We start from the raw sequence: 115,343 nt of genomic DNA, 5'->3' as shown, positions 1-115,343 counted from the left end.
TGCCAGCCGAGGCCGCCCTGGATGCGGGAGGCGTCGGAGAGACGTTGCGCGAGGCCGCCATAGCTCACGTATGCCTCGATCACCCACTCACCGGCGACTGCCAGCAGTCCGGCGACCAGCACGGCAAGGAGGCGGGGTCGGCGCAGGGCGAGGACGAGCAAGGGCAGTACGACGTATACGGCGTCCATCGGGCGCATCCACGCCATCAGCGCCGCGCCCGCGAACACGCCCCACCAGGCCGCCCGGTCCCCGGCGTCCGCCCGGACACGCAGGAAGCAGCCGACGCAGGCCAGACCTCCGACGGCCACCCAGTAGTTGGGCATGGCCTGGGGGCCGTAGAACAGCGTCACCCACAGCGAGGCAAACAGGGCACCCGCCAGGGCCAGGACGTGCGGCATGACGTGGGCTCGCCACACGCGCAGGGCGAAGTAGAGGGCCAGGCCCGACAGGATCGCCAGGTAGACCCGCAGGAGGGCGGTGGAGTCGGACCACGAGGCGATCGGGGCGGTCAGCAGGGAGATGCCGCGGGCACGGGGCGCGCTGAAGAAGGCGGCGGGGACATCGCCGCTGACCTGGCTGACGTAGACCGTCTCGTCCCAGCCGAGACCGAGATCCGGTCGTACGAGGCACAGCTGAGCGAGTGTGAAAGCGCCCGCGACGGTGGCGAGCCAGGGTTCACCCCAGCGCCGGCGGGCCCGAGTGGTTACCGGTGGGGATCCCGTGCGTGAGGCGCTCGTCATGGTGGCGTTCGAGCCGTCGCCCATCGATCACCTCTCCGTCGCCTAGTGCCCCGGAACCACCCTCTCCTACATCTCGTAGGAGATCGGTTTCACGGTACGGCGCCTCGGTTAGAGGCAGGTGAGAAGACACCTCCCTCACTCCTGACGGTGAAGGCAGGACAGGCAGCAGCCCACGTGAGAGGCCCGAACGGCGTAATGGGGACGCACTGGAGTGAGCACACTCACCCCGTACCGGGACGAGCGAGTCCGTGGTCGTAGGCGAAGATCACGGCCTGGATGCGGTCGCGGGCGCCGATCTTCGCCAGGACTCGGCCCACGTGCGTCTTCACGGTGGACTCGGCCACGACGAAGCGCGCGGCGATCTCGCCGTTGGTCCAGCCCTTGCCGATGGCCACGAGGATCTCGCGCTCGCGATCGGTGAGGGACGCCAGCCGGGGGTCGTCACTGGGGTTTCCCCGGCCGACGGGTACGTGCTGGGCGTACTCGTCCAGGATGCGGCGGGTGAGCGCCGGGGCGATCACCGCGTCGCCCGAGGCGACGGCCCGGATGCCGGCGAGGAGTTCGTCGGGGCGCGCGTCCTTGAGGAGGAAGCCGCTGGCTCCGGCCCGCAGGGCGGCGTGCACGTACTCGTCGATGTCGAAGGTGGTCAGCACCAGGACGCGGGACCGGCCCCCGGCGGCGGTGATCCGCCGGGTTGCCTCGATGCCGTCCATGCCCGGCATGCGGACGTCCATCAGGACCACGTCAGGGCGCAGTTCGGCGGTCCTGCGGACAGCCTCGGCGCCGTTCGCGGCCTCGCCGAGCACCTCGGTCTCGGGGATGGAGTCGAGCAGGACCCGGAAGCCGTAGCGTTGCAGCGGCTGGTCGTCGACGACGAGGACCGTGGTCATCGGGTGCCTGCCCGATGTGCGAGGTCGAGGACGGCCTCCACCGTCCAGCCGCCGCCCGCCGTGGGACCGGCACTGACGTCGCCTCCGTACAGTGCGGCTCGTTCGCGCATACCCACCAGTCCGTGTCCTTCCTCGTTCCATGGTCCTGAGCGACCGGTCGTGCCGTTGTCCCGGACCCGGACGACCAGCCGCTCGTCCTCCACGAGCACCGACAGCTGCACCCGAGTGCCGGCGCCGGCGTGCTTGAGTGCGTTGGTGAGGGCCTCTTGGACGATGCGGTAGACCGTCAGCTGCACACCGCGGTCCAGGTCGTCCACATCGCCGACGGTCCGGTAGACGATCTCAAGGCCGGCGGCCCGCACGCCCTCGCACAGTGCCTGGATGTCCGCGAGGCCGGGCTGCGGGCTGAGTTCCGGGACCGCGGCGGGGCCATCGGCCGCCTCCCTCAGGACGCCGAGCACGCGGCGCAGCTCGCCGAGGGCCGTGCGGCCGGTGTCGCCGATGAGCTGCAGGGCCTCCTTGCCGCGCTCGGGAGCGAGGTCGGTGGCGTACGCGCCGGCGTCGGCGAGGGTGATGATGACCGACAGGTTGTGGCCGACGATGTCGTGCATCTCGCGGGCCACTCGAGCGCGTTCGGTGGCGGCCGCGAGCCGGCTGCGCTGGTCGCGTTCGACCTCCAGGCGGGCCGCCCGGTCCCGCAGCCCCGCGAGCTGGGCCCGGCGGACGCGGATCATCAGGCCCAGCGCCAGGGCCGCGGTCGCCGTACTCAGCAGGAAGAACAGAGCGTCCCAGACGGACATCGCCGCCGACACCCGCACCGCCACCAGCACCATCGCGCCCGCCATGACACCGCAGGCCCACGGCAGCTGCCGCGGCCGGCCGTGCAGGGCCAGGCTGTAGAGGGCGATGAACAGGGCCACGTCCGCGCGCAGCACGGCATCCAGGGACCACTGCAGAACGAAGACGGCCGCGACGGCGACGAAGGCCGCCATGGGCCTGCGCCGTCGCCACAGCAGCGGCAGCACCAGACCGGCCTGCAAGGCCAGCATCGCGGGTGGGGAGAGCTGGGTGAAGGCGAGCCGGAAGCGGCGAGGGCCGTCGCCGTCCCCCGTGATCCCGTGGACGAGGTCCGGCAGGCAGAACATCGCGAAGACCAGCACCACCACCGCGGTGTCCAGCACCCACGGCCGGGCCCGGTCGGCCTGCCGTAACCGCTGGCCGCACCGGGAGATCCGGGCGACCAGCGGTCCCATCCCGCTGACGTCTTCGACGGTGGTCGTCAAGGTGGTCACCTGCCCATGGTGCAGGCGGTCAGACGTCGCTGCGCACCAGCCGGTACGCCGCGCCCGCCAGCGCGAGCGCCGTCCAGCCGAGGAAGACCAGCAGTCCGGCGGTGGGAGAGAGCGTGGTGCTGTCGTGGGTCAGGGCGAACATCGACTCGCCCGCGTTGCTGGGCAGGTAGGGGCTGATGTTGTCCTGCCAGGAGCTGGGCAGCAGCGAGATCAGGCCGGGGACCAGCATCAGGGCCGCGACGAGCACCGAGATACCGCCGGCCACCGACCGCAGCAGCGCGCCGAGCGCCGTGCCGATCACCCCGACCAGGCCGAGGTAGAGTCCGGCGCCCAGCAGGCTGCGTACGACTCCCGCGTGCGTCAGGCTCATCGCGGCGGGTGTGCCGGAGACGATGCCGCTGCCGAAGCCGAAGGCGACGAACGCGCCCAGCGTGGCGACGACCAGGGCGACCAGGCCGAACACGGCTGCTTTGGACCACAGCACGGGCAGGCGGCGTGGTACGGCCGCCAGCGTCGAGCGGATCATGCCGGTCGAGTACTCCCCCGCCGTGACCAGGACGCCGAGCACCCCGAGGGCGAGCTGGGCGAAGTTGGTGCCGAAGAGGGACAGGCTCACGGCCGTCGCGGTGGCGAAGTCCCGGTCCTGGTGCCCGGAGCCGATCCCGGACTTGTAGTGGTTCGCGGCGATCAGGCCGAAGGCGACGAGGAAGACCAGGCCGAGGCCCAGGGTGATCCAGGTCGAGCGCAGCGACCACAACTTGGCCCACTCCGATGCCAGCACGCGCCGTCCGGTCACCCGGTAGGCGGGGCGGGCCGGGTCGGCAGGGGGCGCCTCGACGGTTGCGGTGAGGGTGCTCATGCCGCCCTCCCCTCGGCCGTGGCGGTGCCGATGCCCGTGGTGCCGTGGTACTCCACGGCATCCCTGGTCAGGTTCATGAACGCCTCCTCCAACGACACCGCGTGTGCGGTCAGTTCGAACAGCGCGATCCCGTGCTCGGCCGCCTTCAGGCCGATCTCGCGGGCGCTCAGCCCGGTCACCTGAAGCTCCTCGGAACCGGCGCGGCCGGTGATGTCGACGCCGGGACCGGCCAGGACCTCTCGCAGCCGGGCCGGGTCCTGCGCGGCCACCTTGACCGTGTCACCGCCCGCCTCGCGGACGAGATCGCGCACGGTGGTGTCGGCCAGCAGCCGCCCGCGGCCGACGATGATGAGGTGGTCCGCCACCAGGGCCATCTCGCTCATCAGGTGGGACGACACGAACACGGTCCGGCCTTCGTCGGCGAGGGCCTTCAGCAGGTTGCGGATCCACAGGACGCCCTCGGGGTCGAGCCCGTTGACCGGCTCGTCCAGCATCACCGTCTGCGGGTCACCCAGCAGGGCCGCCGCGATGCCGAGGCGTTGCCCCATGCCGAGGGAGAAGGCGCCGGCCCGCTTCCTGGCCACGCTGCCCAGGCCCGCGAGGTCGATGACCTCGTCGACCCGACGCCGGGGGATGCCGTGCGTGAGCGCGAGCGCGTTGAGGTGGTTGTAGGCCGAGCGGCCCGGGTGGATCGACTTCGCCTCCAGCAGGGCGCCGACCTCCTGGAGCGGTGCCTGGTGCTGGGCGTAGTGGCGGCCGTTGACCGTGACCGAGCCGCTCGTCGGGGCGTCGAGCCCGACGATCATCCGCATGGTTGTGGACTTGCCCGCCCCGTTCGGCCCGAGGAATCCGGTCACCGTGCCCGGCTGGACGGCGAAGTCCAGCCCGTCTACGGCGGTTTTCTCGCCGTATCTCTTGGTCAGCTGCTGTGCGTCGATCATGCGCGTCACTTCCTGTTCGGAGACCGGCGTCCGTCGGGCGCCCCTGACGCCGCACCACCCACGCTAAGGACCGAAACACCCCGATTCGGTGGTACCGGGGACTGATCCACACCGGCCGGGTCGTACCGCGGTACTACGTGCCACCGTGCCCGGCGCAGCATTCAGGTTGCGTTCATGTTCGAAGTGCGATCGTGCGGATCATGACCGCAGAGCACGTCCTCGACAACCACCCCGCCACCCCCGTACGCCAGTTGGCGAACAAGGTGCCGGAGGTGACTGTCTACTTCTGGATCATCAAGCTCCTGACCACCGGCATGGGCGAGACGGCGTCGGACCTCCTGGCCCGGACCCTCGGCCCGATTCCGGCGGTCGCGCTCGGCGGCCTCGCCCTGACGGCATCCCTCGCCGTCCAGTTCACGCTCCGCCGCTACGTCGCCTGGGCGTACTGGACGGCCGTCGTCATGGTCAGCGTGTTCGGCACCATGGCCGCCGACGTCCTACACGTCGGCATCGGCGTGCCCTACGCCGTCTCGGCCCCGGCCTTCCTCGTCGCCCTGGCCGCGGTCTTCGCCCTCTGGTACGCGAGCGAGCGCACCCTTTCCATCCACACCGTCCGGACCCGCCGCCGCGAGGCGTTCTACTGGGCGGCCGTCCTCGCGACCTTCGCCCTCGGCACCGCCGCGGGCGACCTGACCGCTACCGTCGGCTTCGGCTACCTGGGCTCGGTCGCCCTCTTCGCGGCCGCCATCTGCGTACCGGCCGTGGCCCACCGCTTCGGCGCCCTGGGCGCGGTGACCGCGTTCTGGACCGCGTACGTCATCACCCGCCCCCTCGGCGCCTCCCTCGCCGACTGGATGGCCCTCCCCCACACCCGCGGTGGCCTCGACCTCGGCCTGTCGCCGGTCACCCTCGCCTGGACGGCGGCGATCATCGGATTCGTCGCCTACCTGGCCGTGTCACAACGCGACAGGGTTCGACAGGTCCAGTGACGCGGTCGGACGCCCGTCATTCACTGTCATGCCCGTCCTCGGATCGCCCTCCGGCCCTCTACCACCGGTGCCGCCCCGGACGACGTGTAACTCCTCCGGCTCCCCGGAACTCCGCACTCCCGAAGCCGCGGACCGCTGGACCTGGTCATTGATCGTCGCTCACGCCCGGATCCGGCACACCGGGCCCTCACCGCGGGCCCCCGCCGACCTGGGGAAGGAACAGTGCGCACCGCCAGCTCCCTGCTCCTCAAGAAGATCCAGGCGGAATCGCGATCTCCTCCGAAGCGCGGCTGACCATGAGAGGTCGTTCGGCCGCACCCCAGCACAGCGAAGGATTCCCGACCATGGTGATGGCTCGCTGTGAGACACGGGGCGGTCGAGCCGTCAGCACCGGCTTCGACCGCCCCAACGGAATTCGCGGAGGTGGGGTTGCCGCCTTTCAGCCCATGTCCGTCAGGAGGGCCTTCAGTTCCTTCTCCTGCTGCGCGGCCGGCATGGGAGGGTTCGAGTGATCGATGCCGAAGGTTCCCAGCACCTTGTCCATCTGGGCGTCGATGGAGTCCCACCCGGTCTGGTCCAGCGGCTGCAACGATGCCTGGTCGGCGTCCCACAGGTCACGCAGCGACTGTGCGGCCGCGTGTGCACCCTTCTCGTTCCCGGAGCGGGCGTCCTTGAGCGAGGTGGACGCGAGGGTCTTCAGAGCGGTGACCTTGGCGGGCGGGAACTTCTTCACCGCCTCGCCGGGGGCCATCTGGACGGCTGAAGTGTTGTCCTCCTCCGGCGCCGGGCCGGTGTGCGGCTGATTGTGGGCCCAGATCAGCAGGCCCGTGGTGGCGACGGCGAGGAGTGCGAAGCCGGCCAGACCGACGCGCTCCTTTCGCAGGTCGCCGGTGGTGTGGGCGGCGTGGGCGGCCTCGTAGGTCTCGGTCACGTCCGAGCGTGTCACCGTCAGGTAGACCACCGTCGCCAGGATCAGGCCGAGGAAGATCAGGCTGGTGGTGAAGGTGCCCAACGCGAGGCCGGTCGGCTCGCCCGGCTGAGCCACCTTCGGGGAGGCGAGCCAGTCGCCGATGTTCGCGCCCAGCGGGCGGGTCAGGATGTAGGCGAGCCAGAAGGACAGCACCGGGTTCGCGCCGAACTTCCACAACAGCGTGATCGCGGCGATGAGACCGAGCGGCAGCAGCACCGAGGCACCAGGGCTCCAGCCGGTCAGCTCCAGGGTCCAGTCGCCGGTCGCGGTGCCGAGCGCGAAGGTGACGAGAACGGCGAGCCAGTAGAACGACTCGCGCGGCAGCGTGGTGACCGAGTGGATCGACAGCGTGCGCTCACGCGCCCACCACACGCCGAAGACCACCGCGAGCAGCACCGAGAACACCGCGGAGCTGATCCACAGCGGCACGTTGAGCTGATCGGTGAGGATGTCGGTGTACAGGGTCCCCGTGACGCTGACAACGACCACGGTCAGCCAGTAGGGGAACGGGACGTACCGCTTCAGCCGCAGCTGCACGGCCAGGACCACCACGAACACCCCGGTGAAGATCCAGGCCGTGTTCACCAGGCCGACGCCCAGCTTCATGTTGATCCAGTCGGCGAAGCTCTCCCCCACCGTGGTGCACAGGATCTTGATCACCCAGAACCAGACGGTGACCTCGGGGACCTTGTTGAGCATGAGGCGCCCGCTGCGCGTGCGCGCTTCCGTTGTCGTTGTCATGCGGGCCAGGTTCGCGCGGGGAACCTGCAAGCAACCTGACTACGTGACCGCGCCGGCGGCCGGGAGCGTCACCTCGACGTGACCGCGGCCGTCCGCGATCGCGCGGACCTCCACGCCGGCCGAGGCGGCGATGCGCCGGACCACCGGCAGCCCCAGCCCGAATCCGTCGCCGCCGGTCACACCCGCCTCGAAGACCCGCTCGACGTCCGCGGGATCGATCCCCGGGCCGTCGTCGAGGACGTCGACCACGACGGCCGCACCCTGGTGGCGCGCGGTGATCCACACCCGCGTCCTTGCATGCCGCAGGCCGTTCTCCAGCAGGGGCGACAGCAGCGACACGGCGACATCGGGCGCCACGGCCACCTCGGTCTTCGCCGGAACGGCGACCTCGACCGCGCGACCACCGATCGCCTGCCGCGCGGCGGCGCGCAAATCGCACCGGGTGCCCTCGTCCGTGCGGGCGCGCGCGGCGCGCAGAATCGTCGTGATCGCCGCGTCGAGACGCTCGACCTCATTCAGTACCGCCTCCGGCGGCACCGGCTCGCCGGACAGTTGCGCCAGCTGTGCCTCGCCCCGCAGGACCGTGAGGGGAGTTCGCAGCTCGTGGGCGATCTCGTCGGTGAGCCGGCGTTCGTCCGCCAACGCGTTGTCGACGCGCTCCAGGAGGCGGTCCAGCGTCTGTCCCAGTTCCCCGAACTCGTCCCGGGGGACGCCGAGGTTGAAGCGGCGCCCGGGTTCATGGTGGCCCCAGTCGTCGGCGAGGGCGGCCATCTCGTGCACGACCCGCAGCGCGCGGCGCACCACGACATGCGCGACACCGCCGGCGAGGACGATCGTGAGGCCACCCAGGATCAAGGACAAGGTCAGACTGCGCTGCTCGGACGTCTCGTAAGGCGTGAGTTCCACCCGGACGACCACCATGACGTGGTGGCCGTCGACCGGAACCGTCCGCGCGTACAGGAGGGAGTCACCGACGGTCGAGGTCTGCGAACGCCCCGAGTCCACCAGCTCCTCGACGCGCCCGACCACGCTCGCCGGTACGTTCCCGTCGATGAGGCGGCCGTCGGCATACACCCAGGCGACCTCGTCCAACGCCTCACTGCCGTTCTCCGTGAGCACGACACGGCCGCCCTTGGCGGTGACGTTCGACGCCACCGCCTCGGCGCGCGTACGGGCCAGGTCATGTGCGTCGGCGTCCGTGACCCTGCTCAGCAGCACGTGCGAGACGACGACCAGGATGGCGACCACGGCGGTGGCGATCAGGACGGTGAGCGCAACGACACTTCTGCGGAATCCGGTCACTGCCATCGGTAGCCCACGCCGCGGACCGTCGCCAGGCGTCCCGCCACGCCCAGCGGGCCGAGCTTGGTCCGCAGCCGGCGCACATAGGAGTCGAGGGTGTTGTCGCTGACGTGCGCCCCGTGCGGCCAGCCGGCGGCGACGAGGGCGTGCCGGCGCACCGCGTCGCCCTGCGAGGCGATCAGGCGGCCCAGCAGCCGGAACTCGGTCGGGGTCAGGCTCATGCTCAGCGCATCGTAGGTCACCATGTGTTTCGCCGGATCGAGGACGACCTCGCGCGAAGCGGGCGCCACGGTGGCCCGGCGCAACAGCGCCCGGACCCGCACCAGCAGTTCCGGGATGTCGAAGGGCTTGGTCATGTAGTCGTCGGCGCCGGCCTCGAAGCCGCCGACCTTGTGATGCAGACCGTCCAGGGCGGTGAGCATCAACACCGGCACGTCGACGCCGCGAGCCCTCAGGGCCAGGCAGACATCGCGGCCGTCGGCGTCCGGCAGCCCGAGATCCAGGACGACCAGCTGGGGCACCGGTGCGAGCTGCCGTAGCAGGCTGTCCGCCGTGGCGGCGACGGAAACCGTGTGACCGTCGTGCTCCAGGGCACGCCTGAGGATGCCGCGAACCGCCACGTCGTCTTCGCACACCAGGATCAAAGCCACGTGCTGACCCTAGGTTCTCGCGTCTCGATACTCCATCTGCCCCGACCAGGTACCTGACGCCCGCCCGCCCTGCCGGGAGAGCGCGGTGGCACGTCCGTGCGCATGGCCTGTAGTCCTTCGCTGCGGCATCAGCAACGGCACCTGCGACCGTGGTGGTTGCCTGCAGCGCCCTCAGCCTCCTGGGTCGATCTTGTACGGACACCGCACGAAAACCCATACAGGCCGAGTCGCATCCCTGTAGCACGGATGATCTGGCTCGACCTCGCTACCCCGCGGTCTCGCGCCACGAGCAGGTCCGATGACGTCCCGGACCAGCGTCATGGCGGCATACGAAAGGTCGACCACCCTCCAGGGCAGTTTTCTGTTGGGGCCGTTTCCTTGGCTCCTTAGGACCCTAGCGGGGCGCATACCTCGCAACGCTAAGAACCCCAGACGATCGCCACGTGAATCGCCCTGCGCCACATTTGCACGATTCGTCGAACAACGCCCCCGAGGCGTTCCCCCGCGCCTCCGGCCTCAGGATGGCCTCAACACATGATCCTGCCACAACAGCGCCGAGCAGAACACGTGCGAGTGGGAGCACATCGACACACATCCATGCAGGTCAGAAGGCCATCAGCCGAATCGGAAACACCCAGGCGCCAAACTCGCGAGCAGCGGATTTAGTCCGTTCAGGCAAAGTTGATGATCCGGCAGGACAAATTGAACGTTTCCGCAGGTCAGAGCCCTGCATAGGTGGGGCGGGTGGGACTCGAACCCACGGCCGACGGATTATGAGTCCGCTGCTGGCGGTGTTCCGCGGAGCGGATCCGGATCAGGGGCACGCAAGTCTGGCCGCTAGATACGGTGCCGTAGCGCTGCGGCGAGCCCTCGCCACCTTGGTCGGCCCCGCCGTGACCACCCGCCCGCCTACGTCGCCGCCCGGACCGAGGGCGATGACCCAGTCGGCGGTGGCGGCGGTATCCAGGTCGTGCTCGACGAGGATGACCGTGTTGTCGGCGTCGACGAGCCGGTGCAGCTGGCGCAGCAGCGGCGCGGTGTCCGCCGGGCACCGCGCGACAGACGCCGTCACGGGACCCCGCTCACACGAGCGCCGGCCAGAGACCCGGCACGGGACGCCCCAGGGCTTTCCTTACAAGCGCGCCTCATCCCACAGGCAGGCTGTCGAGCCACGCATCACTTGCAGCTCGGACGCCGCGGTCTTGTCCCTGTCCGACACGACGTGATCTTGTCCGAACATTGTCCGGCGCGGGGCGGGTGCGGGGCAGCGGGCCCGGCGGTGGGCCGGGCGGCCGGGCGACGAGGGCCCGCAGTGCACGCCAAGCGGGCGGCTTCCTGGAGGGTGACCGTGGAAGGCATGTGGCGCAGGACGTCCGCCGGAGGCGTGACAGCCTCTGAGTCGACCTTCCCGCCTCTCGCCTGTGTCGGCGGGGCGGACGCAACCGCAGCGCTGCGGGATCACCCGCCCTCTCAGTGGGTGTTCTGCGAGTCGTCGTGTCTGGTTGTCCGGTTTGAGGGGTTGCGGTTGACGGCTTCTGCGGTGTGCTGGAGACGTGGCTGAGCGGCAGCCGTACCCGAGTGATCTGTCGGATGAGGCATGGGAGTTGATCCGGCCGGTCATCACGGCCTGGAAGGGACAGCACCGCTCGGTCAGCGGTCATCAGGGCCGATACGAGATGCGGGAGATCGTGAACGCGATCCTGTATCAGGCCCGGGTCGGCTGCCAGTGGCGTTACCTGCCGCACGACTTCCCGCCGTACACCGCGGTGTACTACTACTTCGGGCTGTGGCGCGATGACGGCACCGACCAGACCATCCACGATCTGCTGCGCTGGCAGGTCCGCGAGTCGAAGGGCCGGCGCGAGGACCCGTCCGCGGTCGTCATGGACTCCCAGACCGTGCACGCCTCGGTCAACGCCCCCAAGGAGACGACCGGGCTGGACCCGGGCAAGAAGAGCCGGGGCCGCAAGCGGGGCATCGCCACCGATGTACTCGGTCTGCTCATCGCCGTGATCGTGGTCGCCGCGAGCGTGCACGACAACGCCGTCGGAATCACGCTGCTGGACAAGGTGGCCGCCGACAACCCCGGCGTGGTGAAGAGCTGGGTCGATGCCGGGTTCAAGAACGCCGTCATCGAGCACGGCAGGTCGCTGGGCATCGACGTCGAGGTGGTATCGCGTGACCCGCAGGCGAAGGGGTTCGCCCCGTCACCGAAGCGGTGGATCGTCGAGCAGACCTTCGGCACACTCATGCTGCACCGCCGCCTGGCCCGCGACTACGAGACCCTGCCCGCCAGTTCCGCGTCCTGGATCCGCTGGTCGATGACCGACGTCATGACCCACCGGCTCACCGCCACGACCACTCCCACCTGGCGGGACCGCCGCCGACCCGCTTCCCCCGGACCGGCATGAACGAGTGAGCGTGAGCATGCAGGAGTTCCTGGAACAGCTCGAGATCCGCGAGGCGGCCGGCCGTGACCTCGCGGACAGACTCCGCACTCAGATCGCCGAGCTCACCACCCAACTCGCGGCCGCCGAAAAGGCGTTGGAGAGACTGAGGATCACCCGGGAGACGATTCTGGAGATCGCACCAGACCTTCCCGGCGGCCTCGCTCCGCTGCCCTCGGCCTACCGTCAGATCCTCGCCCTCTTCGAAGACACCGCAGACGGACTGCGCCCCAAGGACGTCTGCATCGCCCTGGACACCGGCACCGAACCCCGGCATGTCGAAGGCGTCCGCGCGAAACTGAAACGCCTGGTCAGCCGCGGCATTCTCACCGAGCCGGAGCCCGGCCTCTTCCGGCTACCGCAACCAACGCCATCCCCGGACTGAGACCCCACGAAAGCTCACAGAACACCCACTCAGACCGCTACCGCGGCGGTGCGGCATCACCGAGCAGGCCTTCGCCAGGCCACAGGTCGCGTTCGGCCACGAGAGCGGCAAGGAACTTGTCCACGTCCGCCAACACGGTGGCCCGCTCCGCGGCCCCGTAGACCATGGTCTGGCCCGATGCGGCGTCGATGGCGCGCACCTGGCTGTACGGGCCGGCGCAGAGCAGGGCGCGGGCGAGGTCGGGCAGGCCGAGGCTGAGGGCATCGCAGTCCCCCTGGCGGACGAGGTGAACCAGGTCGGTAGTGACGCGCTCCCAGTCGCCAACGCGCGGCCAGCCGGCGCCGCCGTCCAGTTCGTGCGTGAGGGTGGACAACGGGATGATCTCCCCGGGCCGACGTCCGTGGATGAGTAGGTCGTGGATGCGGGCGCCATCGGGCTGCCGCACACAGTGGTGCAGCAGTGTGCCGGCCGCTACGACGGTGGTGTTGATCTCCGTGGTGCCGGGGCCGGGGTAGTAGGGCTCGTGCGCAAAGAGCAGATACACCGTGGGGGCGCGTCCCTGGTCGTCGGAGTGAGTCTGCGTCATCGGTGGTGTCCCTTCAGGCGGTGTGGTGCCGGGTCGGGCGAGCTGTTGGCCGTTCACCGGGGTGTCCGACCGTGCGGAGAAGCGGTTGCTGCGGGCCGGCCCGGGTGGCGGGCAGAGGGCTGCGCGGCCCTGGCCGTGAGCCAGGTGCGTGGTGCCGTCACCAGCTGGCTCCTTCGAGTTGGGTGGTGGCGGAGGCGCAGGTGGTGCAGCGGCCGTCGCTGTCCGGGTGGGCGCGGCGGGGGGGTGGGGCCGGGGCAGGTGGCGCAGGGCGGCCAGCCCAGGCAGGTGGGGCAGAGGTCCTCGCCGTCAGCGGTGCCCGGCCGTCCGCAGCCGGTGCACTCGACCAGGGCCCGGTAGGTCAAGGCCTCGGTGACGGTGCGGGCGGCGGATGGTGTGCAGGCCCGCGCGGCCCCCTGCGGCACCGGCAGCTCCTCCCCCGCGTCCTTGGGGATGTGGTGACGGGTCACGGTGTGGGGCGGTGGGTAGGCCTGGGCGGCGTGCAGGCGTGCCGCGACGATGGCGGCGACGGAGGTGCGTACCGGGTGCGGGAGCGGCCTGCTGGTGATGACGTGGCGCAGCAGTTCGGGACTCCAGCCGCTCTCCAGCATCACGGTCACCACCCGGCCCTGGTCGGTCAGCGCCTTGCCGGTCAGCAAGAACTCGGGGCGGCTGGTTGCGATGTCGAGCAGCAAGCGGATGCCGGGATGCAGCTCGTCGGGAGGCGGTGCGGGCGGGTTGCCGTCCGAGGGTCGTATCCCGCGGGGTGTGTGTGCGCCGGGGTGCGGGCTTGGAGGGAGGGGGTTGGTGTTCTGCTGGTTGGTCTTCTGAACGATGGTGTTCTTAGTAGGCCGGTCAGCCGACGTCGGCTCATCCACCGGTGGAAAACCCGGCTCCGGCTGCGACCTGCACGGCTGCGCATCCGGCTGGTCGGTGATGACATACATGGCCCCGCCCAGAGTGCCGTCGTCGTTCCGTGTACGCTCCCGCGCCAGGAAGCCGTGCTGTTCCAGCTCCGTGAGGCCGCTCTTGACGGCCACCTCGCCGTCGCGGCTGTGGCGTGCCAGGTCGGCGACGGTGATGCGCCAGCCGTCGCGATGCGTACTGATCAACCCGAATAACCCCTTCGCCTTGAACGACAGGCGGGAGTCGCGGAAGAGACGGTTGGCGATCTGCGCAAACTGATCCGCCGCTATCAGACCCCGCCGGATCCCCACCCGGGCGCCTGGTCCCGCTGCCGGAACGGGGGCAGATACCGGCGCAGCACCGTGTCTGGTGTCGCGGGCCGCGACCGTGTCGGTGAGGCAGTGGACGGTCTCGCCGAGGGTGCCGTCGTTGCGCCGCAGCTGCGTGCGTACGAGGTAGCCGCGGGCCTGTAGTTCACTCAAGCCCGCTCGGATGGCATCCCGCCCGTCCGGTCCGACCCGCATGAGGTCGGCGAGGGTCACCTGCCAGCCCGAGCGGTGGGTACTGAGGTAGCCGAAGATTCCCTTCGCCTTGAACGACAGCTGAGGATCACGCAGCAGGCCGTTGGCGATCTGCGTGAACTGATCCGCCGCCATCACGCCTCGGCGGACCCCCGCCCCGTGGCTCACTGCGCTCCCCCACACGTCGTGGAGCCGCCCGCAGCCAGGTCGGGCTGCATGCGATGGAGGGGGATGCGGTCAGGGCTTTTCCGTGCGTACGCGCCGGCGAGGTCCATGTCCACCAGCTCAATCAGCGGCCCTGACCAGACCATCGACCAGGTCAGGCCGACCACGGTCACAATCCACGCACTATCCGCGGTGGTCAGGGCATGGTCAGGCCGACCATGCCCTGACCACGCCACGCCCCGTCCCGGTCGCGCAAGTTGACTGCGCAGCATCGCGCAGACCCAATGCGCAGCACGAGTCGCGCAACCAAGAAGGGTGCGCAGTGGTCATCGCTTCGTTGCGCAGCGCCGGACGGGCCTCGCTAGCGCTGAATGCGCATGATGACTGCGCAGCCTGTTGCGCACCTCTCCCCTGCGCAGATCCGAACCCTGCACTGCGCACACCAACGCCGGCCCTCCCGCGCCTGCGCATGCTGAGTTGCGCAGACACGCGGCGGTGTCCGCTCACCCGCCTCTCAACTGCCCGTGGTCAGGGCGTGGTCAGGCTGACCGCGCCCTGACCACGCCGTTTGTGTCCTCATCGTGACCGTGGTTGGCCTGACCTGGTCGATGGTCTGGTCAGGGTCTGCCGGTGTGCTCACCAGCAACATCCGTTCAGACCCAGGAGGTTGACCATGCCTCACCGAAGGCATGCCTCGCCCACAGAGGGTGCTGCCGTCATGGCGGCAGGTGCCCGCTTGGAGGCGATGCGGCGCAGGGTGCGCTTGTCGCGGGCAGCAGTGTGGACACTCATCGCAGCCGGCCCCATCGCCCTGGTCTTCGTGACCGCCTCCACCCCGACCGCACCGGTGGCCGCGCCGCAAGACCGCGCAAGCACTGCGCAGGCCGTCACGGCGCTGGCCGCCGACCCGTCCGGCTATGCGCAGGTATTCATGACCGCATGGCTGCGCAGCCGCGCCGACGACACGGCGAGTTCGCAGGCACGGCTTGCGCAATCGATGGCACCGGACGTCGAACTGCCCGACCCCGCACCGGATGCGCACTCGGCGCCGGCTTCCGTCATCCCGGTGCACAGTGCACGCACTGGCGCGGGCGCCTGGTCGGTGACGGTGGCTGCGCAGTACGCGGAGGGCACCGTGCGCTACTTCGCCGTGCCGGTGACCACCAACACCGCGGGCACCTCGTTCGCGGTGACCGCCGCCCCGGCTGTGGTCGCCGGCCCCGGCCGGGCCGAGCCGTCCGAATCTCCGTACACCCTCCCCGTCCCCGACGGTGAACTGAGCAGCACCGTGGGCGAGTTCTTCGCCGCGTATCTAACGGGTGCCGGTGAGGTCGACCGCTATCTGGCTCCCGGTGTGCATCTCACCGCGGTCTCGCCCGCCCCGTTCTCGGCGGTCACGGTGCGGCAGATCTCCGCGATCGAAGAGGCCGCGGCCGGAAATACGGTTCCGGGTGACGGCACCCGGGTGCGCATCCAGGCGACAGCCACGGCCCAGGACACCAGCGGGCGGTGGCCGCTGGTCTACGAGCTCACCCTCACGGCTCGCTCCGGGCGGTGGGAAGTCGCCGCGCTCACCTCCGCGACGGGTCAGGGCGGAGGTGACCGCATATGAACACGGACACGAGTGTGCTGGCGGGAAAGCTGGACGATGTCGGTGAAGCGTGGATCAACATGTTCCACCGCTGGGGCGACCTCGGCCTGCAGGCGGGCCTGACCTGCCTGGTCTTCATCACCATGGTCCAGAAGGTCAGCGTGCGCGCCGGGATCGGCGCCCTGCTGCTGATGATCGTGGCGCTGGGGTTGTACAACTCGCGCGAGGACCTGGCGAACATGTTCGAGGACGAGGTGAAAAACCCCGCCCAGGGCGCACCCGCCATCCCCGGCATCCTCTCCCCGCCACCCACCGCACGGGAGCACACGCCCTCGGAAGGGAGCATGCTGTGAGCGCGGCGGGCGCGGTGAGCGCGGCGGGCGCGGTGAGCGCGCCTCGGGTGGGCCGCTACTACACCGCGGCTCGGCGTCACCCCTGGGTGCTGGGCAAGGTCGCCGACTGGAAGATTCCCCTCGGCCCCTACACACCGGCGCAGCTGGCGGTCGCTGTCGGCGGCGGCTTCGTGCTGTTCAAGACCGTCCACTGGTGGTCGTGGCTGGGCCCGCTACCGGTGGTGACCTGGCTCCTGGCCGTCTGGGCGGTACGCCGTCAGAAAATCCGCGGCCGAGCCCCGCTGCCTGCCGCGCTCGGTCTCGTGCTGCTGGGCTGCCAGCCCCGCGGCGGGCGCATCAGCGGGCGCGCCGCCCGCGACCGCCAACCCCGCACCCTCACCGCGGGCTTCACCATCGAGGGCGCGCGCGGACCGCGGCCTACCTCGCACCGGGCCCCGTCCCGCACCGCCCGGCGACGCACCACTACGGCCTCGAGGCCCGCGCCGGGCCCGGCCCGTGCTGCCCGATCCTCCACGCGCCACCCCCGGCACACCGCTGGAGGCAGGCCGGTGGTGGGCCCGGCGTCGAGTGTGCAACAGCTCCTGCTCGCGACCGACGCGACGGTCGGGGGTGCGTGATGAGGGTGCCGATCCGGCACATCGCCGGGCACCTGCTGTGGTCGGTGCAGGGAAGCGTGTGGGCGATCTACCGCCTGCATCCCGGCCCTGACGGCCCCGACACCGGCGGGCAGGTCGAGGAGAGAGTGCAGGGCACGTATGTGCCCGCCGCGGTCCGCGACGAACAGCTCGCCAAAATCACCCACTTGGTGCGCTCGCTGTCCGGGGCACCGCGCCTGTTCGGGCTGTGCGCGCAGGTCGATCCCGGTGAGATCGCCCTGAAGATGATCGAGGGCATCGAGCCCGCCGCACAGGAACCCGGTACCGCATCGCATCCGTGGGTGGAGAACGTCGAGGCCGCACTGGAGTTGCTGGACGAGCAGGAGATGCACCGGCGCACGCTGTGGCTGGCCGTACCGCTCACGACCGAGTCCCGCGGCCATCAACTGTCCGCCCAGGTGGGTGCGGTGTGGTCGGAGTTCGCGCCGCTGCTCGGCCTGCGGGCGGCACCCGTTTCCCTGCGGGAGGTGAACGCCTACCGCGAGCAGGCCGCCAAGGTCCAGGCGGCGCTCACCGGCGGCATCACGTTCCGCCCGGCCCGGCCGGTGGAGATCGTGTGGATGATCCAGCACGCCCTACACCGCGGCCTGCCCGAACCCCTGCTGGCGGAGGCCGAGAGCAGCAACCTGTTCGACAGCACACTCCACCACGGGGTGCTGCGTTCCCCCAGCTACGCCAACCTCGGCCAAGTCCGCCTGCAGGAAGGCGGCATCGATGCCGGCATCGACCCCGCCGACGGCCGTCAAGGCAGCGAGCGGGTCGCGCCGTCGGGGCGCGCGGCGTGGTGGCGGCAGGCGGGCTCGCCGCTGGCGCGGCGTTGGCTGCAGGTGGAATCCGACACCGGTACCGCCTACCAGGCGCAGCTGGTGCTGGCCGAGTGTCCGCCTGCCGTCAGCCAGAGCGCGGCGGATTTGTTCGCACAGCTGGAGAGTCTGGATTTTCCCGTCGACTACACCATCGACCTCACCCTGGTGGGCGCGGAGAAGGCGCGCGCGCAGGTGCAGCGCAAGAAGAACGAACTCATCGACCAGGCCGACCAGTACGACGCCCGCCCCACCGGCATGCCCGCCTCGTTGGCCGAAGCCGCCCGTGATCTGGGCGAGCTGGATGCGCGGCTGTCGCGCACCGGGGTGGAGGTGGAGGTCCAGTCGGTGACCGTGCTGACGGTGTGGGGGCCGACCGCAGCCGTCTGCGATGCCCGCGCCCGCGCTCTTGGCGCGCTGCTGGCCGGCGCCGACTACCGCGCCGTGCGCCCGACGGGCCTGCAGGAAACCCTGTTCACGTTGGGCCTGCCCGGCACCGTGCGCCCAGGCACGGTACGGGAGTTCACCCAGCACCAGGTTTCCGAGGACTGGGCGCTGTCCGGCGCCTTCACCTCGGCGGAGGTGGGTGATCCCAACGGCATGTTCCTCGGCATCGACCTGGACTGCGGCACCACCCGCCCCGTCATGATCAACGTGGCGGACGCGCCGAAGGTCGACGCCTCCGCCTCGATGGGCATCGTCGGCGATCTCGGCGCCGGCAAGAGCGTGCTGCAGAAACTAATCGCGGAGGCGGTGTGGGCGCGCGGCGGCTGCGCCATCTGCATCGACCGCACCCCAGTGCGCGAATGGGCCACCTTCGCCCGCGCCGCCGCCGGCAACCGGGTGCAGATCATCGATGCCGCCCGCGCCGCTGTGTCCATCGACCCGCTGCGCATGTTCGACGGCCCCGAGGGCCGCCACTACGCCCTGTCCTACCTCACCCTGCAGCTGGGCATCGGACCCATGAGCACCCACGGCGAAGTCCTCCACCACGCCGTCGAACAAGCCGCCACCAGTGACACACCGTCCATGCGGCGGGTGGTGGAAGCCCTGGAGCAGATGGCCCAGGGGCAGCCGGGACGGCGCCAGGACGCGGCCGCCACCCTCGCCGGGCTCCTGCACGTGGTCGCCGACAACCCGCTCGCGGCGATGGTCTTCGATGCCGCCCTGCCCCCGGTGCGGCTAGATGCCTCCAGCGCCTGCGACATGATCGTGATCACGACGGCCGGGCTGAAGCTGCCACCCAAGGCAGCCTTCGCCCACCCCGAGATCCTCCACCAGCAGCCCCTGGAAGCTCTGATCGGCCGCGCGGTGCTGTATCTGATCGCCGCGCTCGCCCGGCAGAACGCCTTCGAAGATCCTGGCCGGTTCACCGCCGTCGTCCTGGACGAGCTGTACTGGCTGACCTCCTCGGCCGAGGGCACCGCCCTCGTGCACGAGATCCTCCACGACGGCCGCAAACACGGCGCCGGACTCATCGCCGGCTCCCACGACGCCGACGAACTCGGCCCCGACCGCGGCCTGATGGCCTACCGGGCCCTCGCGCGGACCACCGACCGTGAACGCGCCCGCCGCGGCCTGGAATTCGTCGGCCTCGACCCCAACGACACCGAACTGCTGCGGCTGGTGACCACCGGCCTGTCCCCGGTCGGCCACAAGGGCCGGGCAGGCGAGTTCCTCCTCACCTGCCCGCGGCAGAACACCGGCCGCATCAAGGCGATCATCCCGCGCATCGCGCGGATCGCCTCCTCCATCACCACCACACCAGGCCCCCGCACGCCCCCACCCGCACCGGCCACCGCCGACACCGGTGGCGCGATAGGCGTGGCCTTGTCCAAGGAGCACACGGCATGAGCATGCGTCCTTTCCCGTCTGCGCCGCGCTCGCCGTTTGTCTCCCGCGCCCGGCGCCTGGCCGCCGCGGCCGCCGTCATCGGCGTGCTGTCCGTCCTGGCTGTCCTCCTGACCCTGCTCATCACCGCGGGCCGGCCCGAGCCCTGGTGGCCGCGGGACAACTTCACCTCCCCCACCCATGCTTCCCCCGTTCCCGCGCCGCGGCGCGAGGAATGTGATCTGAGCGCGGGCCCGGCCCGCACCTACTGCGAGCACGACACCCACACCACCCCCCTCTCGCCCCGTCCGCTCACACCCAGCGGACACGACGCGGCGCGGGCCATATGGCGGCTGGTGCCGATCGGCTCAACCCTGACCGCGCTGATCATCTGGCGCCGGTGCCGGGCGCATGCGCGAGGTGACTGCTGAATGGCCCGCCTTGCCCATCCCCTGCTCCGCCCGGCCGTCACGGTCGTGGGCCTCGCCTGCGTCTTCGTCGTCGTCAACACCCAGGTCGTGTACGCGGCCGGCAGCGACGGCGGCACCGGTGATCTGCTGTCCCCGCTCAACATCACCTCCAGCGAGGGCATCCCGATCGACGGCTACGAACTCGGCGCCCAGGGCGGCTCGATCTTCAGTTTCCAGTCGCAGTCCCTGGCGTTCGCCCTGTCCGGGCTGTTCACCGTGATCCGGCTGCTGGTCGGCCTGGCCGGGTGGGCGATCGAACTCGCCTTCCGCTTCCCCCTGCTGGCCCTGCTCATCAAGCCTGCGCAGCGGGTCGCCGACGCCTACAACACCGTCGTCGTCGAGCGCCTCGGGCTGAAGGGGCTGCTGCTGGCGTGGGCGTTCATCTTCGCCGCCTTCATGATCGTGCGGGGGCGCATCGGCCGCGGACTGGGCGAAATCTTCCTCACCCTGGCCATCGCCGCCCTCGCCGCATCCGCCTTCGTCCGCCCCGACTACCTGCTCACCCCAAACGGTCCGCTCGGACAGACGCAGCAGGTGGCCGCCGAGGTCGCCAAGGAGAGCGTCAACTCCTACGACTGGGGCGGAAAGCTCGCCAGCCTCAGCCCGTGCGATCGGATGGCCGGCCAGCAGGAAGCCAAGTGCCTGCAGGAGGAGGCCGCGGCGCCTGTCGCGGCCACCGAGGTGGCCCGACCGCTGCAGGACTCGATCACCAACGCGCTGATCGTCAAGCCGTACATGCTGCTGGAGTACGGGCGCATCCTCGACCCCGCCAAACCTGCTGACCGCAAGGCCTATGCCGTCCACCTGAAATGGATCACCGGCGGCTACAAAGCGGGCAGCGGCCCGGTCAGTGAGGAACGCAAGGACTACTGCAGCAAGATCAAAGGGCCCGCCAAGCAGTACTGCGAACGCGATGCCACCGGCGCCGAGCAGGACATCCCCGAGGGTGCCGATGATGTCGGGCTCGCGCCGGGCCAGTCGCTGACCGACATCGACTCTGCCGCCTTCAGCAACGAGGCACGGCAGTTTGCCGCCTTCCTTAACGATCTGAAGAACTCCGGCGAGGTGGGCAAGGCGTGCGCCGCCTACGCCGAAAAGCCCACCTGGTGGCGGGTGGGAGGGGCGTTCCTGCTGCTTGTTGCGGCGTTCTTCATCTGCGGCATGCTGCTGTCCAGCGCGATCGTGCTGCTGGGTACCCAGGGCATTGGCGCCGCGGCCGCGGCCGGCGGCGCGATGACGTTCATCGCGGCCATGCTGCCCGGCCCGCCCCGCCAGTCGGTGTGGAAGTGGCTGTCAATCTGGGGCATCGCCATCCTCGCTATGGTCGGCATCTGTGCCTTCGTGCCGTTCTTCGGTATCGCCGTGGACGCCACCATCACCAACGGCCCTGACCTGATGGTCGAACGCATTCTCCTCATCGATGTCCTGGCCATCGCCGGGGCGGCCGGGCACCGCCGCCTGCTCACCTCGATCAGCTCGTTCGGGCGGCGCATGGCCATGCGGATGCGCTACGCCAAGATCGGCGGCACCCATATGCCGGGCGACACCTCCGAATTGGGTGCGGCCCTGGCTATGAACTCCCCTGCTGCGCTGGGCGGTTACGGCGGCGGGCTGCGCGCGTTCACAGGCGGCGGGGGCAGGTTCGGGATGCTGGGCACCCGCCAGCGGCTGATGGGCGCGCTGTCCTCTGTGTTCGATGGGACGGGCATGCCCGTGGACACCGGCCGCATCCTCGCCGACGCCACCGCTGAAGCCGGGCGCGGGTTGGCCCCGCTCACCGCGGCGGCCGCCGCAGGCGGACTGGGCACCCGGATCGGCTGGGGCGGGGCGCGGCTGGGGACACGGGGCGCGTACTGGCTGCTGATCGGCCGCCGCCCGGACCGGGACAAGCTCGCCAAGTGGCAAAAACCCACCGCCGACGGCGACCCGCACGGCGGCGGCCCGTACGGCGGCGGTACAGGTGCCGGTGGTGGGGGGCCGCGGCGGCCGGGAGGGCCACCAGACCGCTACCGCAACGACGACGGACAGGTCGTCGACCGGCGCACCGGGCAGGTGCTGCACGACCAGCACCGTGACCGCACGCTGCTGTCCACCCGCGCCCACAACCGGCTCGTGCGCTACCGCGGTTACCGCATCCTGCACCGCGGCGGCCGGATGCTGTACGGGGCCACCCTCGGGCTGCCCGCCAACGCCCGCCGCGCCGGGCAGAGCGGCTCGCGCTACTCCCAGGACGCCCGTCAGCAACTCCAGGTGTGGGGCAACACCGGCCGCGAGGACGGGCGCGCCTGGGGCGATGGGGACCGGCACACCGCGCAGCTCATGCGCGAGCACCTCGACGACCGCGGCGGCACGGGCCCCTTCCCCAACAACCGCCGCCTGCCCTCCCCCACGACAGCCGACACAGCTGGCACTCGAACGGCCCGCTCGTCGCCCCCGCAGCCTTCCGGCAGCACGGTGACGGCAGAAGCCGTCCCGCTCACTCGGGAAGAGGCCCGACGCTGGGCCGAAGGCCTCGGGCCGTCCGGGGCAGCCGGCCAGCCTCCTGCGGAACGGCCCGTGCCGGGGCCGCCCCAGCCCTCGGTCCGGCCAGCGGCCGGGCGTGGGCACCGAGACGGCTGGCCGCCTGCTGGTGGCGCGTCGAGCCCTCCGGCACCGTCACCCGACCCGGCAGCCCCGCCGCCTGCGCCGCCTCGGGCGCGTCCCGGCCACGCTTCCGGTCCCTCGATGCAGCCCGATACCACGGGGCCCGCGTCGCGAGAGCAGGCGCGGGAGATGATCCAGCGGATCATGCGGCGCAACGAAGAACGAGCCCGCCGCGAGGGGGAAGGCGGTGAGCCGCAGTGAGGCCCCGCCGACGCCGCTTAGGACGCTGGGCATGCCTGGTGGCGCTGTTGCTGTCCGCGGCCGTCTGCTGCGCCGCACCCATCTCCAGCGCGATCAGCGCCTCCACCGCCCTGCAAGCCGGCGCCGATAGCCAGGAGACCGTTGCCGACGGCGGCAGCACGGCGGACATCCCGCCCCGGATGCTCACCGCGTACAAGAAGGCCATGCAGCAGCTCGGCCGGCACGTGCCGAAATGCCGGGGCATGCGGTGGCCGATCCTCGCCGCAATCGCCAAGGTCGAGTCCAACCACGCCACCGGCCACACCATCACCGCGAGCGGCGACATCCGCCCCCGCATTTACGGGGTCCTCCTCAACGGGGCCGGAGCCGGCGGCAACACCACCTCCTTCCCGGACACCGACGGGGGCCGCTGGGACGGCACCGCCCTCGGGGAGCGTGCGGTGGGCCCCTTCCAGTTCTTGCCCTCCACCTGGAACACCGTCGGCGCGGACGCGAACGGCGACCAGGTGGCTGATCCGCACAACGCCGACGACGCCGCACTCGGTGCTGCGATCTACGTCTGCGGCAACGGCCGAAACCTAACCCACCCCGCCCAACTGAAGGCGGCGATCTACCAGTACAACCAGTCCACCGCATACGTCGCCGACGTGCTCAGGTGGATCGACCAATACACGGCGGCCGCCAACAACCCCGGCATGGACGGCGTTTCGGGGACCGTCCACACCGTCATCGAGGCTGCACTCTCCCAGCGGGGCGTGCCCTACTCCTGGGGCGGCGGCAGCATCCAGGGCCCCTCCTACGGGATCTGCTGCTCACCCAGCGGCAAGAGCGGTGCCAGCATCAAGGGCTTCGACTGCTCAGGCCTGACCCTGTACGCATACGCTCGGGCGGGCATCCGCCTGCCGCGCACCGCCGCCGCACAGGCCGCAATCGGCCGGCGCATCCCCGCCGGTCTCGGCACCGGCGCCCTCCAGCCTGGTGATCTCGTCTTCTACGCCCATTCCCCGGGCCGCGATTCGACGATCTATCACGTCGGTCTCTACTTGGGCCACGGGCAGATGATCAACGCTGCCCGGCCCGGCACCGTCGTCCGCGTCGACTCAGTCACAGCCATGTCTGGCTACGCGGGAGGTGCCCGCCTGCTGTGACCGCCACCCCGCATGAAGTTCCGCAACAAAGAGACAGAGGTGTCCAGGTGATGGGTCGTGATGGTGTCAATCCCCGGCCGGACGCGCTGCCGTGGCCTGCCCGGCGGGCAAAGCCGCCTCGCGCGGCACAGGTTTTCGTCACGGCGCTCCGCACTTCACCGCGCTGCCGGCCACCCGGACCGGGCCTGGTAGCGGCCGAATCCTTCTCGCGCATCCGAAACGTGTTCCCCGCCTGCATCGCTGGTGTCGAGCACACTCCTGGCCACCGGTGGCATTGCCCCGCTGGCGGCGGACGCACAGCAGCCGCTCCCGTCGTTGCCGGAGTCTCCACCCGCATCGATGGAAGTGCCGCCCGCACCCGCAGCCACGGATGCATCCGGGACCGGGACAGCTCTATCCGCTGCCGGCCTGCCAGCTGTGGCCGCGCGTCCGTCGGCGGTGACGGTTTCGCCTGCCGCCAGCCCGTCTGCCACCGCGAACCCCGCCACCACGCGCACAGCGGTGCCTGCGACGCGCACCGCGTCGGGTCTGGTACCGCACGGCGAGGGACTGGTCGGCGACCGGCCCATCAGGCGCGCGGGAGGACACCTGGCCCGCCGATTACCCGGCCGCCCAGGAAGGAGAGCTGCTCGCCTCCGTCCGCACTTGCTGCGGGCGGACGCCACCCGGATCGTCCGCACCCGGCGGCACACGGTCTTCCCCGGCACCTCCCCAGAGCGCGCGATAGGGCGACTGAGGTGGGCGGGCATCGTCCTGCGCATCAGTGGCTGGCACGTCACCCGCACCCACACGAAGGGAGCACCCGAATGGGCCCAGCAATAACCGCGCACCCGGCCGACCCCGCCCGTTGGTCAACGGCTGCGGCCAGCCGGGCACATGGCCTGCTCACTGGCGTGATCGACGCCGCCGGCTGGCTGTTCCAGCACTGGTGGGTGCCGGTGCTGGCCATCGCCGGTCTTTGGGCCGCAGCCGAATGGCTCATCCGCCGGCTCGCCGCACGCGCGTCCGCAGAACGCATGGCTCTGGAACTCGTCCCCACCCTCCACTTCGACCCCTCTCTGGAGGAGATCTTCCGCCGCGGCGTCCAGCTCGCCCGTGCCTCCACGTCCATGCCGTGGTGGGTACCGCGGCGGGCCAAGGCTGTGCAGATCCGGCTGCGCGCCGACGGCAGCACCCCCCTGCGTTACCGCGTCGAGGGGCCGGCCGGCGGACAACGGCTGCTGTCCATCACCCCGTTCGGACCGGCCGTCACCGTCCAGCGAGCCCGCCCCATCCACGACACCCCGCGCACGCACACGGTGCGGGCGGAGTTCGTCTTGCGCGGCACCCCCACCGCAACCTTGCGGGAGGTGCCGCTGGACCCGGACCCGCTCCAGCCGCTCATCGACGCGGTCTCGGACCTGCGCGGCGAGCTCGGCGACCTCGCGGAGCTGCGCCTCGACCTCCAGCGCGCTCCCAAATGGGCCTTGCGCGCCCGCCGCGCCCAGCTGATGGGTGCTGCCCGCCGTACCGAGCACCGTGAAGCGCAACGGGCCGCACGCTGGCTGCGCCACGACACCGCAGGCCTCGAAGACTCCCTCACCGCCCAACTCCGCCAGCTCATCACCGGCCGCGACACCGGACCGGGCCGGCGGCTGGTGATGCCGCCCTTGCCGCGGCGGGTGGATCGGGAGGAGGCGTTGGGCAAACTCGCCGCCGACGATCACCTCGTACGCGTGCAGCTGCTGGTGATGTGCGCCTCCAATACCCAAGGGCGCGCCCAGGCGCGCCTCGCCCAACTCCAGGCCGCACTCGATGTCTTCGGAGGCCGTTCACGGTGGTCGATGCGCGGGCTGCGACTGGGCCCCTGGCGTCTGGGCGCCGATCACTGGCCCACCCGCCGCGGCTTCGAACGGCGCTGGAATCTGGGCCTGTGCCGGCCGCCCCGGGCGAACTGGGTACGCCTGGAAGAACTCGTCGGACTGCTCAAACCTCCGACCGTCCACTGCCGCCTGCCGCTGCTCTCTACAGAGCTGCCCACCTTCCGCTTCGGCGACCCCGCACTGCTCCTGCAAGGCATCTACCAACACCCCGACGGACGCCGCCGCCTGGTCGCCACCCACACCGCAGAAACCTTGTTCGAGTGCGCGGTCGGCAAAGCCGGCGGCGGCAAGACCGAACGCGCCCTCGCCCAGGCCATCGCCTACGCCCACGCCGGCGGCGCGCTGATGTTCCTCGACCCGCACCGCGACTCCTGGCCCCGCGCCGCGCCCTTCCTCGCCCATCCCCACCTGATGGGGCGGATCGCGCTGATCGACCTCAACACCACCGGCCCGCAGCCGCAGCTCAGTTCGTGGAACCCGCTGGCCCTGCAGCACGGCCAGGCCCCCCACGAAGTGGTGGAGGCAGTCGCGGACGCCTTCGCCACCGTCCTGGGCTGGGACGATGCCACCGCGCCCCGCGCGCTGACCATCCTGACCGCCGCCCTCACCGTCCTGACGGCCATCAACCAGAGCGCCTGCCAGGCCGGCCGGCTGGAGGACCAGGCCACCCTCTTCCAGATCCGGCCCCTGCTCACCGACCCCGACTTCCGCGCCGCGGCCCTGGCCGCCACCACCGGCCGTCTCGACGCGGACACCCGCTCGTGGTGGCAGACCGTGTTCCCCCACCTGCCGCAGGACGCCTTCGCCGTCGTCCTCAACCCCCTCGCCCGGCTCGCCGCCCACCCCATAACCCGCGCCTTCCTCGGCCAGCCCGCCGGCGTCTACAACAGCCGTGCCGCCATGGACAACGGCCTCATCGTATGGATCTGCCCGGCCGGGACCGGGCCCACCGACCGACTGCTGACCGCGCTGATCGCCCGCGACCTGCTGCGCGCCGTCCGCTCCCGCCGGGACATCCCCGAACACCAACGCCGGCCGTTCCGGCTGTACTTCGACGAGCTGATCACCCTGACTGGGGCCGCCCCGGAGACCATCGCCGCCATGTTCGAGGACTTCCGCAAATACCACGTCAGCGTCCACGGCATGACCCAACTCCTGGCCCGCCTGCCCGCCCCGGTGCGGCAGTCACTGACCCAAAACGCCTCCACCCTGTCCACTACCACCGGTTCCACCACAGCCATCGCCCCCATCACCGCTGAATGGGGCGATACCCCCAGCCCGACCGAAGTCGCCGCCCTCGACCGCTACCAGCACTACACCTCCCTGACCGTCAACGGACGCCGCATCGGACCCGTCCGTCTCACCGGCTGCCACCTCGACGACGTCTTCGCCGAGCAAGCCCGCCCCCACCAGGTTCCCGCCCTCAACGCCGCCGCCCACACCACCGCCCGCACCCAGCCCCTGAACCGCCTCACCGCTACCGCCGCCGCCCAACAAGCCCGCGTCCAGGCCTTCCTCACCCACCTCACCACCGCCACAACCCCCACACGCCTGACCAAAGACAACCGGGGATACCAATGACCCACCCCCAACCACTCCCGAGGCGACGACCGGCGCCGCCCCTGCTCCCCGGGGCAGCACGCCGCGCATGGCCTCCTCTTCACCAGTCGCCGCCTCGCGGCTGTCTGCACCGTGAACTCCCCCTCGGCACAGCGGTGCTGGATAAACGTCGAGGCTCTCGGCCCGCTCACCGACAGGCCGACTCAGCAGACCTGAGCCACCGCACGGCAGTGCCGTGGAGCACCAGCGACCCTTGCTGCCGCGGCTGCGGTGCTTGTCACCAGGGCGAGCGGCACCGGCATAGGGGGCCATGACGGTAGCCGCCGTGATGGCCGTGGCGGGGCTGTCGAATGTCGCAGGTTTGTAACGCACCCCAAATCACTTGAACTTTGCGTAAGCGAATTATAGATTCGCTCCTGTCACTCGCCGCGCAACTCGCACCCCGCTTGCCATAGACCGCACTTGAGGGAGCATCACATGCACCGAGTCACACACATCGTTCGCAGTCAGGAACGTCTCGTCGAGAGCACCGGCGACGCCGCGGGCCCGGATCAGTGGCCGCCGGCCACCCAGGCCGTCACCCGCATCGGCCGCGCCTACGTCATCGAAGGCCTCACCGACTTCGACCCCGACGACCTCCAACTGGTCCGCGCCCGCTTCCCCCACCGCCACGTCACCCTCGACGGCGACACCATCACCGTCTGGCCCGCACCCCTGCCCACCCAGCCGTGACCGCACCGCCGCACAGCCGGCCCGCCCCCGGCCGCCGCCCCCTCGACCGAACGCCCTCTCCAACCGAAAGGACAGCGTTCCCATGACCAGCCTGGGCAGCACCAGGTTCACCCGGCGCCTGTTAGCCATGACGATCACAGCGGGCCTCATTCTCACCACGACCAACTGCGCCGGCTCACCACCCTCACCTCAACCCGACCCCACCGACTCCGCCCCCACGCCCGCCGCCCGAACCAGCAGCACACCGCGCACCCAGACAGGCCGTGCGGCGACGGTACTGGCCGAACTCGACGGGCCGGCCGGCCTCACGCTGATACTCACCGCGGCCGACCGCGACCAGACCGGCTATCTCACCCTGCGCGGCATCCTGCGCAATACCTCCAACGTCCTGATCACCGTGCCCGCCCAGCTACGCGGCACCGAAGACGACATCGTCAGAACCAGCCCCTCCCTGGCCGGCGCCACCCTCATCGACTTCACCCACCACAAGCGCTACTACGTGCTGCGCGACACCGACGGCAACCCCCTGACCACCATCGGCCTCACCCGCCTCAAACCCCACCAGAAGGCCGAGGTGTTCATGCAGTTCCCCGCCCCACCCGCCACCACCGACCACGTCGGCTTCCAGATGCCCCTGTTCGACACCACCACCATCACCATCACCGGATAAGGCACACCGGCATGCCCTCCATCCGCGCACACCGCACCGCCCTCCGCCTGCCCCAGGCGCTCGCCCTCGCGCTGATCCTCGTCCTGGTGTCAGCCAACGCCGTCGGTGGAAGTAAAGGCCTCACGCGTACAGCAGCCACCGCCCACGAGAACAGTTCATCTGACGCCCCCTCGCCGACCCCCTCCTTGGCCCTGCGCCCGGGCGCCCGCCTCGCACCCGAGCGCGTCCTGGACTTCTCCTCCACCCCGCTCGCCTTGAACTACGTCATCACCGGCCAGGACGCCCCACCTCCCGGCCACGGCACAGCCGGGCCGCCGGCCTCCCGCACACCGGACCACCACAGCGCCGAACAGCCCGGCACCGCCTCCGCCCACCCATCTGCGGGCACTTCTCCCGCCAGCACGGCAACGGCAACGGCAACGGCCGCGCCATCCAGCGCCTCCTCCAGCACGCAATCGTCGGCCCCGTCCGACGAGGGCAACACGCTGCCCCTCTACACCCTGCTCGGCGCCGCCGCACTGGCCACAACCGCACTCACCGCCGTTCTCGTCCTGCGCAGAACACGACGGCACCCGAAGGCGGGCCGCGACAGGAGCCTGGAGACCGACACGGACACGGCGGCGTCCGGCGACGCGGCGGGGGAAACGAACAGGCCCGACGGCGTCTTGCTCCTGGATGCCGCCCTGCGCACCATGGCCCACCACAACGCCCAACTCCCGAAGCCGGCAGAGTTGCCCGCGGTATCCGGAGCCCTCATCGGCACCGCCACCGTGCAGGTCCTGCACGAAGATCCCACCAGCGCCGCACCCGCGCCCTTCACGGCCGGCGCCGATGGCGTGTGGGTGCTGCCGGACGACGCCGACCTCCTGGACGCGGACACCGCGGCCCAAGTCCCCACCCCCTACCCCGCCCTGGTCACCCTCGGCACCACCAGCGACGGCGAACTGCTCCTGCTCAACCTCGCCGCGCTGCCCGCCCTGCTCCTGGACGGCGAACCCGCACACATCAGCGAGGTCTGCACCGCACTGGCCCTCGAACTCACCACCAGCCCGTGGTCCGATGGCCTCGAACTCATCACCGTGGGCTGCGCCGACGGCCTCGACCACCTGCTGCCCACCCCGGCCCTCACCCCCCTGCCCGACGGCCAACACGCCGTACGGGAAGCGACAGAACGGCTCCTGGAAGCACACCAGTCAACCGACGCGGGCCAGCAGCCGCTGGTGGTGCTGAGCGCCGACCCTCTCACCGCGAGCACCGCCTGGCACTTCGCCGACCTCACCACCACCCCCGCCACTCGCCCCCTCACCCTCATCGCACCCGCCCACACCACCGCACCCCACTTCCCTGACGCGCCCGTCCTCGACACGGCCGACAACCGGGCGCAGTACCTTGAACACCTGGACACGTGGGTCACCCTGCAACGCCTCACCCCAACCGCCTACCTGCAGATCACCCACGCGCTCAGCGACGCGGCAGCATGCCCGCCCCGCACGCACCGCTCGGGGCCAGACACCCTGCCCGGCGCCGTGAACGATGCCGAACGCGAGCCTGGCCAGCACCAGCACAACCCCGGCATTCCACCAGCCAGCGCGTCTTCGGAGACCCGTTCGCCAGCCGCGCCGGCGACTCTCGAGGATGGCAGCGGCAACGGTGCTGTCTTTCCCGCGCTCCTGAGCGCCGTGCGCCCGACAACGACCGATCCCGTATCTCCGGCAGGGGCGACATCGGGAGATGCGCCCCCGGCCCACGGCGTCACACATCACATGGCTGGCGGCAGCGTCGCGCCACCGGAGGCAAACGCACGCTCGCATCGTGAGGCAAGCGCGCCGCAGATCCGGGTTCTGGGGCCGGTCGAGGTCGACGGCGTTGACGCCGGCGGGCACGGCCCCCGCATCGCCCAGCTCGCCGCCCTGATCTATTTCAAACCCGGACGCACCGCCGACGCCCTCTGCACCGACATGGACCCCGCCCATCCCTGGTCCGCCACCACTCTCAACGCCCGCATGCACGGCCTGCGGGCCGCCCTCGGCGACGACCCCACCGGTCGGCCCTATGTCCCCCGCCGCAGAAGCGGCGACGACCCCTACCACCTCGCACCCACCGTCACCTGCGACTGGACCCGCTTCCAACACCTCACCCAGCATCTGCTTGCGCACACAAGCGCCGGACTCATCGACGTCGAGCGACTCGAGCAGGCACTCGCGCTGGTCCGCGGTACGCCCTTCGACGGCAAACCCCTGCCCTGGGCCGAACCCCTGCAGCAGGAAATGACCACCGCCATCACACAAGTGGCACACACCATCGCCACCCACCGCATGAGCCCCGGCCCGCACCACGACCTCGACCAGGCCCGGCACGCCATCGCCCGCGGCATCGACATCGACGAGACCGCCGAAGTCCTCTACCGAGACTGGATCCTGGTCGAGCACGCCGCAGGCAACCGCCACGGCGTCCACACCGCCATCAGCCGCGCCCAGCACATCAACCACACCCTCGGTAGCCCGCTGGAGGAAGAAACCCAACGGCTCATCACTCAACTCCTGGGCCACGCCCGCCACACCTAGGCCACCATCATGCCCCCTACCCCACCCACCAGTCGTATCACCGCCACCGGTGCCGACCGCACACACACAGCAGCCAGCACCGGCACACACCACCACTCCCGCACACCAGACACACCCATACCGCAACCAGCCGGCGCCGACCAGGAGCGGCGCGAGCACACAACGACACCCTCATCCACCCACCAACGCCACGACAACACGCCCACCCCAACCCCCGATACCCGGCACAGGCCGGACGGCCACCTCCGGGTATCGACCGCACCCGTCGACACGCCTCACAACGCCCCGCCGCCTCCCCCGCCCACCAGCACGCACCGCCTGCTCACCGGCGTCATCGCTACCGGGGCCGTACTCATCGCCGGCATCGGGTTCACCGGCTCCTACACCGCCGTCCGCGACCTCGCCGAACGCAAAGGCTTCGGCAACTTCGCCGCGCTCTATCCCGTCGGCATCGACGCCGGCATCTGCGTCCTACTCGCCCTCGACCTCCACCTCACCCACCTGCGCATCCCCCTGCCCCTGCTCCGCCACACCGCCTGGCTGCTCACCACAGCCACCATCACCTTCAACGCCGCCACCGCCTGGCCCGACCCGCTCGGGGTGAGCATGCATGCCGTCATCCCACTGCTGTTCATCGTCACCCTTGAGGCCGCCCGCCACGCCACCGGCCGCCTCGCCCACCTCACCACTGGCACCCACATGGACCCCATCCGCCCTGCCCGCTGGCTCCTCGCCCCCGCCCGCACCCTCCTGCTATGGCGGCGCATGAAACTCTGGGAAATCCGCTCCTACCAACGGGCCATCACCCTCGAACAACAACAACTCATCTACCGGACCCAGTTGAAGAGCCGCTACGGACGCACCTGGCGACACACAGCACCCGTCCAAGCCCTCCTCCCCCTCCGCCTGGCCCGCTACGGCACCCCCATCCCCCTCACCACCCCCGACTCCTACCCGCGACCCACTACACCCCCAACACCCGTCCCAGCAGCCCCACCCCACGGCCACCCGCACCCCATCAACAGCAAATCCACCAGGACACCGCTCCCCCGCACAGAGCCCGCCTCTGAGCCCCCACCCGGCCGCCCAGCGCAGCCCGCGGACACCAGTACCTCGAACACACCCACCCACCACCCCGGCCCCACTCCGCAGCAACTCGACGCCTTCTACCAGGCGTTGCACCACCCCACCGGCACCACGCCCGCCCCCGCACCCTGGGCCTCCTGGCGGCCGGACAACAACAGTCACACCCCCGCACCTCACCATCAGCAACCCACCGACAGCCGTCCGCAGCAAACAGCCGAGGCCACCCACAACAACCCCACACCCCACGCCGGACCACTCGACACGTCACCGACCGCACATGCTGCGCAACCACACCCCTGCCAGCAAACCCACCACCCCAACGGGGGCCCCACGCAACATCACTTGGCGTCCGTACCCCTCGACGCCGACCCACCCGCCACCGCAGCCCCCGGCAACGACTCCAGGCCCGAGGCCACTGGCCATCCCCTGACCGGCCGTACTCCTACGTCGCTCACCGCCACAGACTCCAGCCGCCCACCGCTCCCACCGCGCTCCCAGTCAACCTCCCCAGCACCACAACCCGCACGCCGAACAGACGAGAGCCACCACGGCACCCGGCCGCCAACACCCCCACCACCCACCCCGGCTGACGAACCGCCACCCGCCCCACAGCAACAACCAGACCCTCACCCCGACGACCGCGGACGCAACCCGCCGAGCATCCACTCCCTCACCCTCACCGACCGCTACTACCTCGAATGGATGAACTACCAGGCCCTCCACGGCACCGAACCCACCCCCGAACAACTCTCCACCCACCTCGCCCACCAAGGACTCCTCGGACGAGGCGGCAAACCCCTCAGCCCCTCCAACATCCGCCGACACCTCCTCAACTGGCGCCTCTACAACCTCTGGACGACCCACCACACGGACAACACCCCGCCCACCCCCGACCACCTCGCCCAGCAATGCGCAATCCACGGAATCACCGGCCAATACAACCGACCCATCACCCCCCAACACATCGCACACCACACCCCCGAATACCAACGACGCCACCACGCCCTCACCCACCACCAAACCCCCACCCCAGCCACCCAACCAGCAAACACCTCAGCCACTGACTCAACCGCTCCGGAACAGTGAGGTCTTTCAGCAGGGCCACTGATCGGGTGACGGAATCGGTGCCCGCAACGCACGAGGCTCCCATGCCGTTGGAGGAGGTGTTCGAAGTCTCAACCCACAGGCACAGGAGCCGCGTTGGTTCCGTATTCTGCCGCACTCGACCTGCCTCACGCCCTGGTCGAGTGGGTCACCACGCTCATCGTCACCCGCGAGGGTGACCGCCGCTGCAAGCCCCCACCGCACCAGCGTGCCCTGGTCGGCCTGGTGTACCTGCGCCGGCACGACACCCTCGCCGAGCTTGCTGACGGGTTCGGCATCTCCGTGGGCACCGCCCACACCTACACGACAGCCGTCGTCGACCTGCTCGCCGACCGCGCACCCGGTCTGCTGCGCGCACTGCGCGAAGGCGGACCCGGACTACGCAATGGCATCGTCCGAACGGCCTGCTGCTCCACCGTCCTGGGCCCGGCGCCTCGCCTTCGGCGGGTTGGCCGCCCCGCTCGTCGGACTTGGCGGCTCCGGCATCCCCGTTCCGCTCGGGATGGTCACGGTCGCCTGCGGCACACTCGCGGTGATCGTCTACGCCATACGTCTGCACGCCCGGGTGGCTGAGCACACCGTCACGACGGGAGACCGATCGACCGTGTGACGGCGAACTCCTGACCCACCAGTTCTTCGCGGTACGGGTACACAGCCGTCCGCGCCCCCCACAAGAAGGGCAAACGCCATGCAGTACGCACACCTGGGCCGCACCGGCCTGAAGATCAGCCGTCTCGCGCTGGGCACCATGAACTTCGGCGACGCGACGGACGAAGCCGCCAGTTTCAAGATCATGGACTCCGCACTGGAGGCCGGCATCAACCTGTTCGACACCGCCGACGTCTACGGCGGGCCACAGTCTCCTGACATGGAGCAGGGGTACGGGCTGTCCGAGGAGATCATCGGGCGCTGGCTCGCCCAGGGCGGCGGCCGGCGGGAGCAGATCGTGCTGGCGACGAAGGTGTACCAGCCGATGGGCACTGGCCCTAACGACAAGTACCTGTCCGCGTACAAAATCCGGAAGGCCGCGGAGGACAGCCTGCGGCGGCTTCAGACCGACCACATCGACCTTTACCAGATGCACCACATCGACCGGTCGACTCCCTGGGAGGAGATCTGGCAGGCGATGGAGCAGTTGGTGCGCGAGGGCAAGGTGACCTACGTCGGCAGCAGCAACTTCGCCGGCTGGCAGATCGCGACCGCACAGAACGCCGCCGCCTCCCGCAGCTTCCTCGGCCTGGTGTCCGAGCAGAGCCTGTACAACCTGTCCGCCCGCACCATCGAACTCGAAGTGATCCCGGCACTTCGCCACTACGGGCTCGGCCTGATCCCGTGGAGCCCGCTGGGCGGCGGGCTGCTCGGCGGAGCACTGAAGAAGGCACAGGAAGGCCGCCGCGCGACGCCGAAGACGCAGGACGCCATTGAGCGGTACCGGCCTCAGCTGGAGGAGTACGAGGCGTTGTGCGCCGAGATCGGCGAACAGCCCGCCGACGTCGCTCTGGCCTGGCTGCTGCACAACCCAGTCCTCACCGCGACGATCGTCGGCCCTCGCACCCCCGAACAGCTCGCGACCAGTCGGCACGCCCTCGACGTGCGCCTGTCGAAGGAAACGCTGGAAAAGCTCGACGAGATCTGGCCCGGCCCCGGCGGCGAAGCCCCCGAAGCGTATGCCTGGTAGACCCGAACGGATGATCCCGCCGCAAGAGGGGCTCCATTCTGCGCCGGCGTAAGCCGGCCAATGACACAGGCCCAGCCCTCGGGCAGCCGGTCACGGGACGTATCCGTGCTGGGACGGGGCCGGTGCTGCGGGTGCGGCCGGGCGCGGCGCTGGCAGCGGCGCTGCTGGGGTTCTTCGTCATCACTCTGGACGCCCTGGTCGTCAATGTCGCCTGCCTGCCATCCGGACCGACCTGGGCGGTGGGATGACGGGCCTGCGTCTCAGCGGTCTCCCAGCGACCGAGGAAGCACCCCCTCCCCGCCGACCGACCGCCTTCCAAAACCACCTCGACCAGCGCGAACTCCCCCCGGCCAAAATCCTGGCGCACCTTCGGCACCTGACCTCGGCAACTCCAAGATCCCCGACTGTGAGGATGCGGGAGGCACCGCTCGCGGGTCTGACCCGATCCCCGATTGACGCTCCGGCTGTCCTCACTCTGAATCGTCGATCTGCCGAGCGGTGCCACTGCGCGTACCGGCTCGGCGATCGTGACCTCATAGGAGCTTGACCCAGGCGGTCCCATCACAGTCGTGTCCGTCCGCCCAGCCGGTGCGCGCGAGTCCACATCCGCGCACGGAAGGACCAACCCGGCCGCCATGACACAGCCCATCGAAGTGATCGGCGGGATCGACACCCACACCGATGTCCACCAGGCCGCCGTCATCGACACCATCGGCCGGCACCTGGCCACCGAGGCGTTCCCCACCACGCCTGAAGGCTATCGGCGCCCGCTGGCCTGGCTGCGCTCGTACGGCCAGGTGCTGATGGTGGGCATGGAAGGCACCGGATCCTACGGAGCCGAACTGGCCCGGTACCTGCGTGCCAACGAGATCACCCTGGTCGAAGTGGACCGGCCCGATCGTCGAGCTCGCCGCGCCGCAGGCAAATCCGACCCTGTCGACGCCTATGCCGCCGCCACCGCCGTGCTCTCCGGCCGCGCCAACGGCACGCCGAAGGACCGCGACGGCACCGTCGAGGCAATCCGCACGCTCCGCGTGGTACGTGCCAGCGCCATCAAGGCCCGTACCCATACCATCAACCAGCTCAAATCACTGATCATCACCGCGCCCGCTGCGACGCGCGAAGCACTGCGCTCGCTGACCACCACCGAGCTGATACATCGTCTGGTCGCCAGCCGACCCGGCTCCAATCTGACCACCCCGGCCGCCGCCGTCAAACTCGCACTCAAGCGTTTGGCCAAGCGATACCAGCACCTGAGATCGCGGACGCGGACGCCGAGTTGCGCGCCCTGATCACAGTCCTACGGCAATCGCGGCCTGCACCTCGTCGACGGCCTCCCCGCCGGCCCGCCGCCCTAGTACTCCAGCAGCGGTTCGCTATCTGGCCTGGTCAGAGGCATCGTCGGGAGTGTAGTTGGCCGTTGGCATGTCAGGGGCGGTCTTTCCGGACCGCCCCTCCAACGAAGGACATCGTCGTCGGTAGTGACAGTGCCGTGCCACGGCCTCACGCCTTCGCCGCCATCGCGACCATCTGAGCGCATGGACGCGAAGTGGCGGGCGGTGCCGGTGCGCGGGGCCAGTTGCCAGGAGCCGGCGGACTTCTGCCACGGCGAGCGAAACCATGGTGGAACCGTTTCTGCATCCCCCTTTTCCGCCGTAGCCGCGAGAAAGGCATGCGCGAGCATGGCCAGGGTGATGTGCCTCATCCAGCCGACGTAGCGGCGGACTTCGTACTGGTCCAGGCCGCACTCGTTCTTCGCGGCCTGGAAGCATTCCTCGATCGCCCAGCGGCGTCCGGTAACACGCACGGCCGGTCGATGTCGGTGCCCACCGGCGCGTATGCGAGGCAGTGGGCCATCTGATCGGGTCTGGTGATGCTGCGCCGGACCACTGCCCATCGGTGATGGGTGGGCCGCTCCCCGTCGAAGTCCTCGATCACCGGGAGCTGGACGGCCGCCCAGTCATAGACGCGCGGGCCCTTGGCGCCGTCGCCGCACGAACGTGGCTCCCATGCCTCATGCGGAGCCTGACCGAAGAGGTAGTCGATCCGGCCGAAGCGGGGCACCGGCTGGGACTTCGGGACGGCAAGCACGTAGCCGACCGCGGCTTCTTCCAGCATCCGGCGAAAACGCCACTCCTGTCCGTAGGCGGCATCCGCGGTCACCCAGGCGATCGGCAGCGAAGAGGCGAGTGCGCGCAGCACCATGGCCTTGGCCAGCTCTGGTTTGGTGGCGAAGCCCCTCTCATCAGGAATTTTGGCGGCGCGACAGCGTTCGCGGTCGTCGGTCCAGGACTTGGGCAGATACAACTCGCGGTCCACCAGGGCGCGTGCGCGGGTGGTGGCGTAGGCGGCGCAGACGCCGATCTGGCAGTTCTCGCTGCGGCCGGCGGTGCCGGAGTACTGGCGCTGCACGCCCGCAGAGGTGGTGCCCTTCTTGATGAAGCCGGTGTCGTCGAGGATGAGAACTCCGCCGGCCTCGCCGAGTTTTTCGGCGACGTATGTCTGCAGGTCGTCGCGGACGCCGTCGACGTTCCAGGTGGCTGCGTTCAGTAGCCGTTGCAGACCGTCGGGGGTGCGGTGGCCTGCATGTTCGGCAAGTTGCCAGCCGTTTTTGCGGCCGACTGGGCCGAGCAGGGCGCGGACGTAGTCACGCATGCGCCGCCGCAGGTCGGCCCGGCCGAAACGGTGGCCGATGCGCAAGAAGAGGTCGTCGAGTTCACGGTCCCAGGTCGCGTCGGCAAGGTCGTCGATCACGCGGGAAGGCTGCCCTCATCACCGCGCAGATGGCTCTCGATGTCCTTCGTTGGAGGGGCGGTCCGGACCGCCCCTGACATGCCAACGGCCAACTACACTCCCGACGATGCCTCTGACCAGGCCAGATAGCGAACCGCTGCTGGAGTACTAGTGATCCGGTTCTTGAGGTCGTGGGTCGCCACATGCGGCGTCCCCTCTTCCAGATTGCGGCGTTCTGCTGCGGCGGATAGCGCGCTCGCGCTGTGCTGCATGGATGGGCGATATCCAGCTGCAACCTGTCGTGGTGTCGGAGGCCGAGCGGCTGACGCTGGAGAACTGGGCCAAGCGCCTCTCGGCCGCCCAGGGACTGGCCGTTCGCGCACGCATCGCGTTGGGGTGCGCGAACGGCTGGAACGACACCATGGTCGCCGCGCGACTCGGTGTCGGCAGAGATACCGTGCGCCGCTTTTGTGCCCGGTTCCTTGCCCGCCGACTGGACCTACTCACCGACGAGCCGTGGCCCGGGGTGCCGCGGACCATCACCGAGACCCAGGCCGAAGAGGTCGCGGTCCGCACCCTGGAGCAGAAGCCACAGGACGGGACGCACTGGTAGAGGCAACTGGCCAAGGTCGCGGGGATCTCGCTGGCGAGCGTGCTGCGGATCTGGCACGCCTTCGGCCTCCAGCCGTGGCGACAGGGGCCGTCCCCCCTGCACCGGAGCCCTGCGCCGCCCGGTCAGTCGTTCCCACCGGCCAAAACGTACGGGGAATGGAACATGTCCTGCGTCAATTCGACCTGTTTGGTGATGATGGCAGCGGCAACGGCAGTAGCCTTTCTGAAGGCTCCTGCAGGAGCAGATGTCAGGCACTCCGTGCCCATACCAGGCGACGGGTCGACCTCCTCAAAGGAACCGGGGACGCAGCCTTTCGGGACTGCTTGAAGTGCCGCACACACTGGGTCCATGGTGACGCTGCCCCGGTGGGAATCATGGATGCCCACGGCGATGCTCCCTCCCCCTGCTGCCAAGGCCAGGTCGGGACGGCCCTCGAAGTAGTCCCCGGAGTGGGCCCCGCAGCCGCCGAAAACGAACGCGGGCGGCTCGCCGGGGGCCTCCGCGTACGGAGTGCGGTTGATGGTCAGATGTGCACCGCCGAGTCGGAACGAGGGACGGAAGTCTGTATTATCCGCAAAGATCCCTACAGACAGGACGCTGATGTTGTCCGGGTCCACCAAGAGCTGGACGCGCTCCCATTTCCGGTTGTACTGGTAGAGCCTGTTCCCGGACCTCAACCCCTCCGAGTAGTGCGGCTTGTCCCCTATGATCTCGATTGCTCGCTCCAGGGTCTGCCCCGGTCTCAACTGCTCGACCAGCCTCTGCTCCTTCTCGACCGGCTTGTCTTGAGTGACCCACTTGACCGCTACTACTGCGCCGCCGATCACAGCGATCAGTGCTGCCAGGGACGCCAGCAACCGCTCAGCTGTCTTCCACTTCCGCCCTTGCCGCCCGGCCTCTGGGGGGTTCACCCCCCTTTCGTCCCCGGAATCCATCACTACGCCGCGCCTCCCCATCTCTGCTAGGCCCTGCGCACATCGTCACCTCGATGTGCTGGCCCAGCCCGGAGGCGGGCCTGCAGGGAAGCCAAACACCCGCTTTTGCGCGCCCTCCTGGCCACCGAACGGGCGACGTTGCCGGCTGGACGGCTTGCCACTGCCAGCCCTGTTCACGCACAAGGGCGAGCGCCCCGAGAGACCGGCCTGGTGCGCAACGCCCACCGTGGCCTATGCGGTGGAGCCTGGCTGTGAGGTGCAGAGCACCGCAATCCACGGCGCCCGCACGACCCGCTCGTCAAGAGCAGTCCGGTGCCGCGGTAGCCGCCGTCAGCGATGGTGACAACCTGACCGACCACGGCCTTTGCGCAGTGAGAAATGCCAGCGGCCCGCCACGCCGCGACCCAGTCGTCGCACGCCACACGGATGTCGTCGTCGCGCTCGCCCTCCAAGAGCAGAGTGGTGGCTACGGTGCGGACGGCGGAAATGTCCAGTGTGAGGACGGCCAGGGCGCGCTCCATGCCGGTGACCACGTCGTCCACACGCCGCGGTGGGAGGAAGCACTCGGCGGTGTAGTCGGAGACGAGGTCCAGGACCTCAGCGGCGTCTTGGTCGCCGTTCCGTGCACGTCGCAAGGCGCCCAGGACCTGCCCCAGGGCATCCAGCTGGAAGAACGGCAGGGCCATCAGATACACGCCGTCGCTCCGAGTGGGCTCCACGCCGGAGCCGATCTGGCCAAGCGTGTCTGCCGCGACCTGGTACGGCAGGTGCGGCAGGACGTGCCGCTCAGGCTCGCCGTGGTCATGAGCGAGGGCCGCCGCAGCCGCCAGACAGGCAACGATGTCCCGCACGTATCCGGCGCCATGGATCCAGGAAGGGTCTGACGGCAGCACACAGCGACGATCCGCTCCGTCATCCCAACACCCTGCCCATGTATGTCAGCGGTCACGCAATTGGGTTCAGGCCGCGATTCCGTGAATCCCTAGGTCATCGCCCGGCTGCGGGAACGTTTCTTGTGGGGATTGCCCTGGCATGGGGGTCGTGGCGGTCGAGGATGTGCTGTTTCCCGGGATCGATGTGCGAGTCACGGCGGTGCACGTCACCGCGGAGAGAGTCGCCGTCGAGGCCACAACGTGCGGGCAGCCGCCATCCTGTCCGGACTGCGGCTGTCCGGGACGTCGCGTGCCCTCCAGCGCTGCCCGTAACGGACCTGTGAGCTGGCATCGACCGCGTCCGCGAGACGCTCGAAGGACAGGTCGTAGTCCCTCATGTGATCCCACGAGCCCGGCTTCTGCTCGCGCATCAGCGAGCAGAACATCAACAGCAGCCGCGCCAGGTCGTGCTGGTCGACCCGGACAGTCTTCGTCTCCGGGTCGTAGCCGTACGTCGGGTCGTGGGCGGGCTCCTTCGGCATCGGTCCTCGTTCGCGTTGCTACAGCGGCCAGGCCACCGCAGGGCCTACGGTGCGGCTGGGTACTCAACGACCCGGGCTCGCCGAAGCCACGCTGACCTCCGCCGTCCGTGCGCCGGCCGGACCCGCCGTGGGCTTCGCGTCTCAGGCTAGCGGCGGCGTCGACTCCGGGCAGCTCCGCGGAGAAGGCCCCCACTGCTCGATGATTCATCGCAACGCCGCAGGCCCAAGCCGGTCACAGGGGGCGGTGAACCCTCGCCGCAGCGACGGCAACCTGCAGGAGTTCACGACGCTCAGTCGGCGATGTCACTCCACCCTCGAAGTCTTGAAAGTCGCGGTCACCTCGGCGTTCTGGTCGGGGACCAGTGTGCAACTAGGAGCGGGCCCGTCGGAGGGGCGAATGGTGGTGCCACCGGTGCAGTTGCCCGACCACCCGCTGAGGAAGAGGCTGCCGTCCGTGACGGACGCGGTCAGCTCTCGTCCGTTCTCCAGGACCGGCAACGAGACGCATGCCTCAGGTACGGCTGTGGATTTCTCACAGACCGGGGCGCCATTCCCGTCGACGACTGTGACCGTCTTGTTGTCAGCACCGGTGAAATCGACCGTGAGGTAGGCGAATCCGGTGCCGGCGAGCTTGGCCGTGGCAGTGTTCGTCCCCGAGGTGATGGTCAGCTCAGTGCTCGCCGGGCCTATCCGGCTCGGTGAGAATTCGACGGACAGCGTGCAGGATTCGTGGGCTTCCAGCCGGTTTGTGCAGGTGCCACCCGTACGCGAGAAGCCGGTGCTGCTGGGTATATCCGTGGAGTCGAGGCCGATGGCCTGGCCGTTGGGATTGGTGACGGTGAAGTCCACTACCTGGGCCTTCGAGCCCGGGTTGATGTCGACCTCCCCAAAGCCCTTCGCAGATGGGGTGATGTCGGGTGCGCGATCCGTGATGGGCGCACCGCCGGACGAGCTGGTCGGAGGGCTGCCCGTTGAAGGGGTGCCGGTTGGAGGACTGTCGGTCGCCGTCGCGCCGGAACTTGACGATACGGGTGGCCAAGGGTTCCCAGTGGGGACCTTGTCGTCGTCAAGGGCATGGACGAGTGCGAAGCCGATCGCGATCACCGCGATGACCGCGGCAACAGCAGCGATCACACGCCCCCGGGCGTTCGGTGGCCGGGACGAGGACGGAGGTCGAGGCGGGGCCGGGAGCGCTGCCGGCTCCAGCAGGGCCAGGTTGGCTTGGGTGACCGCCGCGCCTGCCAGGTCTCCCATCCGGGTGCGCAGGTCGAGCGCCCGGCGCAGGAGGCGTAGGGCGTGGTCGGTGCAGTCGTGGAGGAAGTGCTGGACGCCCTGCTGGTGGGTGAAGTAGGCCTCGGCCGCGGTGTCCCCGGCGGCCTGTGCGGCGGTGATGCCCTGCGCGAGGGTGTGCTGCCAGGCCTGCCAGTGCCCCTGGACGAAGAGTACCCGCTCCACGACGGCTGCCAGCCGGACGACCGCCTGCCACTGGCGCTGCTGGGCCGCGAAGCCGAGCAGGCTCAGCGCCGCGTCGGCGGCCCCGCGGGCCTCCTCCCCGGTCGGGTCGCCGGACGCCAGCCAGTCGCCCAGTGAGCGCATCGCCGCGACGAGCCCGATATAGCGGTACAGGATCTGCCGGTAGGGCTCGGCTCTGCAGACCGGCAGCCCGAAGCGGTCCTCGCCCTGTTCGGCCAGGCCGCGCGCGGACAGCGACTCCAACTGCTCGCTGACGTATGCGATCTCTGCCATCTGTGCCAGCAGAGCACCGGGCAGCAGCGCGCCGCCGACCAGGGTGAGTACCGCCAGCGCCCGCTTGGCCTGGGGGCCGATGGCCGAGATGGACAGCTCGTCCAGGACGCCCGGGCCGGACTCCGCCCGCCGCGCGAGATCGTCGAAGGTGCGGCCGTCCAGCCGCACCAGCGCGGCCGCCTGCCGCAGATGCAGCGGCTGCCCGTCAACCGCGGCCACCAGCCGCCGCACCGCGTCCAGTTCGGTGTCCGCGATGACACGGCCCGTCTCGCGCCGGAGCAGGTCGACTGCCGCTGCTTCCGGCAGGGGTGGCAGCGCCGTGGAGGTCCCCAGCGCGCCAAGCAACGGGGTGACTGCGCCGATCACGAGGGGGCAGCGGTGCAACGCGCGCCGCAGGTAGGTGAGTTGGTCCGGGGTGTAGGAGACGTCGTCGAGTGCGACGAGTCCTGTGGCACCCGCCCTCGAGCCGGCCAGTGCCTGGGCGCACTGCTGAGCGCTCAGCCACGTCCCGTCCGGGCCCGGATAGACTTAGAACTGCCCCATCAGGTCCTGGAGCAGGTCCGACAGCATGGTGCCGCCCACCCGGAGGTAGACCCCGCCGCCGGCGGCGGCCGCGTTCTTCAGGAGGGCGGTCTTCCCCGTTCCGCAGGGGCCGGTGAATTCTACTGCCGACTGAGCGCGCGCCGCGACCCGGATCAGGGCGAGTTCGTCGTCCCGGCCCCACAGGGCGGGCTGCGCGAGAGCGGCAGCGTGGGCACGCCGTGGCGAGGGTAACGCAGGTGTACGCATGGGCAGATGGGCGAGGCGAGCGCCGTGCCGGTCCACGAGGGTGACACTGAACTGTCCGAAAACGATACTGTTCATTCCTTCCCCCAGGAATGAACGGGCACCTGACTGGCACCGATATGTCCACCAGAGCAGTCACGGCAACCGGTGTCAAGGAATCCCTCACACAGACGGCTACGCTCTCGGCGCAGTACTCGAATGCGACGCCGTAGCGTGCGGCCATACGCCGGTAGCCCGCCGTGCGGGGCGCCCTGACCAGCAAGGTTCAGGTGAAAGATGAGGCTGACACCGCAGCCGCCCTGATCGGCGCAGCCGACAACGGCCACGGGGCACCGGGCCCTTCAGCGGGGCGGACTACACGTAGTTGGTCGCTGGCGCAGAGATAAAGCCGCCGGAGCAGAACCACGTGCTCAGCGACAGAGCGCGGTACATGGCTGTCTGCCAGTGGTTCCGGCGCTCTGCGGCTTGACTGTCTGCACTTTCGGTTAGGTGGGTGCGCAGGGTCTCGGCCCCCCGCTGGGCCAGTTCGGTGAAGAGGTGATGGAAGCCCACAAGTTGGTCGCCGGCTTGGAGGGCATAGAGCTCGCCGAGGCCGAAGGCGCGGAAGTGCCCCTCGACTCGACGGGTCAGGGCGTGCGGCCAGTGTGCTGGCGCTGTGACGGCGAACTGCACTGTGCAGGGAACCTGTTCGGTGACCGTGGCGGTCAGCCATATGTCCTGGTCGATGTTGTCGAAGTAGGGGTGGAGGGTCTGTTCGTCTGTGGTGACGGGTGCGGTGTTGCTCTTCTTCTTGTTGCAGTCGGCACAGGCGGGCAGGAGGTTGGTCGGGGTGACAGCAAGATATTGGTACTTGGTCTTGGGCAGATGGTGGTCCAGGGTAGTGACCATGCCGATCCCGCACAGGGGGCAGCGTCGGGCGGAGGCACGCAGTTCGTCGTAGATGGGCCGACCGGGACCGCGTTCGCCGGCCAGGCGCTGGGTGTAGACGTTCTCCAGCAGGTCGGCGTGCTGTTTGGCTGCGTCGTCGGTCAGTGGAGGGCACGGCGGGCGGAATGCTGTGCCGGGGAGGGTGTGCAGTTGCTGGTCGCGGCAGACTTGGTCGTACGTGGTGGAAGCCTGGGCGACGCTGTCCTCGTACAGGTCCAGGATCGCCCTGTTGCCGGCGTTCGCGTTGCTGATGCACTGCCGGTAGACGTCAGGCGCGGACCGGCTTGGCGGCGTCAGCGGCCACATCAGAAGGCTCTCCGAGCATCCCGGTAAGCGATGGCGGCCCGGGCTAGCGCGCGGCCCTCCATCCCCAGCTGGTGATTGAAACGGGCCAGGACCTCGTCGTAGGTCAGATCTTGAGCAATGGCTTCTTCAAGGGCGCGGTGGAAGCCTGACTTGGAGACCTCCAGGCCGAAGATCTCGCGGGTGAGGACACCGACGTTCTCCCCGAAGGTCTCAAGGTCCGGGCGGTCGGCGGCGCGGTGTTGGCCGAAGCGGCGGATCGCCCACACCGCCTCCTTGGGTACCTCCTGCAGGACGACCGGGGAGTGCGTAGCGATGATCGCCACGCCATTGCGCTCGGTGAGGAGGTCGGACAGCGCACGGACGAGTGCCGACAGCAACGGAGGGTGCAGGTGAGCTTCGGGCTCATCGATGAGCACGAGCGACCGCTCGGTGACGAGCTGGACCAGCTTGGTAATGGTCAGAAGAACGATCTTGTGTCCGGAACTGAGTCGACGGAACAACCCAAGGACCTCGCCCGGGTTGTGGGCGATGGTGGACAGCACGGCGACGTTCGCGTCCTGGAAGATCGGATCCGTCTCCAAAGTGGCCAGGGCCCTCCGGAACAGCGCAGCGCGCCGCTCCGATCCCACCAGACATGCGTGTGCGCATTCCGTGAACTCTCCGGCGAGTTCGTCCGCCGTCATCGCATGCTGCTCCCCAGGCCTTCTAAGGCCCACATGAGCGTAGGTGAGGTCATCACGGCTTGTGTCCACCGGCTCGAACTCGTCGAAGGCACTGAACGACACGGATACGACGTTCACGAAACGCTGGGTGGAGGCATCTTCGGCGTCGTCCTGGTCGACGAAGGCCAGGGTTCCGTGTCCGCCTTCAGGGTTCATGAGCGTGCGGGTGATGCCGTTGAGGAGGTGACTCTTGCCGACACCGTTGCGCCCGATCAGGACGTGCACGTTGGTGGGAGGCAGAACGTGGGGAGCCACCTTGAAGCCCAGAGCGAGGGGCGGCGCACCACCGGCAACCAGCATCGACGGCGAGACGTAGACGAAGTGGTACTTGCTGAGCACCTCGCCCCCGCGGGCGATCCGGGCGAACTGCCCGGTGACCGTGGCCAGCTCAATGCCGCGCATCAGTGAGACCCTGGTGACCTCTTCCTGCAGAGCTCGTTCGAGAGTGCTCCGAGGGCCGAAGGCGAGGTCCCGGAGCAGATGGAGAACGGTTTCGCGCGTCTCGTCGCCAAGCTCCCTCAGGCGCGCGTAGTACGTCTCGTCGGTCCCCAGGGAGAAGTACTGGCGCTCGTCCAGTTCTTCAAACGTGTCCGGCACGCTCACGCGGCCTGCCTGCATGCCGAAGGTAGCGATCCTGACGTTGCCGATCTCAACCTGCTGTTGTCCGTCGGAGCACCACAGCGTGAAAAACGTTTTGTACGAGTAGTCGTCCCAGTTGTCACTGACCAGGAAGGCGCCCGGGACGTGTGGAGGTGGCTGGGTGAACCGTTCCAACACGGTGAACTGCATCGGCACGGCTCGCAGGCCCCCCTGGTCTCATGATGTCTCGCAGCGTGCGGACCAACGTACCCGGAGCACAGCACCCCCACGTTCATCGAAGAATGCTGCTCGCCTCGGTACGTGCCAGCGCCCGCAGCTACCTCCTCGTTCGACTCGATCGCTGCGGTGGACAGGCTTCTCGACGACGCGGCTGTCCGGGCGCCTCGCCGGCGACAGTTCGGTATGGTCTGCGCCGAACTTGAAGCCAGGTGGCTTCTTCCCACCGCGCAGGACGAGGTGAAAAAAAGGGGGGTGAGCGTGGTTCATGGGTCGGGCATGCTGGCCTCACATAAGATGAGCGGAGAAAAGCATGGGCGGTGAACGTGTCCTGTTGGTGCGACACCGATCACGCCACCCATGACGTCGACACCCTCAGGCTTGTCATCGACGACGAAACCTCATTGCTTCGCGCTTTCCAAGCAGGCGCCGACCGTCTGGCCGGGTGGCTAACCGATCCGCGGGATGCCGACTTCTGGCGCGCTCGGGCGGGTCTGCCCGGCCGTCAGCCTCAATGACTGGGCAAGTCACCAAGCTGCGAGTAGGACCCGAAGTTACGGCTGGGGTTTGGTGCTGCCCGTTGTCCGCCTCGGTAGGTCAGCATCCTGTGGCCAAACATTGGCGGTCTGCTGGTCTGTCTCTCTCCATCTGCTGGGCTGGCTCTCAACAGCGGGTTTCTAGGGTCGTTGTCGTCCCCCGGAGATCCGCTCCCACGGTTCTCCGAACTCGCCAGTGATTCCCACCGTTCTGGAGACACCCTGATGCGTTCCCTGCCCCGCCGTGCCCTGCTCGCTGCTCCGTTCGCCGTGCTCGCGTTCGCTCTCTCCGCCTGCGGCGGCTCCGACTCCGGCTCCGACAACTCCAGCGCCGCGGACGCCCAGCAGCAGTCCCAGAGCACGGGTGGTGCCCAAGCAGCAGGCGAAGCCGGTGGTGACACCGATGACAAGCCGGAGCCGCCGCTGACCGGGGACATCAAGACGAAGGCCGAGGCCGCCGCGCTGGCCGCGTACCCGGGCACGGTCGTCAAGTCCGAGGAGGACGCGGAGAAGCCCGGCATGTACGCGGTCGAGGTCAAGCAGGCCGACGGCACATCGATCGAGGTCTATCTCGACAAGACCTACAAGGTCACCGACACCAAGAAGGAAGGCACCGAAGAGGCCGACGACGCCAGCTGACCGTCGGGGCCTGCCCCGCAGAAGGGAGAAACCAGATGCCGCCTGTGCCCGAGCAGTCCTCTTCCCCGCCCACGGACGCCGAACAGACGGCGATCCTGGATCCGGTGCCCGGCGCCTCGCCCGCGGGCGGCTACGGTGACCGTTTCGAGGAGGACGCCTTCGACTACCCCTCCTCAGGCGCGCACTCCTGGTCCGCCGACCCGGCCCCGAGGGGCGCCGGCGAACCGGTCGCCGAGCCCCAGGAGCCTGCCGCTCAGCGTGCGGGCGGAACAAGGGCTGTGCCGAGCGCGGACGGCTGGCGGCACGCGGTCATCCGGCCCCGGTCCCTCCTGACGGCGGCCGCCGCGCTGGTGGTCCTGGGCGGTTTCGGTTTCGCGCTGTCCACCGTCAGTGACACGGTCACCTCCCCGACCGGCCCGGGCGGAACTGCTGAGGCCTCCGTACCGAAGTCGCCGATCACGCAGCCGGTTTCACCGACCCCACCGGGCACCAGCCACCCGCCCCGCGGCGCTGTGAGCCCGACCACTGCGCCCACGCAGACCAGCGTGCCGCCCGGCGCCGGCGAAGACCCAGACCGCGGCGAGGAGCACGGGCGGGAAGACCAGGGACGCGAGGACGGCGACGACGCCGACGGCTGACTTCCCAGCCAGCGTCGCCTCACCGTCCCCCCAGCGCCGTCCGGCGGACGCCGTCCTCAACATCCCGTCGGCCGGACGGCACCTGCTTGTCCACCGTGTCCACCATCGTCCCGTACGTCTTGTCCGATCCCTGGCGGCTTCGCGTGAACCGTTCAACTCCCCTGGCGCAGCTGTGCGAGCCTGGCGCCATGCAGCTGCTGCTCATCGAAGACGACGACCGAATCGCCGGCCCCCTCACCGAGGGCCTGGGACGCTACGGCTTCACCGTGGACCACGTCCGTACCGGCGCCGCCGGCCTCGCCGACACCACCACCGCACCGGACCTGGTCCTGCTCGATCTCGGCCTGCCCGACATGGACGGCCTGGACGTCTGCCGCAGCCTGCGCGCCCGCTCCGCCGTCCCCATCATCATGATCACGGCGCGGGGAGAGGAAGCCGACCGCATCGTCGGCCTCGAACTCGGCGCAGACGACTACCTCGCCAAACCCTTCGGCGTACGAGAACTGATCGCCCGCATACGCGCCGTCACCCGCCGCTCCGGCGCCCCCGCCTACCTGCCGACCGAGCCTGCGCAAGCACCCGGACCGCACCAGTCGGCCCCCGAAGCGCAGTTGGGCCCGCTGGTTGTCAGCCGCCGCACCCGCGAGGTCCACCTCGACGGCCGCCACGTCGCGCTGACCCCGCGTGAGTTCGACCTGCTCGCGTTCCTCGCCGATGATCCCGGGACCGTGTGCTCCCGTCAGCAAATCATGGACACGGTGTGGGATCCGCACTTCTTCGGCCCCACCAAGACCCTTGACGCGCACGTGGCCGCGCTGCGCCGCAAGCTGGGCGACCCGGGCTGGATCACCACCGCCCGTGGCGTCGGCTTCCGCCTCACGGTGCCCTGCGAGCACCCTGCTGTGGAGGCCGCTGGATGACCCGGCGCCTGCTGCTCAGCTATCTCGCCCTGGCCGTGCTGGTGCTGGCCGGCCTGGAGATCCCGCTCGGCTACATCTACGCCCGCGGCGAGACCGCGCGTGCCTCCCAGGACGTGGAGCGCGATGCGTCCATGCTTGCCGAGGTCGCCGAGGAGAACATCGAGAAGGGTCAGCTCGCCGCGCTGCCGGATGTGGTCAGCGACTACGCCACCCGCACCGGTGGCCATGTCGTCGTCACCGACAAGCAGGGCATCGTCCTGGCCGACTCCGCCCCAGCCGCCCGCACCGGCATCAGCCTGTCCGCGCAGCCGGACATCGCCCGTGCCCTGGCCAACCAGCCGACCGTCACGACCACCACCGACAGCGCCGGCCGTGATGTGCTGTCGGCGACCATGCCCGGCTCATCCGGTACGACCATCCGCGGCACCCTGCGCTTGACCTATCCCCTGGACCAGGTCAGCACCCGGGTGCATCAGATCTGGGGCGCTCTCGCGCTGGCCGGTGCCTGCGTGCTTGCCGCGGTCGCCCTGATCGCGTTCAGCCTGGCCCGGTGGATCACCCGGCCGCTGCGGACTTTGGAGGCGGCGACCGCGCAGCTCGCCGAGGGACAGCTCACGACTCCGCCGGATGCCAGCGCCGGGCCGCCCGAACTACGCCGCCTCGCCAACTCGTTCACGCATACCGCGACCCGGCTCCAGCATCTCCTCAAGGCCCAGCAGGCATTCGCCTCGGAAGCCTCCCACCAGCTCAAGACCCCGCTCACCGGATTGCGGCTGCGTCTGGAGAACTTCGAGCCCTACCTCGACCCGCGGGCGCACGGCAGTCTGGAGGAGGCCGTCGGCGAGGTCGAACGGCTTGGTCGGATGGTGCAGGGCCTCCTCGCCCTGGCCCGCCTGGAGAATGCCGCCACCACCCCCGAGCCTGTCGACCTGGACACGGTGCTCGCCGACCGGGTGGCGATGTGGGAGTCGCTGGCGGCCGAACAATACGTGGCCCTCGACATCACCGGCCCGCCCGTCGGCTCCGTGTGGGCGATCCCGGGAGCTCTGGAGCAGATCATCGACAACCTGCTGGCCAATGCCCTGCGGGTCTCCCCGCCCAGCACCACGATCACCCTGCAGCGCGTCCCCGGCGCCGAACTTCATGTCGTCGACCAGGGGCCGGGCATGAACGCGGCCGACCGTGAGCGCGCTTTCGACCGGTTCTGGCGCTCCTCCGACGCCCACCACGACGGCACCGGCCTCGGCCTGCCCATCGTCCGCCACCTCATCCACGCCTCCGGCGGCACCATCACCCTCCACCCCGCCCCCGGCACCGGCCTTGACGCCCACATCCACCTCCGCCCTGCCGCCGCGCGGACACCCGGGCCGCGCTCGGGTGGAGAAGAGTTCGGCGCCCGCCGTGCCAGCGGCCCGCGCGCCCAGACAGCGGGCAGGCCCTGAGGGCTGCTCCGCTGCCACGACATGCAGACAAGTGCCGGGCCGCCGGCTCGGTTCGCGGCCTGCCGCCACGAGGACCGGGACAGACAACCCGGCTATCGCTCGGAGGACCCGGCGCCGGAGCGGCGTCAGCCGATCCCGGTGACCTGCAAGGCCGTGGTCCAGTTGGTCTTGATCGCGCTGCGGGCCGCAGACAGGGTGATGGTGCCCGCGCAGACGGCGTTCTTCAGCTTCGTCTCCACGCCGTCCTTGGAGTGTGCGGTCTGGGAGCCGGAGTAGGGCTCGGGCCACAGATTCCCCGTGGCACGAGGCGCGCCACCGAGTTCGAGGGGGACGAGGTGGTCCTCTTCGTAGTCGGCCAGGCTGGTGTCGGCGTAGCCGTAGTCGATGATGCCCTGGGCCTTGAGGGGGTTGGTGTACGACGTCGGGGGGCGGACGGTGGCCGTCCAGCCGGACACGCAGATGGTGCTGTCGATGTTCGACTGGGTGACGTCCGGGTTGTAGGCGCCCGGGGTGCACGAGGCATCCGGCAGCGGCAGCCGGGCGGTTGAGCAGGCCGACGCCTGCGCGGTACCGGCCGAAGCCGCGATCAGGCCCGCGGCCGCAATGGCCAGCGCGCCGGTGGTGGCGGTGAAACGACGCATGCAGGTTCTCCCCAGAACTCAGCCCGGGCAGTGGGGCCCGGGTGCCTGACGGCATGACACCACCACCGGCTTCTATGCGAGTAGACCCGCAGCGTGAACACCCGGTGACCTGCGCAATCCTGACCCGGCCATGACCAGCATTTTCCGAATACGCGTGTTTCGCCTGGGAGTTGAGTGTCACAAGCGGGGGACGTGGCCGGCAGGCGCTAGTCGGCGTCGGGGGCGTCAGCCGCGCCGGGCAGCCCGGTTAGACGGGCAAGGGCGGCGAAGCCGTCGTGGGTGCCGGGCCAGTGAGCACGGACCGCGTCGGTGCCGGCCCGGCGGACGACGGAGCGGAGAGTGAAGGCGACGATGATGGCGTCGTCGGCGTAGCCGATGACGGGCAGGAAGTCGGGGATGAGGTCGATGGGCAGGGCCAGATAGGCCATGAGCAGTGCGAGGCGGACCCGTACGCCCCGGGGAAGGCTCCGGTCGGCAGCCAGCCGCCGCAGCAGCCGAGGAAGGTCCCAGGAGGCGCACCGCCTCGGCCGTCAGGGTGCCCTTGGGGCGGACGAGCAGGAGGGCGATGAGGAGGCCGAGCCAGGTGGCGAGCAGGCCGACGCCGATCGCGATGAGTACGTCCCACCACATGTGATGCTCCCAGCTAGTCGACAGCACGCAGCCGGGAGGGCGGAGCGGCGCCAACCTTGCGCATGGTGGTGTGCCGGCCTGCGCGGCGATCGCTACGTCCTCGAACGCGGCGAGTGCCGTACAGCACTGCTCCACTGCCTCGCGCGCCGCGGTACCCCCGGGAGCGTCGAAGTAGTCGCGGGCGGCGATCTTGGCGAGCCATCTGTCGAACCGTTCCAGGTCCGCCTCGGACTCCTCGACCTCCGCATAGGCGGCGTTGTTGTTGGCGGTTTCCTTCTCCAGCTCGGCCAGGAGGTCGGGGGCGCGTTCGACGACCTCGGCGTACTCGGTGTCCCGTTCGGCGTTGAACTCCACAACGAGCTGCGCGTACTCGGCCCCTGCTGCCGGGCGAGGAGGACGACAACGCCGCCCACCGCAAGGTCCGTGCAGCCGTCGAGCACCGCAGCAGACCCATGACCAGCTTCATGGAGGCCGTCAGCACCGGAGCCGAGATCCCGCGACACCACCGTCGCTACTCCACGGCCGACCCTGGCGGCAGCGGGTCGCCGGCGTCCTGCAGCGCCCGCTGATCGGGCTCCTTGACCGGGCCGACGACCAGGAGGTGCTGCACCTGGTCGAGCAAGTCCCACCAGTCTTCCGGCAGGCTCACGGACTCCGCGGCCCGCCACAGCTCGATGGCGTCCGCTCCGTCCGGGCCTACGTGCACCAGGCCTGCCAGCGAGCGGTCGGCGATCCTCGCCCTCAGCCGCCGGTTCGGGTCGGTGCCCGGCACCCCATACAGGCCCCAGTGCTCCCACGCGGTTCGGCGCTCCAGGTCCTCGAGCCCCGCGCCGCCGGTCTCCGGGAACAGCGTGATCATCGGCATCGGTCGGCCCTCGGGCGTCCTGGTCTGCCCGAGATCCCGTAGTTCTCCGCAAGGTGGTAGGTGTCGATGCCCTCGGAGACGTCCAGGCCGTCGAGGGTGACGACCTCGATCCCGGCCTCCCGGAACGCGCCCATGGGGGTCCGCCGGCCGCTCACGCGGGGGTAGGTCCGTGAGGCCACCGTCGAGGAGTCCGAGACCCACACCCGCCAGCGCCGCCCCGGAAACGGCCCAAAGGTCGAGCGTGGCTGTGACGTTGTCCAGCGGCCCCAGTTGATCGGGCCTGCGGGTGCATTGAGGGGTGGTGACGGGACGAAGTGACCCCACCTCGGCTCTTGCGGTGAGACGGTTCCTGTGGTCTCCGTCAGGGGCGGTGCTGTGGATGTCTTTGTCCAACCAAGAGCTGTTCGACCGGATCCGGCGGGACAGTTGGCAGCGGCAGATGTCGATCCGGGCTCTGTCGAAGAAGTACGGCGTTCACCGCCGGCTGGTACGCGAGGCTTTGTCCTCGCCGGCGCCCACCCCGCGCCGTCGGCCGGTGCGGACTTCGCCTCGGATGGAGCCGTACAAGAAGACGGTCGACGCCTGGCTGCGGGCTGATCTGGAGGCTCCGCGCAAGCAGCGGCTCCCGGCCGCTCGCCCGTCGTCGTCGAGGTTCCCCGCAGTCCGGAGGCCCCGCACTTGGTGGTCGTGGACAAGGAGGTCATGCGGTACCCGAAAAGGGTCGGCACGGACACGCCGTGGCTCGGTGAATCCGAGCTCGAGGCGGCATACGGGCGACGGTTCGCCCTCCGCCAGGGCGCACAGGCCCACCTGCACCGGTTGTACGACGAACTGCGCCACCGGTCCCTCCAACAGGATCCGCGCCGAGTGTGGGTCGTCGTGACGGCGGTCCCCACCGTGCCGGCGCCCGTCGAATTGGCCCCGACGGTCAATCCGTCGGTCGCCGATCCGGTCATGGCTGAGATCCTCGACGCCCTCCCCGGCCGCAGTCAGAGCCTGCTGCGCCGGCACGTGTCGAGCCCGTACCCCGTGGTGGGGCTGCGCCGCTCCATCTTCACACCCAGCCGCCCCTACACCGCCTTCAGCGACCGCGCACAGGTCGAACTCCACCACGACGGATCCTTCGGCGGCGGGCTGAACGCAAGCTCCGACGTACAAATCGGCCCCACCCTGCTGCCCCTCCTCTTGCCACGAGACCATCGCCACCACCCTTGAATCCCGACCAGTCGACATCACGACGATCGAGCAACCAGCACCCGCTCAGCAACCACGCAGGCCAAAGGCTCCCCGGAGAGGATCCACGCCCGTTTGTTCTTGTCCGCTGTCCCACGGCTTCCGCTGTCGTTCGCGATCTCGCAGCGTGGTTGGGCGCTGAGGGATGGCCTGGCGGCGCGGCTTCAGGGTGTGATCACTGTCAGCTTTTCCGGAGCGTTGATGTCTACCGTTCCGTCCGCTGTGACCGTGACGTCCACCTGGTCTCCGCCGACGTGGAGTCCTTTCACCGTGAGCGGTGCGTACGTCGAGGCGAAGTTGGGTGCGATGGAAACCGTGCCGCCGGGGACGTCTGCGTCCAGGCCCAGGGCTGCTTGGAGTACCAGGATCGCCGAGGCGGCCGCCCATGCCTGTGGTCGGCAGGACGCCGGGTAGGGGGCGGGGTATGGGCTCTGCTGGCTGCCGTGGCCGGCGAAGAGTTCGGGGAGGCGGGCGTCGAAGGCCGTTGACGCGGTCAGCAGGCCCGCTGCCAGTGAGGCGGCGGCGCCTGGGAATCCGGCCTTGACCAGGCCGTGTACGGCGATCGCCGTGTCGTGCGGCCAGATCGAGCCGACGTGGTAGCCGTAGGGGTTGAAGCCCACCGCGTTGCTGCTCAGGGTGCGCAGGCCGTGGCCTGCGTCGAGGTCGGGTCCGGCGATGCGTGCCGCGAGCAGTGCGCTTTCCTCGGTGTTGAGCAGTCCGGTGCCGAGGAGGTGGCCGAAGCCGGAGGTGACCGATTCGACCGGCCGGCCGTCGCCGTCGAGCGCGACGGCCGGGTAGGGGCCGTGTCCGTCTGTCACCCAGAAGTGGTCGCGGAAGCGGTCCGCGAGCCGCTCGGCCCATGTCTCCCACTCATCGGCCCCCGGGCGGCCGAACGCGCGCAGCAGAGCTGCTCCGCCGAGTGCGGCCTCGTAGGCGTACGCCTGGACCTCGCACAGCGCGATCGGCGCTGTGGCGGAGTGTCCGTCGCGGTGGCGGATGGCGTCGTCGGAGTCTTTCCAGCCCTGGTTGACCAGGCCCCGGCCGGTGTGGTCGACGTACGTGAGGAAGCCGTTGGTGTCGGCTAGCGTCTGGTCACGCATCCAGGCGAGTGCCGATTCCGCGTGCGGCAGGAGCCGTTCGACTTCCTGGGCGTCCAGGCCCCAGCGCCAGGCGTCGTAGAGGAGGGTGATCCACAGGGGGGTGGCGTCGACCGTGCCGTAGTAGATGGGTGGGAGGGTGAGCCGGTCCGCGATCTGCAGGGCGCCGCGACGCACTTCGTGAAGGATCTTCCCTGGTTGTTCCTCCGCGGTCGGGTCGGTGACGGTGCCCTGGCGGCGGGCCAGGGTGCGCAAGGTGCCGGCAGCGAGATCGGTGCCGAGCGGGAGGAGCATGCGGGCGGCCCAGATCGCGTCGCGGCCGAAGAGGGTCAGGTACCAGGGGGCGCCGGCTGCCAGGAACTGGTCCGGCCAGCCCGTCTGCGGCGACTGCGGGTCCGTCAGGCGCAGCCGCTCCAGGTCGGCGACCGACTGCGCCAGCCATCGGTCGAAGCGCCGATCCGCGCTGCGCAGTACGGGAGTGCTCCAGGGCACTTGGTTCGCGGGCGCGGCCGGGAAATGGTCTCCGTTGTCGTGCGTGGCCGTGGCGGACAGGCGCGCGCTCCGCGACTGGCCGGGTGCAAGTTGGATCTCGTACGACAGCTGCCCGGCTGGCGCGTCCAGCTCATCCGGTGCCGGGGTGCTGAGCAGGCGGACCGCGAGCCCGCCGTGAGACCAGAACAGCGCGCCCGCCTCGGCCTGCGCTTCGGCTGGTACGTCGGCCAGGAGGCGGCCGGACTTCACCTGCTCGATCGGGGCGAGGTCGGTGGATGCTCGCACGGTGAGCCGGAAGCCGACGTGCTGGGTGCTGTGGTTGGTGACTTCGAAGGTCTCCTCCAGGCGGCCGGAGGAGACGGTACGGCGCCGGTGCAGGGCGACCACCGGGTCCGCCGTCACCTCGCCCAGGCCCCGCACGACCGCCCGGAAGCCCGCCTGGTCCGCCCCCTCCAACCCGCCCGAGACCGGAGCGAGGGTGCTTGACTCCACGGCCACGGTCAGCCGGGCCAGCGCCCTGGTGTCACCGTGGTAGAAGCCGTCCGCCCCGCCGTCGAGCTGCCCGTCCGGGTGTGAGACCACGAGGCTCGGTGCGCACACCGAGACGACAGCGTCGTGCACGAAGGGCTGCAGGCCCTGCACCACACCGGGTCCTACAGCCACGGGATCGGAGGTCTGGGACGTGGTGGTGATGTCCAAAGGAGCGGAGCCTCTCGCGATGGTATTGGCGCGACGGCGCCCGCCGTGCCGAGGGTGGGGCCAGGGCCTGTCCGGTCAGCGGGGAGTGACACCGGACAGGCCCTGGCGGTTCGAAGGGCCGTGGCCGCGATTGCGGGCCGCTATACGGCGAGCCAGACCGCGTGTTCGGGTTCCACCCGTCCGTCCGCTACCGGGCCGCTGGCCAGCAGGATCGCGGTGTGGTCGGGCAGCTGGTACGCCTCATCGGAGAGGTTGACGACGCAGAGGAAGCCGGGTTCGCGGCGGAGGGCGAGGACGCCTGCGGGGGCGTCTTGCCAGGTCATGGTGCCGTCGCCGAGGGCGGGGTGGTCGCGGCGAAAGCGCAGGGCGCTGCGGTACAGCTCCAGCATCGAGGTTTCGTCGCCGGTCTGCGCCTCCACGCTGCGCCGGCCCCAGTCGGTGGGCTGGGGCAGCCAGGGTCCGGCGTAGGCGTCGTCGGGGCTGAAGCCGAACGGCGACGCCTGCCCGGACCAGGGGATCGGGACGCGGCAGCCGTCGCGGCCGCGGTCGGTGTGGCCGGAGCGTTCCCAGATGGGGTCCTCAAGGACGTCCACGGGAAGGTCCTCGACCTCGGGCAGGCCGAGTTCGTCGCCCTGGTAGATGTAGGCGCCGCCGGGCAGGGCGAGCATCAGCAGGGCGGCAGCGCGGGCTCGACGGGTGCCCAATTCGAGGTCGACGGGGCCCTCCGGCTGGTATCGCTCGTTGGGCACCCAGCGTGCGACGGTCCGGCGGGCGTAGCGGCTGGTGTGGCGCATGACGTCGTGGTTGGAGAGCACCCAGGTGGCCGGGGCGCCGACGCCGCTGAGCATGGCGAGGGAGTCGTCGATGACCGTACGGAGGTCCTTGGGGTCCCAGCTGGCCATGAGGAAGTCGAAGTTGAAGGCGGTGTGCAGGCCGCCGGGTCGGACGTAGGCGGCGAGGCGTTCGGGGGTGTCGGCCCAGGCTTCGGCGACGAAGGCCCGCTCGCCGGGGAACTCGTCGGCGACCTGACGCCAGGTGCGGTAGATGTCGTGGACCTCGTCGCGGTCCCAGTGCGGGTGCACGATCTGTTCACGTGTCAGGTCGGGCAGTTCGGGGTCCTTGGCGAGCCCGTGGGCGACGTCGATACGGAAGCCGTCGACGCCCCGGTCGAACCAGAAGCGCAGGATCGACTCGAACTCGGCGTGGATGTCGGGGTGTTGCCAGTTGAGGTCGGGCTGTTCGGGGGCGTACAGGTGCAGGTACCACTCGCCGTCGGGAATGCGGGTCCAGGCCGGTCCGCCGAAGCAGGAGACCCAGTTGTTGGGCGGCTGGATACCGTCGGGGCCGCGGCCGGGCCGGAAAATGTAACGCGCGCGTTCCGGGCTTCCGGGGCCGGCGTCCAGCGCGGCCTGGAACCAGGCGTGTTCGTCGGAGGTGTGGTTGGGCACGATGTCGGGGATGATGCGGATCCCGTGCTCGTGGGCCTCGGCGATGAGCTGCTCGGCGTCGGCGACCGTGCCGAACAGCGGATCGATGGCGCGGAAGTCGGCCACGTCGTAGCCGCCGTCCGCCATCGGGGACTTGTACCAGGGGTTGATCCACAGGGCGTCCACGCCGAGCGACTTGAGGTAGGGCAGGCGGGAGCGCAGGCCGGCGATGTCGCCGATGCCGTCGCCGTCGCCGTCGGCGAAGCTGCGGATGTAGACCTGGTAGATGACGGCACTGCGCCACCAGGGCGAGGGCGTGGTGGAGGACATGGTGCTGAGAGTCCTTCGATAGTGGGGGAAGGTGCGGTGCAGCGGCCGGCGGTTACTTGGCCGCGCCCGCGGTGAGTCCGGCGACGATGCGGCGCTGGAAGAGCAGCACCATGATCACCAGTGGGATGGTGACCAGGACGCCTGCGGCCATCTGGCTGCCGAACGGGGTGTCGAACTGGCTGGCGCCGGCGAACTTGGAGATGGCGACCGGCGCGGTCTGGATGCTGGGCCGGTTCGTCATCGACAGGGCGATGAGGAACTCGTTCCAGGCGGCGATGAAGATGATGATCGCGGTGGTGAAGATGCCGGGTGCAGCGAGCGGGATGATGATCTTGCGGAACGCCTGGCCGCGGGTGCAGCCGTCGATCATCGCCGCCTGCTCCAGTTCGTCGGGCATCTGCCGGAAGAACGTGGTCAGATTCCACACCGCCAGCGGCAGCACGAACGACATGCTGGGCACAATCATCGCCTGGTAGGTGTTGATCCAGCCGATGTCGGTGAACAGCTTCAGCAGCGGGACCAGGATCGACACGACCGGGAACATCGAGGTCGCGATGATCAGGGTGAGGATCAGCCGCTTGAAGCGGAACTCCAGCCGGGCCATCGCGTAGGCGGTGAACGTGGCCAGCAGCAGCGCCAGGACGGTGGTCGTGCCGGAGACGATCAGGCTGTTGAGCAGGGCGCGGCCGAAGCCCTGGGAGGGGCTGAAGACCGCACGGTAGTTCTCGAACGACACCGGGGCGGGCAGCAGCGAGGTGTCGAAGATGTCCGAGGTGCGGCGCAGGCTGGAGACCAGCATCCAGTAGAAGGGTGCCAGGCAGTAGGCCACCACCGCGGCAACTCCCAGGTAGAGCAGCCAGGTTCGCCATTTCACGGTCGCGGTCATGCCGGCACCTCCACACGGTTCCCCTTCGAGGCCCATCGGCGCTTCTTCCTGCCCGTACCGCCCGCGTCGCCGACGACGTCCGCGCCCAGCAGCCGCACGAAACCGAGCACGATGAGAAGGACGTAGACGAAGAGCACCACCGCATAGGCAGCGGCCGGCCCGAAGCGGACGTTGGACGCCTCGTTCTGCGCGAGCATCGACAAGGTCTCCACCGAACTCTTCTGCGCGCCGACGAGGAGGTAGGGCAGGTCGAACATCCGCAGCGCGTCCAGACAGCGGAACAGCACAGCCACCAGCAGAGCGGGCTTCACCAGCGGCAAGGTGATGTGCCAGAACTGGCGCACCGGGCTCGCCCCGTCCATGCGGGCCGCCTCGTAGACCTCCCTCGGGATGACCTGCAGGCCGGCCAGGACCAGCAGCCCGATGAAGGGGGCGGTCTTCCACACCTCGGCGATGATGACGGCGACCTTGGCGTGGAAGCCCTCGGTGGTCCACAGGACCTGGTGCCCGATCAGGGCGTTGGCGATACCGTCACTGTTGAAGATCCACCGCCACAGCAGGCCGGAGATGGCCGTGGGCACGGCCCAGGGAATCAGGATGCTCGCACGGATCAGGGCCCGCCCGCTGAACGCCTTGTGCATGATCAGTGCCATCGCGACACCGATCACCGTCTCCAGCCCCACGGTGACGACGGTGAAGAAGGTGGTGTTCCAAAAAGCGTTCCAGAATCGCGCTCCGGCCTCGCCGAAGATGTCGGTGTAGTTCTGCAGCCCGACGAACGGCTCGGTGTCGCTGATGAAGCCGGTCTTCGGGTCCAGACCCTTGGTCCCGTACAGCGATTCCCTCAGCGCCATGATCGTCGGATACAGCACGACGACGGTGAGCACGAGCAGGGTCGGGGACACCAGCAGGGCCGCCATCCGGCCGGTACCCGCTGTGGCCGACTTCCGGCCGCGCCGGGCTTTCTCCGGCGCGGGGGGCCGCCCGGCCCGGCCTGATGCCGGTCCGGGCGGCCGGTCCGCGGCCGTCTCAGGTGGGGTCCGAGTGGCCACCACGAGCCTCCTTCTCACTGCGCCGAGAGCTTCTGCAGGGCTTCCTGCAGGTCTTTCAGCGCCTGCGTGCTGGACTTGTCGCCGTTCAGGGCCGCGTACGCCTCCTGCTGGATCGCCGAGGACACGTCGCCGTACTGGACCACCCTCGGGCGCGGCACGGCGTTCAGGATCGACTTCTTCAGCACCGGCAGGTACGGGTACTGCTTGGCCAGCGCCTGGTCGTCGTACAGGTCCGCGTACGGCGGAGCGGCTGAGCCCTCCTTGAGGAACGTGGTCGCGCTGTCGTGGTTGGTGAAGTACTTGATGAAGTCCAGCGCCGTGGCCTTGTTCTTGGCGAAGGAGGACAGGGCCACATTGTGGCCGCCCAGGGTGGAGGAGCCGGCTCCGGTCAGGCCGGGCAGCGGCGCGACCGCGAACTTGCCCGCGACCTTGCTCTTCTCGGCCAGCGAGTACACGTACGGCCAGTTGCGCAGGAAGATCAGCTTGCCGGACTGGAACGCCTGGCGGCCTTCTTCCTCCTGGTAGGTGATGGCCTCCTTGGGGATGGTGCCGTCCTTGAAGGAGTCGACCAGGAAGTCCAGGCCCTTCTTCGCCGCGGGTGTGTCGACGTCCGGCTTGCCGCCCGCGTCGGTGACGACGCCGCCGGCGGAGTTCACGGCCTCGGAGAAGTTGACGGTGAGGCCCTCGTACTTCTGGAACTGGCCGGCGTAGCAGGACATGCCCTTGGCCTCGGGCAGCTTCTCGACCTTGGCGCAGGCCGCCTGCATGTCCGCCCACGTGGTCGGCGCGGCGCTGACGCCGGCCTTCTTCAGCAGGTCGGAGCGGTAGTACAGCATGCCTCCGTCGGAGGACTGCGGGACCGCGTACAGGTGGTCGCGGTACTTGGTCGTCTCCACCACCGGCTTGAGCATCTTGTCCAGCGGGAACTGCCCGGCGGGCAGCTGGTCGATCCACTGGTGGGCGGCGAACTCCGAGGTCCACACCGCATCCAGGGAGAGCACCGTGTAGGCGTCGGACTTCGTCTCGGCGTTCTGGATCATCTGCTGACGCTGCTGGTTCACGTCCGACGGCAGCTGGACGAAGGTGACCTTCTCCTTCGGGTGCTGCTTGTTCCAGCCGTCGATCACCTTCTGGACGACGCCGGAGCTGTCCTTGGCGGCCGCGAACGTGATCGGGCCACGGCCCGAGAACGACGCGCTCTTCGGCGCCCCCGACGAACTGCTGTCATCGGAGGAGCCGCAGGCGGTCAGGACAAGCCCGGCGGCGACAAGCACGGCCGAACACTGAAGGACTCTGCTGGTTCTGGCGTTCACTGTCTCTCCTGGACGTGCGGAACCGAAGTCTCGGCGAGGGCGCCCTGTAGGGAGCAGCTACCGAGATGACGATGTGACGGCTCTGATACGAGACTGTGCTGTCATAGCGTCTTGTAGATCAAAAGAGCAGGTCAAAGCCGCGAATGTTGAATCCACGGCGCCGACTTCGACTCCGTTGTGACAACGCTTGCACGGTAGAAGTGCACTCGCCGGAAGTCAATGCGTAACGTCGCAGTAGCACGGATGCGTTAGCGGGCAAATCTCGTGCCTATATATGATGAAACCGGTCACCGCACCCTTGAAAAGGGCGAGACAGCGCTGTCACAAAGCCTCCCGCTGGAGGCTCGAACTGTGCTAACTTCCGCTCATGTCACCAGCTCAGCGGCACCCGACCCTGGCCGACGTAGCCGAACGGGCGGGGGTTTCCCCGTCGACCGTCTCGCGCACGATGCGCGGCCTGACCTCGGTCTCGCCCGACGTCCGGGCCCGAGTCGAGCAGGCCGCCCGCGAGCTGAACTTCGCCGTCTCCCGCCAGGCATCCAGCCTGGTCACCGGCCGCACCGGCGTCATGGCAGTGCTCGTGCCCACACTCGACTCCTGGTTCATGGGGGCGGCACTGTCCAGCCTGGGCCCGCTGCTGCGGGAGGCGGGCATGGAGATGACCGTCTACGTGGTCCCCGACCTGGCCGAGCGGGCCGAGTTCTTCGACCGCCTGCCCGCCCGGCGCAACGCCGACGCCCTCCTGGTGTTCTGCTTCGACCTCACCAAGGAGGAGACCGCTCGCCTCGACGACCTCGCCATGCCGGTCATCTACATCAGCCAGCACGTCGAAGGCCGCCCCAGCGTCTACGTCGACGACGTCGCCGCCGCCTGCAAGGCCACCCGCCACCTGATCAACCTCGGCCACCGCCGCATCGCCTTCGCCCACACCGTCAACGCCCGCGGCTTCAGCTTCAGCTCCCGCGAGCGCCTCGTCGGCTACCGGCAGGCACTCACCGAGGCGGGCATACCACTGGACGACGACCTCGTCGTCACCACCCCGCCCCGCGACAAACGCGGCACGACTCAGGCCGTCGGCAACCTGCTCAGCCTGCGCGAACCCCCCACAGCGATCTTCGCCGAACAGGACGAACTCGCCGCCTCCGTCATCTCCACCCTGCGCACCGTCCAGATCGACGTCCCCCAGCGCATCTCCGTCCTCGGCTTCGACGACCAGCTGATGGCCGAATGGCTCGACCTGTCCACCGTCGCCCAGTCGCCGTCCGACCTGGGCCGCGCTGCCGCCCATCTGGCCCTGGAACTCATCAACGACCCGGAGTCCGACCACGGCCGGCACATCGTCCTGCCCACCCACCTCATCCCCCGAGGAACCACAGCCCCGCCTCCCGCTCCCCCCAGGGAACAGGAAGGCACCGACCGGCTTTCGGAGGGCACAGCCCGCACGCGCTGACTTCCCGGGTCTGCCCCCCCAGTCACGGGCGGCACTGGCTTCCGCGCCACTCGGCCCCCGCCCATCAGGGCGTGAAGGGCAGTACCTGGCCCGGCGTTAGGTCGTCGCGCAACCGCAGGAACCGGACGGGGTGACAGTAGAGCCCCGCATCGATCGCGGTGTCGGCCTGGAACTCCGCCACCAGGTCAGGCCGCACGGGGCGGTATTCCAGTTCGCCGGCGTCCCAGCCAGCGGAGAAGCGTCGTTTGTGCCAGGGGTGGTCGGGGCCGGGCGAGGTCGCGCCGTTGGGCGGTGGACAGGGGTGTGGTGCGGGCGAGCAACCGCAGGTCTCCGACGGCGTCATAGCGGGCCAGCAGCAGCGTGGCCGGCGAGGAGAGCGTCCCGGTGATCCCGCCGACCAGTGCTTCGGAGGTGGTACGGGAGCGGACCTTGATCCAGGCACGCCTGCCCGGCAGGTACGGCTCCCCGCCGCCCTTGATCAAGACGCCCTCGATGCCGACCGTGCCCCAGGCCGGGTCCAGCCAATCCAGCGCGGCCGCCCGGTCGCCGGTGGCAGGGCACAGCGTGAACGGTGCGGCGAGCACCTCGCGGGCGAAGAGGTCCTCCAAGATCGCGCGCCGCTCGCGATACGGCCGGGCGAGCAACTCGGTGCCTCCGGCTTCCAGGACGTCGAAAACGATCAGGTAGGCGGGGCGCTCGGCCGCCGCCTGGACGGCGCCGCGGCCTCGGCGTCGAGCACGGCGCTGCAACTCTTCGAAGTGCAGCCGCCCCTCGTGTGGCACCACGAGCTCGCCGTCCAGCACGAGCGCCTCACCCGGCTCGGTGGCCGCAGCGGCAATGTCAGGGAAGGCGCCGGTAAGGTCCGCGCCCTGGCGGGACTGGAGCATGACGAATCCGGGGCGTGCGAAGAGGATGGCCCGGAAGCCGTCCGGCTTCTGTTCCGCGACCCAGTCCTGTGGCAGTGCCTCGTCCGGGGGCAGCTGCCGCCGGGCTTCAGCGAGCATCGGCTCGATCGGGGGTGCCAGGGTCACGCCGCCACATCTCCGCGGTGACGCCGGTCCTCGCGCGATGGGCGACCAGGACGGGGCCCAGGTCAGGGCTGTGATGGTGCGAGGTTCGGCTGCGGGTGGGCAGGGGGATGACGCTGCTGCCGCCGCGCAGGGCGTGGTTTTCGAGGGTGAGTTGCCGGATGGCCTCCTCGTACAGGGCGAGGGTGCGGCGCAGGTCGGTGTTCTCCTGCCGCAGCCGGCGGAGATTCTCCTCCTTGGGCTCGTCGGTCATCGGCCGGTCCGTGCGCGTCTGGTTGCGGGCCACAGGGATCCGGGGGGCCGGAAGTGGGTGTCGATCAGGTCGGCGTAGTGGCGGTGGAAGGTGGCGTGGGGGATGCCGAGGCGGCGCTCGATGGCGGTGACGGTCGGCCTGCCTCCGCTGGCGGACGCCTCGTCGAAGACGGTGTCGATGGCGGCCTTGACGGTGCCGGCGTCGGGCAGGGCTCGTTTCACTCGGCGGGCCCCGGATCGGCATCCCCCACGCCACCTTCCACCGCCAGCAAAGCCGGCAAGGCCACCCGCGTCACCCTCACCCGCGACGAACTCACCGACGCCGACATCACTTGACCCATGGAACGGCCCGCGATCTGTGGCAGGTACCACCACGGTGCAAATTCGCCGACACGCCTCTAAACTGCCGGTTTTCCAGCAGAGAGGACGCCCCCTCAGATGTCAGCGCCGGACGATCCGCCTTCCCGCCCTCCCAGCGGTAATCCCCAGCCTCCCGACCTGCCGCCAGAAGGCAGCGACGAGAGGAGACCCCTGCGTCGGCGCGTCGCTGACAGGTGGAACAGCCTCAGGCCCGCAGGCAAAGCGGCAGTGATCGTGATCGGTGGCGTCGCCGCCGCGGTGGTCCACAGCTACCTCACCTCCACGAGGACCGGAGCGACCTCGGCCGCCCTAGTCGACGAGGATGACGCAGAACCACCTATCCGCCGGTGGACCAACCATGCAGGCGGCTACTACATGTGCACCCACATGGGGTGCAGCAAGAAGGTAAACCCCACGATCTTCGGTCATGACTGCTGCGGCCGGTGTACGCGCGGCACGGACTGTCTGAGAGCCGCACAAGAGGACTACGGCGGCCCCGGCAGCTTCGCGCACAACTGCTTCGAGGTGCTCCTTCGTCCCGGCATCTGCGATGTCTGCGGCGAGCTGCCCGACGCACACCCGTGGATGTTCGACACCCTCAGAGGCGAGCGCCGTCAGGGCCCCTACGGCCATTGACCTCTGCGCCGCAAACATCGCCGGGCCCCATCAGCCACCCAGCCCACTCCCCTGAGGGCCCGGAGGTACTCGTTGCCGGGCAGACCTGTCGTGCCGGGCCCGCCGGTGAGCTGAGCCCGTGCGGCGCAGATCTTCTCGTCCGTGGTCGAAGACCTCAGGCCGGCGGGCTGTAGTTCCGTGATGTGGCTGTCGGATCGCCTCGGCCACGTGCTCGGGAACAGAAGTGCTGAAGCTGCCGTGTGTCACCGCAGCGCGCTAACAAGATCCCGAATCGGCGAACGAATCAATATCTGAGCCTGCCGTAGAGCCGTTCCGCGACGCTGCCACGGGCTCAACACATGAGGTCGCTGTGCAGAAGCACCGCGTGCAGCTCGTGCAGGACGTTGTTGAGATTGGAGGCGAGCGTCATCTGCACCCGCTGATTACCGGTCAGGTGCCGCTCCGCCAGCTCGCGCAGTAGCTGTGCCTCCCGCGCCGCGTCGGCTGCCGTCCACTGCCCGGCTCTGTCTCGGCTGCGCTGCCGCTTGCCCCGGCTCGCCATTCCCACCCCGCGTCCTCCCCTACCGCGACGGCCAGTTGACGAAGCCTTACCCGAGGCCGGCTGAACCGACCCGATGCGATCCGGCCGCCGAGAGCGTGCCGGGACTGCCACGACTGGCCATCGACCGGTGCGCCGCATGCCCTACTGGGCTGCTGTTTTCCCTGCTCAGTAGGCGTTTCCCGTGCCACTGTCGCCTGAGTGGTGCGGGAAACCGGTGCGCGAGGCCATGGGAGGCGGGCAGCGTGGTGGTCAGCGGGACGGCCGGTCAGCGGCCTCGGGTTCCCGCACCTTCCCCGACCTTCCACCCGTATGGAGGCATGCCATGACCGAGTTCACCCCTGCCCACGACGGCCTGGGCGCAGCCGACGAAGCGCCCGGAGAGCCGGCGCCCGAGGTCTTCCTCGAGGCCTTCAGCCCGCTCACCGACGCCGACGTCGCCGACGCCTCCCTCGCCACCGCCCCCGACGCTCTGCCCGCCCACGTTCCGGTGCTGCCGCTGCGGGTGGTTCCCGGCGGCGCAGACCGGGCGATCGCCTGGTACCGGGCCCGGCTGGGCAGCCGGGCGTACGAAGGCTGGTGTGAGAAGGCCGCACGCACCGCGTGGGGCTGCGCCCCGAAGTACCCCTCCGCGATTGCCCACTGGAAGCGCTCCGGTCCCAAGCACACCACCGGTACCCCGCCCAAGGGCGCCTTCGTCTTCTGGAACATCAGCCAGTTCGGGCACGTCGGCATCGCCGACGGCCGCGGCGGCTTCTACGCCACCGGCGTCAACGGCCGCATCGGCCACGCCTCCAGCGTTCACTACTACCGCCACTACCTCGGCTGGATCCCCGGAGGCTGCGCCTGACACCCGCGGCCGGGTCGAGCAGCACCGCGTTCGACCCGGCCGCATCCCTTGGCCTCATGCCGCGTTGAGCCGTACAGGGGCCCGGGCGCAACAACCCGGGCGATGAGGAGCACCACCGTTGAACCAGCCCGCACCTGTTCCGCCGACCCCACGCAGCGCGGAACACCCCGATTCAGCCCAGTCGTTGGGCCGACGCCTGCGCGCACTGCGCGCGCAGCACACGCCGAAGCCCCTTTCCCTGGATGCCCTGGCCACAAAGGCCGGCTACACCAAGGGCTACCTCAGCAAGATCGAGACCGGGGAGAAGCCGCTCACCGCCGAAGTGGCCCGAGCCTGCGACCGCGCCCTGGACTCCGGGGGCGAGCTGACCCGTCTGGTCCAGCACGGCCTGGAACTACGGGCGGATGTGTGCCCCTACCCGGGCTTGACCAGCTTCGCGCCGGCCGACGCGGACTGGTTCTTCGGCCGTGAACAGCCCACTGCGGCACTGGTCGACCGGCTGGACCAGATGCTGCGGCAGGGCGGGCTGACCGCGGTCGTCGCACCCTCGGGAGCGGGCAAGTCCTCTCTTCTGCAGGCCGGCCTCATGCCGGCACTCGCGCGTGGCGCGCTGCCCGCGCCAGGGTCCTGCCACTGGCCCGTGCAGGTCTTCACCCCAGGCCGGCACCCGCTGGAGGCGCTGCTCGGTGCGCTCGAGCAGACGACGGGCGTGTCACGACAGCTGGCACGCAAGGCCCTGCGCCACGGCGACCGAGTCCTCGGCGCACTGCTGCGCAGCCGCCACCGCTTCCCCCACCAACCCACCTCCCTGCCCGCGCCGTTGTTCCCCGACACCGAGGGTGAAACGCCGCGCTCCCGCCGCCCGATCCTGATCATCGATCAGTTCGAGGAGCTCTTCACGCTGTGCGACCAGGACGAGGAGCGTGAGGACTTCCTGGCCGCACTGCACGCCCTGGCCGCACCCGCACGGCACCAACACGGCGACGCCGGCCCGGCGGCACTGATCGTCCTCGGTATCCGGGCCGACTACTACGGACACTGCCTAGCCCTCCCCGGCCTAGCCGCGCACATGGCAACCGGTCACCTGCCGCTCGGACCGCTGAGCCAGGACGACCTGCGCGCCGCCATCACCGAACCAGCCCGCCGCGCCGGCCTGGAACTTCAACCCGGCCTGAGCGAAGTCATCCTCCGGGACGCGGGCCTGCACCGGGCCGGCGGCATCACGGACTGCAGCGCCGAAGCCCTCCCCCTCCTCGCGCACGCCCTGCGGGCCACCTGGCAGCAGCGCACCGGCACCACCCTGACCGTGGAGGGCTACGGACAAACCGGCGGCATCCACAGCGCCATCGAGGCCAGTGCGGAACGCGCCTACGCCTCGCTCCCGCCGGACGCCGCGCACGCCGTCCCGCACGTCCTGCTCCACCTCGTACACCTCGGACACGACGGCCAGGCCACCCGCCGCCGCATCGCTTTGTCCCCCCTGACCGAACACAGCCCCCACCCCACTGCCGTTCGGGCCGTCGTCGATGCCTTCACCCGCGCCCGTCTGCTCACCGTCGACGCCGACGAAGTCACCATCGCCCACGAAGCACTGGCGGCGGCATGGCCCCGCCTCAGCCAGTGGATCAACGATGACCGCGACGGACTACGCATCCGCCAGCAGCTCACCGATGCCGCCGAGACCTGGGACACTGCCGACCGCGACCCCGACCTCCTCTACCGGGGCGCCCGCCTGGCCATCGCCGCAGACCACGCCGGACAACACCCGGGAACAGCCGGGACTCTGGGCGCCGACTTCCTGAAGGCCTCGCAGGCTCTCACCGACCACGAGCAGCGCCGCGAGCGCCGCCATGTACGACGGCTACGGCTCGCGGTCGTGGCCCTCACCGTGCTGCTCGCGGTGACGGTCACCGCGATGGTTGATGCCGTGGACCAGCGGCACCGCGCACAGGTGAGCGAAGCGCAGGCCATTAAACTCGAGGAACGAAACCGTCAGCAGACTGCCGACCTCAAGGCCCGCCTGCAGGCGGCCCAATATGAGGCTGAGATCGCGGCTGACGAGGCCGGCATCAGCGTGCACTGCGCAGCAAACGGAAGGTGCTTCACCGTAGGAGGGGGACCTGCAGAAGGAGAGGAACCCTGACTTCACCACCCCCCGCCACTGATCCGTCACGCAAGATCAGCCGACGTAGCCACATCACCCCGGCTCGCTTACCTGAAGCCCTGCGCTGTTTGAACCCGGCGTGTCAGTGGACCGGCGGCGCGTGCCCTTGAGGGCGGGACGTCGTTGCCCTTGACGTGGAAGCGACGCACGAGGACCGCAGAGGGATTGCCGAGTTGGCGGGGGCTTACTGGCTCGATTCCCCGCTGCATGAGGCGGATGACTGTGTGTGGTGCGTTCAGCGGCGCGAGTCCGCGGCCTGCCAGGACAGGAACGTTCCGGCGCGCCGTCCTGCGGCAGGCTGGACGTGGTGGACGCCGGTGCGGGAGCGCGTGATGCCGCCCGTTGCCGCGGCGACTGTTTCGGCTGCTGTGGTGGCAGGCGTGTGGCGAGAGGTCCGTTAGCCACCTCAGCACCGGCCAAGGACCTGCCCGCAGGGCACGTCCGCCGCGGTGGTCGATGCGATTGCGGCCTCGGGACACGTCTCGTGTGGCGCGGTCAGGTGGGCTGGTGACCAGCCGGATCGCCGCCGGGGTCGTCGGCGAGCGTGACGGAGGCAGTGATCCGTTCACCCACCGGTTCGCGGTGGACACAGAAGGTCTGGGCGACCGCCATGGCTATCTCCAGGCCATGCTGGCCGATGCGTTCCGGGTCGGCTGCCTGGATGGACGGCAGCGCGGTGCTGCTGTCCCACACGCTGATCTGTACGGCGCCTTCGCTGATTTCCAGGTCCAGCAGGCATGGTCCGGGCGCGTATTTGCGGGCGTTGGTGACCAGCTCGCTCACCAGCAGTTGGACCATGTCCATCGCCCGCTCGGACACCGGCAGCCCGTGCACGGCTTGCACGGATTCAAGGAAGTCGCGGGCCATGTCACGGGCCTTGGCGATCTCGGCACTGGCCTCGAACGCGGCGCAGACAGCGATCTGACGGTCGACAAGCGGCTCTGGGCCCTCGTTGTGACCAGCAAGGTCCATGGAACCACCTCACCTCCGAAGCACCGCTGTTGCCCACCCCGCCTACCCCGGAGCACCACCGTACCCGTATAGGCGAGACTCGTTTCTAGAAATCTCTTTCGGGTATTGATCCGCCTGGGCGGAGCTGAAGGGACGGTCCGGATCATGACCGACCAGGCCGGGCAGTGGCACTTCCTCACCAACCACGCCCGGGTGCTGTTCGCCATCGCACGCGACCCCGCCGCCCGGCTCCGTGACATCGCCGTGGTCTGTGACATCACCGAACGCACTGCCCAGAGCATCCTCACCGACCTCGAACAGGCCGCCTACCTGCGCCGCGAGCGCGACGGACGGCGCACGCGCTACATTCTGTGCCTGGACGGCAACCTCCGCCATCCAGCAGAGGCACACGTGCCCGTGCGGGAACTGCTGGACGTCTTCACCTCTCACGACGGCCGACCCTGACCAGGGCTTTTCCACAAGCCCGCAGGTGAACCCTGCGGAGCGGCAAAGGTCCGCTCCCACGTGACCGCGCGCGCTGCGACGCGCACTGACTTCAGGCGATCTGAAGTGCGGATTACGGGCGGGGCCGCGCCGCGTCGGGCCCGATGGCTGGCCGGGTGAGCCGCCGGTTCATGAGCGTGATCGCGGCGAGCGTGAGCATCGCCTCAGCACATTCCCGGCCCCGGTCCTGGCGCGTCGCCGCCGACCCCGCAGGCTGAACCGATCGTTCTCAAAGACATCAGGAGGACCTTGCTCCCCGCCACGGCCCGGGACCGACCATCGGCCTCGATACGGCACCCGAGGCCGGGGACCGGGGCAACGGAGGTGCCTACCGACTGCCCGGTCGCGGCAGCCAGTTGGCCACAGGCTAGCCCGCGGCCACACCCGCCATCGGCGTTTGACGGCTTCGGACCGAATCCGGCTCCTGCTGTGACACGCCGGATCTGAATTGGACGAGGAGGAAGCGGTCGACCTCCCCAGGTGTCCCGCCGCCTCCCCGGCCGGCCTCCGTCCTGTACCCGCCGAAGACCGGGCCATGCCCGCCCCAATCGTCAAGATCACACATGGAGGACCGCCCGGGCCCGGCCTTGAGAAGCAAGCAAGACCCCCGACAGCATCAGGTACTTACCGGCTACCGGAAGGCGACCGGAGCGTGCTGGTGGCGTCAACGAGCGGCCCCCGAAGACCACTCCTCAGTTCCCCGCAACGGGCCCGGGTCCCTCGCCGGGCCGCAAGGATGGTCGCCATGGCACGCAACAAGATCCGGCCTCTGCGGCACTGCTCCCGCTGCACCCGCGCCTGGTGGAAGGCCGCCGATGACGCCGACCGCTGGAACACAGAGTTCGACAAGGGCGTCCTGGCCGGCCTGTTCTGCCCAAAGTGCCAGCCGCCCGAGGAGAACGCCGAGGCAGAGGTGAAGGCCGCCACGCTCGACTACGCGAACACCGCCCCGGACACCGACGGACGCCACAAGATCGCACCCGTCGGTGGCTGGCACACCGTCACGGCCATGGGACACCCGCTCGTACGAGAGGACGGGAGGGCGGGAGGAAGGGACACTTCACCTGGCGCTCGCGGTCGAGTCGGCGGAACTCCGCGTTGCGGTGGGGCCGCAGAGCGTTGCCCGGCTCGCCGACCTCTTTGATGGTCCGTGCGCGACGGTGGTCCGCGCGGCGTTGGAGCAGCAGCAGGCCCGGCCCGGGAATCGCAAGGTCGTCTACAACCCCACGGAAGGCCTGGGGCCCGGACACCGTTCTGTTCATCGAGGACCATGCCCTGTGCGAGGACGGCCAGGACCAGGGCGAGCTGATGCTGTCCTTTTCGACCCAGCTCAACCCGCACCTCCTCAACGCCTTCGCCCCGCCCGTGGCGGAGGCGCTGCGCGCCCTGCTCCGCCTCGCGGCCTAGCTGCAGGCGCGTTACGCGACGCTGTGCGGCTCAGGCTGTCCCATTGGCAAGGGGTCTCTGCGCGGACTGTGCCAGTGCCGGGAGCTGATGCCAACACCGACGTGCTCAGACGCGGGTGAGGTTGCGGTCGAGGATCTCCCGCAACCGGGCGACGTCGGCAGCGTCCCGCAGGCCGTGCTTCGGCAGCACGACCATGCCGCTCGCGTCCTCGTCGTCACCGAACAGGACGAACACCTCCCGCGTCTCCCGGTACAGGGGCCTGGCCGCCCACTCCAGGCTCAGCGAGGTGTGCGCGGTACGGATCGTCACCCCGTCGTCCGTCACCGCCGTCCGGCACGCACCGTCCAGCTCCGCGACCACCGTGAACCTGCGGGCCTGCAGCCGGGGCGACACGACGACCAGGACCGCGCACCAGTACAGCACGCCCAGCGGGGCCTGGCCGGACATCCCGCTCGGGATACTCAGGGCGATACCGACGACGATCATGGCCGCCGCCAACAGCCTGCGCCGGCCCAGCCGGCCGACCCGGAAACGTGCCCGCACGGCCGACCTGAAGTCCGCCGAAGTCGGCTCGTAGGCCAGCTCAACGGCGTCCTGTACAGCGCCCCGCCCCATGTCCATCACCATGAGGCGGGATCGTACATCCGTTCCCTAGGAGCCCTGGCATGCGCATCAGGGCGAGCGCACCCCGGTCCCCGGCCGCGGCCGGGGACCGGGGTGCGCTCGCCTGCCCCTTCCTCCTTCACTCCAGCCAAGGGACACGCAGCCGCAACGGGGATGTCAGCAGGCCGACCACGACAGAACAGCGTGGTGATCGGAGGCAAGATCGCGGACTGACGGACCCTCATACACGGCGATGACCTCTTTTACGGGACGGGCGGAAGGCACGCAGCGCTGCATCCGGGCGCCAGCCCAGGCGCAGTCGGTCGGACAGGTTGATTATCTGCGCGGAGAGCTCGTCCGGAGCCCCCTGACGGCTGGTGATCATCGCCTGTTCCAGGCCCATGCCCAGCCGCAACAGACCGGCCAGGCGCTGCGTCCACTCACTCAGCGCCTCCAACTGGCCGATGCCCGCATCCCGAGCGCGTTGGCGAACATCAATGGTCCGTCCGTCTCCTTCCTCAGCGCGCGGACCTGGGCGCGTTCGACCAACGCGCACAGCTCGGCGAGCCGCGGCCGACGCCCGGCCATCAGCAGCAGATCACGGTGGTTGGCCAGGGTGCAGGCCGAGCACGAACAACGACTGGAGCCCCACCGGTCCCCGGCACCGGGCAGTCCACGGATGATCGCAAACAGGCACTCAAAATCTCTGTGTCAGCGCACGGGGAGTCGATCATCTGCCGGTGGCAGTAGCCCTCCGGACGCCCGCCGCGGCCCGCCAGCCATCCCGGAACCGGCACCGGGATGAGGGAGAAGATCCGGACGATCCGGTTGACGGTGGTGTCGCGTTCCAGCAGCACGGCCAGCAGGAACCCGAAGAGCGCCGTGGGGGCAGGCTCGGCGAAGCCGGCGAGGGACTCGCCAGCGAACACCACCGCCACCATACGAGGGGTCAGCGGCTTGACTTCGACGACCTCGACCTCGCGCGGCGGCCGGCGGGGCGGGCCACGGGACGGCCTTGGCCCTGGAGACGGTCGAGGTGCGGGGGGAGAGACAAGGGGTGCTCCGTCATTTCTCGGCACGGCCCGAGAAGGACGGGTCGATGAACTGCTCGGCCAGGGTTTCGGAGCCTCGGGCGAGCATGGCGACGTCGGCGCCGACGAGGACGAACGAGGCACCCTCCTGGATGTAGGCCGATACGACAGCCGGGTCGAAGGCGTTGACACCGACGGGCTTGCCGGAGTCGCAGACGGCCTTGAAGGTGCGCCCGACCGCGGCTTCGCAGTCGAAGTGTGTTTAAAGTCCTGGAACACCAGATCGGCGCAGCCTTGGAGGATCGCAGCGCCCACAGTTAGCTTGTCGTTTAACCTCGGCGTGAGATGAGTCGAGCGAGTGACTCTGTGGGCCAGCCGATCCATTCGAGGAGAGGGCTCGTGACCACGAACCAGTGGACGCTGATTCGACCCTGCTTTTCGTCCAGGATCAGTGGGGCTGCGTCCTGGTAGATGTAGCGGAGGTATCGGCGACAGATCGGCGCTCCGGCTATCAGCAGCACTGGCGAGGCGACAAGGATGGCCACCGGGGCCAGGGCCCTCGCTGTGGTGAGCTTCGCTTTCTCCCGCCGGAGCCCTGATCCGCCCCGACACCGCTCTCTCGGTCTTGATCACGGGTCGGAGTGGCCATTGTCCTGCCTGGCCTGCCACCGACCGTCTCAGCAACAGCAGTGCGGAGCGCGTTCCACTGCGCTGTCGGGAGCAGTCCGAGGACTCAGCGTTCGCCGTCTGCCGCATACGGTGCGCTCATCTGCCGCGTGGGTAATTGGACAGGAACCGGGAGCATCCAGAGGGGGACCGCATGGCAGATGACGATCTTGTGCCGAGATGGGCGAGCCTTGGCCCGCATGGCATGCGGGCGGCCGCAGAGGCGACGCAGTTCGTTGCCGCGCCGCTGCTTGCTGGTGCTGCGATCGCGACGATCGGCGTGGCAGGTGCGGACGGGCCTCAGTTCCGGTGGCCGGGGCCGGCGATGTTGGCACTGACGACGGCTGCCGTCTTCTTGCTCGCAGGAATCCAGCTCGCACTACGAGCCCGGCGATACCTCTACAGCCGGGCAGATACCCAGGAATGGGAGGGCGAGCTGGAGGAAGGGGAAACACCACAGCGTGTCTATCAGCAGTCGTCCGACATGCAGGTCTGGCGCCACTGGTACGCGACGTCGGCCCGCGCCTACGAGATTGGAGTGTCCCTGCTCGGTCTCGGCATCCTAGGACTGCTGGCCCCGCCGGACCATGCATCCATGGGCCATGCCATCTGCCGCTGGACCGCCGTGGGAGTGGTGGGACTTGCGGTTGTCATGCAGGCGGTATCCGCAGTGAGGTTCAACCGTATGGATAGGCGCAGAAGCCCACTTCGTCGATAAGCGAAGCAGGCCACCCGGACACGGCGGCGCGCGCTCGTCACCAACCGCCGCGACCTCCTTCGCCCCGGACGGTAGACCGCGAGCCGTCGTGTTGCTGTCAGCTCGGTTCTGGCCGCTGTTTCGCGTCCGCGGTTTGGCCGAGCTTGGCCAGTTTGGCAGATGCGCGGGCCGCGGTGCGGCGGGCGTTCGTGGCGGCACGGCGAGCCTCCCCGACCGCGTCCCGGGCCAGACCTGCGGCGGCGCTGGCCTCGCGCTGGTCCTTGCGAGCCTTCTGCAGCTGCTCCTCCAACTCCGCCACCCGCGCCTGCACTTGTTCGAGGCGGGCGTCAGCAGCCTGCTGGGCCTGCTGCGCTTCGGCCAGCGCTTCCTCTCGGCGGCCGGCTTCGGACACCGCGTCCTGTGAGGCCGTGCGGGCGGCATCCAACTGCGCCTGACGCGCGGTGTCCTGACGGGCGGGGCGTTTCTCCGCCGAGGAGGCGGTTGCCGGGTGAGCGGGCACGGTATCGGGGGCGACAGCGGTGAAGCCGACCGTGGCCTCGGGAGCCTTGGTGAGCCGGCCGGCGGCCCACTCGTCTGCGATGGCGGGGTCGGCCAGGACGCTGTGCAGGATCTGCTCGACTTCGTGCCGGACCGGCTCGGTCAGCGCCAGCCCAGCCGCTTTCGCCAGCCCGGCAGTCTCCCGGGCCAGCGCGGCGATCATCTGATGTTGCTGCCGGCTCGCCTCGCGGAACTGGCCGGCATCCAGCATGCGGTGAGCCTCTCGGAGCGTTTGCCCGAGAGCGAGGAGCCGGTCGACTTCCTTCGGACGTTGGCGGACGAACAGGTTCGACGCCCAGGCCGCGGTCGTCGGGCGCCGCAGCGCGGCGAGCGTGCGTGCCGCAGCCGGGTCTTTCGCCTGGCGGGCCTCGGCAACGCGAACGTCACGGGCCGCGACGAACTCCTTCGGCGGCAGCCCGTAGAGCTCCGCAACGATCTGGTCGACATCCACTCCCCCACCTTCCGTCCCGACCCGTGGCCCTGGTGGGATGCGGCGCCGTGCCGCCCCAGTCCGTATCACCCGCAAGGGCGCCGGACCACCGTCTTCGCCGGCGGCACGATCGGCAACGTGACTGTCTCTGTCCGCCGCTGAGCCCAGTGGGCAGCCGCGCCTCCTGGTTCGCCCTGCCATCCATTGGGGCCAAGGAGCACTGGGGGGATGTTGCATGCCGGGGGTGTCAGGTGCTGAGGCGGGCTGCGTGGGTGAGCCGTTGGCGCAGGGCGCGGCGCCGGGCGGCGATGGTGCGTGAGGTTTCCAGGGTGCGGGTGTCGTGGAAGGTGCCGCCGAAGGTGCTCAGGAGCTTGTCGAGACGGTGGGCGGTGGTTTCTGCGGGCCGGGACGGCGGAGTCGGTGTGGCTTGCTGGGCTTCCTTCCAGTGCGGCCGGAAGAAGCTCGGTTCGCCGTCCAGGGCGCGGATGAGGGCTTCGACCTGGTCCCAGGTTCCGTGCATCTCGCCGTGGAGGATCTTTCGGATGTCGTCGGCGGTGACGAGGTGTCCGGTGGCGGCGGCGAGGCTGTAGGGGGTGGGGCTGGCGGCGCGCTGGTGCAGGGTGCGCAGGGCGGCCGGGAGGGAGGACCCCAACTCGGGCCCGGGAGAAGGGGGTTGAGGGCGTGGCTGGCGGGTGCGGGTGCCGTTGCGGTCGCGTTCGGCCAGCCACACCCTGCGTACGACGTCGGAGTCGGCGCCCAGGACGCGGGCGAGCTTCGCGGTGAGGTCCCAGGTGGGGAACTTCTCGCCGCTCAGCACGCGGGAGAGGTAGCTGGCGGAGACCTGGGTGCGCAGTCCGAGCTGGCGCAGCGGGATGCCGCTGGCGACTTGGAGCTTGGACAGGATGGGGGCGAGCTGGTTGGCGGCCCGCAGGGCCGGGCGGGCCGGCGGCTGCACGGGGGCGGGCTCGCCGTCGTCGTCCGGGGCCGCCGGTTCGGGGTCCGGCGGCGGGGTGGTCGCGTGTCCGGGGGCGTACTGGTCCAGGCGGCGCTGGACGTGCTGCTCGTGGTAGTTGTGCCGGGCGGTTTCCGGGCTGATGCTCAGGATCTGTCCGAGGGCCTCCCACGGGATGCGCCGGCGCCGGGCCATGAGCACGACGCCCGCGGTGACGGCCTCCATGCGGCGCTGGACCCGGACCGAGTACTCCAGGATTTCGGCGGCCGATGCGTGCTGGCTGTTCGACAGCAGTCGCACCAGGTGGCGCATTTCTTCCTGTGTGTCGTGGGCGAGCTCGGTGAGCTGGAGTTGCTCGGGGGTCGGGTCCGGCAGGGTGTTGGGGGTGGTCTCCGCGGGCTCGGTGGTTCCGCGCTGGCGCTGGCGCTCACGGTAGGCGGCCTGCCGGCAGGGGCGGCCGCAGTAGTCGGCTGGCCTGCCGCGCTTGGCGGTGGGCGGTGGCATCGGGGTGCCGCAGTGCCGGCACCGCGGCTCGGTAACGCCGATGGAAAGCATGAGGTGCGGTCCTCTTCCTGAACGGGCGCGTGCCCGAGGTCATCTCGCGATGTGACGGGAATTCCGTCACGGCGGCGGTTACGTTCAACCGTTTCGTCGGGAACCATTCGCCGGTAGTGCGCCGGGGGAACGCTGGCGCGTTCCCCCGGCGGCTAGATCAGGCCATCCGCGGCTGGTGGACGATGAAATTCCACACCAGGCGCCCGATTCCGGCAGCGACGGCGGCTCCGGCGGAGGCCAGAAGCGAGTCCGTCCCCACCCCGGCTGGCGAAGCGATGACGATTACAGGAAGTGCAGGGACTGCGATGAAGGGGATGTGAACCATCCGTTCGTGACGTTGGCTAATTCCGTCACGCCTGTTAGTGTCGAAAACACGACACAGCCTCCGACGTGGGGGTTTGGGTCCTGCGGGGTTCGGGGACGAACTCATGGAGTCCTCCTGGGATCTCGTTTTTCATGGATTGCGTGGGCTTCGTCTACGGGGCTGCTATCCCCTCGGAGCCCACGCTCCCGTGACCCTAACCTCACGGAAAGTGCGCTGCCAACTACAGGGCGCGCGGGCTATTTATGCCTATCTGGGCAGCATATGCCGAATTTCAAACCGGACGTATGCCACTAAACGGTTCCGGTGCGTCATCTATCGCGAACAGATTTTCTCTGAAATTCCCATACCCATCCGTAACGGGCACACTTCCTGGTATAGCAGTCCACCGCCCGAACGGGGCCGGGTGAACACCGTCCGAAATACCGGCCGATTTACCCGAATGCATGACCGTGCCCCGCACAGATCGCTACGGTCTGTCCATGACCCGTGACGCCGTTGTCGTGGGCGCCGCAGTGCGCGCCGCCTGGGAATCCAGCCGCACCCTGACCCCGCAGACCACCGACGCCGAGCCCGAGCAGACCCGCCGGCTGGTCCAGGACGTCGCCAACACCTACGGCAGCGAGGAGGTCGCGCGCGCCAGCGTCTTCCTCGTCGGCGTCCTCGCCTCCTACCTCACCCGTGACGCAGACCAGCCCGGCGGCATCGACCCGCTCAGCGACCTCGTCCCCGGCGTCATCGAGAAACTGAGCGCCATCGAGATGGCCGACCCCGCCCAGGCCCCGATGGTCTCCGGCGTGCTCACCGCGGCCGTCCTGGGCCTGGACACCCTCGCCTGGCGCGACCAGTTCGGTCCCGTCCAGCCCGCCGAGGCTCTCAACCACACCTTCGTCATCGGGCTGCTGTCCGACCTGCTCGACATCACCGCCGAACGGCCCGGCGCGGCAAACGAGATCATGCAGGAGGCCTTCGCCCCCCTCGCCGCCGAAGAGGACGCCACCACCTGAGCCAGCCCACCGGCGGCCGCTGATCTGACTTTCGGCCCTCTGGGTGAGGCCCCGTCAGTTGACTGAAGGCGGCAGTGCAAGCGTGTCGAGATCGCGGTGCAGCCCCCTCTAGGCCCGCGTGTCCGGTGTGGTAGCCCTGGTCCGCGCGGTGTTGCCGGCCCGCTCGGCATGCCGGTTGGCGATGCGCCTGAGCTTGCGGCGCACCCGTTCGCCGAAAGCTTCCGGCTCGGCAGCCCGAGCGTGCTCAGCGGCATCGGTCCAGGTCTTCACCCCTGGATGCGCCCAGGCCAAAACGACTTCCCGCTCCTCAGGGTCCAGGGCTCCCAGCACCGGACCCAGGCGGGGATCGTCGGGCTCGCTCTCCCCCGCCGTTCCTGACCGTGACGCGGGAACCGGGATAGGTCCACTGGGCATAGTCCAGGCCCGCCACACCGACCGGCGCAGATGTCGGATTGATGATGATCACTGGGTGGTTCCTCTCGCTGGTGAACGTGAGCCTCTACTTCTGGGCTCGGGAAGAGGCCCCACCGGCGATAAATCTGCCGGAACCCGGTGTGATCCGCGCCACTCAACTGGCAGTGCTGGGACGCTTGTTGAGCAGCGGCGGCTGGTGACGTGCCGAACCTGTCCCTGGCGCCCCGAGTAGAAAGCCTGTGTGCTCGCCCGCGCCGTGCTATGTCTCCTGGGCGTCGCCGCCGGCGGGAAGCTCCTGCTCGATCTCGCGGGCCGTCCTCATCAGTTCGAGGGCCTCGCGGCGCAGCTGGCTGGCGCGTTCGCGCAGCTGCTTCACGCGTCGGCGCTGCTGCTGGGGGCTGAAGGCGTTGACGTACTGCCCGCGCGGTCCGGTGAGCAGCCCTTCGGCGGTCAGCTGACGCACGGCTGCCGCCGCCTCCTTGGTGCCGATGTCGAAGCGCTGGCCGATGTCGAAACGGGTCATGAACCGTTCGCCGGGCTCGTAGCTGAAGTGGATCGCGGTGCGCAGCATCCGGTAGGCGCGCTCGGTTGGTGTCGCGGTGCCCACGCTGTAGAGCCGGTAGCCCTCGTACAGGGTCACCATCCCTTCGGAGGCGAGCTGCTCCAGCGCGCAGCGGACCACATCCGCCGGCAGCCGGAGGTCCCGGGCGATCTCAGCCAGCGCGGGCAGATGGGTGCCCGGCTCGGTGCACGAGAGCCGCACCCAGCGGCGCACCGCCTGGACGTCGTTGTCCGCCACCACGTTGTCCGCCGTCGTCATGCCCGCACCTCTGTTCCCCGGTAGCCCGATGCCAGGGGCCAGCGTGATAGGCGGCATAGTGCGGGCGCCACGAACTTGCCGGGGTTTGCCGGGACCGGGCCTGCACGCGGTGGATTTCCAGACGTTTGTCCGCCACCTTCCCCGGCACGGCAGACGATCATTCAGGAGGCCTTCGCCTCCCTCACCGCCGAAGAGAACGCCACCCACCTGAGCCAGCCCACTGCTGGCCACCGATATGACTTTTCGGCCCTCAGAGTGAGGCTTCGTCAGTTGACCGAGCACGGCGGCGTTCCCAGCCGCTACGAAGATCACAACCGGACCGTGATCTTCGAAGGGACATCTCGTGCGCCTCGCCCGCACCGCCGCCCCGGCCATTGCCCTGACTCTCCTGCTGGTTCCCGCCTTCACCCACACCGCAGTCGCCGCCCCACCGCGGGCGAAAGCGCCCGGCGACACCGTCACCCTGCCGGTCCGTGACGCCCTGGAAGCACTGCCCGTGAGGGCCGAAGACACCAGCGACTACAGCCGTGAGGCGTTCAGGCACTGGATCGACGCGGACCGCGACGGCTGCAACACCCGAGCCGAGGTCCTCAAGGCCGAGGCCGTCGTCGCTCCGCAGCAGGGTGCGCGCTGCACGCTGAGCGGCGGTGAGTGGTACAGCGAGTACGACAACCTCTACGTGGAAGGTCCGCGCGGTCTCGACATCGACCATCGGGTGCCGCTCGGGGAAGCATGGGAGAGCGGCGCCTTCGCCTGGAGCGCCGCCGAACGCGAGGCGTACGCCAACGATCTGGGCGACGACCGCGCACTGATCGCGGTAACCGGCAGTTCGAACCGGGCCAAAGGCAAGAAGGACCCCGCCGAATGGCAGCCGCCCTACGCGGGCAACTCCTGCGCATACAACACCGCCTGGGTCGCGGTGAAGACCCGCTGGGGCCAGACGGTAGACGCGGTGGAGAAGGCCGCGCTCACCGAGCAGCTCAGCCACTGCCCGAACGTCCCGGTCACCGTCACCCTGGCCAGGTAGGGCCGTCCCGCCCGTAGGGCCGGTGCTCTGTCTCGGGGTCGTTCCGCCGGCGGGCGGGTCCCTCGTCGGTGGCCAGGAGCATCCGTGGGCGTGGCGAGGGCGAGGCTGGCTGTCAGTCCCCTGTGTTTGGATGACGTTGACCAGGCATGGGCACGCCAATGAGGTGTGCCCATGTTTTTTGACCAAAACAGGGGACACAACTTGAGATTGAGAATGCTGCTGGTCGCCAGCGCTGCCGCGCTGGGCGTGCTGGGCAGTGGGCTGACTGCTGCCCACGCCAGTGATGAGCCCGCTTCCGCGTCGGAGATCGCATCAGGCGCAGAGGTGACGGGGGCGGCCGCCTTGGATGGGTTTCCGCTGCCGGAAGACCTGGACGAAGACTCGGAGGAACTGAACGACGAGCTCTCCGAGCCGGTGCCGGAGGTGCCTGAGGACGAAGTCCCGTCAGACCTGGGCGAGGTCTTGGCCGACGACAGCCCCCCGGAAGAAGGTGTCGATCCGGCTCCCGACCCGCTGGCTGCCGCCGAGAACGACAGGGCCGCGTGTCGGGCGCGGATCCTGGTCGCAAAGGCGCACGGAGACGATGACTTGGTGCCGTGCGTGGTGTGGGGTGCCAGCGCCCCGGTGTCCGAGCTGCGGGCCGCGGTCACTGCCTGGCCCACCCCCGACTGGTGTGACGACCACGGTGCGAACGGCAATTGGTACGTGATCCGGTTCAAGGGGTGCGGGGTCTTCCCGGCCGACCTGACGGTGACGGACCCCCGAACCGGGGAAGTCATGGGCGGCATGCACTTCCTCACCGTGGCCTACGCCTACAGCAATCGGACAATCGCGGCCTGGGCGTACCAGGTGGAGCTGCTGGAAGTAACCAGCTGGGGAGCGGCTAAGGGCAGCAGCGCGGGCGGCAGCGTCAAGTGCACGGGCAAGTGCAAGGTGACCGAGAGTAAGTTCCCTTCCCAGCTCATAGGCGCCGACAGGGAGGCCGTCGGCCAGTTCTTCCTGGACACCACCATCAAGACGTCGCCCAAGGGCCAGAAGGGCGAGGGCCAGGCAACGGCGAAGTGGAAGTTCACCAACCCTAAATGGGCCGGCCCCAGCACCGAGATGTCTCTGCCCACACCTCCGGTGCGCTGCGACAACGCGACTCCGGGCACCTCCAAGCCGGGCTGCGTCATGTCGTACATCCCAGAGATGGTCTACGCGAAGAACGGGGAGTTTCCGGAGCTCGCCCGGCACATCGAGTACGCGCAGGACACCAAGAACCTTCCCGGCAAGCACGGCACCAGGCGCTACCTGACCCGCCTCACCAACGCAGACAAGAGGAGGGACAACCGGAACAAGGCCTGCCCGCAGAGCCTGGAGAGGCCTCCGGGCAAGAGCTGCGACGAGTACCCCTTCGCATCGACGTGGCAAGGCGCCTCGACCGGCAGTGGCGACTTCAGCCGGCGCATGATCAACGCGACGCAGAACGAGGACGGCGGCCGGGCTCTGAGCCGCTTCTACCTGTATAACCGCATCATCGAAAAGGACAAGTTCCTGGTGTGGATCAAGTAGACGCCAGGGCGGAGGACTTCACAATGAGCGACGCTGTCGAAACGGGGACCGGTCTCGTCCCCGTTGCGCACCACCAGTTCGACATCAGCGACGAGGACGGGCCCGCCGGCGCCAACCTGGACCGCGGCCACAACGGCCTCGTCCGCGTCACCGACGGTCCCATCACCGTGATGACCGGCATCCACACTGGCAACGTCGATGTCACGGTCACCCTCCACGACACCGAGCCCGCGCCCGACGACGGTGACTGGCAGGAGATCGTCGAGATCTCGGCCGACTCCGCGTCCGGTGAACTCATGGTCCGCGGCATCATGGACGATCTGGACGAGGAACTCCCCGTCCTGTCGTTCAACGGCCCTGGCAGCTACCGGCTGCGTATTCACGCCCGCGGCCGGGACACCGCCATCGACCAGGCACCCGACGAGGTGACCGAGTGGTACCTCATCCAGGCCTGGCCGGCACCCGCCCACGAGGTAACGGTGCTCCGCCAGACCGACAGTTACGGAGCATCAGTGCGCACGCACTGACCGCAGTTGATGCCTCTGCCCGGCCACAGTCTGACGTGTGACGGGCAGGGGCGCGCTCAGATAGACAAGCGAGGCCGTGTGCCGCGAGCACACGGCCTCGCCATGCGAGCGGGCAGAGTCAGAAGAGGGCAGAATCCGGCCGGTTACCGCACTCGAGACCCTCACGCGAACCGTCAGCGCTTTCTCGCAGGCGCCCCGCGCACATCAGGAATCCACCAGGTAAGCCTTCTCCCCCATCATCAGCGGTGCGTCTGCGGGCCCCTTGATGTAGGGGCCGCGCCAGATCACCCGGTGCTCCTGACGGCTGGGGTACCACTGCCTTACTTTGTGCATCCGCACCGGCCACCGGTGGTGATAGGCCCGCTTCTCTCCCACTGGTTCCGACGGACGGGGTGAAGGCGCGGCAAGTCGGATCACCCGTATGTCAGGATCCCGGGACTCGGCACTGTCACCACTGCCACGGGCCTGGGGTGCGGACCGCGACTGCCCGACAGCGGTGACGCCCTGCGCGATCAGCCTCCAGAAGGCGAACATGTAGCGGCCCACGAAGTCGTCGTAAGGGTCCTCGACCCGGCCGCCGGCCCACTCCCCCATCTCCGAGACCGGCTCCCTGCGCCACTGGGAGGCGTCGGTGAGGGCCCGCTGCATCTGCCGGTGCTGCTCGGACAGATCCGCGAGCGCCTCGGTGCTCTCCTCCGCCAGGCAGGCATCGCCCCGCATCCCGTACATGCCGTCCGGCATCAGCGGAGGCAGCGGCTTGCCCGACGCACGGGCACCGGAGACGGCCTGCCGCCAGCCGGCGGGCTGCACCGGACCATCGCGGTCCATGAACGTGGTGACCTGCACACCCGGGTACTGGGCGGTGGGCAGGATCTGATGCTGGGTGACAAACTGCCATCCGAAAGCTCTGGTGTCCGACAGGGATCCGGTGCGGTTGACGACCACAACGGGCTCGGGCAGTACCAGCAGCCCCGTGGCCATGAGGATGTCCCGATCGCGGTCCAGGGTGCTGATGTCGGCCGGCTCCAAGGTGGCGGTCGCGGCCATCACCGCGGCATGAGCAGCCGGGGAGATGACAACAACTTCCGCCTGCCGCAGCAGTTTCTGGATCTGCTGCCGCTGCCACGCGGCTCCCTCCCCCGGCGTGTGAGGCCACGGCGGCCGGTAACCCTGCTTGCCCAGCACCATCGCCCAGGCCGCCTCCAGCTCAACGCCATCGGGCCTGCCCGCCATGTCCGCCAGGTCACTGTGCAGCAGCACGGCATGCACCTCGGACAGGACGTTCCCGAGGTTCGAGGCCATCATCAACTGCACCCACTGATTGCCGCTCAGAAGTCGCTGCGTCAGCTCCGCCAGCCGCCGCGCCTCCCTCGCCGCGCCGGTTGCAGTCCATTCCGCGGCCCGGTCGCGGCTGCGTTCCCGCTTGGCCCGGCTCGCCTTCCCCACCCCAAACCCCCCATGTCACAAGGTCAGTTGGCGTAGCCGTACCCGGCCTCAGCAGACGCGACACGATGCGATCCGGTCGGCCTCACGCGCGACGGCCGACAACGATCTATCCCGTCGTCAGGCCATCGCCCTTTCGCCCAGCTGCACGAACCGCAGAGAATCTGCAGGTTTTCCGCCGTGCTGATTCTCCCCATCACGGACTGGAATGACTTGGTCGTACTGCAGTTCCGAGACCGCACTGTGTGCTTGGCACCGTCCCCGGTCACGCGGCCAGACAGACGGCGGTATGCCGTCTGAGTGGGTGTTCTGCGAGTCGTCGTGTCTGGTTGTCCGGTTTGAGGGGTTGCGGTTGACGGCTTCTGCGGTGTGCTGGAGACGTGGCTGAGCGGCAGCCGTACCCGAGTGATCTGTCGGATGAGGCATGGGAGTTGATCCGGCCGGTCATCACGGCCTGGAAGGGACAGCACCGCTCGGTCAGCGGTCATCAGGGCCGATACGAGATGCGGGAGATCGTGAACGCGATCCTGTATCAGGCCCGGGTCGGCTGCCAGTGGCGTTACCTGCCGCACGACTTCCCGCCGTACACCGCGGTGTACTACTACTTCGGGCTGTGGCGCGATGACGGCACCGACCAGACCATCCACGATCTGCTGCGCTGGCAGGTCCGCGAGTCGAAGGGCCGGCGCGAGGACCCGTCCGCGGTCGTCATGGACTCCCAGACCGTGCACGCCTCGGTCAACGCCCCCAAGGAGACGACCGGGCTGGACCCGGGCAAGAAGAGCCGGGGCCGCAAGCGGGGCATCGCCACCGATGTACTCGGTCTGCTCATCGCCGTGATCGTGGTCGCCGCGAGCGTGCACGACAACGCCGTCGGAATCACGCTGCTGGACAAGGTGGCCGCCGACAACCCCGGCGTGGTGAAGAGCTGGGTCGATGCCGGGTTCAAGAACGCCGTCATCGAGCACGGCAGGTCGCTGGGCATCGACGTCGAGGTGGTATCGCGTGACCCGCAGGCGAAGGGGTTCGCCCCGTCACCGAAGCGGTGGATCGTCGAGCAGACCTTCGGCACACTCATGCTGCACCGCCGCCTGGCCCGCGACTACGAGACCCTGCCCGCCAGTTCCGCGTCCTGGATCCGCTGGTCGATGACCGACGTCATGACCCACCGGCTCACCGCCACGACCACTCCCACCTGGCGGGACCGCCGCCGACCCGCTTCCCCCGGACCGGCATGAACGAGTGAGCGTGAGCATGCAGGAGTTCCTGGAACAGCTCGAGATCCGCGAGGCGGCCGGCCGTGACCTCGCGGACAGACTCCGCACTCAGATCGCCGAGCTCACCACCCAACTCGCGGCCGCCGAAAAGGCGTTGGAGAGACTGAGGATCACCCGGGAGACGATTCTGGAGATCGCACCAGACCTTCCCGGCGGCCTCGCTCCGCTGCCCTCGGCCTACCGTCAGATCCTCGCCCTCTTCGAAGACACCGCAGACGGACTGCGCCCCAAGGACGTCTGCATCGCCCTGGACACCGGCACCGAACCCCGGCATGTCGAAGGCGTCCGCGCGAAACTGAAACGCCTGGTCAGCCGCGGCATTCTCACCGAGCCGGAGCCCGGCCTCTTCCGGCTACCGCAACCAACGCCATCCCCGGACTGAGACCCCACGAAAGCTCACAGAACACCCACTGAGAGGTGTCCACGATCCCCACGGTTTCACTGGGCGTGGCAAATCCATCGGATTGCGGCCGGTAGACGTTCAACCCGTCGTCGTGCAAGGTGCGATGATGGTTCGTCGCCACACCGCAGCGCGGGCACGGCACGGTCAGCTTCCGCCCCCACGCCGGGACTAACTCCTCGTCCGACCCGCCTGAGGAAGGAGCACCCACCGTTCAGCCTCCGCAGTGTGACCCAACACCGCCACGGGCGCGGAAGCATCAACTGCCAGGCTATCGGCCCCACTTGGCCCTCCGGAGCAGTCAGGTCGAACCGGTCGCTCCCCGAAAACGGCTGATGCCGGCTCTCCTCCGCGTCGAGGGTCGCCCTCCGGTCCCGGACAGGCTGGGGAGAACCAGGTCACGGAGCATTGGGGAATCGGTCATTCCCCCGCTACTCACTGTCGGCGGTCGTTACCGGTGTCTACTGTTGCGTCGCTCTGGTCACTTCTATGCAAGGGACAGGAGAACGATGAGACACGGCAGAAGACCGAAACCGCTAGCCCGATTAGCCGCCGCTGCCCTGTTGGCGCCAGCGCTCGCGTTGGCAGCGGGGGGTGCGGCGTTGGCCGAACCCGCCCCTCCCTCCCAACAGGACAGCCACCCCGAGGTCACTCTGGGCGTGACGGCGGCCAGCGAAAGCCCAGACGGCGCAGACGCCGAGATCAACTGCATACTGTTCGCGAACAAACCGAACTACAGCGGCAACAAGATCACCGGCACTGGAGGAATTTCCTCCTGTAGCGGCGGTACTCCGGTGGCGTGCAGCAGCGAGGTCGACCTCCAGGTCTACCTGGCCGGTCCTGGCTGGGTGACCAGCGCCGCCAGCGGCCGGCAGCATAAGTGCCCGCCACCCGCCCGGTCGACGTCCGCCACACAGGAATGCGACCCCCAGCCCGACTCGTGGTCCTACCGCTCAGAAACCCTGGGCACCATCACCGCGGGAACCACCTCGTCCGGGGTCGCCACCAGTGGGATCCTGAACGTCAAGTGCCTGTGATGCGGGCCTGACGCGGCGCCTCCGGCGCCCCAGACGCTCCTCTCACGCGCCGGAGGTGCTGATGCCCACTGAACTACGGGACCAGATTGACCGGGCCCGCGGCCTAGTCGCCGACTACTTGAGCTCCCCCGACGCCCTGCGCCGCCAGGAACAACGGCTTGCTGCCTGGGGCGAGCCGGCCGAAGAGTTCCTCCAGACCGCCGGCCTCATCCTCGGACTTGCCCTGTACCAGGTGCAACGCGACCCCGCCCCGGTGCCCTATCCGCAAACGAGCCAGGCGCTGTGGCAGAACGTCACCTACCTCCTTGATCCAAAAGCAGACAGGCCAGAACTCTTCGCTGGCTTGCCCACCGACCTCGACCCGGACCCTCGCCGCCAAATCCAAGCCCTGCGCCTCGCCTCCTCTGGCATCTCCCCAGCCGCTGCCATCCGCTGGGTTCGTCTCCTGAGCACAGCGCGCGACGTGGCCCAGCGTCAGATCTGATCAACGTTCACTGCGGATGACGTGGCGGGGCTGCGGCATCACGGCTCCAGAGGATTGAGCGGGCTGACACCCGTGCCGATGTACAACTCGGGTTCCAGTGACAGAAGGGTTGCCTCTTCACCAGCCTGAGCGGCCACAATGCTGGACGACGCCGGATGAAGGATCCGCCAGTCCGTGCCCCGCCACGCCCCGGCCACCAAGGCATGGGAATGGGTGAAGTCGGTGACCGTGGTGAACCTGCGGTTCAGGACGTGCTGGCCGACGCCGGGCTTCTCATGCTCGGCAGCCGCAGCAGACAGGGCCGGGATCACGATCCCGGCATAACCACCTCGACCTCGCGTTCACGCTGACGTGAGGTCATCGCGCGTACGGACGGACCCCAGGCGGGCCTCCTCCAGCTGGCCCAGACGGCGACTGAGCAGGACCTCCGCGGTCCGGTACGCTGCGGCCTGCGCAGCCTGCTCGGCATCCCGCTTCGTCCCGCGGTTGTGGCGCCGCCGGTAGGCCCGGTACACAGCGTCGGCCTCGGCTGCAGCCTCTTCGGAGCCGGCCAGCCGTCGAAGCGCCGAGCGGCGCCGTTCCTCACGGATACGGAGCGCCACCTGTGGCGCGGTGAACGCCAGCAGCGCGGGGTCCGCGTCGACGCCGCAGGCCCGCTCGCACGCAGCCTCCAGCAGGGCGCGCGTGTCGGCCTCGCATCGCCGGGTCAGCTCGAGGACCGTGGCGGTGTCCGTGAGGTCGGCGCGCACGGCGACGGCCAGGTCCACCGCACCCCGCAGCAGGCGTTCGGTGCGCCGCCGGTGGCTGCATCCCAGGCACAGGCCCGCTGCCTCGGGCAAGCCACCGCCTTCTCCAGGCTGGCGAACAGCACCCTGCGCGCCTCGGCTTGCTTCTCGATCCAGAGACGACCGGAGCGCCGGGCGGCAAACAGCTGCCCCCGCAGTCGCGGGCTCACACCAGCGAGTTCCTCCATCTCGCGGCACACCGACTCCGCCAGCGCGATCGACTCGGTCCGACGGGCATAGAGCAGCTTGCGCAAAGCTTTCGCGCCCGGGTGTCCTGCGGCGTGTCCGTGTTCTGCCCCGGCGTCCACGTCGCGGGCTCCGCCGCGCTGCGAGGCTGGATGATCCGCTGAACCGCTGGCGTTGACAGCCCGCGCTCCGTCACCTCGCACTCCTCCAGGGTGAACCACCCGGGTTCCCGGGCGAAGGCCTCGGTCCCGATCCGCACCCGCCTGCTCGTGCCCTCGCTGTCCAGCCGGATCCGGTGCACGTACCGACGCCGGATCAGCGTGTCCCGGTCGACCGGAACACTCAGGCCGAGGACACCAGCTCGTGGCCCTCCTGGTCCCAGTCAGGCGGCACCGCCTGGTCCAGGTGCACCCGCAGCGCGCCGCGCGACCACCGGATGTCGACGACGGAGCCGAACGGCGCCCCGGCTGAGCCGGTGTACACGAAGCTCGCCTCTTCGCCACGGCTGGCGAGCCAGGCCGCGGCCGCCGACCGCACATACAGGTGATCCGCACTGTTCACGCCGCCGGCGCGGCGCTCGCACACGTGCGGCAGCCCATCCGGATCCTGGTGATGGGCGAAATGACAGGCGCGAGAACCGCCAGGCTTTCCTGCTTGGTCGGCGGTGTTCTGCTACTTCGGCCTACGGCGCGAGGACGGGCTCGACCAGCGGATTCAGGAACTCCTGCGCTGCCAGGTGAGGGAGAGAGCCCGGTGATGAAAGGACCCGTCCCTCGTGATCATCGCCGGCAGGAGCCGAACCCGGCCCGCCCGAGACCGGCACTGCCTACCAGGCCATCGCGAACGCCTTCAACCAGCACCCTGCCAGGTTTTCAGAGCTCGTGAGCTGCACGAACTCCTCGGCATGCCCATCGACGAAGCGATCGTCAAAATCACCCGCAGCCGCCTCGGCCGCCTCACCCGCCAAGGATTCCTCACCCAACCCGGACGAGGCCGCTACCAGAAACGGACTTAACGTCCACTGAGTGACGGGGGCTGAGCGGCAGTACGGCGCAACGAGCGCGATGCCAACGGCAAAGGAGCTGGATCTACAGATGTGCGGGCCGGAGTAGCTCCGGCCCGCACATGTTCGGCTGCTCACGAACCCAGGGGCTCGCCGAGGCTGATCCGGGTGACGCAGGGGAGGTCCTGGCGGTAGTCGGTGGTGCCCTGCCGGTACCAGTAGCGGCATCCTGTCAGGTCTCCGCCCACCTGGCCGGTCACCTTTAGCCGCGCCAGGTAGTACACGTCCGACGTGGCGGACGCCTTCACCTGGATGGGGCTGCCCGCGTGGTCGGGGGCGTGCTCCAGGTCGTGCACCTGGGGGGTGCCGGCCGGAGCCACGCCCATGGCGTGGCCGTCGGTGTCCTGGGCACTGACCGCGCGGTAGCCGACGATCCGCAGTCCCTTCGGAACCCCGGTGATCCGGGCCTTCTCCAACGTCAGCGACTTCGCCGACGTGTTGGACGGCTGCGGGAGGCTAACCCAGTACTCCGCGCCGGCCTGGGCATGCTCGAAGGAGATCTCGGCCTCTGCTTGCATGCCGCCATCGAGTGCTGTGCCAGTGGACTGCCCGGATCCGCCGGAAGCGCCGGAGCCGCTGCAGGCGGTGAGGGAGAGGAGCGCGGCGACCGCGAGCAGGCCGGTGGCACGGATGGTCGTACTCGAACTTTTCCTGAAGCGCAGGCTACTTGGAGTAGAACACGCCGGCCTTGCCGCTGCTGAGCGTGCCATTCTTCCCCCAGATCCAGTGCTTGCCGCTCTTGTTCCCGGCGGTGATCTTCTGCTTGTGGTTGGTGTCGTAGCCGGTTTTGGCGCCCATGGAGACGTGGAAGAAGGAGACGGCACCGCCGAACTTGACGCTCTTGCCCTTGGCAAGCTGGAACGAGTTGTTCGCGTACAGGTAGTTCCGGTTGGCCTTCGGGGAGTGGTTGAAGTTCTCGGAGCCGTCCTTGTTCGAGACGTCCTTGCCGATCTTGCCGAGCGCGCCCTGGGCGGGGGCCTGGTACCGCTTGGGCTCGATCTTGTACCAGGTGGAGCGGACGCTGCCGGAGCAGATGTACTGGCTCCTGGTGTTCACGTACTCGATCGGCACCTTGTACTGCTTGGCGTAGTGGGGGTGCGGGCTGGTGTAGCCGGCGTTGATGCTCACGCTCTGCGAGAGCTCCTTGGACGCGCCGAGGGCCCAGTTGCCGTTGCTTTTGACGGCGGTCTCGATGCTGGTGTTCATCGAGGACTCGTACTCGAAGATCGCCTTGGAGTCCCAGCCTGCGTGGGCTTCACCGACCACCGTGTACTTGATCTTCGAGGCGACGGGTACCCGGATGGTCTCGCAGCTGCCGGAGTCCAGGGGCGTGTTGGGCGCGCGCACGGCGTCGGCGCTGACGTCCTTGCCGTCGACGAGGTACGGGTTGTAGTCGGCGGCGAGGGTGCTGGTGTCGCTCTGCCAGGTGGGGTCTTCGCCGTCGAGGACGGCGGGGTTGTTCTCCCGCTTGCCCGCGTAGGTCTGCGACTCGGTGGTGTCGTCGAGGGTGTCCTTCAACTCGTTAGTGGAGTCCACGGTGTTGGGGACGAGCTTGACGCTGTGGCCGTTGTCGGGACCGGCGATACTGGCGTCCACGGTCGCCTGGTCGGTCATCGCACTGAGGCTGTCGACGCCGAGCATCTTCACGCCGCTCGTCGTGACACCCATGGCGATGGCGTCCAGGTTGAGGATGCCGCCGTTGTGGTCCTTGGCTTGCTGCACGGCCGTCGGGAGTGTCGCGGGCAGGGTCAGCGACCAGGAACCGTCCGCGGCCGTGGTCGCCGTGCCGACGACAGTCTGCTTCGTCTGGCCCGTCGCGTCGAGGTCGACGTCCGGGGCGGTGACGGTGACCGGGAGACCGGCCGCGGGCTGCCCGTTGCCCAGGGTGAAGGTGCCGGTGACGGTACGGGAGGGCGCCGGGACGGGATCGGCGGTGCCCTCAGACGCCTCCTCGCCGCCGGTCTCGTCGGGCGGGGTGCCGAAGTAGGGGGCGATATTTGGGTCTGGGGCGGTGAGGCAGGGACCGGCGTCGGCCATGATCTCGCCGACGATTCCCGAGCGGACGTCGTCGTCGGTGCTCGCCCACGGGCTGGTGGTGAACGCGCGGACCTGGCCGGTTGTGTCCGGGTCGTCGGTGAGGGACTGGGTGCTGATCGCCTTCGGGCCGGGCGCCCAGGCCTGGGTGGCGTCGACGCCGGTCGCGATGTCGGTGGTGCCGAACAGCTTGACGCTGCTGCCGCTCAGCGGCAGCAGGGCAGTCTGCTGGATGGCACCGTCCTTGAGCCACTGCACTGCGGAGTTGACCATCCAGGCGTCGTCCGCGCCCGCGATCGCCGTGGTGATGGAGGATTTGGTGTTGTCGACGATCCGGGTGAGGGTGCCGTCGCCGGTGGTCGGGCTGGACTGCTTGTATATGTCCATCGTGCCGTCGGAGGCGAACACCAGGAACCACTCACCATTGGTCAGGATTCGCTTGGCCGCCGACCAGTTGAGGCTGTAGGTCTTCACGGGCGTCAGCAGGGCGCCGCCAGTGGCGGTGTTGTCCTTGTACGCCTTGACCTGCCCGCCCAGGGTGGCCTCGTAGAGGATGCCGTTGCCACCGCCGGTGAATACCTTGCTGGTCCCCGGGAGGGAGGCGGTCTGGAGAGTGTCGAGGAGGTCGGTGTCGGCGCTGGTGGGGCCCCAGTCCATGTACTTGTGCAGGACGCGCTTGCCGGCGATGTTCTTGTCGGGGTTCGGCTCCCACACGTACGTGGGAACGGAGAAGGTGGTGCACTCCGAGTCTGCGGCGGCGGCCGGTTGAGCGACGATGCCCCCCTGCGCCGTGACGGCCGCACTGGCCACGAGAACGGCACTCAACGCCCACGCGGTACGGGACGACGGTCGTCTGGTCTGGCTGTTTGCCATGGGTCCTCTGTTCATTCACTGCGCACTCTCTGAGCGCACAGTCACTGCTGGCGAACTGGTCGGGCTCGCGACAGCGGGATTCAACCACGCTGGTCAGAGGCACAATCGGAGGGATGGATTCCGATTCTTGCCGTCTCTGGTCATGTTTGTGCGTGAGGTGTCCGCTTTATGGAGAAATTGTGTTGAGGTTCCTCTGAGCTGAGGGGCTCGACGCTTTGCTGACTCTTGGACTTGTCGTTATCTTCCATTTATGAAGAAACCCCAGGTCAGGAGTGCCGATCTGGGGATCGTGGAGCGGGTCCAGCTGACGGTGTAACTCGGGCGGTGTGAGTTATCGGCGGCCGATGGAGAGTCGGTCATGCGTTGGCGTTGCCCGGGGGACATCAGCGCCTCAACCAGCCGCTGCCAGGCCGATAGTTCCTCGAGTGGCAGAGCCAGCGGATGCTCTGGCACATCTCGGGCCGCCCGCAATGGCAGGACCTCGCGTTCCCGCGTCGACGTGCCGACCGGGTCCAACTGGTCGCTCCTGAGAACGGTTGATACTCACCCTGACGCGGTGTCCCGACCACGCGTTCCTGCTGACGCGCCGTCATTTAGCGGCCCGCCGACGGGCTTCATCGAGCTGGTCCAGACGGCGACTGAGCAGAACCTCCGCGGTCCGGTGCGCGGCGGTCTGCGCCGCCTCTTCAGCGTCTCGCTTCGTCCCGCGGTTGTGACGCCGCCGGTAGGCCCGGTACACAGCGTCGGCTTCGGCTGCTGCCTCCTCGGAGACGGCCAGCCGTCGCAGCGCCGACTGGCGCCGCTCCTCACGGATACGGAGCGCCACCTGTGGCGCGGTGAACGCGAGCAGCGCGGGGTTCGCGTCGACTCCGGACGCCCGCTCGCACGCCGCCTCCAGCAAGGCGCGCGTGTCCGCCTCGCACCGCCGGGTCAACTCCTCGACCGCAGCGGTGTCCGTGAGGTCGGCGCGCACGGCGACGGCCAGGTCCACCGCGTCCCGCAGCAGGCGTTCGGTGCGCCGCCGGCCGACTCACCCCCGCCCGCTGACCTGGACAGGGCCCGCCGCCACCGGCACCACATCGGGCACACCCCTACGGCACCCGGTGTCACCCGAGGAATCGAAACGGGAAGAAGCCCGTCGGGCGGCGCGGAAGATCGCTCGGCGCCCGGACCTCAGCAGGGGGCAGCTGGTCCGCGATCTGCTCGAAGAAGCGGCGGTCTGGCTGGTGCAGTTGGATGCCCGCAGCCTCAACCACCTCCAAGCGGTGCACCGCCTCACTGAAGAGCACGAGACGCGCCTTGGGCAGCGAATGCGCCCAGGAGGGTGGCGGGATGAAGGCGGTGCTGTCGCCAGCGGGGCCGAGGAAGTGTCGCATCCAGTGTTCCGCGTCCCGCATGTCCCCACGGCTGAGGTAGAGGAGGTACAGGAAGTAGGCCGCCTGGAGGTTGCCCGCCCCGGCAGCGAACTGCCACCACCAGATCGCCTCTTCCTGTTCCCGGGCGAGGTTGAGGAGGCACGCGAAGTGCAGGGCGCCCTGGATGTCCGTGCGGTCGTCGATGAAGGAGGCCAGGTGGCCGCGGGCTCCGGCGGTGTCCAAAAGCTTGCAGGACAAGGACAGCAGGGTGACGCCGGCGCGCTCACCTTTAGTGTCGCGCCGGCGATCGCGTTCCGACTGCTGGGGGCCGAACATCAGCTCGGTGACCACATCACGGGTGATCTCCTGCCGCAGACCGACCATGTCCTCGTCGGTGAAGGCGTCGCGGCATGCGGTCTCAGCGAGGAGTTCTTCGAACTGTGCCGGCACGTTCTACTCCATTTCTTCGTCGTCCAGCTCGATGCCAAGCCGGGCGGCGATGCGCTCGCGAGCCAAACGCCGGTGGGTACGGACCGTGCTCGGATGCAGGCCCATGATCTCGGCGACCTGCGGTGAGGTGTGGCCCAGGAAGTAGTGCAGGACGATGACATCGAACTGGCGCTCTGGCAACGTGCTCATCGCCGTGTAGAGCCCGGCGGGCGAATCCAGATCGGCTATCTGGGCGTGCATGGCCCGCAGCATCTCTTGCGCGGCTTCATGCGCTGCGTGGCCGCGATCCAGGGCGGCGGTGACGGCGCCCAGAGGGTTCTCGTCGAAGAGCTCGCGGGCCTTGGCGCCCACGAGCAGCTTCAGGTTGCGCCATGCATACGCCTCTGGGCCGTCGTCATCGAGCCGCACGATGGCCCAGTTCAGCGCGAGGTGGCGGTAGAGATGGCGTACGACGGTCGTAGCGGCCTCCTTGTCGCCCAGGATTGCTGCGGCGTAGCGCACCTGCGCGCGTGCGTAGGCACGGTAGAGGGCGTCCAGCGCCGGCGGCATCTCGTACCGGATGCCGCGCAGGGCGCGGAGGTCCTCGATCGAGGCGGGGAGCGTGCCCTGGCGGTCGCTGTCCTCGGTGCTGGCCATGGGCTATGTCTCCAGGTCGTGTGAGGCCACCGAGGTGGAGGTGCCCGCAGCGTCAGCGGAACGCGTGTGCACAAGCTCGCCGACACCGACCTGGACGGCAGCCCGCAGCAGTCGTCGGGTGCCTGCTCGCAGGTCAGGGAGGAATACGCGCAGCGCGGTCGCCACCGCCAGCAGGGCCAGCGCATCGTTCACGGTCAAGCCTCGTCCTTCCTGAATCGACAGCAGCAACTAGGCGCGATGAACGGCCTGTTGGGCTGTAGGAGACCCCATCGGCTCCTCCACGGCAGGATTTCGAATCGGACCCCCCGAACGCGCGTGACCGCCTCGATCAATTTGCGGCATATCCGGTCACCGAACCGGCCCGGGCGGCCCCGGTTCGCAAGACGCCCTCGAAAGCCCCGCGTTGAGCAGGGGTGACACGCCTCGGGCTCGCCCGGTCCAATGCCCTGCGAGGACCACCGAGAACAGCAATCGTGACGCACGTCACACAAACGTTCCGGTAGGCCGGTCCACCACTCCAGTCGCACTCGCCATCACTGCCGCTCACCGCGGTTGGAGGCGCGTTAACGGGAGTGAACCGCTGTTCGCTTGCCCGGGCCGGTTCAGCCGATCACGGACCGGGCGAAGGCGATGGTGCCAGCGAAAGCGCCCCCAGCAACCAGCACCGCGACAGTCCAGTGGTTCCCTGCCAGCACGGTCAGAACGCCGGCGGTCACAGCGATCTGCGTGCCCAGCATCAAGATGACCACGGCCCGCACGGTCATCAACGGCTCCTGCGACCGGTCGGATGGCGTATGAGTATGTCGATGAGGGGCGGTTCTGATCCAACTTCTGTGGAGTGCCTACTCCCTGTAACGGTTGATCTCTCCGGAGCGTCTTCCGAGATCGTCCGGAAACGGTCGGCGACGGCGACGTTCGGGGTGATGGTTCTGGGCTGTGCGAGAGGTACTGCTCCAGCTGGAAGAGCTGCTCTTCCTGTCGGCCCCGGAGATCAGGGTGGTGTCGGTGCAGGACGACGGCGACGTGATCCGGATCAGTGTCAGATCCCGGACCACCAAGGCCCGCTGCCCGGGCTGCGGGAACTGGTCGGGGCGGGTGCACGGCTCCTACCTGCGGTTTCCCGCCGATCTTCCCGTGGCAGGGCGGCGGGTGGTGCTGCGGCAGCAGGTCCGGCGGTTCACGTGCGAGGACGCCTCATGCGAGCGACGGACGTTCGTCGAGCAGGTCACGGGCCTGACCCGCCGACACAGTCAACGGACCGAACGAATGCGGTCGGCGCTGGCCGAGGTCGGCCTCGCGGTGGCCGGCCGCGCCGGCGCCCGACTCGCCGACGCCTTCGGAGCGAGGGCCAGCCGGAACACGGTCCTGCGACTGGTCGACGCGCTCCCGGAGCCTCAGCCGCGGACCCCGCGGGTGGTCGGCGTCGACGAATATGCGATGCGCAAGGGGCGTGTCTACGGGACCGTCCTGGTCGACGTCGAGACCCGGAGGCCGGTGGACCTGTTGCCGGATCGCGAGGCGGCCACGGTCGCGGCCTGGCTGGCCGAACGCCCGGGGATCGAGGTCGTCTGCCGTGACCGTGCTCCGTTCTTCGCAGAGGGCGCCACCATCGGGGCACCCACCGCCGTCCAGGTCGCCGACCGATTCCACCTCTGGCGCAACCTCGGCCAAGCCGCGGAGCGGTGCGTCTCCCACCATCGTTCCTGCCTGCGCGCGACCACTACCGAGGCGGCCCCGGAGAAGGCAGAGGCCCAGGCACCGGCGGACGGCGTGTCGCCATGGCCCACCGGGCACCGGTTCGCCGACCGCACCCGCGCCAAGCACGCCACCGTCCACGCGCTGCTGGCCGCCGGCCACAGCCGACGCTCGATCCAGCGCCAGCTCGGCATGACCTACCGCACCGTCCAGCGGCTGGCCGACGCCGCGAGGCCGGAAGACCTGTTCCAGGGGCAGTGGCGGAACCGCAGGACCAAGCCCGACGACTTCAAGCCGTACCTGAACGAGCAGTGGGCCGTGGGCTGCACGAACGCCTGGACCCTCTGGGAAGAGATCAAGACGCACGGCTACTGCGGCGGCTACGGAGCCGTCCGCGCCTACCTTCGCCCGCTCCGCACCACCCCGACCACACCGACAGCCCGACCACCATCGCCGCGGACCGTCGCCGGGTGGATCCTGACCCACCCCGACACCCTGCCGGAGAGCGAGCGACTCAAGCTGAAGTCAGTGCTTGCGCACTGCCCTGAACTGAACGCACTCACCGGTCACGTCCGCACCTTCGGGAAGATGATCACCGAGCTCGAAGGCGACCGGCTCCCGCAGTGGATCGAAGCGGTCCGCGCCGACGACCTGCCGAGTCTCCACACGTTCGTCAATGGCCCGGAACGCGACCTTGCCGCCGTCACCGCCGACCTGACCCTGCCCTGGAGCTCGGGCGTCGTCGAGGGCCACGTCAACCGGATCAAGATGCTGAAGCGACAGATGTACGGCCGAGCTGGCTTCGCACTGCTACGGAAACGAGTCCTGCTGGCAGCGTGACGGGGCAGTTACGAACTCCGTTGGAGTCGCTCTGCAGCCTGAGCAGGAGTGTCGTAGTAGCCAGGCTGTGCCAGCAGGACCGAGCTGAAGTAGTAACCCTGCTCTTCCTCTGGCGCGTCGTCGGCTGCGAACGGTCGCCAGAAGCTCAGGAGCAGATCGGAGGCGACGAAGGACGCCGGGTCGTCTGGGTCTTCCTCGATCGAGGTGTACTCGCCCATGCGTTGCACCAGCTCGCGGGCCGGGATCGCGAACACATCCAGGTCCCGGAAGATGACTCGGTCTGTTGGAGCCGACGGCCTCCCGAGCTCAATGGCTTCGAGCATGTCTCGCGTGCAGTGGATGCTGATCATCAGTCCACTGGGACGGAAGACGTGCTGACCCGGCCGGTCGGATGCCGAGACCGCGGAGAGATCGCGGAGCGAGTCCAGCGCCGCGTTGGCCGATTGCCGATCCATACCGATCCGCAACGGGCCAACGCCGTTCGGTGGGGCGAGGTCGAAGTCCATGCGGGCATGATCCCAAACAGGTCCGTCAACGAGTCACGAAGGGCATCAGTCCCGAGGCGTAACAGAGCGTAACCGCTCCACAGAAGTTGGACCAGAACCGAAACTCGTCTACATACTCACGCGCCCCGCCAATCTGTCGCTGGCTGATCATCCCGCTGACACGACGTCACCCGCCGTGGCAGGGTCGGCGGTGATTGGTTCGGCGGGCAGAGGGGGCCTCCGTGGAAGCGCGGGTGTGGGACGCACTGGTCAGTGTGGCGAAGAAGGCGTACACCGCGGGGCTGGGCGAGGGTGCGGTCCCGCGCCCGCTCATCATGCCGCTGGTGCGCGGCGAGCTGATCGGGATGATCTGGGTCCGCCCCCTCAAGGTCGGCCAGGACGCACTCACCGGGATCGCGGAACTCTCGAACATTGCCGCGGCCGCCCGCGCGGACGAGGTCGTCCTCGCGTGGGAGACCCACGACGTCGCCACCGCCTGCGAGCTGCCCATCGTCGGCCCGGCACCGTGCCTGAACATGGTGCTCGCCACCCAAGACGGGCACGTCCTGCACCAGTTCCCCTATACCGAGCAGCTCCTGTCCCGCAGTTCCGACGGCTGGGCATCGGTCGCCCCGGACTGGATGCCGGCCCCCGCACCACAGCCCGGCGGCGAACTGGTGCCACCCATCCAGGCCGCGGTGAACTACTCCTTCACCCCGATCGACATCGACCACCCCGACCCGTTCGGCGTCACCGTCGTGCTGATGGAAGAGGACGGCTACCGCGTCAGCCTGACCGAAGCGTTCACCCGCTGACCCGCCATGGCAGAGCGGAGCCTTGACGACGACGCGCCCAGCCGAATCCGGGCCGCAGACGAACGGATCTACCAGGGCATGGCCCCCGATCTCAATCAGGAAAGTGCCGACAGCGACAACACGCCTGACGCACAGCCGGGTGATGCGGCTCTCCTGGACTCGGCAGACCAACTGGCCGAAGTGCGCGATATCCGAAGGAACCTCGGGAGAATAGAGCGCGACCTCATCCGCGCACGGTCTGTCGCCCGCGTACGGGGCACGGCCCTGATGATCGCGGGCCTCACGCTCTTGGCCGGCGTCGGCTGGACGGTATGGACCTGGCAGACCCCTTCCCGGTTTCTTGGGCCTGACATCTTCTGCGGTGTCCTGATTGGTCTGTGTATCGGCGGGGCCGTAGCCGACGCCCGTTGGCGAAGTCCTGCGGACAGCCGGGCCGTCCTGGAAGACCGGATCGAGATCGGGCGAGAGGCCGTGCGCATCGTGAACGCGCTCCGCCAGCCGCCTCTCAACGAGCGGCGCAGTCTGTACCGCGAGGATGTTGCCGGGGTGATCGAGCAGCACAGGGCAGACAGCCGAAAGTACCGGCTCGTCCACAACGCCCTTCAGAACCTCATCATGACCGGATCCGCGGCTACGACGACCGTCGCTGCTCTGGATACTGGCGGCAAGCTGACCTGGCAGAACGTCACGATCGTCGCCATCGGCTTCGCCGTCACGCTGGCAGCCGCCTTCACTGGCTACTACAAGTACCGCGAGCGCAGCTACTTCCTGCTGCAGACCGCCGACGCCATTGAAGAAGAGGCCAACGCCAAGCCTGCAGCTGAAGGCGAGGGCTGATAAGCCACCCCGAAAGCCTTCGACTCGCAAGGCCAGCACACCCACCGAACTTACGAAAAGATCAGTAAGACCGAACGATCCAGCCGCCAGCCCCCGCTACCGCCGGGTTCGACGAACTACCGGCAGTTTGTGGCCTCATTTGCGATATGCAATTGGGATACAGTCGAGCTGCGAATTCAAATCCCAGCCATCCGGCTTGAACCTCGGCGATTCCCATTTGGCGCCGGCCGCGAGCCAGGCGGCCCGCTTGCGGAGCACACCGGCCAGGGTAGCATCCTCATACCCGAATTCACTGCCACAACAGACGCAGATTTCAAATGTCGGTACGAGCCCATCCTCTCCCCAGGGGGGATCATCCTGCTCAAGCCCACAGACCCTGCAACGATACAGGTCACTGTGCATTGAAGTAGTCCTGATTCGTCGGGTACCCGTGCACTGCTGGATCAGGTTTGTAGTACGTCCTCATAACACCAGCACTCGTCATGACGCCGAATTCATTTGTGTTTGCGTTGAACCTTACAAAATCTCCGTTACTGCGCACCTTCTCCTGGATGGCCGAGTTAGGGCTCGTCATGAAGTCGTAAGCCTGATCGACATATTCCCTGGAGTTTCGAATATTCGGGAAATCACCCTTATGTTTGTTCCAGTGGCTATAAGCATTCTGGACTCCAGTCCTATTCCTAGCAGAGGTCCAAAGGCCGCAACCAGACGGACCCCCCGCGTTATGAACCAACACTGACGTGTCGCCTGCACGCACATAGTACGTGTGGAGGCCGTCGACGGTGAGATTACGCGTTTCCTGCTTGCGGTGGAGCGAATGAGTTGCGCCAACAGTGACCACTGCACCGGTCTCTGTGCGCAGCGTCATCCCCTTCTCCAGGTCGACCGCATCGACCCAGGCATGCTCTGAAGGGGACCAAAACGGATGATGATTGGTCGCAATGACCTCAGCGACACCATCACTCGTTCTCACTGCCACTTCGGTGAAATCTTTGTCATCCTCAGTGATGATGGTAGCAAGGACAGTTCGTGCTTCCGTCTCTCCATTTTCAGGGTTGGTGGCAAGTATCTTGTCACCTACCTGGACGTCCTGTATTTCCTTGGCAGTTCCGTCCGCCATCAGGACGTTCGCCTCAGGAAGGAAGCTATTCCTGGAACACGGCCCTCCCAGACGCCCGAGGACATAGTCCATAATGAACTGGAAGCCTACATTCCCACATATAGGGCACGTATCAACAGATTCGATACTCTTTACGTGTTCCCAACCTCCGTAGTACTCACGGAGGTTCTTGCACGTCAGATCAATACTCGGATTGACATTGCAGTATTCACGGAAGTAGAGCTCGTAGTTGAGTTCGAGACTGACACCCTCCATATAGGTTCCGAGACGCCTCATCTGAGACTCGGTCGGTCGCCCGTCGTAGTCCTCGACAAGGTCTTCATCGAGTGGAGGGGCTTCGCCGCCGCTGATGTCAGTGACGATGTTGTTCACCGAAGAACCGGGGTCGTCTTTCGGATCGTATTCGTCGTACGTGCCGTTGTCGCCCGAGCAGAAGTTGGGGTAGCAGCTCTCCAGGCCCGTCGGGTCCATGCGGTTGATCGGGTCGTTTTCGCTGTAGCTGTAGGCGGAGAGTCGCTGCGGCATATACGGACTGCTCAACGGGTCCGTACTAAGGAACCGCCCCAGGTTAGGGTCATAGGCGCGAGCGCCGAGGAGGGAGAGGCCGGTGCTGGTGTCTTCGGTTTTGCCGAGGAAGCCGTTGTCGGTGCCGGTGGGCAGGGTGCCGCCGCGTTCGTCACCGAAGGGGGTGTAGCGGCGGTGGGTGGTAGCGCCGGTGGTGGCGTCGACGGCCAGTTGGGTGGAGGCTTGGTCGTCGGCCATGAGATAGGTGAGCTTGCTGCCGGCTGCCGTGGTGCCTTCCGTGGTGCGCATGGCAACAGTGGCGCCGCCGCTGGTGTAGTAGCGGGTCGCGGTCACCGTCTTGTTGTCGGTGGTCCGCAGCTCCATGCCGCCGATCGAGGCCACGGTTTCCTGCGGGGTGGTGCGGACCACGAGGTTGCCGTCGGCGTCGTAGGCGTATCGGGTCAGTTTGCTGCCGTCGCTGGTCGTGGTTTTGACGGTGGCGAGCTGGCCGAGTTTGGTCCAGTCGTAGTCGGTGGACTTGCCCGGGGCGACGCGCGTGTCCATCTGGCCAGCGTTGTCGTAGGTCAGGTCCTCGGTCGCGGTTGTGGTGCCCGCAGTGATGGTGTTGATCTTGCGGACGCCGTGCGGCTGTGCGGCGTTGGCGGTGGTCCAGGTGCCGGCGTCGTCGTAACCGGGGTAGAGGTAGTCGCGGGTGGTGGCCGTGCCGGCCTGGGTCGTGTCGGTGACGGACTGCAGGTTGCCCAGGCGGTCGTAGGTGTAGTCCGTCTCGTAGGGGTCGGTGCCGGTGAAGTCGGAGACACCCAGGGCACAAGCGGTTCCGGTTGAGCGGGTGTGGGCGCCGGTCAGGCGGCCCTGCCGGTCGTACAGGAAGCACTGCGACTGCGCGGTCTGACCTGTGGCCTGCTCGCGGAGCTGGGTGAGCTTGCCGTCGAAGTCGTAGGTGTAGGTGTCCTGTTGCCTTTCCAGGGTGGTCGGAGTGACGGCGGGGCCGGAGGCCGTGGTCGTGCTGATGCTCTGCAGACGCCTGGTGCCGTTGTCGTCGTAGTAGCCGTAGGTGCGCTGGGCCTTGGCGGCGGTGTTGCTGGTGAGGTCGGGGCCGTAGGAGCGGGATGTCAGGCGTCCGTAGGCGTCGTAGTCCGTGGCCCGGACATACGTTTGTAGAGGAGAGATGAGGGTGCGGGGCCGGCCGTAGTCGTCGTAGCCGGCGGTGACGGTCTCCGCGTCCAGGCCGCCCGCCTTGGGGTAGGTGACCGAGGTGAGATGGTCTGCCGCGTCGTAGCCGTAACTGGTGGTGTAGTCGCCTGCCAGCCCGATGACCTCGGTGGGGATGGTGATGGTGGTGCTCAGTGGCCGCCCGCGGTCGTCGAAGCCGCCTGTCCTGGTGGTGTAGGTCCTGCCTTCGGTGTCCCTGCTGGTGGCTGAGGTGATCTGGCCCTTGCCGCCGGTGACGTAGAGTTCGTCCCATTTCCAGGAGGCGAGGGTGTCGCTGCCGCTGGTCACCGAAATTTTGCGGCCAAGGTTGTCGTAGCCGTAGGTGAGGACGGTCCTGGGCCACACAGTTGCGTTCGTTGCCTTGTAGAAGTCACTGCTGACCCTGCTGATCCGGCCGTTGGCGTCGTATTCCGTGGTCGACTTTCCTGCATCCGGGTCCGCTGTCACGGTGCGCTGGCCGACCCAGTCGTAGCCGTAGGTCGTGATGTTGCCGCGGGGGTCGGTGATCGTTTCGAGGTTGCCCTTGGCGTCGTAGCCGTACTGGGTGGTGAAGGTCGAGGTGCCGTTGTGCTCGACCACCTTGGACGTCTGACCGAAGACGTTGGTGTAGGTGTCGGTGGGGTCGGCTACTGCGGGCGTGACAGTGCTGTAGTCGCCGAAGTAGTCCGTGACCACCCGTCCGTGCATCGTGCTCGTAGTGGTGGACCCGTTGCCGACGAGGATTTGCGAGACCGTGGTGCGGCCGGCCCAGTCGAGGGTCAGGTCGGTGTAAGTGGGTGTTCTGCGAGTCGTCGTGTCTGGTTGTCCGGTTTGAGGGGTTGCGGTTGACGGCTTCTGCGGTGTGCTGGAGACGTGGCTGAGCGGCAGCCGTACCCGAGTGATCTGTCGGATGAGGCATGGGAGTTGATCCGGCCGGTCATCACGGCCTGGAAGGGACAGCACCGCTCGGTCAGCGGTCATCAGGGCCGATACGAGATGCGGGAGATCGTGAACGCGATCCTGTATCAGGCCCGGGTCGGCTGCCAGTGGCGTTACCTGCCGCACGACTTCCCGCCGTACACCGCGGTGTACTACTACTTCGGGCTGTGGCGCGATGACGGCACCGACCAGACCATCCACGATCTGCTGCGCTGGCAGGTCCGCGAGTCGAAGGGCCGGCGCGAGGACCCGTCCGCGGTCGTCATGGACTCCCAGACCGTGCACGCCTCGGTCAACGCCCCCAAGGAGACGACCGGGCTGGACCCGGGCAAGAAGAGCCGGGGCCGCAAGCGGGGCATCGCCACCGATGTACTCGGTCTGCTCATCGCCGTGATCGTGGTCGCCGCGAGCGTGCACGACAACGCCGTCGGAATCACGCTGCTGGACAAGGTGGCCGCCGACAACCCCGGCGTGGTGAAGAGCTGGGTCGATGCCGGGTTCAAGAACGCCGTCATCGAGCACGGCAGGTCGCTGGGCATCGACGTCGAGGTGGTATCGCGTGACCCGCAGGCGAAGGGGTTCGCCCCGTCACCGAAGCGGTGGATCGTCGAGCAGACCTTCGGCACACTCATGCTGCACCGCCGCCTGGCCCGCGACTACGAGACCCTGCCCGCCAGTTCCGCGTCCTGGATCCGCTGGTCGATGACCGACGTCATGACCCACCGGCTCACCGCCACGACCACTCCCACCTGGCGGGACCGCCGCCGACCCGCTTCCCCCGGACCGGCATGAACGAGTGAGCGTGAGCATGCAGGAGTTCCTGGAACAGCTCGAGATCCGCGAGGCGGCCGGCCGTGACCTCGCGGACAGACTCCGCACTCAGATCGCCGAGCTCACCACCCAACTCGCGGCCGCCGAAAAGGCGTTGGAGAGACTGAGGATCACCCGGGAGACGATTCTGGAGATCGCACCAGACCTTCCCGGCGGCCTCGCTCCGCTGCCCTCGGCCTACCGTCAGATCCTCGCCCTCTTCGAAGACACCGCAGACGGACTGCGCCCCAAGGACGTCTGCATCGCCCTGGACACCGGCACCGAACCCCGGCATGTCGAAGGCGTCCGCGCGAAACTGAAACGCCTGGTCAGCCGCGGCATTCTCACCGAGCCGGAGCCCGGCCTCTTCCGGCTACCGCAACCAACGCCATCCCCGGACTGAGACCCCACGAAAGCTCACAGAACACCCACTAAGAGGGCAGGTCCTCAACCTTGGGGCTGGCGGGGCCGCCGGAGCCGGCGGTGCCCACATTGGCGAAGACGGCCGAGGTGCCGGTGACGTTGCCGGCCGTGTCGTAGCGGGTGACCGCCACCTGCCGGTTCGGAGTGCCCATATTGCCGTCGGGCAGGGGTGTCTGCGTTTCGCGGGCGCGGCCGAGTCCGTCGGTGTAGGCGTAGGACGACAGATATTTCGTGCCGGACTGCAAAGTGTGAGTGGCCACCTTCGGGAAGCCGTTGACCGAGTCGGGAATGCCGTTGCTAGTGGCAGTGGGGATGCTGTAGCTGAACTTCAGCGACGGCGAGGTGCCGGTCTCGGTCGGCTTCCACACCTCGGTCGGACGGCCCGCCGCATCCAGGGTGACCTTGGTGATCTTCCCGTTCGGGTCCTTGGTCTGGTACACCACGCCCCAGAACCGGGACGTCCACACCGTGCTGGACAACGCCGGTCGCAGGTCGGTGGGGTCGCTGCTGGGCTTGGGCGTGGTGGTGGTGACGCCGTCCACCGGCCAGGTGTTGGCCGGGCTGTAGGTGGTGGTGGTGCGGTTGCGGTCTGCGTCCTCGGTCCAGGTGACGCGGCCTGCATCGTCGTAGCCGGACCGTGCCTTGATGAAGTCGGTCGTGCTGGCGCTGGCGTACTTGCGGGTCTCGGTGGGGTTACCGTCAACCGGCTTGTTGCTGTCCACGTCGGTGGCGCCGTCGTACAGGGAGACCGTGTAAGCGTCCCGGTTACCGTCGGCACGGCCGTCGCAGCTGCTTCCGCCGGTGTCGTAGTGGCGGGTCTCGTCGGGCAGGACCATCCAGCGCTGGATTTTGCTGCCGTCGTAGTAGTCGGTGTTGTAGGCGCGGCCGTAGGTCGTGCACTGGTTGTCGGAGACGCCGGCCTCGCCCTGGTCGTCGGTGCGCAAGGGCAGGCCGTAGGTGCCGGAAGCCGGTTCGGCGGCGTCGTACTCGTTCTGTACGACGTGGGTGCGCCAGCCGGTGGAGATCTTGCATAGCGTGGTGGTCTCGTCCTCGCGGACGAAGCGGGCGTCGGGCAGGCCCTTGTAGGTGGAGGTGACGTGGTGCCAGTAGTGGTGGAAGACCCTCTCCTGGGAGCTGCCGGTGTCGTCGCGCTGGGAGGTTTCGATGGTCTTGCCCTGCAGCCAGGGTGAGTCGGTGTAGGAGGTGCCTTCGCCGTCGTAGACCTTGACCGAGCGGGTGGTGGAGGTGTCCTTGGCGGTGCGGTCGCCGTCCAGGCCGCGGTAGAGCCAGTGAAAGGTGGAGTGCTTGACCGTGCCGGTGCCGGAAGTGACCTCGACCTTCTGATAGCCGCGCCAGTCCGTCCAGGACTCGTCCTCGTCCTTGGTCAGAGGGTCGTTGGCAAAGCGCCAGCCAGCGCCGCCCTGGTAGTCGTAGCTGGTGGTCATCTTCGGCGCGCCGTCCTGGCTGTCGGTGACCGTCGGGTCGACAGTCACCGACATGACCAGGAACTTCTTGAACCAGCCCGTCTTCGCCTCGGTCTCGCCCTCCGCAGTCCACTTCTGGCTGAAGCAGTCCTTGGTGTTGGAGGCCTCGCTCGGCAGGGCGTCCGCGCTGCACGGGTTGGGTGAGCCGTAGTCGACGGTCGTGGTGGCGCCCAGATCGCCGTGGACCTCGTTCACGCGGCGGAAGTTGAGCTCGGTGGAGCCGACCTTGTTGTCCAGATCGACGCCGTTGAAGTTGATCACCGGCAGCACGATGTCCGTGCCGCTGCCGTACGTCTTGTGCTGGACGTAATCCAGCCACAGCGTCTTGCCGATCGTGCTGGCCGGGTTGGGCAGGCCGTGCTTGGTCTGGTACTGCTGCACCAGATCCCACCCGCTCATGTCCGTCTTCAGCACGAACGTCTTGATGTCCCACAGCATGTCCTTGCTGAAGAACGTCGGATAGTACGTCTTGCCCGCGCAGTAGTAATCCGCCGACGTCCCGTCACACATCAAGTCGATCGGCACGTCCGGATACGAGGTCGGCTTGGAGGCGATCGAGGGGCAGGCGCCCGGCTCGCTGCGCAGCGGATCAGCCTCCGTCATCCGCTCCACGCACCGGCCCACATGCGTCAGCTCGACCCGGCCGGTCGGCTTGGCACCGGTGATCTGGGTGGGCCAGCCGTACTCGATCGCCTTCAGGTAGCCGCCCGCGGTGTAGGAGCGGGCCTTGTCGGTAGCGGCGACCGAGCGGTAGTAGTTGCTCTCCTTGTCGTAGAAGTAGGCCGACTCGACCTCGTTGGCGTCCACCGTGCGGTCCAGGCTCCACCGCCACGCCTGCGTGCACGGCTCGGGGAACTGGTCGTGGCAGGGCTCACCCGTATCGTTTCCGACCACCGGCACCATGAACACCGAGCCGGTGGTATCGCCGGTGCGCTCAGAGCGGCCCCAGCCGAAGTAGTAGTGCTTGCCGTCCGGGGTGGAGATCACCCAGTACTCGTCGTCCGCGCCGTGCCCGCCGTCCAGGTGCTGCACCCGCCAGCCCGGATCGTCCTGCAGGTGGTAGGAGCCGGTGCCGGTGTTGTCCTGCACCAGCGTCGAGGACACGCCGTTGAGGTTGATGACGTAGACCGCACCGTCCGGCTCGTCGGTGGTGTTGGGCGAGTCCCAGCACAGGTCACCGATCGTGGACAGACCGTCCTGCGTGCAACTGCGGTAGCGGCGCTCGATGAAGCCGACGTTCAGGTCCCAGCCCATGCCGACCCAGGACGCCTGATTGTTCGTGGCCGAGGTACGGCCGTCCACCGACTGCGAGTTGTACGTCATCGCCAGCGACGGTGCCTCTCCCATCGCCGGCTTCGGCAGACTGACGGGAAGGTTGTAGGTGAACGCACCGGAGCCCGTGGCCACCTCCCACGAGCCGGTCGGGGACAGGGTGGAGGCGCGGTAGTCGCCCTTGTCCGACGAGGAGCCCGTGTTCAGCAGGAACGTGGAGCCGGAGGCGGTGCCCAGCTGCGTGGCCAGGCCGTCACTGTCCGGCTCGGCCGTCACCGTCGCGGTCAGGGTGCCCGTGGCGGTGTCGTTGTCGACGGGGACGAACTCCCGGTCCGTGCAGCCTTCCGCGTCCGGTGTCTGCAGTGCGCAGTCCGGGACCTTCACCAGGCGGAGCCGGGAGGCGAAGTCACCGCCGTAGGCGTACTTGAAGCCCGAGTAGTCGATGGCGATCTGCACCTGGCCGGCCGCGGACACGCCGTCGGTGCGGGTGACCTGCACGCCCAGACCGACTCCGCCCGCCGGGGCGACCTCCTGGCGGTCCAGCACCCGCACATCAACCTGCTCCGGCGACACCGCATCCCCTGCAGGCTCACCCGCACCATCCGACGCTGACGGCGACGGCTGCGACGACGGATCAGTGCTGGGGTTGCCGCTTGCGGGAGCGGCCGTCGCATCAGCGCTCTCCGCCGCGCTGGGCTCGGCAGTGGCGGACGGATGGTCAAGGCCGACGACCGCACCAGCCTGCCCGGCCGGGCGAAGGAGCAGCTGCTGGAGCCCGCCGAAGGCGAGGGCATCGGCCCGGGCCGCGACGAGCCGTTCCCGCTCGCCGAGACCACCATCCACTCCTGGGTGCACTACATGGAGGCCTTCGGCGAGATCCCCACCGAACTGAGCGAGTACGCCGAGCTGATGAAGGAACTCACCGCATGAGCGAGCGCATGAAGCCCCCCACCCGCCGCACCGGTCGCACGCTCGGCGGGGCCAAGAAGACGACCCCGCCGCCCCCTCCCCCGGCCGCCGAGCTCACCCCCGAGCAGTACGCCGCCGGACAGGCCGCCGGCCAGGGCGAAGGCCGTCCTGCTGCCGGCGAGCCACAGGCTCAGCCCACACCTTCCGCCGTTCCTGTCGAGGAGGTGGCGCAGGGCCGGACCGACGCGGTACCCGAAGTGGCGCAGGCCTCCGCGCAGCCGAATGCCGAGACGCCGAGCGGCCCCGCGCCGGAGCCGGCCGCCAGTCAGCCGGTTCGCCCGGACGTCGTCGCCCCCGAGGCGGGGGCTGGTGGGGAGCCGGTGGAGCGGCAGGTGCCGCCTGTGGTCCCGGCTTATGAACCTGCAGCTCCTGCGGTGCGGCCGGCGCAGCCGAGCGAACCCGCTGTGCGGCACGGCCTGTCCCAGATCACGTCCGCAGTTCCTGATGTGGCCCCGGCCGCCGAGGTGGCGGTTCGTCCGGCAGCTGCTCCGGTCGCAGGAGGTACGGCGTTCCCAGTGAGGACCGATGGTCCGGGGTCTCACCAGGAACAGTACGTGCAACCGGAGGCAGCCCCCAGCGAGGGAACGCCGTGGGCTCACGGTCCCGGCCGCCCCAAGGACATCCCCGAGACAGCCGTGATCCTCAACCAGCGCATCATCACGCGCGAAAGCCTCGACTCGTCGGTCCCCGCCGCGCTGAGGCTGAAGAAGCGGCTCAAGCGCTTCGCGCTGGACAACGAACTCGATCACCTGCCCATTGGCGACATCGTCTCGGTCGCCCTGGACGAATGGCTCACCGCCCGCGGCTTCTGACGCGGCGTGCATCTCCCAGGGTGTCCGCGAACGCTTCTCTCGTTCGCGGACACCCCTCCCACCGACTATTCCACTAGTCGACTAGGCGGCTAACTAGTCGACTAGGCGACCGGACAGGAGCAGCCCATGTCCAATCTCTCGCGCCACGCCCGTCAGCTACGTGAACTCGCTGAAGCTCTCGAAGCGCAATCCGACCTGACCGACGACCCGTTGGCGCCTCATCCGGACACAATGGAGGTCATCAATGGCCGCCACACCAGTCGCGGACAGATCAACTACGCCGTCCCCGACGCTCTCCAACTTCAACGGCGCATCCGCCGGTACCACGCGGACCACGGCATCCAGCACGGCGACATCGTCGCGATAGCGCTCGACGCATTCCTTCGCGCCAAGGGCTACCCTCCCGACCTCACCTGGCCCAAGGCCGAAGAACAGTAATCACTCGGCCGGCCCTCGATGCCCTGCACTTTGGGTGAAGTCAGCGAAGCCCTCGCAATGTCCACGTGCCCAGCCTCCGATTCTCCTCCCGCATGCGTGCACCGGTCGTTGTCAGTGGTCCCTCCTATCCTGAGTTGAGGTGGACCACGCGCGAAGGACGGAGGATCGCTCCATGGGGTGGGACAACAACGCGCGGCCTCGGCCTCCCAGATCCGGCCGGGCTACGACGGGCACTCCGGTGTCCTTCCCGGAGCGCTGATCGGATGCCGCAGCGCAGCGTCCAGCAGCGGGCTGGGTTCCGGGGCGAGGCGTTCGTCGACAAGGCCGTCTCCGATGCCGGCCATGTGTGGAATGACACCAAGCGTGACTTCGCTATTGACGGTCAGATCGAGTTCGTGGACGCCGATCGGGAAGTCACCGGTGTCGCCGTCCTGGCTCAGGTGAAGGGCACGGAGGTCGGGTTTCGGGGGGCGACCGAGACCGAATTCAAGTTCACGTGCAAGGCCGACCACATCGCCTACTGGCTTCGGCTGGGCCGACCAGTCGTGCTCATCTGCGTGGACCTGCGTTTCCAGCAGGCGTGGTGGAAACGCGTCGACACCTGGTTCGCCGACCCTGAACGCAAGGCACGGCGGGTCGTTCAGTTCGACAAGGCCGCGGACCGCTTCGACCTCGATGCCTTCAGTCAGCTGTCGGCCCTGGGCGTGCCCGCCGGAGAGCCGTTGCCACGGCTTGAGGGAAGCGAACAGTTGGTCTCGAACCTCCTCACGATTGAGGGCTTCGCCCCGCTCATCTACGAGGCGTCCACGCCGTGTCGTGACCGTGGTGATGCCTGGGAGCGGATGCGCTCGAACGGCAACCAGTTCGAGAGCGGCTTCGTCCTGGCCGCCGGACGGATCTTTTCGCTGTGCCGACTGGACGAGGGCCCGCTGGCCGTGCTGTGCGACGGGCCGGTCACCTCCATCCCGACGCAGAACTGGGCGACCACCGAGGACCCAGACCTGCAACGGCGCTTCGTTTCCCTGCTGAACTTCACCCTGCGCTCCGCCCACCATCCCGAATTGGTCTGGCATCCCACCAAGAAGGTCGTCTACATGCAGGCCCCGCCGGACCGATCCAGCCGGAAGATCAAAGGCCGCTACCGCGGCAGCCGCGGACGCACCTTCTTCACCCCGTATTTCGGCAAGGACGACACAACCAAGATCACCTTCTGTCGTCACTACGCTGCCAGCCTGTATTTCCGGCGCTGGAGCGAACAGTGGTTCCTGGAGATCAACCCCACCTACCACTTCACCATCGACGGTCGACGGGACTCCCTGTACGACGCCGAGTACATCCAGAAAATCAAGCGGCTGGAACGCAACAACGCCGTCTACCAGCTCGTACGCGCCTGGGCCGACTACCTGCAAGGCGACGACACCCTGTTCAGAAGCCGCGATGAGCGCATCCGATTCGGCCAGCTCCTCAAGCTCGACTGCGACGCCGCCATCGACGAAAGCGTCTGGATTCCGCAAGAACCAGCGCCGAAACCGAGCGTGAACGGGCTGGCCGAGGGGCTGTGGGAGCTGCCGCAGTGAAAGCACCCGTGCTGCACGAGCCGGAACTGGAGTTCCGCGCCGGAAACCGCCACATCGACCCCCGCTACGGCATCAGCGTGTTCGGCCCCGCCGACGCCGACTCCCCTACCGGACCACACAGGATCCCCATCGCTCTGGTCGGCCCCGCCCATGCGGTCGACGGCATCCGAAACTGGCTCCAGCGCTGCCAGACCCACATCGAGGCCAAGGACACCAAACCCGGCCAGGAGAACCTGCACCAGCCGTTCCCCGGCTTCGGCACCGACTCACCGTTCGGCGCCGAACTCGTCTTCGACGACGCCCTCGTCCGCGAGATCCCCGAACGCCAACTGCGCCGCCTGGCGCGCGCCGACACAGCCTCCGCCACCAAGGACGCAGTCGATCTCTACGCCGACGCCGCCCGGTCCCTGGCCGAGACCGGACGCTGCCGCGTCGTAATCTGCGCCCGTCCGGAAGAACTCCAGGACCGCGAAGAACACCCGCCGTCGGAGGAGACCACAGCCGAACGTCAAGAGGACCAGGACGAGCGAGAGACCGGAGGCGACTTCCACGACCTGCTGAAGGCCACCGCGCTCACGCTGCCGGCACCCCTGCAGCTGATGCGCAAGGAAACCTGGACCGGGATCCCGGCCAGGGCCAACGGGCAAACACTCCGCCCCCTGCAGGACGAGGCCACCAGGGCCTGGAACCTGCACACCGCCCTGTACTACAAGGCCGGCGGAACCCCCTGGCGCATGCAGCGCCACAGCTCCGACCTGGCCACCTGCTACATCGGGGTCAGCTTCTACCGCAACGCGAACGGAAACCAGCTGCACACCGCCGTCGCCCAGGTGTTCAACGAGCGCGGCGACGGCGTCGTCGTCCGTGGCGGCACCGCGCAGATCGCCAAGACCGACCGCCAGCCCCACCTGACGCTCCCCGACGCCCGGCAACTGCTGCTGGACGCCCTGGCCGAGTACCGCACGACTCACGGACACCAGCCCGCACGCATCGTCGTGCACAAGACCTCGAACTTCACGACCGGGGAGGTCGACGGCTTCCACGAGGCCGCCGACCTGCGCGACATCGACCATGTCGACCTGCTGTGGATCCAGCGGCGCGGCGCCCCGCACCTGTACCGCACCGGGCAACTCCCACCGCTGCGCGGCACGAGCGTCCAACTGGACGCCCGTTCCATGCTCCTGTACACCCGCGGATCCGTGCCGTACTTCAGGACCTACCCCGGCCTGTACGTCCCCCAGCCCCTGCTCATCCGGCCCGCAACACACAGCACAGATCTACTGACCGCCAGCACCGACATTCTCGCCCTGACCAAGATGAACTGGAACAACGCCCAGCTCGACGAACGCGACCCGCTCACCCTGCGCACCGCTTACCGAGTCGGTTCCATCCTCAAACACGTCCCGACCCAGGCACGAATCGCCACCCGCTACGCCTACTACATGTAGAACTCGATCGCCGCCCCGGCCGCCAAGCTTTCCGCAGTTTCGGCTGCGGCGGCAGCGGTCGCGGCGGTGGCCGATCCGACCATCCGCCGCTTCCGCGGCGTGGCTGTCAGCGCGCTACTGGTAGACGGTGGTGATCGGCGTGGAGACGCTGGCTCCGTTGCCAGGGGCGGCGTAGGAGATGGTCCACGTGGCGGCTGTCTTGTTCGGGTAGCCGTACAGGTAGCCGCCGTTGTCGCAGCCGTAGTTCAGGCGCTGTCCCGCCAGCGTCGCGCGAGGCGGGCCGGGGCCGCTGGCGGCTCGGCACCCGCGCCGACCGCGAGCGCTACGCGCTGTTCACCGCCAAGGGCATCGTCGTCCTGGCCGTGCGGATCGACAGCATCACGGCCGCCGACCCCGACGGCCGCCGCACCATCAACGGCACCATCCTCAAGCCCGGCGCCCCGGTGTACGACAAGTACGTAGGCAACCACGCCCCGATGGGCAAGAGCCAAAATCCCGTCCAGTACGTCGACTCCCCCTTCGACAGGACGCTCTGCGCCTGCGGATGCGGCAGCCAGACCCCCTCGGGCCGCAGCTTCATCGCCGGACACGACCAAAGAGCCATTCACGACTGGATCGCCAAGGTCGGCGGAGTCGTGGCCTTCCTCGCCTGGTTCGACAGGACCTGGACACAGACCAACTGACCACCCGGCTCAGCGACACCTTCCCGCACACGCACAACGATCCGCCGGTCGCCGCTGTCAGCGGCGCCGAGCAGAAAGAGGAGCCCCCGACGGCAGCTGAGAGATCCATCCCGGTCCCAACCACCGCCAGCCACCTGCAGACCGGCTATGCGCTGGTGATCTACCGTTCCAAGGACAAGCACGGAATCGGCTCGGACGGCCATCTCTATGGTGAGACCGGCCAGTCCGACGCCGTCCAGCGGGAGGCGGACAGCCGGTACTGGAGAGTATCCCCGGCCCGAAGGCCGACCCCGCGCCTGCTCATCGTGGTTGCCGACGGACCAACCGCTAAGCGCCGGCACCAACATCGTCGCGCTCGCCCTCGGTACCTGGCTCCACGCAAGGGCTACCCAGCGGACCGCGGCTCCCTAGAAACCGTCTCAGGGCAGCTTGACGCCGAGTCGCTTGGCGAGTTCGTCGGCGCTGACGCCGTACGTCTCCCGGATCCGTACGCCGTCGGGGCCGACGTCGAAGACGCCGTGGTCGGTGTAGACGCGGCTGACGCAGCCGACGCCGGTGAGGGGGTAGGTGCACTGCGGCACGAGCTTGGGCTCACCGGAGCGGGTGAAGAGCGTCATCATCACGTAGACGTCCTTGGCGCCGATGGCCAGGTCCATGGCGCCGCCGACGGCGGGAATGTCGTCGGGCCTGCCGGTGGTCCAGTTGGCCAGGTCGCCGTCGAAGGCAACCTGGTAGGCCCCGAGGACGCAGACATCGAGGTGCCCGCCGCGCATCATGGCGAAGGAGTCGGCGTGGTGGAAGTAGGCCGCCCCGGGCAGCTCGGTCACCGGGACCTTGCCGGCGTTGGTCAGGTCGGGGTCGACCGCGTCGCCCTCGGCCTTGGGGCCCATGTTGAGCATGCCGTTCTCGGTGTGCAGCACCACCCCGGAGCCGGCCGGCAGATGGTCGGCGATCTTGGTGGGCTGTCCGATACCGAGATTGACGAAGGAACCGGCCGGGATGTCGCGTGCGATGACGGCGGCCAACTCGTCCATCGAGAGCCGGTGGTCGGCGCGCACCTGATCGCTTGGCGTGACGGTCATCGTGCCCCCTGAACGGTGTAGTGGCGGGCCTCGACCTGGACGACCCGGTCGACGTAGATGGACGGGGTGACGACGGCCTCGGGGTCGAGCTTGCCGGGCTCGACGACCTGGTCGACCTGGACGATGGTCGTCGTCGCGGCCGTGGCCATGACCGGTCCGAAGTTGCGGGCGGTCTTGCGGTAGACGAGGTTGCCCAGCGCGTCCGCGACGTGCGCGCCGATCAGCGCGTAGTCGCCCTTGATGGGGTACTCCAGCAGGTACTTCCGGCCGTCGATCTCCCGTACCTCCTTGCCCTCGGCGAGCGGTGTGCCGACCGCGGTCGGGCAGTAGAACGCGCCGATACCGGCCCCGGCCGCGCGCATCCGCTCGGCGAGGTTGCCCTGCGGCACCACCTCCAGCTCGATCTTGCCCTCGCGGTAGAGGCCGTCGAAGACCCAGGAGTCGGCCTGACGCGGAAAGGAGCACAGCACTTTGCGCACCCGGCCCGCGGCCAGCAGAGCGGCCAGCCCGACATCGCCGTTGCCCGCGTTGTTGGACACGATCGTGAGGTCCTTCGCGCCCTGCCGGATGAGCGCGTCGATCAGGTCGAACGGCATCCCGGCCAGGCCGAAGCCGCCGACGAGAATCGTGGACCCGTCCTCGATCCCGGCGACCGCGGCGTCGGTGCTTTCGAGGATCTCCGCCCGGCTCATCGGTCCGAGCCCGTCACGTCGCAGTTCTCCAGGACGACGGCCAGGCCCTGACCGACCCCGATGCAGATCGCGGCGACGCCGTAGCGCTGCCCCGTCTCGCGTAGGACCTTGGCCAGCGTGGCGAGGACACGGCCGCCCGAGGCGCCCAGTGGATGCCCGATCGCGATGGCGCCGCCCTTCTGGTTGACGATTCCCGGGTCGATCTTCCACGCGTCGACGCAGGCGAGCGACTGCACGGCGAAGGCCTCGTTGAGCTCGACCACGCCGACCTGGTCCCAGCCGATCCCGGCCCGGGCCAGCGCACGGTTCGCGGCCTCGACCGGGGCGTAGCCGAAGGCCTGCGGCTCCAGCGCCATCACGCCGCGGCCCGCGATACGGGCGATCGGGTCGGCCCCGATCACGGTCGCGGCCCTCTCGCTGCCCAACAGCACCGCGGAGGCACCGTCGTTGAGCGGGCTGGCGTTGCCCGCGGTGATGGTGCCGCCCTGCTCCGCCGTACGGAACACCGGCCGGAGCCCGGCCAGAACCTCCGGTGTGGATCCGGCCCGGATGCCCTCGTCGCGGGTCAGGTCGACGCCTTCGACCGGCACTACGAGATCGTCGTAGAAGCCCGACTCCCAGGCGGCATGGGCGAGTTGGTGGGAGCAGGCGGCGAACTCGTCCTGCCGTGCACGGGAGATGCCGAAGCGCTCCCGGAGCTGCTCGTTGGC

General features: G+C 68.8%; 103 protein-coding genes, 1 tRNA gene and 7 pseudogenes (2 of these 111 cut by a window edge). 52 read left to right on the top strand and 59 right to left on the bottom strand.

Going from position 1 to position 115,343, the window contains the following annotated elements:
- From EJC51_RS46565 to EJC51_RS46545, 5 genes are all read right to left on the bottom strand, one after another.
- Positions 1-764: the 5' portion of a hypothetical protein gene (locus EJC51_RS46565; RefSeq protein ID WP_126276646.1), read on the bottom strand. The gene continues 724 nt to the left of window position 1, outside the view; 764 of the gene's 1,488 nt are visible here — the first part of the coding sequence; its start codon is at positions 762-764; the stop codon falls past the left edge of the window.
- Between the two features lie 197 nt (positions 765-961).
- On the bottom strand, positions 962-1,630 hold the full coding sequence (locus EJC51_RS46560) for a response regulator (protein ID WP_126276645.1): 669 nt from the start codon (positions 1,628-1,630) through the stop codon (positions 962-964).
- Positions 1,627-2,883 (bottom strand): sensor histidine kinase, encoded by a 1,257-nt coding sequence (locus tag EJC51_RS46555; RefSeq protein WP_166683049.1) that lies wholly within the window; start codon positions 2,881-2,883, stop codon positions 1,627-1,629. Before EJC51_RS46555 ends, EJC51_RS46560 begins: the two co-directional genes overlap by 4 nt.
- A 58-nt stretch (positions 2,884-2,941) precedes the next feature.
- Positions 2,942-3,781 carry an ABC transporter permease gene (locus EJC51_RS46550; RefSeq protein WP_126276643.1) on the bottom strand — a complete coding sequence of 280 codons (840 nt, stop codon included), beginning with the start codon at positions 3,779-3,781 and terminating at the stop codon, positions 2,942-2,944.
- The gene (locus EJC51_RS46545; RefSeq protein ID WP_126276642.1) at positions 3,778-4,722 is read right to left on the bottom strand and encodes an ABC transporter ATP-binding protein; all 945 of its coding nucleotides are present in this window, start codon (positions 4,720-4,722) and stop codon (positions 3,778-3,780) included. Before EJC51_RS46545 ends, EJC51_RS46550 begins: the two co-directional genes overlap by 4 nt.
- A gap of 200 nt (positions 4,723-4,922) precedes the next feature.
- On the opposite strand from EJC51_RS46545, the gene EJC51_RS46540 reads away from it, so the two are divergent.
- Entirely contained in the window at positions 4,923-5,711 is a 789-nt protein-coding gene (locus EJC51_RS46540) for a COG4705 family protein (RefSeq protein ID WP_126276641.1), read from the top strand.
- A gap of 439 nt (positions 5,712-6,150) precedes the next feature.
- On the opposite strand, the gene EJC51_RS46535 is transcribed toward EJC51_RS46540, so the two are convergent.
- The 5 genes and pseudogenes from EJC51_RS46535 to EJC51_RS46515 all read right to left on the bottom strand — a co-directional run.
- Positions 6,151-7,422: a COG4705 family protein gene (locus tag EJC51_RS46535; RefSeq protein ID WP_126276640.1), complete on the bottom strand. Its 1,272-nt coding sequence runs from the start codon at positions 7,420-7,422 to the stop codon at positions 6,151-6,153.
- A gap of 39 nt (positions 7,423-7,461) precedes the next feature.
- Positions 7,462-8,730, bottom strand: coding sequence for a sensor histidine kinase (locus tag EJC51_RS46530; RefSeq protein WP_126276639.1), 1,269 nt, complete (start codon positions 8,728-8,730; stop codon positions 7,462-7,464).
- Positions 8,721-9,374: a response regulator transcription factor gene (locus EJC51_RS46525; RefSeq protein WP_126276638.1), complete on the bottom strand. Its 654-nt coding sequence runs from the start codon at positions 9,372-9,374 to the stop codon at positions 8,721-8,723. The genes EJC51_RS46530 and EJC51_RS46525 overlap by 10 nt, the downstream gene beginning before the upstream one ends.
- A gap of 736 nt (positions 9,375-10,110) precedes the next feature.
- Positions 10,111-10,220 (bottom strand) — tRNA-Ile (locus tag EJC51_RS48110).
- A pseudogene (locus EJC51_RS46515) lies at positions 10,189-10,422 on the bottom strand (hypothetical protein); the annotation flags it as partial. The pseudogene EJC51_RS46515 and the gene EJC51_RS48110, both read right to left, overlap by 32 nt.
- Positions 10,423-10,927: 505 nt before the next feature.
- Here EJC51_RS46515 and EJC51_RS46510 point away from each other — a divergent pair.
- Together EJC51_RS46510 and EJC51_RS46505 are read left to right on the top strand one after the other, a co-directional pair.
- A complete protein-coding gene (locus tag EJC51_RS46510; RefSeq protein WP_126269134.1) occupies positions 10,928-11,785 on the top strand; it encodes an IS5 family transposase in 858 nt (285 codons plus the stop codon).
- Between the two features lie 16 nt (positions 11,786-11,801).
- Positions 11,802-12,206 carry a hypothetical protein gene (locus tag EJC51_RS46505; protein ID WP_126276729.1) on the top strand — a complete coding sequence of 135 codons (405 nt, stop codon included), beginning with the start codon at positions 11,802-11,804 and terminating at the stop codon, positions 12,204-12,206.
- Positions 12,207-12,243: 37 nt separating this feature from the next.
- Here EJC51_RS46505 and EJC51_RS46500 read toward each other — a convergent pair whose 3' ends face one another.
- On the bottom strand, positions 12,244-12,792 hold the full coding sequence (locus tag EJC51_RS46500) for a hypothetical protein (RefSeq protein WP_126276637.1): 549 nt from the start codon (positions 12,790-12,792) through the stop codon (positions 12,244-12,246).
- 157 nt (positions 12,793-12,949) lie between these two features.
- Positions 12,950-14,351: pseudogene (locus EJC51_RS46495) on the bottom strand (hypothetical protein).
- A 787-nt stretch (positions 14,352-15,138) separates the two neighbouring features.
- On the opposite strand from EJC51_RS46495, the gene EJC51_RS46490 reads away from it, so the two are divergent.
- From EJC51_RS46490 to EJC51_RS46415, 17 genes and pseudogenes are all read left to right on the top strand, one after another.
- A complete protein-coding gene (locus tag EJC51_RS46490; protein WP_341870740.1) occupies positions 15,139-15,993 on the top strand; it encodes a conjugal transfer protein in 855 nt (284 codons plus the stop codon).
- Positions 15,990-16,325, top strand: coding sequence for a hypothetical protein (locus EJC51_RS46485; protein WP_126276635.1), 336 nt, complete (start codon positions 15,990-15,992; stop codon positions 16,323-16,325). Before EJC51_RS46490 ends, EJC51_RS46485 begins: the two co-directional genes overlap by 4 nt.
- Positions 16,322-16,942, top strand: a complete 621-nt coding sequence (locus EJC51_RS46480; protein WP_244363298.1) for a hypothetical protein — start codon at positions 16,322-16,324, stop codon at positions 16,940-16,942. The genes EJC51_RS46485 and EJC51_RS46480 overlap by 4 nt, the downstream gene beginning before the upstream one ends.
- Entirely contained in the window at positions 16,942-19,638 is a 2,697-nt protein-coding gene (locus tag EJC51_RS46475; protein WP_126276634.1) for an ATP-binding protein, read from the top strand. Before EJC51_RS46480 ends, EJC51_RS46475 begins: the two co-directional genes overlap by 1 nt.
- Complete coding sequence (locus tag EJC51_RS46470; protein WP_126276633.1) at positions 19,635-20,045, top strand: hypothetical protein; 411 nt, start codon at positions 19,635-19,637, stop codon at positions 20,043-20,045. Before EJC51_RS46475 ends, EJC51_RS46470 begins: the two co-directional genes overlap by 4 nt.
- Complete coding sequence (locus EJC51_RS46465; RefSeq protein WP_244363296.1) at positions 20,046-22,928, top strand: hypothetical protein; 2,883 nt, start codon at positions 20,046-20,048, stop codon at positions 22,926-22,928. It begins immediately after the preceding gene.
- A gap of 38 nt (positions 22,929-22,966) precedes the next feature.
- A complete protein-coding gene (locus EJC51_RS46460; RefSeq protein ID WP_244363294.1) occupies positions 22,967-24,076 on the top strand; it encodes a C40 family peptidase in 1,110 nt (369 codons plus the stop codon).
- Positions 24,077-24,882: 806 nt separating this feature from the next.
- A complete protein-coding gene (locus EJC51_RS46455; RefSeq protein ID WP_425276833.1) occupies positions 24,883-27,519 on the top strand; it encodes an ATP/GTP-binding protein in 2,637 nt (878 codons plus the stop codon).
- Between the two features lie 456 nt (positions 27,520-27,975).
- Complete coding sequence (locus tag EJC51_RS46450) at positions 27,976-28,230, top strand: hypothetical protein (RefSeq protein WP_126276631.1); 255 nt, start codon at positions 27,976-27,978, stop codon at positions 28,228-28,230.
- A gap of 127 nt (positions 28,231-28,357) precedes the next feature.
- Positions 28,358-28,900, top strand: coding sequence for a hypothetical protein (locus EJC51_RS46445; RefSeq protein ID WP_244363290.1), 543 nt, complete (start codon positions 28,358-28,360; stop codon positions 28,898-28,900).
- An 11-nt stretch (positions 28,901-28,911) separates the two neighbouring features.
- Complete coding sequence (locus EJC51_RS46440; protein ID WP_126276629.1) at positions 28,912-31,464, top strand: AfsR/SARP family transcriptional regulator; 2,553 nt, start codon at positions 28,912-28,914, stop codon at positions 31,462-31,464.
- A 9-nt stretch (positions 31,465-31,473) separates the two neighbouring features.
- Complete coding sequence (locus EJC51_RS46435) at positions 31,474-33,636, top strand: DUF2637 domain-containing protein (protein ID WP_126276628.1); 2,163 nt, start codon at positions 31,474-31,476, stop codon at positions 33,634-33,636.
- A gap of 114 nt (positions 33,637-33,750) precedes the next feature.
- Positions 33,751-34,029, top strand: a pseudogene (locus tag EJC51_RS46430) (helix-turn-helix domain-containing protein); the annotation flags it as partial.
- 10 nt (positions 34,030-34,039) lie between these two features.
- Complete coding sequence (locus EJC51_RS46425) at positions 34,040-34,264, top strand: hypothetical protein (protein ID WP_126276627.1); 225 nt, start codon at positions 34,040-34,042, stop codon at positions 34,262-34,264.
- A 78-nt stretch (positions 34,265-34,342) separates the two neighbouring features.
- A complete protein-coding gene (locus EJC51_RS46420) occupies positions 34,343-35,332 on the top strand; it encodes an aldo/keto reductase (RefSeq protein WP_126276626.1) in 990 nt (329 codons plus the stop codon).
- Between the two features lie 122 nt (positions 35,333-35,454).
- Positions 35,455-35,580, top strand: a complete 126-nt coding sequence (locus EJC51_RS48340; RefSeq protein WP_425276832.1) for a hypothetical protein — start codon at positions 35,455-35,457, stop codon at positions 35,578-35,580.
- 387 nt (positions 35,581-35,967) lie between these two features.
- The gene (locus EJC51_RS46415; protein WP_126276625.1) at positions 35,968-36,624 is read left to right on the top strand and encodes an IS110 family transposase; all 657 of its coding nucleotides are present in this window, start codon (positions 35,968-35,970) and stop codon (positions 36,622-36,624) included.
- Between the two features lie 329 nt (positions 36,625-36,953).
- Here the strand turns inward: EJC51_RS46415 and EJC51_RS46410 are convergent.
- Positions 36,954-38,086, bottom strand: a pseudogene (locus tag EJC51_RS46410) (IS701 family transposase); the annotation flags it as partial.
- Between the two features lie 253 nt (positions 38,087-38,339).
- On the opposite strand from EJC51_RS46410, the gene EJC51_RS46405 reads away from it, so the two are divergent.
- On the top strand, positions 38,340-38,678 hold the full coding sequence (locus EJC51_RS46405; protein ID WP_126276624.1) for a helix-turn-helix domain-containing protein: 339 nt from the start codon (positions 38,340-38,342) through the stop codon (positions 38,676-38,678).
- A 122-nt stretch (positions 38,679-38,800) separates the two neighbouring features.
- On the opposite strand, the gene EJC51_RS46400 is transcribed toward EJC51_RS46405, so the two are convergent.
- The 7 genes from EJC51_RS46400 to EJC51_RS46370 all read right to left on the bottom strand — a co-directional run bounded on the left by EJC51_RS46400 (position 38,801) and on the right by EJC51_RS46370 (position 46,303).
- Positions 38,801-39,613: a hypothetical protein gene (locus tag EJC51_RS46400; RefSeq protein WP_126276623.1), complete on the bottom strand. Its 813-nt coding sequence runs from the start codon at positions 39,611-39,613 to the stop codon at positions 38,801-38,803.
- 173 nt (positions 39,614-39,786) lie between these two features.
- Complete coding sequence (locus EJC51_RS48105; protein ID WP_166682786.1) at positions 39,787-40,506, bottom strand: hypothetical protein; 720 nt, start codon at positions 40,504-40,506, stop codon at positions 39,787-39,789.
- Positions 40,507-40,712: 206 nt separating this feature from the next.
- Complete coding sequence (locus EJC51_RS46390; protein ID WP_126276621.1) at positions 40,713-41,027, bottom strand: hypothetical protein; 315 nt, start codon at positions 41,025-41,027, stop codon at positions 40,713-40,715.
- 303 nt (positions 41,028-41,330) lie between these two features.
- Positions 41,331-43,139, bottom strand: a complete 1,809-nt coding sequence (locus EJC51_RS46385) for a hypothetical protein (RefSeq protein ID WP_126276620.1) — start codon at positions 43,137-43,139, stop codon at positions 41,331-41,333.
- 162 nt (positions 43,140-43,301) lie between these two features.
- Positions 43,302-43,637, bottom strand: a complete 336-nt coding sequence (locus EJC51_RS46380; protein ID WP_126276619.1) for a hypothetical protein — start codon at positions 43,635-43,637, stop codon at positions 43,302-43,304.
- A 276-nt stretch (positions 43,638-43,913) separates the two neighbouring features.
- The gene (locus tag EJC51_RS46375; RefSeq protein WP_126276618.1) at positions 43,914-44,792 is read right to left on the bottom strand and encodes an HNH endonuclease; all 879 of its coding nucleotides are present in this window, start codon (positions 44,790-44,792) and stop codon (positions 43,914-43,916) included.
- Positions 44,792-46,303, bottom strand: a complete 1,512-nt coding sequence (locus tag EJC51_RS46370; RefSeq protein ID WP_126277437.1) for an ATP-dependent nuclease — start codon at positions 46,301-46,303, stop codon at positions 44,792-44,794. Before EJC51_RS46370 ends, EJC51_RS46375 begins: the two co-directional genes overlap by 1 nt.
- A 788-nt stretch (positions 46,304-47,091) precedes the next feature.
- On the opposite strand from EJC51_RS46370, the gene EJC51_RS46360 reads away from it, so the two are divergent.
- The 4 genes from EJC51_RS46360 to EJC51_RS46345 all read left to right on the top strand — a co-directional run bounded on the left by EJC51_RS46360 (position 47,092) and on the right by EJC51_RS46345 (position 50,505).
- The gene (locus EJC51_RS46360; protein WP_244363287.1) at positions 47,092-47,505 is read left to right on the top strand and encodes a peptidase; all 414 of its coding nucleotides are present in this window, start codon (positions 47,092-47,094) and stop codon (positions 47,503-47,505) included.
- Between the two features lie 35 nt (positions 47,506-47,540).
- Positions 47,541-48,143 carry a hypothetical protein gene (locus tag EJC51_RS46355; RefSeq protein WP_126276616.1) on the top strand — a complete coding sequence of 201 codons (603 nt, stop codon included), beginning with the start codon at positions 47,541-47,543 and terminating at the stop codon, positions 48,141-48,143.
- A 188-nt stretch (positions 48,144-48,331) separates the two neighbouring features.
- Positions 48,332-49,063, top strand: a complete 732-nt coding sequence (locus tag EJC51_RS46350; RefSeq protein ID WP_126276615.1) for a response regulator transcription factor — start codon at positions 48,332-48,334, stop codon at positions 49,061-49,063.
- On the top strand, positions 49,060-50,505 hold the full coding sequence (locus tag EJC51_RS46345; RefSeq protein ID WP_126276614.1) for a sensor histidine kinase: 1,446 nt from the start codon (positions 49,060-49,062) through the stop codon (positions 50,503-50,505). The genes EJC51_RS46350 and EJC51_RS46345 overlap by 4 nt, the downstream gene beginning before the upstream one ends.
- A gap of 125 nt (positions 50,506-50,630) precedes the next feature.
- On the opposite strand, the gene EJC51_RS46340 is transcribed toward EJC51_RS46345, so the two are convergent.
- The 5 genes and pseudogenes from EJC51_RS46340 to EJC51_RS48100 form a co-directional block, all read right to left on the bottom strand.
- Positions 50,631-51,146 (bottom strand): hypothetical protein, encoded by a 516-nt coding sequence (locus EJC51_RS46340; RefSeq protein WP_126276613.1) that lies wholly within the window; start codon positions 51,144-51,146, stop codon positions 50,631-50,633.
- Positions 51,147-51,352: 206 nt separating this feature from the next.
- Entirely contained in the window at positions 51,353-51,574 is a 222-nt protein-coding gene (locus EJC51_RS48335; protein WP_208870795.1) for a YkvA family protein, read from the bottom strand.
- A gap of 343 nt (positions 51,575-51,917) precedes the next feature.
- Positions 51,918-52,130 (bottom strand): annotated as a pseudogene (locus tag EJC51_RS49680) (Chromate resistance protein ChrB); the annotation flags it as partial.
- Between the two features lie 157 nt (positions 52,131-52,287).
- Complete coding sequence (locus EJC51_RS46330) at positions 52,288-52,641, bottom strand: hypothetical protein (protein ID WP_126276612.1); 354 nt, start codon at positions 52,639-52,641, stop codon at positions 52,288-52,290.
- Positions 52,632-52,796 carry a hypothetical protein gene (locus tag EJC51_RS48100; RefSeq protein ID WP_166682986.1) on the bottom strand — a complete coding sequence of 55 codons (165 nt, stop codon included), beginning with the start codon at positions 52,794-52,796 and terminating at the stop codon, positions 52,632-52,634. The genes EJC51_RS46330 and EJC51_RS48100 overlap by 10 nt, the downstream gene beginning before the upstream one ends.
- A 547-nt stretch (positions 52,797-53,343) precedes the next feature.
- Here EJC51_RS48100 and EJC51_RS46325 point away from each other — a divergent pair.
- The gene (locus EJC51_RS46325) at positions 53,344-53,856 is read left to right on the top strand and encodes a hypothetical protein (RefSeq protein WP_126276611.1); all 513 of its coding nucleotides are present in this window, start codon (positions 53,344-53,346) and stop codon (positions 53,854-53,856) included.
- A gap of 182 nt (positions 53,857-54,038) precedes the next feature.
- Here the strand turns inward: EJC51_RS46325 and EJC51_RS46320 are convergent, their stop codons facing one another.
- The 5 genes from EJC51_RS46320 to EJC51_RS46300 all read right to left on the bottom strand — a co-directional run bounded on the left by EJC51_RS46320 (position 54,039) and on the right by EJC51_RS46300 (position 61,131).
- Positions 54,039-56,162 carry an amylo-alpha-1,6-glucosidase gene (locus EJC51_RS46320; protein ID WP_126276610.1) on the bottom strand — a complete coding sequence of 708 codons (2,124 nt, stop codon included), beginning with the start codon at positions 56,160-56,162 and terminating at the stop codon, positions 54,039-54,041.
- 140 nt (positions 56,163-56,302) lie between these two features.
- Positions 56,303-57,919, bottom strand: coding sequence for a glycoside hydrolase family 13 protein (locus EJC51_RS46315; RefSeq protein WP_126276609.1), 1,617 nt, complete (start codon positions 57,917-57,919; stop codon positions 56,303-56,305).
- Between the two features lie 52 nt (positions 57,920-57,971).
- The gene (locus tag EJC51_RS46310; RefSeq protein WP_126276608.1) at positions 57,972-58,805 is read right to left on the bottom strand and encodes a carbohydrate ABC transporter permease; all 834 of its coding nucleotides are present in this window, start codon (positions 58,803-58,805) and stop codon (positions 57,972-57,974) included.
- Entirely contained in the window at positions 58,802-59,857 is a 1,056-nt protein-coding gene (locus tag EJC51_RS46305) for a carbohydrate ABC transporter permease (RefSeq protein ID WP_244363285.1), read from the bottom strand. Before EJC51_RS46305 ends, EJC51_RS46310 begins: the two co-directional genes overlap by 4 nt.
- Before the next feature lie 14 nt (positions 59,858-59,871).
- Positions 59,872-61,131, bottom strand: a complete 1,260-nt coding sequence (locus tag EJC51_RS46300) for an ABC transporter substrate-binding protein (RefSeq protein WP_244363283.1) — start codon at positions 61,129-61,131, stop codon at positions 59,872-59,874.
- Positions 61,132-61,537: 406 nt separating this feature from the next.
- On the opposite strand from EJC51_RS46300, the gene EJC51_RS46295 reads away from it, so the two are divergent.
- Positions 61,538-62,620, top strand: a complete 1,083-nt coding sequence (locus tag EJC51_RS46295; protein WP_341870720.1) for a LacI family DNA-binding transcriptional regulator — start codon at positions 61,538-61,540, stop codon at positions 62,618-62,620.
- Between the two features lie 185 nt (positions 62,621-62,805).
- Here the strand turns inward: EJC51_RS46295 and EJC51_RS46290 are convergent, their stop codons facing one another.
- From EJC51_RS46290 to EJC51_RS46280, 3 genes are read right to left on the bottom strand one after another with little or no spacing between them, the layout of a single operon-like run.
- Positions 62,806-63,651 (bottom strand): ATP-dependent DNA ligase, encoded by an 846-nt coding sequence (locus EJC51_RS46290; protein WP_244363281.1) that lies wholly within the window; start codon positions 63,649-63,651, stop codon positions 62,806-62,808.
- A complete protein-coding gene (locus tag EJC51_RS46285) occupies positions 63,614-63,901 on the bottom strand; it encodes a hypothetical protein (protein ID WP_126276606.1) in 288 nt (95 codons plus the stop codon). Before EJC51_RS46285 ends, EJC51_RS46290 begins: the two co-directional genes overlap by 38 nt.
- Positions 63,898-64,122, bottom strand: a complete 225-nt coding sequence (locus EJC51_RS46280; protein WP_126276605.1) for a hypothetical protein — start codon at positions 64,120-64,122, stop codon at positions 63,898-63,900. The genes EJC51_RS46285 and EJC51_RS46280 overlap by 4 nt, the downstream gene beginning before the upstream one ends.
- 366 nt (positions 64,123-64,488) lie before the next feature.
- On the opposite strand from EJC51_RS46280, the gene EJC51_RS46275 reads away from it, so the two are divergent.
- Positions 64,489-64,896, top strand: a complete 408-nt coding sequence (locus tag EJC51_RS46275) for a hypothetical protein (RefSeq protein WP_126276604.1) — start codon at positions 64,489-64,491, stop codon at positions 64,894-64,896.
- A gap of 331 nt (positions 64,897-65,227) precedes the next feature.
- Here the strand turns inward: EJC51_RS46275 and EJC51_RS46270 are convergent, their stop codons facing one another.
- Positions 65,228-65,443, bottom strand: coding sequence for a hypothetical protein (locus tag EJC51_RS46270; RefSeq protein WP_126276603.1), 216 nt, complete (start codon positions 65,441-65,443; stop codon positions 65,228-65,230).
- A gap of 316 nt (positions 65,444-65,759) precedes the next feature.
- On the opposite strand from EJC51_RS46270, the gene EJC51_RS46265 reads away from it, so the two are divergent.
- Positions 65,760-66,284 (top strand): hypothetical protein, encoded by a 525-nt coding sequence (locus EJC51_RS46265; RefSeq protein ID WP_126276602.1) that lies wholly within the window; start codon positions 65,760-65,762, stop codon positions 66,282-66,284.
- Positions 66,285-66,402: 118 nt separating this feature from the next.
- Complete coding sequence (locus tag EJC51_RS46260; protein WP_126276601.1) at positions 66,403-68,427, top strand: helix-turn-helix domain-containing protein; 2,025 nt, start codon at positions 66,403-66,405, stop codon at positions 68,425-68,427.
- Between the two features lie 516 nt (positions 68,428-68,943).
- Here EJC51_RS46260 and EJC51_RS46255 read toward each other — a convergent pair.
- The gene (locus EJC51_RS46255) at positions 68,944-69,420 is read right to left on the bottom strand and encodes an ATP-binding protein (RefSeq protein ID WP_126276600.1); all 477 of its coding nucleotides are present in this window, start codon (positions 69,418-69,420) and stop codon (positions 68,944-68,946) included.
- A 144-nt stretch (positions 69,421-69,564) separates the two neighbouring features.
- On the opposite strand from EJC51_RS46255, the gene EJC51_RS46250 reads away from it, so the two are divergent.
- On the top strand, positions 69,565-69,864 hold the full coding sequence (locus EJC51_RS46250) for a MarR family transcriptional regulator (protein WP_126276599.1): 300 nt from the start codon (positions 69,565-69,567) through the stop codon (positions 69,862-69,864).
- Between the two features lie 1,551 nt (positions 69,865-71,415).
- Here the strand turns inward: EJC51_RS46250 and EJC51_RS46245 are convergent.
- The 4 genes and pseudogenes from EJC51_RS46245 to EJC51_RS46235 all read right to left on the bottom strand — a co-directional run bounded on the left by EJC51_RS46245 (position 71,416) and on the right by EJC51_RS46235 (position 72,842).
- A complete protein-coding gene (locus EJC51_RS46245; protein ID WP_126276598.1) occupies positions 71,416-71,937 on the bottom strand; it encodes a YcxB family protein in 522 nt (173 codons plus the stop codon).
- A gap of 253 nt (positions 71,938-72,190) precedes the next feature.
- Positions 72,191-72,379: pseudogene (locus EJC51_RS46240) on the bottom strand (type II secretion system F family protein); the annotation flags it as partial.
- A complete protein-coding gene (locus EJC51_RS48095) occupies positions 72,358-72,501 on the bottom strand; it encodes a hypothetical protein (RefSeq protein ID WP_166682785.1) in 144 nt (47 codons plus the stop codon). The gene EJC51_RS48095 and the pseudogene EJC51_RS46240, both read right to left, overlap by 22 nt.
- Entirely contained in the window at positions 72,501-72,842 is a 342-nt protein-coding gene (locus EJC51_RS46235; RefSeq protein WP_126276597.1) for a hypothetical protein, read from the bottom strand. The genes EJC51_RS48095 and EJC51_RS46235 overlap by 1 nt, the downstream gene beginning before the upstream one ends.
- Positions 72,843-73,764: 922 nt before the next feature.
- Here EJC51_RS46235 and EJC51_RS46220 point away from each other — a divergent pair.
- On the top strand, positions 73,765-74,328 hold the full coding sequence (locus EJC51_RS46220; RefSeq protein WP_126276596.1) for a hypothetical protein: 564 nt from the start codon (positions 73,765-73,767) through the stop codon (positions 74,326-74,328).
- A 97-nt stretch (positions 74,329-74,425) separates the two neighbouring features.
- On the opposite strand, the gene EJC51_RS46215 is transcribed toward EJC51_RS46220, so the two are convergent.
- Entirely contained in the window at positions 74,426-75,316 is an 891-nt protein-coding gene (locus EJC51_RS46215; protein ID WP_126276595.1) for a hypothetical protein, read from the bottom strand.
- 226 nt (positions 75,317-75,542) lie between these two features.
- Positions 75,543-76,802 carry a helix-turn-helix domain-containing protein gene (locus tag EJC51_RS46210; protein WP_126276594.1) on the bottom strand — a complete coding sequence of 420 codons (1,260 nt, stop codon included), beginning with the start codon at positions 76,800-76,802 and terminating at the stop codon, positions 75,543-75,545.
- A gap of 804 nt (positions 76,803-77,606) precedes the next feature.
- Between EJC51_RS46210 and EJC51_RS46205 the strand changes: the two genes are divergently transcribed.
- Entirely contained in the window at positions 77,607-78,131 is a 525-nt protein-coding gene (locus tag EJC51_RS46205) for a hypothetical protein (RefSeq protein ID WP_126276593.1), read from the top strand.
- 673 nt (positions 78,132-78,804) lie between these two features.
- On the opposite strand, the gene EJC51_RS48090 is transcribed toward EJC51_RS46205, so the two are convergent.
- Entirely contained in the window at positions 78,805-79,365 is a 561-nt protein-coding gene (locus tag EJC51_RS48090; RefSeq protein ID WP_166682985.1) for a GntR family transcriptional regulator, read from the bottom strand.
- 343 nt (positions 79,366-79,708) lie between these two features.
- On the opposite strand from EJC51_RS48090, the gene EJC51_RS46195 reads away from it, so the two are divergent.
- From EJC51_RS46195 to EJC51_RS49045, 3 genes are all read left to right on the top strand, one after another.
- Positions 79,709-80,392, top strand: a complete 684-nt coding sequence (locus tag EJC51_RS46195; RefSeq protein ID WP_126276591.1) for an HNH endonuclease family protein — start codon at positions 79,709-79,711, stop codon at positions 80,390-80,392.
- 213 nt (positions 80,393-80,605) lie between these two features.
- The gene (locus tag EJC51_RS49050; RefSeq protein WP_166682984.1) at positions 80,606-81,946 is read left to right on the top strand and encodes a NucA/NucB deoxyribonuclease domain-containing protein; all 1,341 of its coding nucleotides are present in this window, start codon (positions 80,606-80,608) and stop codon (positions 81,944-81,946) included.
- A 23-nt stretch (positions 81,947-81,969) separates the two neighbouring features.
- Positions 81,970-82,473 (top strand): hypothetical protein, encoded by a 504-nt coding sequence (locus EJC51_RS49045; RefSeq protein ID WP_244363279.1) that lies wholly within the window; start codon positions 81,970-81,972, stop codon positions 82,471-82,473.
- A gap of 204 nt (positions 82,474-82,677) precedes the next feature.
- Here EJC51_RS49045 and EJC51_RS46180 read toward each other — a convergent pair whose 3' ends face one another.
- Positions 82,678-83,919 (bottom strand): hypothetical protein, encoded by a 1,242-nt coding sequence (locus EJC51_RS46180; RefSeq protein WP_244363277.1) that lies wholly within the window; start codon positions 83,917-83,919, stop codon positions 82,678-82,680.
- A 377-nt stretch (positions 83,920-84,296) separates the two neighbouring features.
- Here EJC51_RS46180 and EJC51_RS46175 point away from each other — a divergent pair, with 377 nt between their 5' ends.
- The 4 genes from EJC51_RS46175 (at position 84,297) to EJC51_RS46160 (ending at position 87,114) form a co-directional block, all read left to right on the top strand.
- On the top strand, positions 84,297-85,154 hold the full coding sequence (locus EJC51_RS46175; protein WP_126269134.1) for an IS5 family transposase: 858 nt from the start codon (positions 84,297-84,299) through the stop codon (positions 85,152-85,154).
- A gap of 16 nt (positions 85,155-85,170) precedes the next feature.
- Positions 85,171-85,575 (top strand): hypothetical protein, encoded by a 405-nt coding sequence (locus EJC51_RS46170; RefSeq protein WP_126276729.1) that lies wholly within the window; start codon positions 85,171-85,173, stop codon positions 85,573-85,575.
- A 620-nt stretch (positions 85,576-86,195) separates the two neighbouring features.
- On the top strand, positions 86,196-86,630 hold the full coding sequence (locus EJC51_RS46165; protein ID WP_126276589.1) for a hypothetical protein: 435 nt from the start codon (positions 86,196-86,198) through the stop codon (positions 86,628-86,630).
- A gap of 61 nt (positions 86,631-86,691) precedes the next feature.
- A complete protein-coding gene (locus EJC51_RS46160) occupies positions 86,692-87,114 on the top strand; it encodes a hypothetical protein (RefSeq protein ID WP_126276588.1) in 423 nt (140 codons plus the stop codon).
- A gap of 38 nt (positions 87,115-87,152) precedes the next feature.
- On the opposite strand, the gene EJC51_RS46155 is transcribed toward EJC51_RS46160, so the two are convergent.
- The 3 genes from EJC51_RS46155 to EJC51_RS46145 form a co-directional block, all read right to left on the bottom strand.
- Positions 87,153-87,425: a PIN domain-containing protein gene (locus EJC51_RS46155; protein ID WP_244363275.1), complete on the bottom strand. Its 273-nt coding sequence runs from the start codon at positions 87,423-87,425 to the stop codon at positions 87,153-87,155.
- Between the two features lie 30 nt (positions 87,426-87,455).
- The gene (locus EJC51_RS46150; protein WP_126276587.1) at positions 87,456-87,953 is read right to left on the bottom strand and encodes a hypothetical protein; all 498 of its coding nucleotides are present in this window, start codon (positions 87,951-87,953) and stop codon (positions 87,456-87,458) included.
- A 474-nt stretch (positions 87,954-88,427) separates the two neighbouring features.
- Positions 88,428-88,670: a hypothetical protein gene (locus EJC51_RS46145; protein ID WP_126276586.1), complete on the bottom strand. Its 243-nt coding sequence runs from the start codon at positions 88,668-88,670 to the stop codon at positions 88,428-88,430.
- Positions 88,671-88,734: 64 nt separating this feature from the next.
- Here EJC51_RS46145 and EJC51_RS49470 point away from each other — a divergent pair.
- Positions 88,735-88,839 (top strand): annotated as a pseudogene (locus tag EJC51_RS49470) (IS5/IS1182 family transposase); the annotation flags it as partial.
- A 383-nt stretch (positions 88,840-89,222) separates the two neighbouring features.
- Here EJC51_RS49470 and EJC51_RS46135 read toward each other — a convergent pair.
- The 7 genes from EJC51_RS46135 to EJC51_RS48085 all read right to left on the bottom strand — a co-directional run bounded on the left by EJC51_RS46135 (position 89,223) and on the right by EJC51_RS48085 (position 95,260).
- Positions 89,223-89,666: a hypothetical protein gene (locus EJC51_RS46135; RefSeq protein WP_126276585.1), complete on the bottom strand. Its 444-nt coding sequence runs from the start codon at positions 89,664-89,666 to the stop codon at positions 89,223-89,225.
- A gap of 145 nt (positions 89,667-89,811) precedes the next feature.
- The gene (locus EJC51_RS46130; RefSeq protein ID WP_126276584.1) at positions 89,812-92,055 is read right to left on the bottom strand and encodes a hypothetical protein; all 2,244 of its coding nucleotides are present in this window, start codon (positions 92,053-92,055) and stop codon (positions 89,812-89,814) included.
- A gap of 589 nt (positions 92,056-92,644) precedes the next feature.
- Entirely contained in the window at positions 92,645-93,046 is a 402-nt protein-coding gene (locus EJC51_RS46125; protein WP_126276583.1) for a hypothetical protein, read from the bottom strand.
- Positions 93,047-93,161: 115 nt separating this feature from the next.
- Entirely contained in the window at positions 93,162-93,860 is a 699-nt protein-coding gene (locus EJC51_RS46120; RefSeq protein ID WP_126276582.1) for a hypothetical protein, read from the bottom strand.
- Positions 93,861-93,863: 3 nt separating this feature from the next.
- Entirely contained in the window at positions 93,864-94,496 is a 633-nt protein-coding gene (locus tag EJC51_RS46115; RefSeq protein ID WP_126276581.1) for an RNA polymerase sigma factor, read from the bottom strand.
- Between the two features lie 3 nt (positions 94,497-94,499).
- Positions 94,500-94,694 carry a hypothetical protein gene (locus EJC51_RS46110; protein WP_126276580.1) on the bottom strand — a complete coding sequence of 65 codons (195 nt, stop codon included), beginning with the start codon at positions 94,692-94,694 and terminating at the stop codon, positions 94,500-94,502.
- 404 nt (positions 94,695-95,098) lie between these two features.
- Positions 95,099-95,260 (bottom strand): hypothetical protein, encoded by a 162-nt coding sequence (locus tag EJC51_RS48085; RefSeq protein WP_165951399.1) that lies wholly within the window; start codon positions 95,258-95,260, stop codon positions 95,099-95,101.
- A 172-nt stretch (positions 95,261-95,432) separates the two neighbouring features.
- Here EJC51_RS48085 and EJC51_RS46105 point away from each other — a divergent pair, with 172 nt between their 5' ends.
- On the top strand, positions 95,433-97,031 hold the full coding sequence (locus EJC51_RS46105) for an ISL3 family transposase (RefSeq protein ID WP_126276579.1): 1,599 nt from the start codon (positions 95,433-95,435) through the stop codon (positions 97,029-97,031).
- Between the two features lie 8 nt (positions 97,032-97,039).
- Here EJC51_RS46105 and EJC51_RS46100 read toward each other — a convergent pair whose 3' ends face one another.
- Positions 97,040-97,537, bottom strand: a complete 498-nt coding sequence (locus EJC51_RS46100) for a hypothetical protein (protein ID WP_126276578.1) — start codon at positions 97,535-97,537, stop codon at positions 97,040-97,042.
- Positions 97,538-97,770: 233 nt separating this feature from the next.
- Here EJC51_RS46100 and EJC51_RS46095 point away from each other — a divergent pair, with 233 nt between their 5' ends.
- Entirely contained in the window at positions 97,771-98,331 is a 561-nt protein-coding gene (locus tag EJC51_RS46095) for a hypothetical protein (protein WP_208870853.1), read from the top strand.
- Between the two features lie 6 nt (positions 98,332-98,337).
- Positions 98,338-99,168 carry an SLATT domain-containing protein gene (locus tag EJC51_RS46090; RefSeq protein WP_126276576.1) on the top strand — a complete coding sequence of 277 codons (831 nt, stop codon included), beginning with the start codon at positions 98,338-98,340 and terminating at the stop codon, positions 99,166-99,168.
- 391 nt (positions 99,169-99,559) lie between these two features.
- Here the strand turns inward: EJC51_RS46090 and EJC51_RS49335 are convergent, their stop codons facing one another.
- Positions 99,560-102,700 carry a polymorphic toxin-type HINT domain-containing protein gene (locus EJC51_RS49335; RefSeq protein WP_166682983.1) on the bottom strand — a complete coding sequence of 1,047 codons (3,141 nt, stop codon included), beginning with the start codon at positions 102,698-102,700 and terminating at the stop codon, positions 99,560-99,562.
- A 177-nt stretch (positions 102,701-102,877) separates the two neighbouring features.
- Here EJC51_RS49335 and EJC51_RS46075 point away from each other — a divergent pair, with 177 nt between their 5' ends.
- Both EJC51_RS46075 and EJC51_RS46070 read left to right on the top strand, forming a co-directional pair.
- Entirely contained in the window at positions 102,878-103,735 is an 858-nt protein-coding gene (locus EJC51_RS46075; RefSeq protein WP_126269134.1) for an IS5 family transposase, read from the top strand.
- Positions 103,736-103,751: 16 nt separating this feature from the next.
- Positions 103,752-104,156, top strand: a complete 405-nt coding sequence (locus EJC51_RS46070) for a hypothetical protein (protein WP_126276729.1) — start codon at positions 103,752-103,754, stop codon at positions 104,154-104,156.
- 28 nt (positions 104,157-104,184) lie between these two features.
- On the opposite strand, the gene EJC51_RS46065 is transcribed toward EJC51_RS46070, so the two are convergent.
- On the bottom strand, positions 104,185-107,505 hold the full coding sequence (locus EJC51_RS46065; RefSeq protein WP_126276573.1) for a hypothetical protein: 3,321 nt from the start codon (positions 107,503-107,505) through the stop codon (positions 104,185-104,187).
- A 141-nt stretch (positions 107,506-107,646) separates the two neighbouring features.
- Here EJC51_RS46065 and EJC51_RS46060 point away from each other — a divergent pair, with 141 nt between their 5' ends.
- From EJC51_RS46060 to EJC51_RS46035, 6 genes are all read left to right on the top strand, one after another.
- The gene (locus EJC51_RS46060) at positions 107,647-107,862 is read left to right on the top strand and encodes a hypothetical protein (protein ID WP_244363273.1); all 216 of its coding nucleotides are present in this window, start codon (positions 107,647-107,649) and stop codon (positions 107,860-107,862) included.
- Positions 107,859-108,713, top strand: a complete 855-nt coding sequence (locus EJC51_RS46055) for a hypothetical protein (RefSeq protein ID WP_126276572.1) — start codon at positions 107,859-107,861, stop codon at positions 108,711-108,713. Before EJC51_RS46060 ends, EJC51_RS46055 begins: the two co-directional genes overlap by 4 nt.
- 126 nt (positions 108,714-108,839) lie before the next feature.
- Complete coding sequence (locus tag EJC51_RS46050) at positions 108,840-109,151, top strand: hypothetical protein (protein WP_126276571.1); 312 nt, start codon at positions 108,840-108,842, stop codon at positions 109,149-109,151.
- Positions 109,152-109,414: 263 nt separating this feature from the next.
- Complete coding sequence (locus tag EJC51_RS46045; protein ID WP_166682982.1) at positions 109,415-110,728, top strand: DUF4365 domain-containing protein; 1,314 nt, start codon at positions 109,415-109,417, stop codon at positions 110,726-110,728.
- Positions 110,725-112,176 (top strand): argonaute/piwi family protein, encoded by a 1,452-nt coding sequence (locus EJC51_RS46040; protein ID WP_126276569.1) that lies wholly within the window; start codon positions 110,725-110,727, stop codon positions 112,174-112,176. The genes EJC51_RS46045 and EJC51_RS46040 overlap by 4 nt, the downstream gene beginning before the upstream one ends.
- Before the next feature lie 362 nt (positions 112,177-112,538).
- Positions 112,539-112,859: a hypothetical protein gene (locus tag EJC51_RS46035; protein WP_126276568.1), complete on the top strand. Its 321-nt coding sequence runs from the start codon at positions 112,539-112,541 to the stop codon at positions 112,857-112,859.
- A gap of 419 nt (positions 112,860-113,278) precedes the next feature.
- Here EJC51_RS46035 and EJC51_RS46030 read toward each other — a convergent pair whose 3' ends face one another.
- The 3 genes in view from EJC51_RS46030 to EJC51_RS46020 are tightly spaced (each overlapping or abutting the next) and all read right to left on the bottom strand, a layout consistent with a single transcriptional unit that may run on beyond the window.
- On the bottom strand, positions 113,279-113,941 hold the full coding sequence (locus EJC51_RS46030; RefSeq protein ID WP_126276567.1) for a 3-oxoacid CoA-transferase subunit B: 663 nt from the start codon (positions 113,939-113,941) through the stop codon (positions 113,279-113,281).
- A complete protein-coding gene (locus tag EJC51_RS46025) occupies positions 113,938-114,633 on the bottom strand; it encodes a 3-oxoacid CoA-transferase subunit A (protein ID WP_126276566.1) in 696 nt (231 codons plus the stop codon). The genes EJC51_RS46030 and EJC51_RS46025 overlap by 4 nt, the downstream gene beginning before the upstream one ends.
- Positions 114,630-115,343, bottom strand: partial view of a thiolase family protein gene (locus EJC51_RS46020; protein WP_126276565.1) — the 3' portion only. It continues 492 nt past the right edge of the window; only the last 714 of its 1,206 coding nucleotides appear in the window; its start codon lies off the right edge, out of view — the gene reads right to left on this strand; its stop codon occupies positions 114,630-114,632. The genes EJC51_RS46025 and EJC51_RS46020 overlap by 4 nt, the downstream gene beginning before the upstream one ends.

This window comes from Streptomyces aquilus (assembly GCF_003955715.1).
GTDB classification, from domain to species: Bacteria; Actinomycetota; Actinomycetes; order Streptomycetales; family Streptomycetaceae; genus Streptomyces; species Streptomyces aquilus.
This window is presented reverse-complemented; position numbering and strand designations above follow the sequence as displayed.

Excerpts from the sequence above, each read along its gene's own strand:
- EJC51_RS46560 (WP_126276645.1), bottom strand. The coding sequence starts at position 1,630 with ATGACCACGGTCCTCGTCGTCGACGACCAGCCGCTGCAACGCTACGGC.
- EJC51_RS46555 (WP_166683049.1), bottom strand. The coding sequence starts at position 2,883 with ATGGGACCGCTGGTCGCCCGGATCTCCCGGTGCGGCCAGCGGTTACGG.
- EJC51_RS46550 (WP_126276643.1), bottom strand. The coding sequence starts at position 3,781 with ATGAGCACCCTCACCGCAACCGTCGAGGCGCCCCCTGCCGACCCGGCC.
- EJC51_RS46545 (WP_126276642.1), bottom strand. The coding sequence starts at position 4,722 with ATGATCGACGCACAGCAGCTGACCAAGAGATACGGCGAGAAAACCGCC.
- EJC51_RS46540 (WP_126276641.1), top strand. The coding sequence starts at position 4,923 with ATGACCGCAGAGCACGTCCTCGACAACCACCCCGCCACCCCCGTACGC.
- EJC51_RS46535 (WP_126276640.1), bottom strand. The coding sequence starts at position 7,422 with ATGACAACGACAACGGAAGCGCGCACGCGCAGCGGGCGCCTCATGCTC.
- EJC51_RS46530 (WP_126276639.1), bottom strand. The coding sequence starts at position 8,730 with ATGGCAGTGACCGGATTCCGCAGAAGTGTCGTTGCGCTCACCGTCCTG.
- EJC51_RS46505 (WP_126276729.1), top strand. The coding sequence starts at position 11,802 with ATGCAGGAGTTCCTGGAACAGCTCGAGATCCGCGAGGCGGCCGGCCGT.
- EJC51_RS46500 (WP_126276637.1), bottom strand. The coding sequence starts at position 12,792 with ATGACGCAGACTCACTCCGACGACCAGGGACGCGCCCCCACGGTGTAT.
- EJC51_RS46485 (WP_126276635.1), top strand. The coding sequence starts at position 15,990 with ATGAACACGGACACGAGTGTGCTGGCGGGAAAGCTGGACGATGTCGGT.
- EJC51_RS46475 (WP_126276634.1), top strand. The coding sequence starts at position 16,942 with ATGAGGGTGCCGATCCGGCACATCGCCGGGCACCTGCTGTGGTCGGTG.
- EJC51_RS46470 (WP_126276633.1), top strand. The coding sequence starts at position 19,635 with ATGAGCATGCGTCCTTTCCCGTCTGCGCCGCGCTCGCCGTTTGTCTCC.
- EJC51_RS46465 (WP_244363296.1), top strand. The coding sequence starts at position 20,046 with ATGGCCCGCCTTGCCCATCCCCTGCTCCGCCCGGCCGTCACGGTCGTG.
- EJC51_RS46455 (WP_425276833.1), top strand. The coding sequence starts at position 24,883 with ATGGGCCCAGCAATAACCGCGCACCCGGCCGACCCCGCCCGTTGGTCA.
- EJC51_RS46450 (WP_126276631.1), top strand. The coding sequence starts at position 27,976 with ATGCACCGAGTCACACACATCGTTCGCAGTCAGGAACGTCTCGTCGAG.
- EJC51_RS46445 (WP_244363290.1), top strand. The coding sequence starts at position 28,358 with ATGACGATCACAGCGGGCCTCATTCTCACCACGACCAACTGCGCCGGC.
- EJC51_RS46440 (WP_126276629.1), top strand. The coding sequence starts at position 28,912 with ATGCCCTCCATCCGCGCACACCGCACCGCCCTCCGCCTGCCCCAGGCG.
- EJC51_RS46435 (WP_126276628.1), top strand. The coding sequence starts at position 31,474 with ATGCCCCCTACCCCACCCACCAGTCGTATCACCGCCACCGGTGCCGAC.
- EJC51_RS46425 (WP_126276627.1), top strand. The coding sequence starts at position 34,040 with ATGGCATCGTCCGAACGGCCTGCTGCTCCACCGTCCTGGGCCCGGCGC.
- EJC51_RS46420 (WP_126276626.1), top strand. The coding sequence starts at position 34,343 with ATGCAGTACGCACACCTGGGCCGCACCGGCCTGAAGATCAGCCGTCTC.
- EJC51_RS46415 (WP_126276625.1), top strand. The coding sequence starts at position 35,968 with ATGACACAGCCCATCGAAGTGATCGGCGGGATCGACACCCACACCGAT.
- EJC51_RS46405 (WP_126276624.1), top strand. The coding sequence starts at position 38,340 with ATGGGCGATATCCAGCTGCAACCTGTCGTGGTGTCGGAGGCCGAGCGG.
- EJC51_RS46400 (WP_126276623.1), bottom strand. The coding sequence starts at position 39,613 with ATGGATTCCGGGGACGAAAGGGGGGTGAACCCCCCAGAGGCCGGGCGG.
- EJC51_RS46390 (WP_126276621.1), bottom strand. The coding sequence starts at position 41,027 with ATGCCGAAGGAGCCCGCCCACGACCCGACGTACGGCTACGACCCGGAG.
- EJC51_RS46380 (WP_126276619.1), bottom strand. The coding sequence starts at position 43,637 with ATGAACAGTATCGTTTTCGGACAGTTCAGTGTCACCCTCGTGGACCGG.
- EJC51_RS46375 (WP_126276618.1), bottom strand. The coding sequence starts at position 44,792 with ATGTGGCCGCTGACGCCGCCAAGCCGGTCCGCGCCTGACGTCTACCGG.
- EJC51_RS46370 (WP_126277437.1), bottom strand. The coding sequence starts at position 46,303 with ATGCAGTTCACCGTGTTGGAACGGTTCACCCAGCCACCTCCACACGTC.
- EJC51_RS46360 (WP_244363287.1), top strand. The coding sequence starts at position 47,092 with ATGCGTTCCCTGCCCCGCCGTGCCCTGCTCGCTGCTCCGTTCGCCGTG.
- EJC51_RS46355 (WP_126276616.1), top strand. The coding sequence starts at position 47,541 with ATGCCGCCTGTGCCCGAGCAGTCCTCTTCCCCGCCCACGGACGCCGAA.
- EJC51_RS46350 (WP_126276615.1), top strand. The coding sequence starts at position 48,332 with ATGCAGCTGCTGCTCATCGAAGACGACGACCGAATCGCCGGCCCCCTC.
- EJC51_RS46345 (WP_126276614.1), top strand. The coding sequence starts at position 49,060 with ATGACCCGGCGCCTGCTGCTCAGCTATCTCGCCCTGGCCGTGCTGGTG.
- EJC51_RS46340 (WP_126276613.1), bottom strand. The coding sequence starts at position 51,146 with ATGCGTCGTTTCACCGCCACCACCGGCGCGCTGGCCATTGCGGCCGCG.
- EJC51_RS48335 (WP_208870795.1), bottom strand. The coding sequence starts at position 51,574 with ATGGCCTATCTGGCCCTGCCCATCGACCTCATCCCCGACTTCCTGCCC.
- EJC51_RS46330 (WP_126276612.1), bottom strand. The coding sequence starts at position 52,641 with ATGCCGATGATCACGCTGTTCCCGGAGACCGGCGGCGCGGGGCTCGAG.
- EJC51_RS46325 (WP_126276611.1), top strand. The coding sequence starts at position 53,344 with ATGCGGTACCCGAAAAGGGTCGGCACGGACACGCCGTGGCTCGGTGAA.
- EJC51_RS46315 (WP_126276609.1), bottom strand. The coding sequence starts at position 57,919 with ATGTCCTCCACCACGCCCTCGCCCTGGTGGCGCAGTGCCGTCATCTAC.
- EJC51_RS46310 (WP_126276608.1), bottom strand. The coding sequence starts at position 58,805 with ATGACCGCGACCGTGAAATGGCGAACCTGGCTGCTCTACCTGGGAGTT.
- EJC51_RS46295 (WP_341870720.1), top strand. The coding sequence starts at position 61,538 with ATGTCACCAGCTCAGCGGCACCCGACCCTGGCCGACGTAGCCGAACGG.
- EJC51_RS46285 (WP_126276606.1), bottom strand. The coding sequence starts at position 63,901 with ATGACCGACGAGCCCAAGGAGGAGAATCTCCGCCGGCTGCGGCAGGAG.
- EJC51_RS46265 (WP_126276602.1), top strand. The coding sequence starts at position 65,760 with ATGACCGAGTTCACCCCTGCCCACGACGGCCTGGGCGCAGCCGACGAA.
- EJC51_RS46255 (WP_126276600.1), bottom strand. The coding sequence starts at position 69,420 with ATGGACCTTGCTGGTCACAACGAGGGCCCAGAGCCGCTTGTCGACCGT.
- EJC51_RS46250 (WP_126276599.1), top strand. The coding sequence starts at position 69,565 with ATGACCGACCAGGCCGGGCAGTGGCACTTCCTCACCAACCACGCCCGG.
- EJC51_RS46245 (WP_126276598.1), bottom strand. The coding sequence starts at position 71,937 with ATGGTGATGGACATGGGGCGGGGCGCTGTACAGGACGCCGTTGAGCTG.
- EJC51_RS48095 (WP_166682785.1), bottom strand. The coding sequence starts at position 72,501 with ATGGCCGGGCGTCGGCCGCGGCTCGCCGAGCTGTGCGCGTTGGTCGAA.
- EJC51_RS46220 (WP_126276596.1), top strand. The coding sequence starts at position 73,765 with ATGGCAGATGACGATCTTGTGCCGAGATGGGCGAGCCTTGGCCCGCAT.
- EJC51_RS46210 (WP_126276594.1), bottom strand. The coding sequence starts at position 76,802 with ATGCTTTCCATCGGCGTTACCGAGCCGCGGTGCCGGCACTGCGGCACC.
- EJC51_RS46205 (WP_126276593.1), top strand. The coding sequence starts at position 77,607 with ATGACCCGTGACGCCGTTGTCGTGGGCGCCGCAGTGCGCGCCGCCTGG.
- EJC51_RS48090 (WP_166682985.1), bottom strand. The coding sequence starts at position 79,365 with ATGACGACGGCGGACAACGTGGTGGCGGACAACGACGTCCAGGCGGTG.
- EJC51_RS49050 (WP_166682984.1), top strand. The coding sequence starts at position 80,606 with ATGCTGCTGGTCGCCAGCGCTGCCGCGCTGGGCGTGCTGGGCAGTGGG.
- EJC51_RS49045 (WP_244363279.1), top strand. The coding sequence starts at position 81,970 with ATGAGCGACGCTGTCGAAACGGGGACCGGTCTCGTCCCCGTTGCGCAC.
- EJC51_RS46170 (WP_126276729.1), top strand. The coding sequence starts at position 85,171 with ATGCAGGAGTTCCTGGAACAGCTCGAGATCCGCGAGGCGGCCGGCCGT.
- EJC51_RS46160 (WP_126276588.1), top strand. The coding sequence starts at position 86,692 with ATGCCCACTGAACTACGGGACCAGATTGACCGGGCCCGCGGCCTAGTC.
- EJC51_RS46135 (WP_126276585.1), bottom strand. The coding sequence starts at position 89,666 with ATGCAAGCAGAGGCCGAGATCTCCTTCGAGCATGCCCAGGCCGGCGCG.
- EJC51_RS46130 (WP_126276584.1), bottom strand. The coding sequence starts at position 92,055 with ATGGCAAACAGCCAGACCAGACGACCGTCGTCCCGTACCGCGTGGGCG.
- EJC51_RS46115 (WP_126276581.1), bottom strand. The coding sequence starts at position 94,496 with ATGGCCAGCACCGAGGACAGCGACCGCCAGGGCACGCTCCCCGCCTCG.
- EJC51_RS48085 (WP_165951399.1), bottom strand. The coding sequence starts at position 95,260 with ATGACCGTGCGGGCCGTGGTCATCTTGATGCTGGGCACGCAGATCGCT.
- EJC51_RS46100 (WP_126276578.1), bottom strand. The coding sequence starts at position 97,537 with ATGGACTTCGACCTCGCCCCACCGAACGGCGTTGGCCCGTTGCGGATC.
- EJC51_RS46090 (WP_126276576.1), top strand. The coding sequence starts at position 98,338 with ATGGCAGAGCGGAGCCTTGACGACGACGCGCCCAGCCGAATCCGGGCC.
- EJC51_RS46070 (WP_126276729.1), top strand. The coding sequence starts at position 103,752 with ATGCAGGAGTTCCTGGAACAGCTCGAGATCCGCGAGGCGGCCGGCCGT.
- EJC51_RS46060 (WP_244363273.1), top strand. The coding sequence starts at position 107,647 with ATGGTCAAGGCCGACGACCGCACCAGCCTGCCCGGCCGGGCGAAGGAG.
- EJC51_RS46055 (WP_126276572.1), top strand. The coding sequence starts at position 107,859 with ATGAGCGAGCGCATGAAGCCCCCCACCCGCCGCACCGGTCGCACGCTC.
- EJC51_RS46050 (WP_126276571.1), top strand. The coding sequence starts at position 108,840 with ATGTCCAATCTCTCGCGCCACGCCCGTCAGCTACGTGAACTCGCTGAA.
- EJC51_RS46045 (WP_166682982.1), top strand. The coding sequence starts at position 109,415 with ATGCCGCAGCGCAGCGTCCAGCAGCGGGCTGGGTTCCGGGGCGAGGCG.
- EJC51_RS46030 (WP_126276567.1), bottom strand. The coding sequence starts at position 113,941 with ATGACCGTCACGCCAAGCGATCAGGTGCGCGCCGACCACCGGCTCTCG.
- EJC51_RS46025 (WP_126276566.1), bottom strand. The coding sequence starts at position 114,633 with ATGAGCCGGGCGGAGATCCTCGAAAGCACCGACGCCGCGGTCGCCGGG.